Origin of the sequence: Sphingomonas sp. (assembly GCF_965200105.1) — a bacterium.
GTDB lineage: Bacteria > Pseudomonadota > Alphaproteobacteria > Sphingomonadales > Sphingomonadaceae > Solisphingomonas.
On sequence record NZ_CBDATN010000002.1, the window covers coordinates 1632687 to 1741937 of the forward strand.

The 109251-nt window shown below is 70.5% G+C and carries 117 protein-coding genes, 1 tRNA gene and 5 pseudogenes (1 of these 123 cut by a window edge); 56 read left to right on the top strand and 67 right to left on the bottom strand.

From position 1 onward, the window contains the following. The 4 genes from ACOFKX_RS09280 to ACOFKX_RS09295 all read right to left on the bottom strand — a co-directional run. On the bottom strand, positions 1–597 hold the 5' portion of the coding sequence (locus ACOFKX_RS09280; protein WP_419826712.1) for a slipin family protein. The gene continues 177 nt to the left of window position 1, outside the view; the window shows 597 of its 774 coding nt (coding positions 1–597); its start codon is at positions 595–597; the stop codon falls past the left edge of the window. 24 nt (positions 598–621) lie between these two features. Then, positions 622–870, bottom strand: a complete 249-nt coding sequence (locus ACOFKX_RS09285) for a hypothetical protein (protein ID WP_419826713.1) — start codon at positions 868–870, stop codon at positions 622–624. Positions 871–908: 38 nt separating this feature from the next. After that, positions 909–1664: a hypothetical protein gene (locus tag ACOFKX_RS09290; protein ID WP_419826714.1), complete on the bottom strand. Its 756-nt coding sequence runs from the start codon at positions 1662–1664 to the stop codon at positions 909–911. 149 nt (positions 1665–1813) lie between these two features. Beyond that, positions 1814–2641, bottom strand: coding sequence for a cold-shock protein (locus ACOFKX_RS09295; protein WP_419826715.1), 828 nt, complete (start codon positions 2639–2641; stop codon positions 1814–1816). A 230-nt stretch (positions 2642–2871) separates the two neighbouring features. Here ACOFKX_RS09295 and ACOFKX_RS09300 point away from each other — a divergent pair, with 230 nt between their 5' ends. The 6 genes from ACOFKX_RS09300 (at position 2872) to rpoN (ending at position 7921) form a co-directional block, all read left to right on the top strand. Next, positions 2872–3651 (top strand): TerC family protein, encoded by a 780-nt coding sequence (locus ACOFKX_RS09300; protein ID WP_419827392.1) that lies wholly within the window; start codon positions 2872–2874, stop codon positions 3649–3651. Between the two features lie 31 nt (positions 3652–3682). Then, positions 3683–4303, top strand: coding sequence for a ribonuclease D (locus ACOFKX_RS09305; RefSeq protein ID WP_419826716.1), 621 nt, complete (start codon positions 3683–3685; stop codon positions 4301–4303). 86 nt (positions 4304–4389) lie between these two features. Next, a complete protein-coding gene (locus ACOFKX_RS09310) occupies positions 4390–5037 on the top strand; it encodes an LPS export ABC transporter periplasmic protein LptC (RefSeq protein ID WP_419827393.1) in 648 nt (215 codons plus the stop codon). Further along, positions 5034–5609, top strand: a complete 576-nt coding sequence (locus ACOFKX_RS09315) for an LptA/OstA family protein (RefSeq protein WP_419826717.1) — start codon at positions 5034–5036, stop codon at positions 5607–5609. The genes ACOFKX_RS09310 and ACOFKX_RS09315 overlap by 4 nt, the downstream gene beginning before the upstream one ends. 50 nt (positions 5610–5659) lie before the next feature. Then, positions 5660–6433 carry an LPS export ABC transporter ATP-binding protein gene (gene lptB, locus ACOFKX_RS09320; RefSeq protein ID WP_419826718.1) on the top strand — a complete coding sequence of 258 codons (774 nt, stop codon included), beginning with the start codon at positions 5660–5662 and terminating at the stop codon, positions 6431–6433. A 45-nt stretch (positions 6434–6478) separates the two neighbouring features. After that, entirely contained in the window at positions 6479–7921 is a 1443-nt protein-coding gene (gene rpoN, locus ACOFKX_RS09325; RefSeq protein ID WP_419826719.1) for an RNA polymerase factor sigma-54, read from the top strand. A 78-nt stretch (positions 7922–7999) separates the two neighbouring features. Here rpoN and ACOFKX_RS09330 read toward each other — a convergent pair whose 3' ends face one another. The 5 genes and pseudogenes from ACOFKX_RS09330 to mgtE all read right to left on the bottom strand — a co-directional run bounded on the left by ACOFKX_RS09330 (position 8000) and on the right by mgtE (position 13644). Then, positions 8000–9010, bottom strand: coding sequence for a glycosyltransferase family 4 protein (locus tag ACOFKX_RS09330; RefSeq protein ID WP_419826720.1), 1011 nt, complete (start codon positions 9008–9010; stop codon positions 8000–8002). Further along, positions 9007–10572 (bottom strand): alpha-amylase family glycosyl hydrolase, encoded by a 1566-nt coding sequence (locus ACOFKX_RS09335; RefSeq protein WP_419826721.1) that lies wholly within the window; start codon positions 10570–10572, stop codon positions 9007–9009. Before ACOFKX_RS09335 ends, ACOFKX_RS09330 begins: the two co-directional genes overlap by 4 nt. Beyond that, complete coding sequence (locus ACOFKX_RS09340; protein WP_419826722.1) at positions 10569–11597, bottom strand: glycosidase; 1029 nt, start codon at positions 11595–11597, stop codon at positions 10569–10571. Before ACOFKX_RS09340 ends, ACOFKX_RS09335 begins: the two co-directional genes overlap by 4 nt. A gap of 197 nt (positions 11598–11794) precedes the next feature. Further along, positions 11795–12202, bottom strand: coding sequence for a DUF1489 family protein (locus ACOFKX_RS09345; protein ID WP_419826723.1), 408 nt, complete (start codon positions 12200–12202; stop codon positions 11795–11797). A gap of 31 nt (positions 12203–12233) precedes the next feature. Then, a pseudogene (gene mgtE, locus ACOFKX_RS09350) lies at positions 12234–13644 on the bottom strand (magnesium transporter). Positions 13645–13761: 117 nt separating this feature from the next. Here mgtE and ACOFKX_RS09355 point away from each other — a divergent pair. After that, a complete protein-coding gene (locus ACOFKX_RS09355; RefSeq protein WP_419826724.1) occupies positions 13762–14793 on the top strand; it encodes an LLM class flavin-dependent oxidoreductase in 1032 nt (343 codons plus the stop codon). Between the two features lie 26 nt (positions 14794–14819). Beyond that, on the top strand, positions 14820–15287 hold the full coding sequence (locus ACOFKX_RS09360) for a peptidylprolyl isomerase (RefSeq protein ID WP_419826725.1): 468 nt from the start codon (positions 14820–14822) through the stop codon (positions 15285–15287). Between the two features lie 3 nt (positions 15288–15290). Here ACOFKX_RS09360 and ACOFKX_RS09365 read toward each other — a convergent pair whose 3' ends face one another. Then, on the bottom strand, positions 15291–16172 hold the full coding sequence (locus ACOFKX_RS09365; protein ID WP_419827394.1) for a LysR substrate-binding domain-containing protein: 882 nt from the start codon (positions 16170–16172) through the stop codon (positions 15291–15293). A gap of 245 nt (positions 16173–16417) precedes the next feature. On the opposite strand from ACOFKX_RS09365, the gene ACOFKX_RS09370 reads away from it, so the two are divergent. Both ACOFKX_RS09370 and ACOFKX_RS09375 read left to right on the top strand, forming a co-directional pair. Beyond that, positions 16418–18706, top strand: coding sequence for a CDC48 family AAA ATPase (locus tag ACOFKX_RS09370; RefSeq protein ID WP_419826726.1), 2289 nt, complete (start codon positions 16418–16420; stop codon positions 18704–18706). Between the two features lie 80 nt (positions 18707–18786). After that, positions 18787–19404, top strand: coding sequence for a class I SAM-dependent methyltransferase (locus ACOFKX_RS09375; RefSeq protein WP_419826727.1), 618 nt, complete (start codon positions 18787–18789; stop codon positions 19402–19404). 3 nt (positions 19405–19407) lie between these two features. On the opposite strand, the gene ACOFKX_RS09380 is transcribed toward ACOFKX_RS09375, so the two are convergent. Beyond that, positions 19408–20571 (bottom strand): phospholipase D-like domain-containing protein, encoded by a 1164-nt coding sequence (locus ACOFKX_RS09380; RefSeq protein WP_419826728.1) that lies wholly within the window; start codon positions 20569–20571, stop codon positions 19408–19410. Between the two features lie 244 nt (positions 20572–20815). Here ACOFKX_RS09380 and ACOFKX_RS09385 point away from each other — a divergent pair. After that, positions 20816–21368 (top strand): annotated as a pseudogene (locus ACOFKX_RS09385) (pirin family protein); the annotation flags it as partial. A 15-nt stretch (positions 21369–21383) separates the two neighbouring features. Here ACOFKX_RS09385 and ACOFKX_RS09390 read toward each other — a convergent pair. The 3 genes from ACOFKX_RS09390 to ACOFKX_RS09400 all read right to left on the bottom strand — a co-directional run bounded on the left by ACOFKX_RS09390 (position 21384) and on the right by ACOFKX_RS09400 (position 23570). Continuing rightward, positions 21384–22400 carry an LLM class flavin-dependent oxidoreductase gene (locus ACOFKX_RS09390; RefSeq protein WP_419826729.1) on the bottom strand — a complete coding sequence of 339 codons (1017 nt, stop codon included), beginning with the start codon at positions 22398–22400 and terminating at the stop codon, positions 21384–21386. Next, positions 22397–23311 (bottom strand): ATP-grasp domain-containing protein, encoded by a 915-nt coding sequence (locus ACOFKX_RS09395; protein WP_419826730.1) that lies wholly within the window; start codon positions 23309–23311, stop codon positions 22397–22399. The genes ACOFKX_RS09390 and ACOFKX_RS09395 overlap by 4 nt, the downstream gene beginning before the upstream one ends. Before the next feature lie 121 nt (positions 23312–23432). Beyond that, on the bottom strand, positions 23433–23570 hold the full coding sequence (locus ACOFKX_RS09400) for a hypothetical protein (protein ID WP_419826731.1): 138 nt from the start codon (positions 23568–23570) through the stop codon (positions 23433–23435). 294 nt (positions 23571–23864) lie between these two features. Between ACOFKX_RS09400 and ACOFKX_RS09405 the strand changes: the two genes are divergently transcribed. Both ACOFKX_RS09405 and ACOFKX_RS09410 read left to right on the top strand, forming a co-directional pair. Next, a complete protein-coding gene (locus tag ACOFKX_RS09405) occupies positions 23865–24227 on the top strand; it encodes an NUDIX hydrolase (protein WP_419826732.1) in 363 nt (120 codons plus the stop codon). A 42-nt stretch (positions 24228–24269) separates the two neighbouring features. Further along, a pseudogene (locus ACOFKX_RS09410) lies at positions 24270–24683 on the top strand (glycosyltransferase); the annotation flags it as partial. A gap of 492 nt (positions 24684–25175) precedes the next feature. On the opposite strand, the gene ACOFKX_RS09415 reads toward ACOFKX_RS09410, so the two are convergent. Genes ACOFKX_RS09415 through ACOFKX_RS09430 form a run of 4 tightly spaced genes read right to left on the bottom strand, consistent with a single transcriptional unit; the run spans position 25176 to position 28999 of the window. Continuing rightward, a complete protein-coding gene (locus ACOFKX_RS09415) occupies positions 25176–25757 on the bottom strand; it encodes a class I SAM-dependent DNA methyltransferase (RefSeq protein ID WP_419826733.1) in 582 nt (193 codons plus the stop codon). Next, on the bottom strand, positions 25747–26478 hold the full coding sequence (locus tag ACOFKX_RS09420; RefSeq protein WP_419826734.1) for a PIG-L deacetylase family protein: 732 nt from the start codon (positions 26476–26478) through the stop codon (positions 25747–25749). The genes ACOFKX_RS09415 and ACOFKX_RS09420 overlap by 11 nt, the downstream gene beginning before the upstream one ends. Beyond that, positions 26472–27545, bottom strand: a complete 1074-nt coding sequence (locus ACOFKX_RS09425; protein ID WP_419826735.1) for an acyl-CoA dehydrogenase — start codon at positions 27543–27545, stop codon at positions 26472–26474. The genes ACOFKX_RS09420 and ACOFKX_RS09425 overlap by 7 nt, the downstream gene beginning before the upstream one ends. Beyond that, entirely contained in the window at positions 27542–28999 is a 1458-nt protein-coding gene (locus tag ACOFKX_RS09430) for an aminotransferase class I/II-fold pyridoxal phosphate-dependent enzyme (protein ID WP_419826736.1), read from the bottom strand. The genes ACOFKX_RS09425 and ACOFKX_RS09430 overlap by 4 nt, the downstream gene beginning before the upstream one ends. A 66-nt stretch (positions 29000–29065) precedes the next feature. On the opposite strand from ACOFKX_RS09430, the gene ACOFKX_RS09435 reads away from it, so the two are divergent. The 4 genes from ACOFKX_RS09435 to ACOFKX_RS09450 all read left to right on the top strand — a co-directional run bounded on the left by ACOFKX_RS09435 (position 29066) and on the right by ACOFKX_RS09450 (position 32176). Further along, positions 29066–29566 carry a methyltransferase domain-containing protein gene (locus tag ACOFKX_RS09435; RefSeq protein ID WP_419826737.1) on the top strand — a complete coding sequence of 167 codons (501 nt, stop codon included), beginning with the start codon at positions 29066–29068 and terminating at the stop codon, positions 29564–29566. A 220-nt stretch (positions 29567–29786) separates the two neighbouring features. Further along, the gene (locus tag ACOFKX_RS09440; RefSeq protein WP_419826738.1) at positions 29787–30044 is read left to right on the top strand and encodes a hypothetical protein; all 258 of its coding nucleotides are present in this window, start codon (positions 29787–29789) and stop codon (positions 30042–30044) included. Positions 30045–30242: 198 nt separating this feature from the next. Then, the gene (locus tag ACOFKX_RS09445) at positions 30243–31196 is read left to right on the top strand and encodes an NAD-dependent epimerase/dehydratase family protein (protein ID WP_419826739.1); all 954 of its coding nucleotides are present in this window, start codon (positions 30243–30245) and stop codon (positions 31194–31196) included. A 23-nt stretch (positions 31197–31219) separates the two neighbouring features. Continuing rightward, positions 31220–32176, top strand: a complete 957-nt coding sequence (locus tag ACOFKX_RS09450) for a kinase (protein ID WP_419826740.1) — start codon at positions 31220–31222, stop codon at positions 32174–32176. On the opposite strand, the gene ACOFKX_RS09455 is transcribed toward ACOFKX_RS09450, so the two are convergent. The 6 genes and pseudogenes from ACOFKX_RS09455 to ACOFKX_RS09480 form a co-directional block, all read right to left on the bottom strand. Beyond that, on the bottom strand, positions 32161–32370 hold the full coding sequence (locus ACOFKX_RS09455; protein WP_419826741.1) for a DUF4214 domain-containing protein: 210 nt from the start codon (positions 32368–32370) through the stop codon (positions 32161–32163). The two genes, ACOFKX_RS09450 and ACOFKX_RS09455, sit on opposite strands and share 16 nt — an antisense overlap. A 120-nt stretch (positions 32371–32490) precedes the next feature. Further along, positions 32491–32877 carry a hypothetical protein gene (locus ACOFKX_RS09460; RefSeq protein WP_419826742.1) on the bottom strand — a complete coding sequence of 129 codons (387 nt, stop codon included), beginning with the start codon at positions 32875–32877 and terminating at the stop codon, positions 32491–32493. Further along, on the bottom strand, positions 32874–33119 hold the full coding sequence (locus tag ACOFKX_RS09465; RefSeq protein WP_419827432.1) for a hypothetical protein: 246 nt from the start codon (positions 33117–33119) through the stop codon (positions 32874–32876). The genes ACOFKX_RS09460 and ACOFKX_RS09465 overlap by 4 nt, the downstream gene beginning before the upstream one ends. A 59-nt stretch (positions 33120–33178) precedes the next feature. Then, positions 33179–33643 (bottom strand): annotated as a pseudogene (locus ACOFKX_RS09470) (glycosyltransferase); the annotation flags it as partial. Between the two features lie 87 nt (positions 33644–33730). Further along, on the bottom strand, positions 33731–33973 hold the full coding sequence (locus ACOFKX_RS09475; protein WP_419826743.1) for a hypothetical protein: 243 nt from the start codon (positions 33971–33973) through the stop codon (positions 33731–33733). Positions 33974–34252: 279 nt separating this feature from the next. Beyond that, a complete protein-coding gene (locus ACOFKX_RS09480) occupies positions 34253–36250 on the bottom strand; it encodes a transglycosylase domain-containing protein (protein ID WP_419826744.1) in 1998 nt (665 codons plus the stop codon). 74 nt (positions 36251–36324) lie between these two features. Between ACOFKX_RS09480 and crtY the strand changes: the two genes are divergently transcribed. From crtY to ACOFKX_RS09505, 5 genes are read left to right on the top strand one after another with little or no spacing between them, the layout of a single operon-like run. Then, complete coding sequence (gene crtY, locus ACOFKX_RS09485) at positions 36325–37485, top strand: lycopene beta-cyclase CrtY (RefSeq protein WP_419826745.1); 1161 nt, start codon at positions 36325–36327, stop codon at positions 37483–37485. Positions 37486–37508: 23 nt separating this feature from the next. Further along, a complete protein-coding gene (locus ACOFKX_RS09490; protein ID WP_419827395.1) occupies positions 37509–38996 on the top strand; it encodes a phytoene desaturase in 1488 nt (495 codons plus the stop codon). Then, the gene (locus tag ACOFKX_RS09495) at positions 38993–39574 is read left to right on the top strand and encodes a TIGR00730 family Rossman fold protein (protein ID WP_419826746.1); all 582 of its coding nucleotides are present in this window, start codon (positions 38993–38995) and stop codon (positions 39572–39574) included. The genes ACOFKX_RS09490 and ACOFKX_RS09495 overlap by 4 nt, the downstream gene beginning before the upstream one ends. Before the next feature lie 6 nt (positions 39575–39580). Then, entirely contained in the window at positions 39581–40507 is a 927-nt protein-coding gene (locus tag ACOFKX_RS09500; RefSeq protein WP_419826747.1) for a phytoene/squalene synthase family protein, read from the top strand. Beyond that, a complete protein-coding gene (locus ACOFKX_RS09505; protein ID WP_419826748.1) occupies positions 40504–41325 on the top strand; it encodes a 5'-methylthioadenosine/S-adenosylhomocysteine nucleosidase in 822 nt (273 codons plus the stop codon). The genes ACOFKX_RS09500 and ACOFKX_RS09505 overlap by 4 nt, the downstream gene beginning before the upstream one ends. On the opposite strand, the gene ACOFKX_RS09510 is transcribed toward ACOFKX_RS09505, so the two are convergent. Further along, positions 41297–41767: a beta-carotene hydroxylase gene (locus tag ACOFKX_RS09510; protein WP_419827396.1), complete on the bottom strand. Its 471-nt coding sequence runs from the start codon at positions 41765–41767 to the stop codon at positions 41297–41299. The two genes, ACOFKX_RS09505 and ACOFKX_RS09510, sit on opposite strands and share 29 nt — an antisense overlap. Before the next feature lie 107 nt (positions 41768–41874). Between ACOFKX_RS09510 and ACOFKX_RS09515 the strand changes: the two genes are divergently transcribed. The 4 genes from ACOFKX_RS09515 to ACOFKX_RS09530 all read left to right on the top strand — a co-directional run bounded on the left by ACOFKX_RS09515 (position 41875) and on the right by ACOFKX_RS09530 (position 45204). Continuing rightward, on the top strand, positions 41875–42201 hold the full coding sequence (locus tag ACOFKX_RS09515) for a hypothetical protein (RefSeq protein ID WP_419826749.1): 327 nt from the start codon (positions 41875–41877) through the stop codon (positions 42199–42201). A gap of 77 nt (positions 42202–42278) precedes the next feature. Continuing rightward, a complete protein-coding gene (gene sucC, locus ACOFKX_RS09520; protein ID WP_419826750.1) occupies positions 42279–43493 on the top strand; it encodes an ADP-forming succinate--CoA ligase subunit beta in 1215 nt (404 codons plus the stop codon). A gap of 35 nt (positions 43494–43528) precedes the next feature. Continuing rightward, positions 43529–44278, top strand: a complete 750-nt coding sequence (locus tag ACOFKX_RS09525) for an electron transfer flavoprotein subunit beta/FixA family protein (RefSeq protein ID WP_419826751.1) — start codon at positions 43529–43531, stop codon at positions 44276–44278. Then, positions 44275–45204 carry an electron transfer flavoprotein subunit alpha/FixB family protein gene (locus tag ACOFKX_RS09530; protein WP_419826752.1) on the top strand — a complete coding sequence of 310 codons (930 nt, stop codon included), beginning with the start codon at positions 44275–44277 and terminating at the stop codon, positions 45202–45204. The genes ACOFKX_RS09525 and ACOFKX_RS09530 overlap by 4 nt, the downstream gene beginning before the upstream one ends. Positions 45205–45231: 27 nt before the next feature. On the opposite strand, the gene ACOFKX_RS09535 is transcribed toward ACOFKX_RS09530, so the two are convergent. The 4 genes from ACOFKX_RS09535 to ACOFKX_RS09550 all read right to left on the bottom strand — a co-directional run bounded on the left by ACOFKX_RS09535 (position 45232) and on the right by ACOFKX_RS09550 (position 49451). Then, the gene (locus tag ACOFKX_RS09535) at positions 45232–46047 is read right to left on the bottom strand and encodes a DUF72 domain-containing protein (protein ID WP_419826753.1); all 816 of its coding nucleotides are present in this window, start codon (positions 46045–46047) and stop codon (positions 45232–45234) included. Then, positions 46047–48107: a transglycosylase domain-containing protein gene (locus tag ACOFKX_RS09540; protein ID WP_419826754.1), complete on the bottom strand. Its 2061-nt coding sequence runs from the start codon at positions 48105–48107 to the stop codon at positions 46047–46049. Before ACOFKX_RS09540 ends, ACOFKX_RS09535 begins: the two co-directional genes overlap by 1 nt. Before the next feature lie 160 nt (positions 48108–48267). After that, positions 48268–48666 (bottom strand): peptide-methionine (R)-S-oxide reductase MsrB, encoded by a 399-nt coding sequence (gene msrB, locus ACOFKX_RS09545; RefSeq protein ID WP_419826755.1) that lies wholly within the window; start codon positions 48664–48666, stop codon positions 48268–48270. A 32-nt stretch (positions 48667–48698) separates the two neighbouring features. Then, on the bottom strand, positions 48699–49451 hold the full coding sequence (locus tag ACOFKX_RS09550; RefSeq protein ID WP_419826756.1) for an NAD(P)-dependent oxidoreductase: 753 nt from the start codon (positions 49449–49451) through the stop codon (positions 48699–48701). Between the two features lie 65 nt (positions 49452–49516). Here ACOFKX_RS09550 and ACOFKX_RS09555 point away from each other — a divergent pair, with 65 nt between their 5' ends. Both ACOFKX_RS09555 and ACOFKX_RS09560 read left to right on the top strand, forming a co-directional pair. Further along, positions 49517–49813 (top strand): hypothetical protein, encoded by a 297-nt coding sequence (locus tag ACOFKX_RS09555; protein WP_419826757.1) that lies wholly within the window; start codon positions 49517–49519, stop codon positions 49811–49813. 47 nt (positions 49814–49860) lie between these two features. Next, complete coding sequence (locus tag ACOFKX_RS09560) at positions 49861–51207, top strand: hypothetical protein (RefSeq protein WP_419826758.1); 1347 nt, start codon at positions 49861–49863, stop codon at positions 51205–51207. 4 nt (positions 51208–51211) lie between these two features. Here the strand turns inward: ACOFKX_RS09560 and galU are convergent, their stop codons facing one another. Genes galU through argH form a run of 4 tightly spaced genes read right to left on the bottom strand, consistent with a single transcriptional unit; the run spans position 51212 to position 54991 of the window. Then, complete coding sequence (gene galU / locus ACOFKX_RS09565; protein WP_419826759.1) at positions 51212–52081, bottom strand: UTP--glucose-1-phosphate uridylyltransferase GalU; 870 nt, start codon at positions 52079–52081, stop codon at positions 51212–51214. Between the two features lie 11 nt (positions 52082–52092). Then, complete coding sequence (lysA, locus tag ACOFKX_RS09570) at positions 52093–53370, bottom strand: diaminopimelate decarboxylase (protein WP_419826760.1); 1278 nt, start codon at positions 53368–53370, stop codon at positions 52093–52095. Positions 53371–53375: 5 nt separating this feature from the next. Further along, on the bottom strand, positions 53376–53618 hold the full coding sequence (locus tag ACOFKX_RS09575) for a hypothetical protein (protein ID WP_419826761.1): 243 nt from the start codon (positions 53616–53618) through the stop codon (positions 53376–53378). Continuing rightward, complete coding sequence (gene argH / locus ACOFKX_RS09580; RefSeq protein ID WP_419826762.1) at positions 53615–54991, bottom strand: argininosuccinate lyase; 1377 nt, start codon at positions 54989–54991, stop codon at positions 53615–53617. The genes ACOFKX_RS09575 and argH overlap by 4 nt, the downstream gene beginning before the upstream one ends. Positions 54992–55004: 13 nt before the next feature. Between argH and ACOFKX_RS09585 the strand changes: the two genes are divergently transcribed. After that, positions 55005–55589, top strand: coding sequence for a TlpA family protein disulfide reductase (locus tag ACOFKX_RS09585; protein ID WP_419826763.1), 585 nt, complete (start codon positions 55005–55007; stop codon positions 55587–55589). Between the two features lies 1 nt (position 55590). Here the strand turns inward: ACOFKX_RS09585 and ACOFKX_RS09590 are convergent, their stop codons facing one another. The 11 genes from ACOFKX_RS09590 to ACOFKX_RS09640 all read right to left on the bottom strand — a co-directional run bounded on the left by ACOFKX_RS09590 (position 55591) and on the right by ACOFKX_RS09640 (position 64309). Then, positions 55591–56346 carry a glutaminyl-peptide cyclotransferase gene (locus ACOFKX_RS09590; protein WP_419827397.1) on the bottom strand — a complete coding sequence of 252 codons (756 nt, stop codon included), beginning with the start codon at positions 56344–56346 and terminating at the stop codon, positions 55591–55593. Next, complete coding sequence (dapD, locus tag ACOFKX_RS09595; protein WP_419826764.1) at positions 56343–57167, bottom strand: 2,3,4,5-tetrahydropyridine-2,6-dicarboxylate N-succinyltransferase; 825 nt, start codon at positions 57165–57167, stop codon at positions 56343–56345. The genes ACOFKX_RS09590 and dapD overlap by 4 nt, the downstream gene beginning before the upstream one ends. Continuing rightward, on the bottom strand, positions 57164–57829 hold the full coding sequence (locus ACOFKX_RS09600; RefSeq protein ID WP_419826765.1) for a pyrimidine 5'-nucleotidase: 666 nt from the start codon (positions 57827–57829) through the stop codon (positions 57164–57166). The genes dapD and ACOFKX_RS09600 overlap by 4 nt, the downstream gene beginning before the upstream one ends. 25 nt (positions 57830–57854) lie before the next feature. Continuing rightward, positions 57855–58208: a HesB/IscA family protein gene (locus ACOFKX_RS09605; protein WP_419826766.1), complete on the bottom strand. Its 354-nt coding sequence runs from the start codon at positions 58206–58208 to the stop codon at positions 57855–57857. A 45-nt stretch (positions 58209–58253) separates the two neighbouring features. Beyond that, complete coding sequence (locus ACOFKX_RS09610) at positions 58254–58703, bottom strand: SUF system Fe-S cluster assembly protein (RefSeq protein ID WP_419826767.1); 450 nt, start codon at positions 58701–58703, stop codon at positions 58254–58256. Then, positions 58700–59911 (bottom strand): cysteine desulfurase, encoded by a 1212-nt coding sequence (locus ACOFKX_RS09615; RefSeq protein ID WP_419826768.1) that lies wholly within the window; start codon positions 59909–59911, stop codon positions 58700–58702. Before ACOFKX_RS09615 ends, ACOFKX_RS09610 begins: the two co-directional genes overlap by 4 nt. A gap of 166 nt (positions 59912–60077) precedes the next feature. Beyond that, the gene (locus tag ACOFKX_RS09620) at positions 60078–61163 is read right to left on the bottom strand and encodes a SufB/SufD family protein (protein ID WP_419827398.1); all 1086 of its coding nucleotides are present in this window, start codon (positions 61161–61163) and stop codon (positions 60078–60080) included. 2 nt (positions 61164–61165) lie between these two features. Next, positions 61166–61921: a Fe-S cluster assembly ATPase SufC gene (gene sufC, locus ACOFKX_RS09625; RefSeq protein WP_419826769.1), complete on the bottom strand. Its 756-nt coding sequence runs from the start codon at positions 61919–61921 to the stop codon at positions 61166–61168. Next, positions 61921–62391, bottom strand: coding sequence for a DUF29 domain-containing protein (locus tag ACOFKX_RS09630; RefSeq protein WP_419826770.1), 471 nt, complete (start codon positions 62389–62391; stop codon positions 61921–61923). The genes sufC and ACOFKX_RS09630 overlap by 1 nt, the downstream gene beginning before the upstream one ends. Next, positions 62391–63890: a Fe-S cluster assembly protein SufB gene (gene sufB / locus ACOFKX_RS09635; RefSeq protein ID WP_419826771.1), complete on the bottom strand. Its 1500-nt coding sequence runs from the start codon at positions 63888–63890 to the stop codon at positions 62391–62393. The genes ACOFKX_RS09630 and sufB overlap by 1 nt, the downstream gene beginning before the upstream one ends. Beyond that, positions 63887–64309 (bottom strand): RrF2 family transcriptional regulator, encoded by a 423-nt coding sequence (locus tag ACOFKX_RS09640; protein WP_419826772.1) that lies wholly within the window; start codon positions 64307–64309, stop codon positions 63887–63889. The genes sufB and ACOFKX_RS09640 overlap by 4 nt, the downstream gene beginning before the upstream one ends. Before the next feature lie 132 nt (positions 64310–64441). On the opposite strand from ACOFKX_RS09640, the gene ACOFKX_RS09645 reads away from it, so the two are divergent. Then, positions 64442–65506, top strand: a complete 1065-nt coding sequence (locus ACOFKX_RS09645; protein ID WP_419826773.1) for a quinone-dependent dihydroorotate dehydrogenase — start codon at positions 64442–64444, stop codon at positions 65504–65506. Positions 65507–65516: 10 nt separating this feature from the next. Then, entirely contained in the window at positions 65517–67220 is a 1704-nt protein-coding gene (gene ggt / locus ACOFKX_RS09650) for a gamma-glutamyltransferase (protein WP_419826774.1), read from the top strand. Here ggt and ACOFKX_RS09655 read toward each other — a convergent pair whose 3' ends face one another. Genes ACOFKX_RS09655 through ACOFKX_RS09680 form a run of 6 tightly spaced genes read right to left on the bottom strand, consistent with a single transcriptional unit; the run spans position 67221 to position 71556 of the window. After that, entirely contained in the window at positions 67221–67601 is a 381-nt protein-coding gene (locus tag ACOFKX_RS09655; protein ID WP_419826775.1) for a hypothetical protein, read from the bottom strand. A gap of 38 nt (positions 67602–67639) precedes the next feature. Continuing rightward, positions 67640–68371, bottom strand: coding sequence for a hydroxyacylglutathione hydrolase (gene gloB, locus ACOFKX_RS09660; protein ID WP_419826776.1), 732 nt, complete (start codon positions 68369–68371; stop codon positions 67640–67642). After that, on the bottom strand, positions 68371–68784 hold the full coding sequence (locus ACOFKX_RS09665; RefSeq protein WP_419826777.1) for a VOC family protein: 414 nt from the start codon (positions 68782–68784) through the stop codon (positions 68371–68373). The genes gloB and ACOFKX_RS09665 overlap by 1 nt, the downstream gene beginning before the upstream one ends. A gap of 45 nt (positions 68785–68829) precedes the next feature. Next, positions 68830–69585, bottom strand: a complete 756-nt coding sequence (locus ACOFKX_RS09670; RefSeq protein ID WP_419826778.1) for a tetratricopeptide repeat protein — start codon at positions 69583–69585, stop codon at positions 68830–68832. Beyond that, the gene (locus ACOFKX_RS09675) at positions 69582–70325 is read right to left on the bottom strand and encodes an alpha/beta hydrolase (RefSeq protein WP_419827399.1); all 744 of its coding nucleotides are present in this window, start codon (positions 70323–70325) and stop codon (positions 69582–69584) included. The genes ACOFKX_RS09670 and ACOFKX_RS09675 overlap by 4 nt, the downstream gene beginning before the upstream one ends. Next, positions 70312–71556, bottom strand: a complete 1245-nt coding sequence (locus tag ACOFKX_RS09680; RefSeq protein ID WP_419826779.1) for a dicarboxylate/amino acid:cation symporter — start codon at positions 71554–71556, stop codon at positions 70312–70314. The genes ACOFKX_RS09675 and ACOFKX_RS09680 overlap by 14 nt, the downstream gene beginning before the upstream one ends. Before the next feature lie 98 nt (positions 71557–71654). Between ACOFKX_RS09680 and ACOFKX_RS09685 the strand changes: the two genes are divergently transcribed. The 3 genes from ACOFKX_RS09685 (at position 71655) to ACOFKX_RS09695 (ending at position 75576) form a co-directional block, all read left to right on the top strand. Beyond that, complete coding sequence (locus ACOFKX_RS09685) at positions 71655–72938, top strand: hypothetical protein (RefSeq protein ID WP_419826780.1); 1284 nt, start codon at positions 71655–71657, stop codon at positions 72936–72938. A 54-nt stretch (positions 72939–72992) separates the two neighbouring features. Then, complete coding sequence (gene thrS, locus ACOFKX_RS09690) at positions 72993–75005, top strand: threonine--tRNA ligase (RefSeq protein ID WP_419826781.1); 2013 nt, start codon at positions 72993–72995, stop codon at positions 75003–75005. A 76-nt stretch (positions 75006–75081) separates the two neighbouring features. Beyond that, a complete protein-coding gene (locus tag ACOFKX_RS09695) occupies positions 75082–75576 on the top strand; it encodes a GAF domain-containing protein (protein WP_419826782.1) in 495 nt (164 codons plus the stop codon). 3 nt (positions 75577–75579) lie between these two features. On the opposite strand, the gene pheT is transcribed toward ACOFKX_RS09695, so the two are convergent. Continuing rightward, positions 75580–77967: a phenylalanine--tRNA ligase subunit beta gene (gene pheT, locus ACOFKX_RS09700; RefSeq protein WP_419826783.1), complete on the bottom strand. Its 2388-nt coding sequence runs from the start codon at positions 77965–77967 to the stop codon at positions 75580–75582. After that, positions 77964–79058 carry a phenylalanine--tRNA ligase subunit alpha gene (gene pheS, locus ACOFKX_RS09705; RefSeq protein WP_419827400.1) on the bottom strand — a complete coding sequence of 365 codons (1095 nt, stop codon included), beginning with the start codon at positions 79056–79058 and terminating at the stop codon, positions 77964–77966. The genes pheT and pheS overlap by 4 nt, the downstream gene beginning before the upstream one ends. Before the next feature lie 78 nt (positions 79059–79136). On the opposite strand from pheS, the gene hisG reads away from it, so the two are divergent. The 5 genes from hisG to ACOFKX_RS09730 are packed head-to-tail and all read left to right on the top strand — an operon-like array spanning position 79137 to position 83754. Beyond that, positions 79137–79805 carry an ATP phosphoribosyltransferase gene (gene hisG, locus ACOFKX_RS09710; protein ID WP_419826784.1) on the top strand — a complete coding sequence of 223 codons (669 nt, stop codon included), beginning with the start codon at positions 79137–79139 and terminating at the stop codon, positions 79803–79805. Then, positions 79795–81099, top strand: a complete 1305-nt coding sequence (hisD, locus tag ACOFKX_RS09715) for a histidinol dehydrogenase (protein ID WP_419826785.1) — start codon at positions 79795–79797, stop codon at positions 81097–81099. Before hisG ends, hisD begins: the two co-directional genes overlap by 11 nt. Continuing rightward, on the top strand, positions 81096–81551 hold the full coding sequence (nusB, locus tag ACOFKX_RS09720) for a transcription antitermination factor NusB (RefSeq protein ID WP_419826786.1): 456 nt from the start codon (positions 81096–81098) through the stop codon (positions 81549–81551). The genes hisD and nusB overlap by 4 nt, the downstream gene beginning before the upstream one ends. Positions 81552–81555: 4 nt before the next feature. Then, positions 81556–82464, top strand: coding sequence for a thiamine-phosphate kinase (gene thiL, locus ACOFKX_RS09725; protein WP_419826787.1), 909 nt, complete (start codon positions 81556–81558; stop codon positions 82462–82464). A gap of 54 nt (positions 82465–82518) precedes the next feature. Then, positions 82519–83754: a class I SAM-dependent methyltransferase gene (locus ACOFKX_RS09730; RefSeq protein ID WP_419826788.1), complete on the top strand. Its 1236-nt coding sequence runs from the start codon at positions 82519–82521 to the stop codon at positions 83752–83754. On the opposite strand, the gene ACOFKX_RS09735 is transcribed toward ACOFKX_RS09730, so the two are convergent. Next, the gene (locus tag ACOFKX_RS09735) at positions 83720–84133 is read right to left on the bottom strand and encodes a hypothetical protein (protein ID WP_419826789.1); all 414 of its coding nucleotides are present in this window, start codon (positions 84131–84133) and stop codon (positions 83720–83722) included. The two genes, ACOFKX_RS09730 and ACOFKX_RS09735, sit on opposite strands and share 35 nt — an antisense overlap. Before the next feature lie 80 nt (positions 84134–84213). Between ACOFKX_RS09735 and ACOFKX_RS09740 the strand changes: the two genes are divergently transcribed. Together ACOFKX_RS09740 and ACOFKX_RS09745 are read left to right on the top strand one after the other, a co-directional pair. Next, a complete protein-coding gene (locus ACOFKX_RS09740; RefSeq protein WP_419826790.1) occupies positions 84214–85434 on the top strand; it encodes an argininosuccinate synthase in 1221 nt (406 codons plus the stop codon). 95 nt (positions 85435–85529) lie between these two features. Then, positions 85530–86039, top strand: a complete 510-nt coding sequence (locus ACOFKX_RS09745) for a ferritin-like domain-containing protein (RefSeq protein ID WP_419826791.1) — start codon at positions 85530–85532, stop codon at positions 86037–86039. Between the two features lie 62 nt (positions 86040–86101). Here ACOFKX_RS09745 and ACOFKX_RS09750 read toward each other — a convergent pair whose 3' ends face one another. Genes ACOFKX_RS09750 through ACOFKX_RS09765 form a run of 4 tightly spaced genes read right to left on the bottom strand, consistent with a single transcriptional unit; the run spans position 86102 to position 87289 of the window. Beyond that, positions 86102–86494, bottom strand: coding sequence for a ribose-phosphate pyrophosphokinase (locus ACOFKX_RS09750; RefSeq protein ID WP_419826792.1), 393 nt, complete (start codon positions 86492–86494; stop codon positions 86102–86104). Further along, positions 86487–86924, bottom strand: a complete 438-nt coding sequence (locus ACOFKX_RS09755; protein WP_419826793.1) for a cupin domain-containing protein — start codon at positions 86922–86924, stop codon at positions 86487–86489. Before ACOFKX_RS09755 ends, ACOFKX_RS09750 begins: the two co-directional genes overlap by 8 nt. Before the next feature lie 39 nt (positions 86925–86963). After that, positions 86964–87164, bottom strand: coding sequence for a PspC domain-containing protein (locus ACOFKX_RS09760; RefSeq protein WP_419826794.1), 201 nt, complete (start codon positions 87162–87164; stop codon positions 86964–86966). Then, positions 87161–87289, bottom strand: a complete 129-nt coding sequence (locus ACOFKX_RS09765; protein ID WP_419826795.1) for a hypothetical protein — start codon at positions 87287–87289, stop codon at positions 87161–87163. Before ACOFKX_RS09765 ends, ACOFKX_RS09760 begins: the two co-directional genes overlap by 4 nt. Positions 87290–87516: 227 nt before the next feature. Here ACOFKX_RS09765 and ACOFKX_RS09770 point away from each other — a divergent pair, with 227 nt between their 5' ends. From ACOFKX_RS09770 to recQ, 3 genes are read left to right on the top strand one after another with little or no spacing between them, the layout of a single operon-like run. Continuing rightward, positions 87517–89343 carry an ABCB family ABC transporter ATP-binding protein/permease gene (locus tag ACOFKX_RS09770; RefSeq protein WP_419826796.1) on the top strand — a complete coding sequence of 609 codons (1827 nt, stop codon included), beginning with the start codon at positions 87517–87519 and terminating at the stop codon, positions 89341–89343. A gap of 56 nt (positions 89344–89399) precedes the next feature. Beyond that, positions 89400–90308: a retropepsin-like aspartic protease gene (locus ACOFKX_RS09775; protein ID WP_419826797.1), complete on the top strand. Its 909-nt coding sequence runs from the start codon at positions 89400–89402 to the stop codon at positions 90306–90308. A gap of 32 nt (positions 90309–90340) precedes the next feature. Further along, a complete protein-coding gene (recQ, locus tag ACOFKX_RS09780; protein WP_419826798.1) occupies positions 90341–92104 on the top strand; it encodes a DNA helicase RecQ in 1764 nt (587 codons plus the stop codon). Here the strand turns inward: recQ and ACOFKX_RS09785 are convergent. The 7 genes from ACOFKX_RS09785 to ACOFKX_RS09815 form a co-directional block, all read right to left on the bottom strand. Beyond that, entirely contained in the window at positions 92059–92634 is a 576-nt protein-coding gene (locus ACOFKX_RS09785; protein WP_419826799.1) for a phosphatase PAP2 family protein, read from the bottom strand. The two genes, recQ and ACOFKX_RS09785, sit on opposite strands and share 46 nt — an antisense overlap. A 32-nt stretch (positions 92635–92666) precedes the next feature. Then, on the bottom strand, positions 92667–93383 hold the full coding sequence (locus tag ACOFKX_RS09790; RefSeq protein ID WP_419826800.1) for a sulfate/molybdate ABC transporter ATP-binding protein: 717 nt from the start codon (positions 93381–93383) through the stop codon (positions 92667–92669). Continuing rightward, the gene (gene cysW / locus ACOFKX_RS09795; RefSeq protein ID WP_419826801.1) at positions 93383–94234 is read right to left on the bottom strand and encodes a sulfate ABC transporter permease subunit CysW; all 852 of its coding nucleotides are present in this window, start codon (positions 94232–94234) and stop codon (positions 93383–93385) included. The genes ACOFKX_RS09790 and cysW overlap by 1 nt, the downstream gene beginning before the upstream one ends. Continuing rightward, the gene (gene cysT, locus ACOFKX_RS09800) at positions 94231–95115 is read right to left on the bottom strand and encodes a sulfate ABC transporter permease subunit CysT (RefSeq protein WP_419826802.1); all 885 of its coding nucleotides are present in this window, start codon (positions 95113–95115) and stop codon (positions 94231–94233) included. The genes cysW and cysT overlap by 4 nt, the downstream gene beginning before the upstream one ends. Then, positions 95115–96659, bottom strand: a complete 1545-nt coding sequence (locus tag ACOFKX_RS09805) for an OprO/OprP family phosphate-selective porin (RefSeq protein WP_419826803.1) — start codon at positions 96657–96659, stop codon at positions 95115–95117. The genes cysT and ACOFKX_RS09805 overlap by 1 nt, the downstream gene beginning before the upstream one ends. 135 nt (positions 96660–96794) lie before the next feature. Next, positions 96795–97814, bottom strand: a complete 1020-nt coding sequence (locus ACOFKX_RS09810) for a sulfate ABC transporter substrate-binding protein (protein ID WP_419826804.1) — start codon at positions 97812–97814, stop codon at positions 96795–96797. 64 nt (positions 97815–97878) lie between these two features. Then, positions 97879–98337, bottom strand: coding sequence for an RrF2 family transcriptional regulator (locus tag ACOFKX_RS09815; RefSeq protein WP_419826805.1), 459 nt, complete (start codon positions 98335–98337; stop codon positions 97879–97881). Between the two features lie 132 nt (positions 98338–98469). On the opposite strand from ACOFKX_RS09815, the gene infA reads away from it, so the two are divergent. The 5 genes from infA (at position 98470) to ACOFKX_RS09840 (ending at position 100582) form a co-directional block, all read left to right on the top strand. Beyond that, complete coding sequence (infA, locus tag ACOFKX_RS09820; protein WP_003049127.1) at positions 98470–98688, top strand: translation initiation factor IF-1; 219 nt, start codon at positions 98470–98472, stop codon at positions 98686–98688. 31 nt (positions 98689–98719) lie between these two features. Continuing rightward, positions 98720–99313 (top strand): Maf family protein, encoded by a 594-nt coding sequence (locus ACOFKX_RS09825; RefSeq protein WP_419826806.1) that lies wholly within the window; start codon positions 98720–98722, stop codon positions 99311–99313. Beyond that, positions 99306–100289: a ribonuclease gene (locus tag ACOFKX_RS09830; RefSeq protein WP_419826807.1), complete on the top strand. Its 984-nt coding sequence runs from the start codon at positions 99306–99308 to the stop codon at positions 100287–100289. The genes ACOFKX_RS09825 and ACOFKX_RS09830 overlap by 8 nt, the downstream gene beginning before the upstream one ends. Next, positions 100255–100434, top strand: coding sequence for a DNA gyrase inhibitor YacG (locus ACOFKX_RS09835; protein WP_419826808.1), 180 nt, complete (start codon positions 100255–100257; stop codon positions 100432–100434). The genes ACOFKX_RS09830 and ACOFKX_RS09835 overlap by 35 nt, the downstream gene beginning before the upstream one ends. Before the next feature lie 72 nt (positions 100435–100506). After that, positions 100507–100582 (top strand) — tRNA-Phe (locus tag ACOFKX_RS09840). Positions 100583–100981: 399 nt separating this feature from the next. On the opposite strand, the pseudogene ACOFKX_RS09845 reads toward ACOFKX_RS09840, so the two are convergent. Both ACOFKX_RS09845 and ACOFKX_RS09850 read right to left on the bottom strand, forming a co-directional pair. Continuing rightward, positions 100982–101088 (bottom strand): annotated as a pseudogene (locus tag ACOFKX_RS09845) (transposase); the annotation flags it as partial. 180 nt (positions 101089–101268) lie between these two features. Continuing rightward, the gene (locus ACOFKX_RS09850; protein WP_419826809.1) at positions 101269–101466 is read right to left on the bottom strand and encodes a hypothetical protein; all 198 of its coding nucleotides are present in this window, start codon (positions 101464–101466) and stop codon (positions 101269–101271) included. A 350-nt stretch (positions 101467–101816) separates the two neighbouring features. Between ACOFKX_RS09850 and ACOFKX_RS09855 the strand changes: the two genes are divergently transcribed. Next, positions 101817–102023: a cold-shock protein gene (locus tag ACOFKX_RS09855; protein ID WP_419826810.1), complete on the top strand. Its 207-nt coding sequence runs from the start codon at positions 101817–101819 to the stop codon at positions 102021–102023. Positions 102024–102875: 852 nt separating this feature from the next. On the opposite strand, the gene ACOFKX_RS09860 is transcribed toward ACOFKX_RS09855, so the two are convergent. After that, positions 102876–103802 carry a fatty acid desaturase gene (locus ACOFKX_RS09860; protein ID WP_419826811.1) on the bottom strand — a complete coding sequence of 309 codons (927 nt, stop codon included), beginning with the start codon at positions 103800–103802 and terminating at the stop codon, positions 102876–102878. 712 nt (positions 103803–104514) lie between these two features. Here ACOFKX_RS09860 and ACOFKX_RS09865 point away from each other — a divergent pair. The 6 genes from ACOFKX_RS09865 to ACOFKX_RS09890 all read left to right on the top strand — a co-directional run bounded on the left by ACOFKX_RS09865 (position 104515) and on the right by ACOFKX_RS09890 (position 109195). Continuing rightward, positions 104515–105123, top strand: a complete 609-nt coding sequence (locus ACOFKX_RS09865) for an Arm DNA-binding domain-containing protein (RefSeq protein ID WP_419827401.1) — start codon at positions 104515–104517, stop codon at positions 105121–105123. 4 nt (positions 105124–105127) lie between these two features. Further along, complete coding sequence (locus ACOFKX_RS09870; protein ID WP_419826812.1) at positions 105128–105679, top strand: site-specific integrase; 552 nt, start codon at positions 105128–105130, stop codon at positions 105677–105679. Next, the gene (locus ACOFKX_RS09875; protein ID WP_419826813.1) at positions 105637–106452 is read left to right on the top strand and encodes a hypothetical protein; all 816 of its coding nucleotides are present in this window, start codon (positions 105637–105639) and stop codon (positions 106450–106452) included. Before ACOFKX_RS09870 ends, ACOFKX_RS09875 begins: the two co-directional genes overlap by 43 nt. Positions 106453–106829: 377 nt before the next feature. After that, a complete protein-coding gene (locus ACOFKX_RS09880; protein ID WP_419826814.1) occupies positions 106830–107030 on the top strand; it encodes a helix-turn-helix domain-containing protein in 201 nt (66 codons plus the stop codon). A 79-nt stretch (positions 107031–107109) separates the two neighbouring features. Continuing rightward, a complete protein-coding gene (locus tag ACOFKX_RS09885; RefSeq protein ID WP_419826815.1) occupies positions 107110–107802 on the top strand; it encodes a DUF6371 domain-containing protein in 693 nt (230 codons plus the stop codon). After that, a complete protein-coding gene (locus ACOFKX_RS09890; RefSeq protein ID WP_419826816.1) occupies positions 107795–109195 on the top strand; it encodes a PriCT-2 domain-containing protein in 1401 nt (466 codons plus the stop codon). Before ACOFKX_RS09885 ends, ACOFKX_RS09890 begins: the two co-directional genes overlap by 8 nt. Positions 109196–109251: the final 56 nt, after the last annotated feature.

The following is a 109251-nucleotide window of genomic DNA, read 5'->3' on the forward strand; positions in this document are numbered from 1 at the left end:
CTGCGCGGCCTCCAGCTCGCCTTCCGCCTTGATGATCCGCGCGCGCTTCTCGCGGATCGCCTCGGCCTCGCGGCCGATCGCGCGCTGCATGGCTTCGGGAATGTCGAGGTCCTTCATCTCGACCGCGTCGACCACCACGCCCCACTGCTCCACCGCCTTGGAAAGCATTCCCATCAGCCGCTGGTTGATGACCGCGCGATCCTTCAGCAGCTGATCGAGATCGGACTGGCCGATCGCATCCCTCAGGCCAGTCTCGGCCGCCTGCGTGACGGCGCCCTGCCACTGCTCGACAACGGTGAGCACGCGCACCGGATTGGTGGCGCGGAACCAGAGCACCGCGTTGACGCGCACCGCGACCCCGTCGCGGGTGATCGTCTCCTGCGTATCGAGCGCCAGGGTGACGGTGCGCGTGTCCACCTTCACGGCGCGGTCTACGAAGGGCACGAGCCAGTACCAGCCCGGCCCCTTGGGCTCGATGACGCGACCCAGCCGGAACACGACGGCGCGCTCATATTCCTGATTGATCCCGAACGTCTTGAGCGCAGTCGTCAGCAGGAAGAACAACAGCACCGCGACGAAGATCAGCATACCCGTCATGCCCGTCCCCTCTCGCGTTGCAGACTAGCGCGTCGGGCGTGGCGACCGCAACGCGGATGCGAGCGCGAGCCCGCCGGCGATCTGAATGAGTCCATAGCCGCGCCGCAGCGTCGGCTTGCCATCGAAGCGATCGACCAGCGCGTCGACCGCGCGCACGTCCGATCGCCACAGCTTCACGTGACGATCGGGCTGGAGCAGCCCGAGCATGCCGTCGCCGATCATGAACACCGCCGCCATCTCGGCGGTACGGCGGAGCGAGAGGGTCTTGTCCATAAGTGACGAACGGGCGGACGGATGGCGGGGTTGCCTCGCTATCCGCGTCGAAAACCTTGGATCACGTCGAAATGGATGCGCACCCAGGCGCCGATCATCGGGCGCGAGTTGACGCGCGGCGGCAGCACCTGGAACTGCCATGCCGCTTCGCGCAGCGCGCGCGCGATGCCCGAGCCCGGCGACTCGCCAATCTCGCGGCAATCCTCGACGCGGAAGCGCGGCGCGGTGCGGCAGGCGATCTCGCCCCAGCCCGAGCGCGCATTCACCTGTTGCAGGTAGGTCGACATCTCGACGTCGCTCGGCCGGCGATACCAGTCGGGATCGTAGAGCCGGTCGCCGCCCGCGCCGCCGCCGCCCGCCGACCCGGCATCGCCGTCGTCCGCACCCGATCCGGCACCCGCGGTCTGGCCTTCGCCACGATCGCGGTGGGTGGCCATTGCGAGGTCCAGCGCGGCGAGTTCGTCGTGGCCGACATGGAGGATGTTGAGCGACGGCACCGGCGACGGGTTTGCCTGCACCCGTGACGGTGCGGGCTTGGTCGTGGATGCGGCGCGGCGTCCTGCCGCGTGCTTGGGCTCACGCACCACGCGCGCGCGCTCCGCGTCCTGACCCTTGAACGACAATGTGACGAGCGCGGGCGCGCCGGCGGGCGCGAGGGACGGCAGCACGCCCAGCCTTAACAGCATCCAGAGCAGCAGCAGCGGCAGGAGGATCGCCGCCAGGAGGGCCGCCATCCGGTCGCGCGGACGGCCACGAGGATCGTAGGACGACGGCTCGGCGATCAGGGCGGCCATGGCGCCGACGCCTACAGGCGCACGCGCTGGCGGGGCAGACCGGACGCGCGACATGACCGAAACATCATCTTGCCCGCGTGCGTGCCGAAGACGCGAAAGGCCCGGCTCCCACGCGGCGACCGCGGGGAGCCGGGCCTTCCGGTCTGTTGTTACTGAACGCTCTGGAGATTGACGGCGGCGTACTTGCCGCGCCTATCGACCTCGAGCTCGAACTCGAGCCGGTCGCCCTCGTTGAGCGTCGTCATCCCCGCGCGCTCCACGGCGGAGATGTGGACGAACGCGTCGGGCTGCCCGTCGTCGCGCTGGATGAAGCCGAAGCCCTTCATCGCATTGAAGAACTTCACCGTACCCGAGGAACGTTCGCCGGTGAGCTGTCGTGCCGGCGCGCGCGGCGCATCGGCGACCTCCATCGGCTCGCCCTCGATCTTGAGCTCGGTGGCCGAGACGCGGCCGCCGCGATCGACGAGCGTGAACTCCAGCGGCTGGCCCTCGGCAAGGCCGGCAAGACCCGCCTGCTCGACGGCGGAGATATGGACGAACACGTCCTCGCCACCGTCGTCGCGGACGATGAAGCCGAAGCCCTTCTGCCCGTTGAAGAACTTGACGGTGCCCTTGGCGGTGCCGACGACCTGCGCCGGCATCCCGCCGCCGCCGCCACGACCGCCGCCGAAGCCACCGCCGCCACCGCCGCCGCGAAAGCCGCCGCCACCGCCGCCGCCGAAGCCGCCACCACCGCCACCGTAACCACCCCGGCCGCCGCCGCCGCCGCCGCCGCCGCCGCCGAAACGATCGCCGCCGCCAAAGCCACCGCCACCACCGGCATAACCGCCGCCGCCGCCGAAGCGATCGCCGCCGCCAAAGCCGCCGGCACCGCCACCATAGCTGTCACCGCCACCGCTAAACTCGTCGCCGCCGCCGAAGCCGTCGCGCTTGTCCCTGCCGCCGCGCTGCCCGCGCCGCCCACGATCGAAACTCATAGAAAAAATGTCTTCCCGTCCGCGCCCCATCCCTGCGAGACAACCGTGCGCGACGCGCCACGCGGCAATCCCAGGCACGATCGCGTACGCACCCAGTGCTTGCATAGCCGATCTATCCACAGGCGGCGAGCCATTTCATCGCCCCGTCCGCCCGGCCCGCCGATTATCGTTCGGGCGAAGCGGTCGACGCCGACTTGCTTGAAAGCCTGCCGGCGGGCACGATCCAGCGGATGCCCGACTTCGCCGCCCTGCTTACCGACCCGTCCGTCTGGGCGGCGCTCGCCACGCTGATCGTGATGGAGGTGGTGCTCGGCATCGATAATCTCGTCTTCGTCTCGATCCTGTCGAACCGGCTTCCGCCCGAACAGCAGACCAGAGGGCGTCGCCTCGGCATTGGCCTCGCGCTGGTGCTGCGCTTGGTGCTGCTCTCCACGATCGCCTGGCTGACGGGACTGACCGCGCCGGTGATCGACCTCGGCCTCCACGGCCCGCTCGTGGATGGCCATCCGGCGTTCGAGACGGCGTTGTCGGCGCGCGACCTCATCCTGATCGCGGGCGGACTGTTCCTGATCTGGAAGGCGACCCGCGAGATCCACAACACCATCGATCCCGAAGCCGGCCGAGAGGACGGTGCGGGCGCGCCGCCGCTGTCGTTCGGATCGGCGATCGTGCAGATCCTCGTGCTCGATATCGTCTTCTCGATCGATTCGATCCTGACCGCCGTGGGCATGACGACGCATCTGCCGGTGATGATCGTGGCGGTGATCGTCGCGGTGGGGCTGATGCTGATCGCCGCCGATCCGCTGGCGCGCTTCATCGGGCGCAACCCGACGGTGGTGATGCTGGCGCTGGGCTTTCTGCTGATGATCGGCGCGGTGCTGATCGCGGACGGTTTCGGCGTCCACGTGCCCAAGGGCTATATCTACGCGGCGATGGCCTTCTCGGGGCTGGTCGAAGGGCTCAACATGGCGGCGCGGCGGCGCAAGCCGAAGGCCACTTCAGGGCATTGAGCGGCGGCGCGCGCCGCCCTATGCCGCGCCGATGACAGTGCATCTCCACGAGGAAGACCTGCCCGGCGACTTGTTCGCTCCCGGCGCCGCCATTGCCGTCGATACCGAGACCATGGGGCTCGTGACGCCGCGCGACCGGCTCTGCCTCGCTCAGCTCTCGGACGGAGGCGGCGACGAGCATCTCGTCCGCTTCGCCCCCGGCAGCCGCTACGACGCGCCGAACCTGAAGGCGGTGCTCGCCGATCCGGAGCGGGTGAAGCTCTACCATTTCGCGCGCTTCGATCTCGCCGCGCTCCGCCACTATCTCGGCGTCGTCGCGGCGCCCGTCTACTGCACCAAGATCGCCTCGCGCCTGGTGCGCACCTACACCGATCGCCACGGCCTGAAGGAGCTGGTGCGCGAGATCATCGGGCAGGATATCTCCAAGCAGCAGCAATCGTCCGATTGGGGGGCGCCAACGCTCAGCGACGCGCAGAAGGACTATGCCGCCTCCGACGTGCGCTTCCTCCACCAGCTCCGCGAGAAGTTCGACGAGCGGTTGGCGCGCGAGGGCCGCACGCACCTGGCGCAGGCCTGCTTCGATTTCCTGCCGACCCGCGCCGAGCTCGACATCGCCGGCTGGCCCGAGACCGACATTTTCGCCCATGCCTGAGTCTGCTCAAAGGAGTCGCGCGGAGGCGCGTCCTCGGGCGGACAAAGGTGGCTGATCCTCGCGGCGGCGCGCGGATCGCGGGTCCGCTGTCTGACGCCGCGCGCGCCGATCGCCGCGCGCGGCGCGCCTGGGCGGCGCCGGGCTCCTCGCACGATCGGGTGGTGACGATCGCGCGCGTCGGGCTTCCCGCCGCCGGCCTCGTGCTCGCCGTCCTGCTCGCGGTGACGCCGATCACGTCGGGACGCGAGATCAGCTTCGTGCTTTCCAAGAACCGCGTCGATCGCGCGCCCGAGCGCATGAAGGTGACGCGGGCGCTGTACCGGGGCGAGGACAATAGCGGCCAGCCCTTCGCGCTCTCCGCCGCCTCCGCCGTGCAGGCGCACTCGGCCGATCCGGTGGTGAAGCTCCACACGCTCAACGCGCGCATGGGGCTCTCGGGCGGGCCCGCGATGCTGACCGCGCCGGGCGGCGACTACGACATGGCCAACGAGAAGGTCGCGCTCGCCGGGCCCGTCGCCTTCCGCTCGGCGGACGGCTATCGCATCGACACGCGCGACGTCGATCTCGACATGAAGACGCGCACGCTCGCCAGCCGCTCAGCCGTCGACGGTACCATGTCGCTCGGCCGCTTCCGCGCCGACCGGCTCGCCGCCGATCTCGACAAGCGCACCGTGGTGCTGACCGGGAAAGCGCGCTTGCATATCGTCCAGCGAAGCGGCAAGCCGCCGCGATGATCCCACGCGGCGCCGCCCTCGCAGCCCTCGCGCTCATCGCCGGGGGCGGGATCGCGCTCGCGCAGAGCGCGACCGCTCCCGGCTCGAAGCACGACAGCAACGCGCCGATCGACTGGGAGGCCGACCGTATCGAGGTGCAGGACCGCGATCACAAGGCGACGCTCGTCGGCAACGTGCGCGTGCGCCAGCAGGAGATGACGCTCACCGCCGATCGCACCACCGCGCTCTACTCTGGCAGCATCGCCGCCGGTGACGGGGGCGGAGGCGGGGCCGGTCCGAAGGTGCAGCGGCTGGACGCCAACGGCCACGTCGTCGTCACGCGACCCGGTGAGGTCGCGCGCGGCAACTACGGCATCTACGATCTCGATCGGAAGCTCGTCACGCTGATCGGCAACGTCAGCCTCGATCGCAACGGATCGGTGGTCCACGGCGGCCGCCTCGTCATCGATCAGAACACGAACCGCGCGACGGTGGACGGATCGGCGATCGGTGGGCAGGGCGCGGCGGGCACGGGCGGTCGCGTCTCGGGCCGCTTCCTCGTCGACCAGGGCAAGGGTGCGCCCTCGTCCTGAACGCATCGGCGCTTGATCGCCATGCACGAAACCTGCCAGACGTGCGCGCCATGAACGACGCCGCGCTCCACACCCGGGCCGAACCGCGCCCAGCGGCGGGCGAGCACGGGCTGTCGATCGTCTCGATCGCCAAAGCCTATGACAACCGCCCCGTGCTCCAGGACGTGAGCCTGGAGGTCGCGCGAGGCGAGGTGGTCGGCCTGCTCGGCCCAAACGGCGCGGGCAAGACGACCTGCTTCTACTCGGTGATGGGCTTGGTGAAGCCGGATGCCGGCCGCATCCTCCTCGACGACGAGGATATCACCGGGCTGCCGATGTACCGCCGCGCCGTGCTCGGCCTCGGCTACCTGCCGCAGGAGACCTCGATCTTCCGAGGGCTGACTGTGGCGCAGAACATCATGGCGGTGCTCGAGATGACCGAGCCCGACAAGACCGCGCGTGCCGAGCGTCTGGACCGCCTGCTCGCCGAGTTCCACATTGAACGGCTGCGCGACGCGCGCGCCACCGCGCTGTCGGGCGGCGAGCGACGGCGCTGCGAGATCGCGCGCGCGCTAGCCGCCGAGCCTTCGATCATGTTGCTCGACGAGCCGTTCGCGGGCATCGACCCGATCTCGATCGCCGACATCCGCGAGCTGGTACGCGACCTCAAGCGCCGCGACATCGGCGTGCTCATCACCGATCACAATGTCCGCGAGACGCTGGAGATCGTCGATCGCGCGGCGATCATCTACGACGGCAAGGTGCTGTTTCAGGGCTCTCCGCAGGCGCTGATCGCCGATCCCGACGTCCGGCGGCTCTACCTTGGCGAAGGCTTCGCGCTGTGATCTGCGGTCCGGCTGAGCCGGACCGGGCGTGAGCGGATCGAGAAGGTGAGCCTCGCCCCCCGCCTCGATCTGCGCCAGTCGCAGTCGCTGGTGATGACGCCGCAGCTCCAGCAGGCGATCAAGCTGCTGGCGCTCTCCAACCTCGAGCTCGAGGCGGCGGTCGCCGAGGAGGTGGAGAAGAATCCCCTACTGGAGGCGACGCGAGAGGACGGCGAGGACGACCCGCCGCCGGAACCAGCCACGTCGGCATCGGACGAGACCGCCGACGCCACTTCCGGCGAGGGCGAGCAGGCGCTCGACACCGATGCCGCCGGCGAGACCTTCCAGGACTCGGCCGCCGACATGATCGGTGCCGGTACCGCAGGGGGTGACGAGGCGATCGAGATCGACGGCTTCGCGGCGCCGCCCGAGACGCTCGCCGACCATCTCCTCGCGCAGGCCGGCGCGCTCCTCTCGGGCGTCGAGTTCGTCGTGGCCACGCACCTGATCGACGCGATCGACGAGGCTGGCTACCTGACCGTCACGACGGCGGAGATCGCGGAGCGGCTGGGCGTCGCCTCCACGCTCGTGGAGCGCGTGCTCGGCATCGTCCAAGGCCTCGATCCCTTGGGTGTCGGCGCGCGTGATCTCGCCGAGTGCCTGGCGATCCAGGCGCGCGAGGTCGATCGCCACGACCCGGCGATGCAGGCGCTGATCGACAATCTTCCCCTTCTCGCGCGCGGCGATCTCGCGCGGCTGCGGCGCCTTTGCGGCGTCGACGAGGAGGATCTGGCGGACATGATCCGCGAACTGCGCGGCTACGATCCCAAGCCCGGGTTGCGCTTCGCCGCGTCCGACGCGCAGCCGGTAATCCCCGACCTGTTCGTGCGCGCGGGCGCCGCGGGCGGCTGGTCCATCGAACTCAACGCCGCGACGCTGCCGAAGCTGCTCGTCGACCGCCGCTATCATGCCGAGCTCTCGCGCGGCGCCACCGATGCCGCCAGCAGGGCGTGGCTCGCCGAGCGGCTGCAATCGGCCAACTGGCTGGTTAAGGCGCTCGACCAGCGCGCGCGCACGATCGTGCGCGTCGCGACCGAGATCGTGAAGCAGCAGGACGGCTTCTTCTGCCACGGCGTCGAGCATCTGCGCCCCTGCACCCTCGCCCGCGTGGCGGACGCAATCGGGATGCACGAATCGACGGTGAGCCGCGTCACCTCCAACAAGTACCTGTCGTGCGCGCGCGGCCTGTACGAACTCAAATATTTCTTCACGAGCGCCATCCAGACTGCCGACGGCGGCGAGGCGGCGTCGGCGGAGGCGGTGCGCAGCCATATCGCCCGCCTGATCGCGGAGGAGCCGGCGGATGCCATCCTCTCCGACGATGCGCTGGTGAAGCTGCTCGCCGATCGCGGCTTCGACATCGCGCGGCGCACCGTGGCCAAATATCGTGAGGCCATGGGGCTTGGTTCGTCGGTGCAAAGGCGGCGCCAGCGGCTGCTCGCGGGGTAGACGCAAGACGCCAGGCATCGGTCGAGTTGTCGCGACAGGACCAGGACATGGCCGCTCCAGTCGCAAGCGGGAGATGCGTCAGCGTCCCAGGATGCGCCGATAGAGCGCAAGATAGGCATCGGCCATGCCATCGACGCCGAAGCGACGGACGGCGGCGGCGCGACAGGCGGCGCGGTCGATCTCGCCTAGGCGCGCCACCGCCGCCACGGCTTGCGCGGCGTTATCGACGAGGAAGCCGGTGACGCCGTCGTCGATCAGTTCGGGCATCGATCCGCGCCTGGTCGCGATCACCGGCGTGCCGCACGCCAGCGCCTCGACCACGGAGAGGCCGAACGGCTCGTCGAAGTCGATGAGGTGGAGGAGCGCGCGTGCCCGGCCCAGCGTTCGCGCCCGATCTGCGCCGCCGACCGCGCCAATGTAGCGCACGCGCACGCCATCGACGTGCGGCGCGACGTCGCGCTCGTGATGGTCGCGATCCTGGACGATCCCCGCCATCACCAGCGGCAGCCCGGCCTCGCGAGCGACGCGGATCGCGTGCGCCGGCCCCTTATCCGGGTGGATGCGGCCGAAGAAGAGCAGCGCGTCGCCTCCCCGCTCGTCGACGGGGAAGTCCTCAATGCGGATGCCGTGATGGATGGTGGCAGCGTAGCGCAGGCGCGGGTGGCGATCGGCGTCGCTGATCGCGACATAGTGCACCCGATCCTGATACGGTTCGTACATCGGCAGAATGCGATCGGACGAGAAGCCGTGGATCGTCGTCACCATCGCCGTGTCGACCAAGCCTGAAAAGGCGTGGGCGGGGAAATCCGCCTGATTGTGGATGAGGTCGAACTCCCGCGCGCGCCCGAACAGGTGAGCGAGGTGGCGATGCTCCCACACCTTGGCGTCGATCGACGGATCTTCCGAGTAGGGCGCGGGGACCACGCCGGCGAGCGTGCCGCCCGTCTCGCTGTCGAGCGTCGCGAACAGGGTGACGTCCACGCCGCGCGCGACCAGCGCCTCGGTGAGCAGGCTCGTCACCAGCTCCCAGGGCCCGTAGTGGCGCGGCGGCGTCCTCCACGAGATCGGCGCGAGCATAGCGATCTTCACGAGGCGAAGCTCCGATCGAGGAAGACGAGGCCCTCGTCGGCTAGGAGCCCATCGCGCGACGGCCGATCCAGCGTGGAGAGGAGCGGCCGCCAGTCGCCCGGCGGTGGCGTGAAGGACTGCGGCGTCGCGCCGAGGTTGAGCGCCACGAGGATGCGCTTGCGCTCGCCCCGCCGCTCGAACGCGACGACGTCGCCCCCGCTCTCGACCATCGTCAATGTTCCGGTCGCGAGCGCCGGGTGCGCGCGCCTGAGCGCGAGCAGGCGGCGGTGGAGCGTCAGCATGGCCGGCTCCGCCGCCACGTTGCGCGTCGCGACGTCGGCGTTGAGCGGCAACCATGGCGTGCCGGTGGTGAAGCCGCCATTCGCCGAACCGTCCCACGGCATCGGTGTGCGCACCGGGTCGCGGCCGAGGCCGAGCCCCGGCTCGCGCAGTTCCCGCGGATCCTGCACGCGATCCGGCGGGATCGCCACGTCGGCGAGACCGATCTCGTCGCCATAGTAGATCGTCGGGGTGCCGCGCAGCGTCAGCAGCAGCATCGCGGCGACGCGTCCCTGGGCCTCGCCGACACGGCTCGCGATGCGCGGGCGGTCATGATTGCCGAGCACCCAATTGGGCCACGCGCCTTCGGGCAACGCCGCCTCGTAGCGCGCGATCGCCTCGCGCACGGTGGCGGCGTCCCAGGCGCTCTCGACGAGCTGGAAGTTGAAGGGAAGCTGCACGCCCGGCTTGCCCACGCCATAGTAGCGGACCAGCCGCTCGACCGGCAGGTAGATCTCGCCGATCAACAGGCGATCCCCATAGGCGTCGGCGATCGCGCGCATCTCGGCGGCGATGGCGTGCACCTCCTCCTGGTCGGTGCTGTTCGTCTGGCGCACGCGCGCCATGTCGGGCATGCCCGCCCGCCAATCGGGATTGGGCGGGTTGTCACGGAAGGCGGCGTCTTTCACCATGTGCCACAGCACGTCGATGCGAAAGCCGTCGATGCCGCGATCGAACCAGAAGCGCAGCACGTCCATCATCGCGGCGCGCAGGTCTGGATTGCGCCAGTTGAGGTCCGGCTGCTCCTTCAGGAAAGCATGGTAATAATATTGTCCGGTCGCCTCGTCCCATTCCCAGGCCGGGCCGCCGAAGTCGCTGATCCAGTTGTTGGGCGGGCCGCCATCCGGAGCGGGATCGCGCCAGATGTACCAATCGCGCTTCGGATGATCGCGCGACGAGCGGCTCTCGACGAACCAGCGGTGCCGATCCGACGAATGGTTGGGCACGAGGTCGAGCAGCACGCGGAGGCGCAGGTCGTGCGCCCGAGCCACCAGCCTGTCGAGGTCGGCGAGCGTTCCGAAGCGCGGATCGACATCGACATAGTCCGCGACGTCGTAGCCGAAGTCCGCCATCGGCGACGGGAAGATCGGCGACAGCCACAGCGCGTCGACGCCGAGATCGACGAGGTGACCAAGCCTAACCGTGATCCCGTTCAGGTCGCCGATCCCATCGCCGTCGCTGTCCTGAAACGAACGCGGGTAGATCTGGTAGATCGTCCCCGTCTCCCACCACGGTCGGCTCATGCGAACCGGGCCTTGGGGATGAAGCTCATCCGGCAGGCGAGATCGGCTTCGCCGCTCGCCACGATCCAATGGTCGCCGCCGTCTGCGATGCCGGTCGAGAAGACGACCGGGCTCGGCAGGTAGAGCCGGTCGGCGATCGGTGCCGTAAGCGCGGGCGACGCCTCCAGCAGCGGCACCTCGTCGTCGCCACCGACGATGCGCCACGGCTCGTGCGCGTCGAGCAGAGCCCAGAAGCTGCGGTAGACGCCGACCGCGCCTCTCCGCTCGACCCCATGCCAGATCGTCAGCCAGCCCCCGTCGGTCAGCACGGGAGGCGTCCCGCCGCCGACCTTCATCGCGAAGGGCGAGCCGGCGCGCGGCCGGATCAGCGGCTGCTCCAGCGGCTTCCAGTGCAGGCCGTCGGGCGAGCGCGCGAGATTGATCGATGGGCCGCCGGCGAAGGGGCTGCCCGGCGGCTCGGCGAACCACAGTTCCCCCAAGGGGCGGGTGAGCGCCATGACCATCCCGCCGATGCGGCCTTCGAACAGCACCATGTCCTTGTTCTGGTGATCGAGCACGAGGCCCTGCGGCATCCACGCGATGCCGTCCTCCGACACGTGCAGCGCCGTCCCATGCCGCTCCGACCCGACCACGCAGCTCGTCATCCAGTAGCGCCCGTCTATGCGGCTGATGCGCGCGTCCTCGATCCCGAATTGTTGCCACGAGGCGACTGGTTCGATCGCGCGATCATAGTGGACCGCGACGACCTGCCGCCCATCCGGGGAAAGCTCCACCGGCAGCAGCCACGAGAGCGAGGTGAGCGCGAGCATGCGATGAGCGCGACCGGGCAGCTCGAACTGCCGCGGATCGGTCATGTCCACCTGGTCGAGCGGCCACGCGTCGAGCGTGTACCCGTCCGGCGTCCAGCGGATCGAGCGCACCGCGCCGCCGGCGACCGGCTCGGCCAGCGCCTCGGCGACACGCACCATGAGCAGCAGGTTGCCGTCTGGCAGCCGCACGAGCCCGGGATTGAACGCGCCGAGCACCAGTGTCGGCTCCGCGATACCCCGCCGGAGCGGCGAGCGCGCGAGGTCGACGTCGTCGGGCCCGAAGATCAGGATATCGTCGATGGCCGATCCTCCCGGCTGCGCGAACGTGGGCGCAGCAGGCGGGTTCCGGCTCGATGCGAGATCGGCCGTCCTCGGTTCGGCCGCAACGGCTCTCTACGCCGTTGCCGCTCCCGCTAGATCAGCGCGAGCGCGGCGAGTTCCGCGGCGACCGCGCTCGGCAGCGCCGCCAGCCCCTCCGCCTCGCCGTCACCGAGATCGGAGGGCGCGGCGTCGGCGGCAAGGTAGCGCCAGCCCTGGTGCGCGCGCTTGGGTGTCGCGCGAACCGGGATCAGCTCGGGCGCCACCCGGATGCGGATGCGGCGCGCATCTTCGGGATCGTCGCCGAAGCCGAGGATCGTGCTGCGCGCCACCAGCCGATGCCGGACGATCCAATAGAGCGAGCCGCCCACCACCTCCGCGTGACGCGTCGGGCGATAACGCGTGCCGACCCAGCTCTCACCCTCTGCCACCCGACCGAGCAGGCGATCCCTCAACGCATCGGCATCGCCGCAGCCGACCGCGACCTTGGTGAGGTGGAGCATGGCCGGGAGATGGGGACGGCCGCGCCCCGCCTCAACGGAGGAACAGCGTCGCGAGCCCCAGGAAGCTGAAGAAGCCCATGCAATCGGTGCACATCGTCACGAACACCGCCGAGGACACCGCCGGATCGACGCGCGCGCGATCGAGCGTGATCGGGATCAGCACGCCCGCCGTTCCCTGCCATCAGGTTGTTGATGAGGATAGCGGCGCCGAACACGATCGACAGGTCCGCCCGCCCGTAGATCAGGTAGGAGCCGATGCCGATCAGCACGCCGAGCACCGCGCCGTTGCTGGCCGCGATGCGGAACTCGCGCCAGATCGTCCGCCAGGTATTGGACGAGGTGAGCTGGTTGGTGGCGAGCGCGCGCACCACCACCGCCAGCGTCTGCGTGCCGGCGTTGCCGCCCATGCCGGAGACGATGCCCATCAGCGCCGCCAGCACCGCGAACCTGGCGATCTCCGCGTCGAACAGGTTGACGACCGATGCCGCGATCATCGCGGTGCCGAGGTTCACCACCAGCCACACCAGCCGGGTGCGGACGGTGAAGCGGATCGGCTCGTTGATGTCGCCGTCGCCCGCGCCGGAGAGCGCCAGCACGTCCTCGCCCGCCTCCTCCTGGATGATGTGGACGACGTCGTCGACGGTGATCATGCCGACGAGCCGCCCCGATCCGTCCACCACGGCGGCCGAGATCAGCGCGTATTTCTGGAAGCGGAGCGCCACCTCCTCCTGGTCCATGTCCACCGGGATCAGCGTCTGTTCGCGCTGCATGACGTCGCCGAGCGGGATGCCCGCGGGCGTGCGCAGCAGCCACGACAACATGCAGGTGCCGACCGGGTGGTGGCGCTCGTCGACGACGAACACCTCCCAGAAGTCGGTCGCCAATGCGTCGCCGCCCCCCTGGAGATAGGCGAGCACGTCGCCGACACGCCAATGCTCGGGCACCGCGACGAGGTCGCGCTGCATCAGGCGGCCGGCGGATTCCTCGGGGTAGGACAGCGCCTCCTCGATGGCGGCGCGATCGTCGGGATCGAGCGCGCGCAGCACGGCGCGCTGCTCGTCCTCGTCCATGTCCTCGATGATCGCGACGGCGTCGTCGGTATCGAGCTCGGTGGCGAGCGCCGCCACCTGCGCGGGTTCGAGCGCCTGGAGCACCTCGTCGCGCACCCAATCGTTCATCTCGGCGAGAACTTCGCCGTCGAGCAGCTCGGCGAGCGCGGTGGCGAGCTCCTCCCGCCTGTCGCCGCGCACCAGTTCGAACAGGTCCGCTATGTCGGCGGGGTGGAGCGGACGCACGAGATCGCGCGCGCCCTCGGCATCGCCCTCGTCGAGCTGATCCAGCACCGCGTCGACGAAGTCGGGCGTCAGCCGGTTATCCTCGTCGTGGTGGGGCTCAGCGCCGCTCGGATCGAGGCCGGGCTCGATCTCGGGACGGGTATCGATATCGATGTCGCTCACGGATCGCCTCCCCCCTGGCCCGCGCCGGCTCTACGCGGGTCGCCGCCGCGTGCAAGCACGCCACGCCCTTTCGCCCGGTGAAGGCCGCCCTACATCCGCGTCATGACCTATCGTCTCTCGGTGCTGGACCAATCCCCGATCGCGGCCGGCTCCGATGCCGCGCAGGCGGTGCGCGACACGATCGACCTCGCGCGGACCGCCGACCGGCTGGGCTATCATCGCTACTGGCTGGCCGAGCACCACGCCTCGCCTGCGCTGGCGGGTGCCGCGCCCGAGGCGCTGATCGGGCCGGTGGCGCTCGCCACGCACAGCATTCGCGTCGGCTCGGGCGGGATCATGTTGCCCCACTATTCGCCGTTCAAGGTCGCCGAGACCTTCCGGCTGCTCTCCGCGATCGCGCCGGGACGAATCGATCTCGGCATCGGGCGTGCGCCGGGCAGCGACGGCCGCGCCGCGCTCGCGCTCCGGCAGGATCGGAACCGGGGGTTCGGCGCGGAGGATTTCCCGCAGGCGCTCGCGGAACTACTCGCCTATCTCGACGAGCGGCCCGACGGCGGCTTGCCCGCCGGCCATCCCTTTGCGATTCTGCGCGACACGTTGCCGGCGGGCGGCGGCTCGCCCGAACCGTGGCTGCTCGGCTCCTCGCCCGACAGCGCTCGGCTCGCCGGGGCGATGGGGTTGCGCTACTGCGTGGCGCACTTCATCAACTCGGACGGCGCGCCGCTCGTCGAGCTCTATCGGCGGAGCTTCACACCCTCGCCCGGCCTCGGCGCGCCTCAGGTGGCGGTGGCGGCCTGGGCGATCGCCGCCACGGACGCGGAGGAGGCGCACCGGCTCGCCGCGCCGTCGATGATGATGTTCGCGCAGCTGATGCGGGGAAGGTTGGTCGCAGTGCCGCCCATCGAAGAGGCGGTGGCATGGCTTGCCGCCAACCCCCAGCCGGCGGTTCTTCGCGTACGCATGTCGCTCGGCACGCCGCGTGAGGTGCGCGCCGGCATCGACGCGGTCGCTGACGCATATGGCGCGGACGAGGTGCTCCTTGCCAACATCCTGTTCGATCACGCCGCGCGCCGTCGATCCTACGAACTCGTCGCCGCCGAATACGGGCTGGCGGAGTTGGAAACCGCCGCCTAGGCAGAGCCGAACAGAAGGAGAATTACATGGCCGACGATCCCGAGAACACGCTGATCCTCACGCTGGAGCCGGGCGACGTCACCATTCGCTTGCGCCCCGATCTCGCGCCCGGCCATGTCGAGCGGATCAAGGAGCTGACGCGCGAGGGCTTCTACGACGGCGTCGTTTTCCACCGCGTGATCCCAGGCTTCATGGCGCAGGGCGGCGATCCCACCGGCACCGGCATGTCGGGCTCGAAGAAGCCCGATCTCAAGGCGGAGTTCTCCAGGGAGCCGCACGTGCGCGGCATTTGCTCGATGGCGCGGACGAGCGCGCCGGACTCGGCCAACAGCCAGTTCTTCATCTGCTTCGACGACGCGACCTTCCTCGACAACCAGTATACAGTTTGGGGCGAAGTCGTATCGGGCATGGAGCATGTCGACGCACTGCCCAAGGGCGAGCCGCCGCGCGCGCCCGGCAAGATCGTCAAGGCCAGGGTCGCCGCCGACGCCTGAGCGTCAGGCCGGGAGCCCCTCGACAAGCCAGTCGTGGAACAGCTTGACCGGCCGGCGTTGCAGCGCCGGCCGGCGGCACACGAACCAGTAGCTGACCTGACTGTCGACGGCATTGTCGAACAGGCTGACAAGGCGCGAATCCTTGGCACCTTCGAGATGGAGATCGAGCATCAGCGCCACGCCCAGCCCCTCCGCCGCGCTCTCCAGCATGAGCTGGCCGGAGTCGAAGTGGTCGATCGCGCCGGGCTCCAGGGCCGGGATGCCGATGGCTTCCCGCCAGAGCTGGAAGTTCAACGGCATGTCGCGGTGCAGCAGGATCGTCGCGCGGGCGAGATCGCTTGGCTCGCGGATGGCGCCGTCCCCTTCCAGCAGCGAGCGTCCGGCGATGGCGACCACGCGGTTACGGCTCAGCCGACGGCTGTAGACGGCGGCCTCGATCTCGGGAGCCAGCACGATCGCCGCGTCGAGTCCGTCGTTCAGACGGGCCAGACCATGGGCGGCGGTATCGACGTCGATGTGGAGGTTGGGATGACGCGCGCGCAGCTCGGGCAGGCGTGGGATGAGCTGCCGCGAGGCGTAAAGCGGCAAGACGCCCAAACGGAGCCGCATCGCGTCGGGTTCGCCGCGCACCTGATCGACCGCCACCGCGAGCGAATCAAGCGCCGGCGCGATCCGCGATAGCAGCAGCTCCCCATCCGGATTCAGCGTCATGGCTTGGTGGCGGCGCGTGAACAGCGGCCGACCAAGGAACCGCTCCATGGCTTGCACGCGACGACTGAGCGCCGGGGAGGATAGCGACAAATCCTCGGCGGCCGCCTTGATCGAGCCCAGTCTGGCGACCTGAACGAAAGCCTCGACGGCGGTAAGTGGCGGCAGTCGCCTCATCGAACATGCTCCGGGTGCCGGTCCCCGAATGAGAGTAAGTTGCGGTGCACATATTGCAACTGCGATAAGCGGTGTTCGCACTTGCACAATAGGCTGTATCGGCACAGAAGGATCGGGCCTTTCAGGCATCCTCTCCTAACCTCACAAGGGTCGGCCTTCGGGCCGGCCCTTTTTTTCTGCCGACGCTCGCACCTTAGCGAGAGCGCGGGCGTTGCCACTCTCTCGTCACGCCGACGGAGCGAAACATGGCCGACGCCGAGCCTCAGAACGATCAGAAGAACCGCCGCCTCCAGGTCGCCAATGCTCGATCGGAGGACAGTGGGCACGGCCTTGCCCGGCTGTCGCGCGCGGCGATGCAGTCACTGGGCGTCGTCGAAGGCGACGTCGTCGAGATCGTCGGCAAACGCGCGACACCCGCGCGCGCGGTGCTGCCCTATGCCGAGGACGAAGGACTCGACATCCTGCGCCTCGATGGCCTGCAGCGCGCCAACGCGGGCGTCGGCTCAGGCGACTTAGTGGAAGTGCGCAAGGCGGATTCGAAGCCGGCTACGCGCGTCGTGTTCGCGCCCGCACAACAGAATCTGCGTCTCCAGGGCTCGGGCGCGGCGCTTAAGCGCTCGTTCCAGATGAAGCCGCTGAACGCTGGCGACGTCGTTGCAACCACCGGCCAGCAACGCGTGGCGTCGGAGGAGCTGCCGCCGCAACTTCGCCAGATGCTCAACCGGCCGGCCTATTCGCTGCAGGAAATCCGGCTGGTCGTGGTGTCGACGACGCCCAAGGGCATCGTCCACATCGACCAGTCCACCGAAGTCGAGCTGCGCTCCGAATATGAGGAGCCGCGCGAGGCGCGCCGCGCCGACGTCACCTACGACGATCTCGGCGGCCTGGGCGACACGATCGACCAAGTGCGCGAGATGGTCGAGCTGCCGCTGCGCTACCCCGAGCTGTTCGAGCGGCTGGGTGTCGAGCCGCCCAAGGGCGTGCTGCTTCACGGCCCGCCCGGCACCGGCAAGACCAGGCTCGCGCGCGCGGTCGCCAACGAGAGCGACGCCGAGTTCTTCATCATCAACGGTCCCGAGATCATGGGCTCCGCCTACGGGCAGTCCGAGCAGCAGCTCCGCGACGTGTTCGAGCAGGCGGCGAAGGCATCGCCTTCCATCGTGTTCATCGACGAGATCGACTCGATTGCCCCCAAGCGCGGACAGGTGCAGGGCGAGGCGGAGAAGCGGCTGGTTGCCCAGCTCCTCACGCTGATGGACGGGCTGGAGAAGCGCGCCAACGTCGTCGTCATCGCCGCCACCAACCGGCCGGAGGCGATCGACGAGGCGCTTCGCCGGCCCGGCCGCTTCGATCGCGAGATCGTCATCGGCGTCCCCGACGAACGTGGGCGTCGCGAAATTTTCGGCATCCACACACGCGGCATGCCGCTCCAGCAGGATGTCGACCTTCAGGAGCTTGCGCGCACCACCTACGGCTTCGTCGGCGCGGACGTGGCGGCGCTGGCGCGCGAGGCGGCGATCGAGGCGGTGCGGCGTATCATGCCCAAGCTCGACCTCTCCGAGCGCACCATCCCGCCCGAGGTGCTCGACGAGCTGCGCGTCACGCGAGACGATTTCCTCGCCGCGCTCAAGCGGGTGCAGCCGTCTGCGATGCGCGAAGTGATGGTGCAGGCGCCCAATGTGGGCTGGGACGATGTCGGTGGCCTCGACGAGGCGCGCGAGCGGCTGCGCGAGGGCGTCGAACTGCCGCTCAAGCACCCCGACAGCTTCCGCAGGCTGGGCATCCGCCCGGCCAAAGGCTTCCTGCTCTACGGCCCGCCGGGCACGGGCAAGACGCTGCTCGCCAAGGCGGTGGCGCGCGAGGCGCAGGCCAACTTCATCGCCACCAAATCCTCGGACCTGCTGTCGAAATGGTACGGCGAGAGCGAGCAGCAGATCGCCCGGCTGTTCGCGCGTGCGCGGCAGGTGGCGCCGACGGTTATTTTCATCGACGAGCTCGACAGCCTCGTGCCCGCGCGTGGCGGCGGTCTGGGCGAGCCGGCGGTCACCGAACGCGTCGTCAACACCATCCTCGCCGAGATGGACGGGCTGGAGGAGCTGCAATCGGTGGTCGTCGTCGGTGCCACCAACCGGCCCAACCTGATCGACCCGGCGCTGCTCCGCCCCGGCCGCTTCGACGAGCTCGTCTATGTCGGCGTACCCGACGAGGCCGGGCGGCGGCGCATCCTCGGCATCCACACCGCGTCGATGCCGCTCGCGGAGGACGTGGATCTCGACGAACTCGCGGCGCGTACGGCGCGCTACACGGGTGCCGACCTGGAGGACCTGACGCGCCGCGCCGGGCTCACCGCGCTCCGCCGCTCGCTCGATGTCGGACAGGTGACGATGGCGGACTTCGAGGCGGGCCTGGGCGAGATGCGCGCCTCCGTCACCTCGGAGATGGAGCGCGACTACGAGCAGATGGCGGCGCGGCTCAAGCAGGACGCGCTGGCGATCCAGCCGATCGGCTTCGTGACGCCGGGCACGCGCGAGTGACCGATGCCAAGCATGTGCTTGCCAACCGCACCCGCAGACGCCAACGCTGGCGAAGGGCCATGCGCCCGGACGGAGACAGCATGACCGGATTTCCAGCCGAGCGCAGCGCCGATCGATCGCGAGGTCCACGCCGCGCACCCAGCCCGATGGCGATGTTCTTCAAGGGTTTCCTGAAGCATCCGGTGATGGTCGGCTCGATCATCCCGTCGTCACGGCAACTCATCCAGCGGATGCTGGCGCCCGTAGATTGGCAACGGACGCGGGTGTTCGTCGAATATGGTCCCGGCGTCGGCACGTTCACGCGCCCGATCCTCGATCGGCTGGGCTCGGCCGCGACGCTGGTCGCGATCGACACCAATGCCGATTTTTGCGATTACCTGCGCGCCGCTATCATCGATCCGCGACTGAAGGTGGTCCACGGCTCGGCGGCGGACGTCGGCGCGATCCTGAAGCGGCTGGGCCTCGCGCAGGCGGATCACATCATCTCCGGCCTGCCCTTCTCGACGCTGCCGCCCGGCGTCGGCACGGCGATCGCCGACGCGACGGCGGCGGCGCTGCGCCCCGGCGGCAGCTTCCTCGTCTACCAGTTCCGTCCGAGCGTGCGCGACATCATCGCGCCCTCCTTCGATCGCGTCGAGCACGCCTTCGAGCCGATCAACGTGCCGCCCGCGCAGCTCTGGTGGTTTCACCGGGATTGACGATCAACCCGCGATCTCGTCGCTGCCCGACGGCAGGTTGAGCCGCCGCGTAACCGAGAAGTCCACCACGGCGACGAGGAAGTAGGCGGCGCTCCACCGCGCCCGCGTGACCGGACCGGCGGCCTTGCGCAACCGTTCGCGCGTCGCCTCGCGCGAGCGGGCGATCTCGCCGTCGATATAGGCGCGCATCCGGTCGGCGAAGCCGGCGTCCTCGATCCGCAGCATGATCTCCAGGTTGAGGAAGAGACTGCGCATGTCGCAATTGGCGGAGCCCAGGTAGGTGGCGTCGTCGATCACGAACAGCTTGGTGTGCAGCTTGCCCGGCTGATACTCGAACACGCGCGCGCCGTGGCGCAGCAGCCGGGGATAGGTGTGGCGCGCGGCGGCGATCGTGGTTTCGTTGTCGGACTTGGCGGCGGTGACGATCCTGACGTCGCCACCCCGCGCAAGCCGCCCGATGCGGCGCAGCACGCCGAGACTCGGCGCGAAATAGGCCGCCACGATGTCGCCGCGCCGCCCGCGCTTGATGTCGGCGCGCAGCGCGTTCGCCCATGGGCTCAGCCGCCGCGTCGGGCCGCCGAGCAGCCAGCGCAGGCGGCCCTCATCCTGGCTCTTGTCGACGATCAGGCGATTGAGATCGCGGATACGTCCGGCGGGACGACCCGCCCACTCCGTAAGCGCGTCGAAATAGCCGGCGAGGTGGCACGCCGCAGGACCCTCCACGATCAGGCCGAGATCGCGCCAGCCCCTGTCACCTTCGGCGAAATAGTCGTCCTCGACGTTGAAGCCGCCGATCAGCGCCCTCATCTCGTCGGCGAGCGCCAGCTTCTGGTGGTTGCGCAAGAGGTAGCGGCGCCCGACGCGCGGGCTGAACCGGCAGGCGCTCGCGCCCGCCTCCTCCAGCGGCTTCAGGAAATCGTCGCCAAGATCGCTGCCGAAGCCGTCGACGATCAAAGCCACGTCCACGCCCCGGCGGCAGGCCGCCACCGCCGCGTCGCGCACCCGCCGCCCGGAAGCATCGTCGGCGAGAGTGTAGTAGAGCAGGCGCAGCGACGTGCGCGCGTCGTCGATCGTCGCGATCAGCGCGTCGAGCTGTTCCGGCCCTTCCGTCAGCAGCGTGAGGCGGTTGCCCTCCACCTCCGCCGCGATGCGTTCCCGTTCCGCCATGATGCCGCCTTGTCGAGACGCGGCGCTCTCGAGGCAAGCACTCAGCCGGCTACTCGGGACGCCGGCACGCCCAAAAGCACAGATCAGCACCTGCGCGCCCGAGGCGACGCGGCGACGGCGGCATGAGTTCGGGCTGGCTTGCCAAGCCTGAACGGCGAGCGACGCGGGGCGAGCAGGTCGGGTGCGTCGGTCGTGCCGCCGCGCGACCGTCTGCTCGGAGACACCTAAAGCCAGCAACCCGCCGGCGACACGCACCGGCTTCCCGCCGCACCCGCACGCCGACATGGAGATCGTCACCTATGTTCGCGAAGGTGCGATCACGCACCAGGAGTCGCTCGGCAACACCGGCCGCACCGGAGCGGGGGACGTGCAGGTGATGAGCGCCGGCTCGGGCGTCCGCAACTCCGAGTACAACCGAGAGGACGAGACCACCCGGCTCTTCCAGATCTGGATCGAGCCCCGCGGCCGGGGCGGCGCGCCGTCCTGGAACACCAGACCTTTCCCGCGCGGCGAGCGGTCGGGCCGCTTCGTCACGCTGGCGAGCGGCTTCGCGGGCGACGAGGACGCGCTGCCGATCCGCGCCGAGGCGCGCGTGCTCGGCGCCACGCTGAAGGCTGGCGAGAGCGCGGACCATGCGATCGGCGTCGGCGCCACGGCTACCTCGTGCCCGCCGCCGGGCACGTCGAGGTAACGGCGTCGCGCTGGCGCCGCGCGACGGTGCCGCCATCGCCGACGAGGCGACGATCCGCGTCACTGCGCTCGATGATGCCGAGATCGTGCTGGTGGACGCCGCCTGAGCGGGCGCGAAGCGTTCAGGCGGTGCCGATCACCTGCGCCGCGAACTGCTCCATCTCCTCGGCCTGCGGGCTCATCTGGAGCAGCAGCAGGTCGAGGCCGGCGCCCTCGTAATCGGCGATGCGCTGCCGAATCTGCTCGGGCGTGCCGACGAGATCGGGACGCAGGCCGCGGTTCGATACCGAATATTCCTGGATGCGCAGCTCGCGCTCCAGCTCGGTGCCGGACAGCCACTGGTCGAAATTGGCGTAGCCGGAGGGCAGCTCCTTCACCTCCAGGATCCGCGCCAGCTCGCGCCGCGCCTCGGCCTCGCTGTCGCGCACGATCGCGTAGGCGGCCATGCCGAAGGTCATCGGCGCACCGCCCGCCGCCGCCCTTCGCGCGCTCATGTCGGCGATCTTGGGCGCGATCGCGGCGACCGGATCGCCGTGCATGACGTAGGCGTCGCATTGGCGCGCGATCATCGCCTTCGCCGTCTCGCTCTCCCCACCCGCGTAGACGATCGGGCGGTGCAGCGGCTTGGGCGCGCAGATCGCCTCCTCGGTGCGGTAGAAGCGACCCCCATAGCTGAAGCGATCCTCGCTCCATAGGCCGTTCACCACCTCCAGCCACTCCGCCGTGCGCGCGTAGCGATCGTCATGCTGGTCGAACTGGAGGCCGTACTGGCGCGCCTCGTCCGCCCACCAGGAGGAGACGACGTTGAGCGACAGCCGCCCGCCCGCGATGCGATCGATGTTGGCCGCCGCCTTGGCGAACAGCGCGGGCTGGTGGAAATTGGGCCGGACGGCGACCATCAGCTCCTGGCTCGTCGTCACCGCCGCGATCGCCGCCGCCGTCGACCAGGCGTCGAGCGCGGGCGCGTCGGCGCCCTTGATGTCGTTGAGGTTGAGTTCGGCGATCAGCGTCAGGTCGTAGCCGATGCGCTCGGCCCGCACCGCGAGATCGCGGACATAGGCCCAGCTCGCTTCCATCCGCTCGTCGGCCACGTTGCGCAGCCAGCCGCCGAACACCGGCATCCAGTAGCCGTACCTCATGCGCGCCGCTCCACCATCGTCTCCAGCCAGTCGACCAGCCGCTCGTGCGGATCCCAGCCGAGCACGTCCAGCGGGTTGGCGACGAAGTTCGAGAAGCCGTTGACGTCGTAGAAGCGCGGGGTTCCGTCGCGATCGTCGATCATCACCTCGACGCCGCCGATGTCGATGCCCGCTGCCTTCGCGATCCGCTCCGCCGCCTCGATCAGCGCGGGCGCGGGATCCGCGCGCGCGATCGTGACGGCGGGCTTGCCGGGCGCCGCGAGGCACGCGTCGGCGGGGCACAGGTCGAAGCCGCCGCCGCCGTCCACGTCGATCGCGTAGAGGAAGCGGCCGCCCATGGTCTCCAGCCGCGTGATCCTGCCGCCACGGACAGGCACATACTCCTGCACCAGCCACACGCGGTCGATGCTGTCGGGCACCATGCCTTCCGCCGCCATCGCGCGGAGCTGCTCCAGGTCGTCATAGCGGATGATGCCCGCGCCCGATCCGCCGATATTGGCCTTCACCACCAGCGGAAAAGCAAGTTCCGCCGCCGCGCCCGCGATGTCCGCCCGCCTGTGCACGACGCGCGTCGCGGGGACGGCCAGCCCGAGGCGCGCGATCAGCGAGAGCTGCCGCGCCTTCGATGCGTCGATGGCGAGCGCGGCCGCGCCGTTCAGCACCCGCGCGCCGGCATCCGCCCAGTGCGCCATCAGCGCCTGCGCGTAGAAGATCGGGTGATCGCCCTCACGCAGGAAACTCGACATCGCGATGCGGTTGAAGATCAGCGGCGCGGGGGCCACGCGACCGGCGGGATCGAAGCCGTGGCCATCAGCGTGGATCGCGGCGTAGGCGATGCCGCGCCGATCCAACGCGGCGAACAGCGGCGCGAGCCACTGCGGATGCTCGTACAGCAAGGCGAGACCAGCCACGCGAAACCTCATGTCGCGACGCGCGGGAGGGCGCCGACGGACGGGCCAACGCACCGGATGGCAAAGCGCCGCCTTCCGGCGGACCGAACGCGGTTCGGGCGCGCCGCCCCGAACGCGTGCATCATGCCAGGATCGGCGCGCGTGCCGGCCCGTCCGCCAGCCACGCCACTGTCGCACTCTCGCGGTTGACGAGCTCGCCGCCGAACATCCAGCCTTCCCACGTCAGCCGGTTGCCGAGATCGAAGCCGCGCATACGCACCGACCGGCCGCGCCATCGATCAGCCGGGCGCCATCGGCACGCCATATCGGACCGCGACGGCGTCAGACTGGAACGCCGCCGCGAGCAGCACGAACGCGACGGCGAACGGTCCGCGAGGCATCACGGCGCTTCCACGGCGGATCGGCGTTAAGCGCGCGGCGAACCCGCTGTGAACCGACGCGCGGCCACCGCAACGGGCCCGCGACCGCTTCGTTCGCACGCCATGCCGACGAGTATCTTGCCCGAGCGCGCGATGGCGGCGCTCGCCCGCCTGCGTAGCCTGATCCCCGATCGGTGGCGGCGCGACGGCGTGCTGGGACTGCCCTTCACGCCCGAAGGACGCGTGGTGCTCGTCCGCCACACCTATGTCGCGGGATGGTATCCGCCGGTGGCGGCCGGCGGCGCGGTGAGGCGCCCCGCGCCGCGGTGGAGCGCGAATTGCGGGAGGAGATCGGCCTCACCTCCTACTCGGCGATCGAGCGGGTGGCGACGGGCGAACCCGGTCTCGCCGTCTTCCTGCTGCGCGACGTCCGCTATCGCCCCAGGCGATCGCTGGAGATCGCGGAGATCGTCGCCTGCGATCCGGCGGCGCTGCCGGCCAGCGCCAGCCCCAGGCTGCGGCGGCTGCTGTGCATGGTGGGTGCTGTTCCAACGTGAGGCGAACGCAACGGAAGCGTTCCGATCGGGTTCTGTTCGACGATGGGAGCAGCGAGACGAGGGCGAGCCGTCGCGGTCGCCATTCCGGTGCGGAACGAGGCGGACGGGCTGTCCGGCTGCCTCGCGGCGTTGGACGTCGCGGCCGCCCTTCATGACGGGCCGGTCTCCGTGCTGGCGCTCGCGAACGGCTGCACCGACGCCAGCATCGCGATCCTACGCGCGGCGCGGCCCCGGCACCTGTCGCTCGGCTGGCACGAGACGGTGTTGCCGTCCGAACGCGCACATGCCGGTTGGGCTCGCCGGCTGGCGCTCGATGCCGCCGCCGACCTGCTGCGCGAGCCGGACGACCTGCTGCTCTCCACCGACGCCGATACCCGCGTCGACCCGCGCTGGATCGCGGCGACGATCGCGCACGTCGATGCGGGCGCGGACGCGGTCGCGGGGCGCGCACTAACCCGGCGCGCGGATCGCGCCGCGCTGGGCGCCGCCGCGAAGGCGCGACTCGACCTGCTGACGCGCTACTTCGTGGCGATCGATTGGCTGCGTGCGCGCACCGCGCCACCCGCCGATCCGTGGCCGCGCCATTACTACGAGGGCGGCGCCAGCATCGCGACGACGCTCGCCGCGTACCGGGCGACCGGCGGCGCGCCGACCCCGCCGGTGGGCGAGGATCGCGCGCTGTTCGCCGCGTTGGCACGCACCGGCGCGCGCGTGCGCCACCCGACCGACGTGCGCGTCTTCACCTCGTGCCGCACCGCCGGCCGCGCGGCGGGCGGCATGGCGGACACCTATGCGCGGTGGATCGCGCAGGACGAGGACGCGCCGATCCACGGCGCATTCCGGCTCGATGCCGCGCTCGGCCCGACCGAGCCGGGTGACGCGGACCGGCTCAGCTTCGCGACGCTGCCGGCGGCGCTCGGCGAGGCACGGCGGCGAATCCGCGCAGGCTCAGCGCATCCGCCACAGGTCGAGCCGGTAGCGGTCGTGCCGGTCGGCGCGAAGCCGCTCGACTGCATCCCCCATCAACCCGGCGAGGCCCTCCACCGCCTCGTCCCCGCCGAGCGGATAGTCGGTGTCGCCGGTCCAGTGGACGAGCAGCACGTCGCCGCCTGACGGCACCGCGTCGCGGAGCCAGGCGGCCGCGCGCGCCAGATCGTCGCGATCCCAGTAGTAGATGATCTCGGAGAGCAGCACGAGGTCGAAGCGGCCCTCGGGCGTCTGCGCTGGAAGCTGGAGCGTCTCGAAGCGCACCTGCGGCAGGCCGGCGCACCGGCTGCGCGCTGCGGCGAGCGCGGTCCCGGACACGTCGGCGGCGAGCACCGCGTCGCACCGCTCCGCCAACCTGGCGGTGAAGATGCCGTTGGCGCAGCCCGGCTCGAACGCGCGCGCGTAGCGGTCGCGCGGCAGCGCGGCGAGCGTGGCGTCGTACTTGGCCGCCTCATAGTCGCTGGTCTCGAACTGCCAGGGATCGGGATCGTCGCGGTAGAGCTTCTCGAACCAGTCGGGCGGAATCGACTTGTCACGGCGCATGAGCGGCCTCCAGCAGCAGGGTGAGCGGGCGATCCACCATCCGGCGCATCGCAGGCGGCAGGCGGAAGCTCGTCCCGCCCGCGATGCGCCCGCCGCGCTGCGTCGCGTGCGCGTCGAGCGCGCGGCGCAGCGCCGGGCGGTGGCGCCGGATGTCGAGTGCGAGGACGCGGGCGGGCGGCATCGCGCTCCGCCACCCCCACACCGGCGTTTCATAGACGGCGAGCCGGCGATGCCGGGCCACCGCCGCCGCGAGCAGCGACGCAGCCTCGTGATCGCAGTGCGGGTCGCCTCGCCAGGTGGTCACGATCGCGCGCACCCGCCGCCGCCGGCAAAGCGCGAGCAGCCGATCGCGGGCGCGTAGGAAGGCGGTGTCGCCCGGCGCCTGCGGCGCGGCGTCGGTCCAGCCCAGCCACAGTGGCGGCGCGGTGACGCCCAGCCTGCGCAGCGCCGCCCTCGCCTCGCCGCTCCTGGCGGCCGCCACGCGCGCCGGGCTCCAGCCGGGCGCGCCGACGTGCGAGCCCGATCCGTCGGTCAGATAGGCGACGACCGGCGGCGTGCCCGCCGCCGCCAGCGCCGCGATCAGCCCGCCGGGGCCGAGCGTCTCGTCGTCGGGGTGCGGCGCCAGCGCGAGCCAAGTCCCGGCCCTCGCCAGCGCGCCCGCATCGACCCGTCGCGCGCGCCGCGCGAGCGCGCGCCACTCGCCATCGCTTCCGCCTACCACCAGGGATCGTCCCCCCAGCGGTCGCGCTCCAGCCAGGCGGCGGCAGCACGGTCGCGCGCCTGATCGGGCACCGGCTGGCGGAGGTAGAGGCCGAGGTCGCGCGAGATTCGATCGATCCGGCTGTCCTCGAAGAAGGCGGCGGTGCCGACGCCACGCGCGGCGGCCTCCATGACGCCGAGCGCCGCCTCCTCGACGACGCCGCGCGCCATCAGCGTGAGCGGGATCGCGTCGGCGTCGCCCGCCTCGGCGCGGAGCGCGGCGCGCTCTACCCAGGCACCGGCGCCGCGCACGGCGGCGACGCAGCCGGCGAAGCGCGCGCGCTGGATCGGCTCCTCGCGTTTTCCGCTCGCGACGAGGTGATCGCGCAGGTGACGGACGAGCGCCTCCGCCGCGCCGAGCTGGACGGCGGCGAAGCGCCACGCGCCGGCGCTGAAGCGGGGCTCGCGCTCATAGTCGCCGGGCGCGCCGATCAGCGCTTCGGATGCCACGACGAGGCCGTCGAAATCGAAGCGCCCGCTTCGCGTGCCGCGCATGCCGCGCACTCGCCAGCCGGCGTTATCGGCGCGCTCCCGGTGATCGCGAATGTCGACCACCACCATCTGCTTGCCGCCGTCGGGCAGCCGCGCGGTGATGAGCGCGGCGTCGATGTGGCCGGCGCCCGTCGCGAAGCTCTTCGCGCCGGACAGTCGCCAAACATCGCCTTCCCGCGCGATCGTCATGCCGGGCGCGGGCTCGGTGTTCCAGACGCCGAGCACGCGGCTTCCGGCCTCGACCGCGGCGCGCTGCGCGGCGTCGCCATAGGCGTCCACGAGCTGTGCCGCGTTGACATGACCCTCCCAGATCCTCCCGAGGCTCAGGTCCGCGCCGCCAATCCGGCGCAGCGCGGCGTACAGGGCGCGGACCGCGTGCTCGTCGGGCAGGCGCGTGAAGGCGGTGAGCCCGCCCGCCCGGGCCACCGCCGCCAGCCGCTCTGCCGGAAAAGCCTCGTCGCCGTTCGCCGCGTCCCACGCGCGAGCGAGCGGGCCGAGCGCGCGTAGGAACGAGTCGGGCGGGGTCGGCCCGTTCACGCGACCACCCGCACCGTCCGCTCGCTGGGGTCGGTCGGATCGAGGAAGAAGGCGCCAGCGTCGCGCGAGCCGGCGAGCCAGGCGGCGTGCGCCTCGCCGATCCGCTGGCCGGGTACGAGCCTTGGCACGCCGGGCGGCGCGGGTGCGATCAGCTCCGCCGCGATCCGTCCGGCGGCGGCGGCGATCGGCACCCGCTCGGCCGGCGCGAAGAAGGCCTGCGTGCCGGGCATCGCCATCTCGACCGCCAGCTCGGCCATGCCGGGCAGGTTCGGCGCCGGTGCCAGCGCCAGCGTGCCGGCGCGCAACCGGCGCACGCCATCGCCGAGGCCCCGCGCCAGCGCGCGCACGTCCCCCGCAGTGGTGCCCGGCGAGACGATCGCGAGCAGGTGGTTGGCGCCCGAAATCGCCACGCTGACGCGATGCTCGGCGACCAGCCAGTCGTCGAGCGCGTAGCCCGAGACGCCGAGCGCGGAGCAGTCGATCAGCAGCTTGCTGCGATCCAGCTCGCAGTTCGGCGGCAGATCGTCTTCGCACAGCATCGAAAGCCCGTCGATGCGGGCGAGGCGGCGGCGGAGATCGTCGGCGCTGTCGAGCACGCGGCCCCAGATCGCCTCGCCGTCGATCGCGTGATCGCGCCGCACCGCGTCGAGACTGGCCAGGATCGGCACCGACGGGCTCGTCGTCTCGAACAGCTCGTAGGCCATCCACAGTCGCTGGCGGTCCACGCGGTCGCCCTTGGCGAGCAGCGCGGAGCCTTGCGTCAGCGCGCCCATCGTCTTGTGCAGGCTGTAGACGGCGATGTCGGCGCCCTTGGTCAGCGCGTCGTGGGGCAGCCGCTCGCAGAAGGCGAAGGCGCCGCCCCATGCCGCGTCGCAGATCAGCGCCACGCCGCGATCATGGCAGAGGTCGGCCAGCGCGGCGATGTCGCTGGTGACGCCGTAATAGGTGGGCGACACGAGCACGAACGCCTTGGCGTGCGGATGCGCGTCCAGCGCGGCGGCGAGCGCCTCCGGCGCAACGCCATGCTCGATATCGCGATCGGCGTCGACGATCGCGGGTACGATCGCGGCCTCGATCCCGGCGGCGAGCGCGTAGGCGCGCTCGGCCTTATGGACGTTGACGGCGAACAGCACGGTATCGCCCGGCCCCGCGACGGCGGCTAGCGCCGTATGCAGGCTCTGCGTCGAGCCGCCAGTGACAAAGCGGCAGAAATCGGCGTTCCACGCCTGCGCCGCAATCTCGTGCGCGCGCTGGAGAGCGTGGGCGCCCTCGGTGCGATCATCCAGCCCCTTGGGGGTGATCACGTCGGCGGCGAACAGGCGGCGGCCGAGCAGGCGGAGCAGCGCCTTCGACACGCCCGCGCCTTGATGATGTCCGGGCGCGCCGAAGCCGTGCGGCGGCCGGCGTTCGACGGCGGTGAGCGCATCGAGGAGAGGGGCTTCGCGCTGGTCCACCGCCCGACCAACCGCCCGGAGCCGCGATCGTTGCAAGCCCCCCGCGCGAGCGGATAGGCCGCCCCGATGCCGGACGGCGCGCTCCTCGCAGCCTGTCGCGGCGACGCCGTGTCGGTCGGCGCGAGGACGCGCTGGAGCCTCGTCGCCGACGCGCCTGCGATGCGATACTGCGACGAATTTAATCGGGCGGATTTCCGGAGCCGAAATCCGGCTTGGCGCGCCACGCCGCTCGCGTCCGTCTCGCTCGTCTGCGACGTCTGGACGCTGGACGGCCTGGCGGACGCGAGCCTCGACTGCCTCGTCGCCTTCCGCCTGTTCGCCCAGGCCGAGCGCGCCGCCGCGGGCCTTCGCGCCGCCCGGCGCGTGCTGCGCCCGGGCGGCACGCTGTTGCTGCCCGCGCCCGACGCACGCTATCGCTCCGGCGTGGCCGGCGACGAGGAAGCCGCGCTATACGCAGGGATGGACGCGGTAAAGGCGGCGCTACTGCCCGGCCAAGATGCAGCCGGGAAGGATGGACCATGCCACGCGCGCTGCGCCTGCTCGCCTCGCTCCCGGCGGAGTGGATGAGCATACGCGGCGCCGGCGAGGACGCCGACGCGATCCGCGCGCGACTGCTGCCCGCGATCGGGCGACGAAGTGGACCTGCGCTTCATCGCCACGTCTGCCGCCGACGGTCTGCCGCAGGGCACCACGGTGCTGCCGGACGATGCCGTCATGCTGGACGCTGTCGACGGCATCGGGACCGATCACGTCGCGCTGGTTCGACGGCGCGGCACCTCGGAGTCGAATGGCTGGCCGAACTTGCCGGCTCCTCGCGCTCGATCCCGCGATCGCGGCTGCCGGCGGCAAGGCGCTCGATCCATGGCTGCGCGTGCGCAACGCGGGCGCGCTGATCGGCGCGGACGGCTATCGCATGATCGACGGCGGCCGCGCGGACTACAGCCCGACGCAGTGGTTCATCGGCGAGGTCGTCTCCGACGTCGACGCGCTGCCCACGCCGCCGATCGCAGCGCGTCGCGACCCGCTGCTCGCGGCCGGCGGGTGACGCCTTCACGCCGACGGCGACGCCGCCGGGCCCGCATTCGCCGCGGCCACCCGGGCGGTCGGGCTGCGCCTCGCCTACAATCCCGCAGCCGTCTTGGTGTACGATGCCCGCATGTCGGTGCTCCGCGCTGCCCCGCATCTACGGCACGCGGCGCGGGGTAGGCGAAGCCTCGCCCTTCGCCTAAGGCTCGCGGCGCCTATGACGATGCATCTCATCACCGGCGGCGCCGGCTTCATCGGCGTCAACCTCATCCGCCGGCTTCTCGCCGGCGGGCAGGAGGTGGTCGTCGTCGACGACATGTCGCGCGGGCGGATCGAAAACCTGGGCGAGCTCGAGGCCGATCCCCGCGTCCGCGTCGCCACGCTCGACTGCGCCGACGCGGACGGGTTCGGCGCGTTCGTGGCGGGGCTGGACGGGCGGGTCGACGACGTCTGGCACCTCGCCGCCAATTCCGACATCCCGGCCGGCATCGCCGATCCGGCCATCGACCTGCAACGAACCTTCCTCACCACCTTTGGCACGCTCGCCGTCATGCGCCGTTTCGGCATTGGCCGGCTTCACTTCGCGTCGAGCTCGGCGATCTACGGCGACTTCGGCGAGACGGTGATCCACGAGGATATCGGCCCGTTGGAACCGATCTCCAACTATGGCGCGATGAAGCTCGCGTCCGAGGCGCAGATCCGGGCGGCGGCGGAGGCGTGGCTGCCCTGCGCGCGCATCTTCCGCTTCCCCAATGTGATCGGCGTGCCCGCCACGCACGGCGTCATCCTGGATTTCGTGGAGAAGCTGCGCGCCACGCCCGACCGGCTCGACGTTCTCGGCGACGGCACGCAGCAGAAGGCCTATCTTCACGTCGACGACCTTGTCGACGCGATGCTGCACATCGCCGCGCTCGACGGCCGCTACCGCGTGTTCAATATCGGGCCGAGCGACGACGGCATCACCGTCCGCCGCATCGCCGAGACGGTGCGCGACGCCGCCTCCCCCTCCGCCGCCATCGCGTTCGGCGAGGGCAATCGCGGCTGGGTCGGCGACGTGCCGCGCTTCCGCTACTCGGTCGATCGCCTGCTCGCCACCGGCTGGCGGCCGAGGCTAGGTTCGCAGGCAGCGATGGAGCGCGCCGTCGCCGAGATCGTGGGGGCACGCGCATGATCATCAGCCGAACGCCATTGCGCATGAGCTTCGTCGGCGGCGGGAGCGACCTGCCCGCCTTCTATCGCCGCCACGGCGGCGCGGTATTGTCGACCGCCATCGACAAATATGTGTACGTCAGCGTCAACCCCAAATTCGACGGCGGCATCCGCCTCGCCTACTCCAAGGTGGAGGAGGTGCAGCGGCTCGACGAGATCGAGCATCGCCTGTTCCGCGCCACGCTGGAGCTGCTCGGCATCGACGGCGGCGTCGAGGTGACGACCACCGCCGACATCCCCTCGCGCGGCACCGGGCTGGGCTCGTCGAGCTCGTTCACGGTGGGGCTGCTCAACGCCGTCTCCGCCCATCTCGGCCGCCACGTCTCGGCGGACGAGCTCGGCCGCCGCTCCTGCGAGGTCGAGATCGACCGCTGCGGCGAGCCGATCGGCAAGCAGGACCAGTATGCCGCCGCCTTCGGGGGCGTGAACCTCATCGAGTTCAACGCCGACGACAGCGTCGCCGTCTCGCCCGTCATCATGAGCCGCGGGACGCGCAAGCGGCTGGAGGACGGCATCGTCTGCTTCTACACCGGCATCACGCGCAGCGCGTCCGAGATCCTGCGCGCCCAATCCGCCAATTCGCAGGAGAGCGCGAACCATCAGGCCACGCTGAAGCGGATGGTCGCGCTCTGCTACAGGCTGCGCGACGATCTCGCGCGCGGCGATGTCGACGCGTTCGGCGATATCCTGCACGAGAATTGGGAACTTAAAAAGACGCTCACCGCCGGCATCGCCACGCCGCAGATCGACGGCTGGTATGGGGCGGCCAGGGAAGCGGGCGCACTCGGCGGCAAGCTGCTCGGCGCTGGCGCGGGCGGGTTCCTCATCTTCTACGCACCCGCCGATCGGCACGAGGCGATCGCGCGCGCGGTCGGCCTGCGCCGCATCCGCATGGGATTCGAGCCGCTGGGCAGCCGTATCCTCTTCTACAACCCGCAGTAGCGCGCGACCGCCGCCTCGATCATCGCGAGCCGCTCCGGCGAGGCCGTGATCGCGGCGAGCACCGCCGCACGTGAGGTGCCACCGGCGACCGTCGCGACGAAGGGCCTCTCCTCAAGCGGGTTCGGCTCGCGTCCGAGCGATCGGCGGCAGGCGATCGTCACGAATAGCGCATCGTCCGGCGGCCGCGGCAGCATCGCCGTCCAGCCAAGAATGCGGATGGCCTCGATCTCGGCGCGGCGCGATCAGACAGAAGCCCGCTGCTAGCAGCGCCTGCCGCGCCTCGCCCTCCTGGTCCCGCCAGCGGATGACCAGCGTCAGCGTGCCGCCCGGCGGGATGGCGACGGCCCAGCCGAGCAGCCGCTGCGTGAACGCCGGGCCGGTGGGCGCCGTCGCTCGCGCGTCGAGGCGCAGCCGCGCCGCCCTCTTCGTGGCGGATCGCCCAGCGTCACCTCGCACCGGAGCCGCGGCCAGCGGCCCACACCGCCGTGGCATGGGACGACGAACAGCGCGGCGATGATCGGCGCGGCGTCCCCGGTCGTCCGGTCCCCGCCGACGCCGAAGCGCGCAAGCGTCGCCGCCCGCTCGGCCGCCGCGCGCGCCGCCTCCGCCTCGCCGGCGGCTTCGCGCGCGAGTTCGCACTCGTGCATCGCCTCATCGCGCGCGCGGGCGGACTGGTCGCGCCGTGCCTCGGCCTCGGTCACGCGGCGGCCGCCTCGTCTGAGCGCTCGGCGGCGACGCCGACCTCCGCCTCGGCGCGCTGCGTGGTGCGGAGCGCCACCAGCCGCGCCTCCCGCGCCGCGCAGCGAAGATAGCCGAAGCGCGCGATCGCGGCGTCGAAAGCGCTGGCGAGCGCGGCGGCCGCGTCCACCCAGCTCTCTGGCGGATAAACGGCCTCCACCTCGCGCGCGTCCCACGCCGGCGGTGGGGCGGCGAACGCCGCCATGTCCGCGCTGTCCGCGACGAGGTGAATGTTGGCGCATACCGCGTTCTCGCCGCGATCTCGCGCGCCGGCGGCAGGTCGCGCGAGACGATCGGCCTGCCCGCCGCCAGCGCGTGCAGGATCGGCAGGCCGAAGCCCTCATGGTGGCTCGGGAACAGCACGACGTCGGCGGCTCGATAGTGCGCCGCCAGCGCCGCCTGCGGCGGGTCGCCGAGCGAGTGGCGCGCGACGGCGTCGTTCCAACCCGCCTCCACGCCGAGGATGCGGATCGCCGGCCGCTCGAACCGTGCGCGGAGCGCGCCGAAGGCGGGCGCGACATGCTCGTGCGGGCATGCTCGAAGGTGCCGCTGAACGACGCGCGGACCATACGGCAGTCGAACAGCAGGTCGGTTGCGACCGTCGGGGCCGGGCGTCAATGCGGCGGCGAGCGTTTCCGCTCGCGCGGCGGATCCCTCGCGTCGGCGTGTGATCGGCCGCTCCAGCGTCGGATGCCGATCGCGGAACAGCGCGGGGTCCGCGTCGCACATCGTCGGGAGGGGCGGCAGCGCCACGGCGGCGCGGTGCGCGACAAGGCTTTGATAGCCGCACCGGTTCGCCCGCGCCGAGAAGTCCGCTCAGGCGGCGTCGAGGCCGGCGAACGCCTCGTCGAGCAACCCGAACTCGGCGAGCATCAGGCGGCGGACGAGCAGGCACCCGGGTGCGGCGCGGGCGGTGTAGGCCATGCGGGGAGGCCGGCCGGCGCCCGCCGCGTCACGGGCGAATTGGGCGAAGCCCGCCAGCGGGTCGAGCCCGACGACGGCGGCGATCTCGGCCAATGCGCCCGGCTCCGGACGCGCGCGGGCGTCGAGCAGCAACACGTCGCGGCCGAGCGCGAGCCGCGTGCCAGCGCGACGTTGGCGGCACGCACCGCGTCCGCAGCGGCGCCAAGCCGGCCGTCGCCTGCCTCGCCCGGGATTAGCGGTTCGGCACCCAGCCGCGGCCTCTCCGGCGACGGCCCCCAGCGCAACGTCCGCCTCTTCCTGCCACCCGGGAAGAACGGCGATCAGCACCGTTCGGTCAAGCGCGGCTTGATCCGCGTGCGTGACATGGCGAGTCCTCCCGGAGCGCATCGGGTACGCCGTCGCCCGAGCGACCGTCTATCGATCCTCTGGCTGCGGCTCGTCGCTCTCATCGTCGTGATCGTGGCTGGGGGTGCCGGACAGGCGCACCCCGTCCGCGCCGACATGCACCGAAACGTCGCCCACGCCGAGATCGCCGAGCAGGCCGTTGCCGAGATCGAGGTCGAAGCCCGCCACGCGGCCGGCGTCCGGATCGACGTTCACGGGCGTCGGCGCCGCGTAGGGCCGGGCGCCGGTCGCCTGCGTCATGAAGCGCCGCCAGATCCGCGCCGGGACGCCCCCGCCCGCCACGCCGGGCAGCGGCTTGTTGTCGTCGCGGCCGATCCACACCGCCGTCACGATCCCACCGGAAAAGCCGACGAACAGCGCGTCGCGCCCGCCCTGGGTGGTGCCCGTCTTGCCGTAGGCGTCGACGTTCAGGCGCGCGGCGCGCGCCGTCCCGCGCGTGACCGTGGCCGACAGCAGGTCGAGCAGCATCGCGCGCTGACGCGCCGGCATCGCGCTCGGCCGGTTCCACAGCCGGTCGAGCCAGCCTCGTGGCGGATCGGAGAGGCCGCGCGCCGCGATCGGGTAGCGCCCCGCCGCCACTGCCGCGTAAGCGCTCGCCAGTTCCAGCAGCGTCACGCCCGAGGTGCCGAGCGCGATCGAAGGATCGACGCGCAGCGGGCTGCGGATGCCGAGATCGCGCGCCGCCCGCGCCACCGCTTCGGGCCCGACCTGCCGCGCCAGGCGAACGGCGGCGACGTTGCTGGATCGCGCGAAGGCGTCGCGCAGCGTGATGCTGCCGCGGTACCGGCGATCGGCGTTGACCGGAGTCCATCCGTCGATGGTGATCGGCCGGTCCTCGACATGATCGTCGGGGGTCAGGCCGGCGCGGATCGCGGCCAGATAGACGAACAACTTGAAGGTGGAGCCGGGCTGGCGAAGCGCCTGCGTCGCGCGGTTGAACGGGCTCTGCGCGTAGCTGCGCCCGCCGACCATTGCGAGCACGCGCCCGTCGGGCCGCATCGCCACCAGCGCCGCCTGCGCCGGCCCCAGCCCCGCGCCCGCGATCGCGCGCTCGGCGGCGCGCTGCATGTCCGCGTCGAGCGTGGTGGCGACGCTGCGTTCCGAGTAGCCGTCGTCGTCGCCCGCGCGCGCGGCGGGCAGCACCCAATCGGCGAAATAGGTGCCGCTCGGCGCGGCGCGCGTGCCCGCCAAGTGGAGCGTGGCGGACCGCACGCGAGCGGCGCGGGCGCGATCGAGCAGCCCGGCATCGGCCATCGCCGCGACGACCACCGCCTGCCGCGCCTTGGCGCCGGCGAGGTTGGTGGACGGCGCGAGCCTCGACGGCGCCTTCATCAGCCCCGCGAGCATAGCCGCCTCGCTCACCGTCATCCGCTCGGGCGGGTGGCCGAAATAGTGGCCCGAGGCGGCGCGCAGGCCGTAGACATTGTCGCCGAAATAGGCGTCCGACAGGTAGCGCGACAGGATCTCGCGCTTGGTGAGCCACGCTTCCAGCCAGAAGGCGATCAGCACCTCGCGCGCCTTGCGGCCGGCGGTGCGGTCGGCCGACAGGAACACCATCTTGGCGAGCTGCTGCGTGATCGTCGAGCCGCCCTCGCGGACATGGCCGGCACGCAGATTGTGCCAGGCGGCGCGCGCGATCCCCTGGGGATCGATGCCGTGATGGCGGTAGAAGCGGCGATCCTCGATCGCCACGAAGGCATCGCCGACATATCGCGGCAGCTTCGCGACATCGACCGGCCGTTCAACGATCGCGCCCGATCGCGCGATGGTGCGGCCGTCCGCCGAGACGAGCGTGACGCTGGGCGGCGCGATCGGCCTGAGCGATCGCGACAGCGGCGCCGTGGCGGCGAGCCATCCGAGCAGCAGCACAGCCACCAGCAGCACCGCGCCCGCCACGTGCCGGGCGCGCGGACGCCAGCGGCGGCGCGGCGGCTCCGGCGGTTGCGGCAGGACCGGCTCGGACAGTTCGCCGGCATGATGGAGGGGATCGAGCGGGGTCTCGAGCATCGTGGCTGTATTACACGGCTACGACACCCATGGCGAGGGTGACGCGGAAGCCCTGGGTCGCTAGGCGACTGGCGATGGAGCGCGCCCGGCAATGCGACCTCGCGATCGTCGGCGGCGGCCTCGCCGGCGGACTGATCGCACTCGCCGTCCACCAGGCTCGCCCCGACGCCCGCGTGCTGCTGATCGAGGGTGGCGAGGCGCTCGGCGGCAATCACGTCTGGTCCTTCTTCGAGGACGACGTCGCGCCCTCCGACCGGCCGCTGGTCGACTCGCTGATCGCGCATCGCTGGCCGGATTACGACGTATCCTTTCCAGCTCGGCGCCGGACACTCCCATCCGCCTACCACTCGATCACCTCGGAACGGTTCGACGCGGCGCTGCGCTCGGCGCTTCCGGCCGAGCGGCTGCTCACCGGCAGGCGGGCGATCGGCGTCTCTCCTCGCGCCGTCGTGCTCGCGGACGGCACGCGGATCGAGGCGGCGGGGGTGATCGACGCGCGCGGCCCCGGCGACCTGTCGCTGCTGACGCTCGGCTGGCAGAAGTTCGTCGGGCGCGAGCTGGTGCTGGAGGCGCCGCACGGCCTCGATCGGCCCGTCGTCATGGATGCCACCGTCGAGCAGATCGACGGCTACCGGTTCGTCTACCTGCTGCCCTTCGCGCCCAATCGCGTGTTCGTCGAGGACACCTACTACAGCGACACGCCGCACATCGATCATCGCGCGCTCGCCGCCCGGATCGACCGCTACGCGCGCGAGCGCGGCTGGACTGTCCGCCACGTCGCGCGCGAGGAGGCGGGCGCGCTTCCCGTCCTGCTCGACGGCGATTTCGAGGCCTATTGGCGGTCGGGCGGCGCGCACGTCGCTAAGGCGGGCGCGCGCGCGGCGCTGTTCCACCCCACCACCGGCTACTCGCTGCCCGACGCGGTGAGGACGGCGGCGATCGTGGGGCGGATGCGCGACTGGCGGGCGCCCGCGCTGCACGACGCGCTCCACGCGCACGCCCGCTCGGCCTGGCGCAAGCGCGGCTTCTACCGCCTGCTCGACCGCATGCTGTTTCGCGCCGCGGCACCTACGGAGCGATACAGGATACTCGAACGCTTCTACGGACTCGACGAGCGGCTGGTCGCGCGCTTCTACGCGGGGCATTCGACGGCGGTGGACAAGGCGCGGATCCTCGCCGGCCGGCCGCCCGTTCCGATCGGCCGCGCGATTCGCGCGCTCGCCGGCGTCGGATGAAAATGAGTAAGGTGGCGTTCGGTATGCGCAGGGCGGCGGTGATCGGTGCGGGCTTCGGCGGGTTGGCGCTCGCCATCCGCCTCCAGTCGGCGGGCGTGGAGACCACGATCGTCGAGGCGCGCGACAAGCCCGGCGGCCGCGCCTATGTGTGGGAGCGCGACGGCTTCACCTTCGATGCCGGCCCCACCGTCATCACCGATCCCGCCTGCCTCACCGAGCTGTGGCGCCTTTCCGGCCGCGACATGGCGGAGGATGTCGAGCTGATGCCGGTCAGCCCCTTCTACCGGCTGCGCTGGCCCGACGGCACCAGCTTCGACTATTCCAACGACGATGCGCAACTCACTCGCGCGATCGCCGCGCTCAATCCGGCGGACGTCGATGGCTACCGCCGCTTCCTCACCTACTCGGACGCCGTGTACGAGGAGGGTTATCGCAAGCTCGGCCACGTCGCCTTCCTCGATTTCGGATCGATGATAAAGGCCGCGCCGGCGCTGCTGAAGAACCAGGCTTGGCGCTCGGTCTACTCGATCGTCTCGTCCTTCGTGGAGGACGAGCATCTCCGCCAGGCGCTGTCGTTCCACACGCTGCTCGTCGGCGGCAACCCGATGTCGACGAGCAGCATCTACGCGCTCATTCACCGGCTGGAGCGCGAGGGCGGCGTGTGGTTCCCGAGGGGCGGCACGCACGCGCTGGTGCGCGCCATGGCGGCGCAATTCGAGCGGCTGGGCGGCACGCTGCGCCTCGCCGACCCGGTGACGTCGATCGACACGCTGGGCGATCGCGCGACGGGCGTCACCTGCCGGTCCGGCTGGCACGACGACTTCGACGCGGTCGCCTCCAACGCCGACGTCATGCACAGCTACAAGGCGCTGCTCGGCCACTCGCAACGCGGCCGCCGCGCGACGCGCGCGCTGGAGCGCAAGCGTTTCTCGCCGTCGCTGTTCGTCATCCACTTCGGCGTGCGCGGCACCTACGCGCAGATCCCCCACCACTCGATCCTGTTCGGCCCGCGCTACGGCCCGCTGCTCAAGGACATCTACGATCACGGCGTGCTGGCGGCGGACTTCTCGCTGTATCTCCACCACCCCACAGTCAGCGATCCCGCGCTGGCGCCCGAGGGCTGCTCGACCTTCTACGTGCTGGCGCCGGTGCCGCATCTGGGCAAGCTGCCGATCGATTGGGACGAGGAGTTCGCGACCGCCTATGCCGACCGCATCCTCGACTATCTGGAGGAGACGCTGATCCCCGGCCTGAAGGAGCGGCTGGTCACGCGCTTCCACTACACGCCGATGGATTTCGCGACCGATCTCAACGCGCACATGGGGTCCGCCTTCAGCCTGGAGCCGCTGCTCTGGCAGTCGGCCTTCTTCCGGGTCCACAACCGCGACGATGCCATTCCGAACCTCTACTTCGTCGGCGCCGGCACGCATCCGGGCGCGGGCATCCCCGGCGTCGTCGGATCGGCCAAGGCGACGGCGGCGCTGATGCTGGAGGATCTGGCGCGGGCATGAGGGCGCTCGCCGTCTACTGCGGCTCCGCGACGCCCGCCGATCCGCGCTTCGTGGAGAGCGCGCGGCTCGTCGGCCGCACGTTGGCGGAGCGCGGCATCGCCGTCGTCTACGGCGGCGGACGGCTGGGGCTGATGGGCGCGCTGGCGGAAAGCGCGCTGGCGGCGGGCGGCACCGTTCACGGCGTCATCCCGGGCGCGCTGGTGGAGGCGGAGCTCGCGCATCGCGGCCTCTCCTCGCTCGTGACCGTCAGGACGATGCACGAGCGCAAGGCCGCCTTCGCCGACATGGCGGACGGCTTTCTCACGTTGCCGGGTGGCGTCGGCACGATGGACGAGCATTGGGAAGCGATGAGCTGGGCGCAGCTCGGCTATCATGCCAAGCCGGTGGGGCTGCTCAACGTCGCGGGCTATTATGACGGGCTGATCGCGTTCGCCGCGACGATGGCTGAGACGGGCTTCGTCCGGCCGATGCACCGCGACATCCTGATCGTCGACGACGATTGCGGCCGCTTGCTCGACCGCATGGCCGCCTACCGCCCGCACGTGCCGATTGCCGCCATGACGGCCGACGAGCTTTGAGGGGCGATGGATAGGGCGGCGCTGGTCGGCCACGCGCGCCGCACCATCGCGGCGGGCTCGAAATCCTTCGCCGCCGCCTCGCGGCTGTTCGATCCGGCGACGCGGGAGCGCGCGCAGTTGCTCTACGCCTGGTGCCGGGCGTGCGACGATACTGCCGACGGGCAGGTGCTGGGCCACGGGATGCGGCCGGTCGCCGATCCGCAATCGAGCCTGTCGCTGATGCGGACATTGACCGCGCGTGCCCTCGCTGGCGAACCGACGGGAGACCCGGCGTTCGATGCGTTGGGCGTTGTCGCCGCCGAGACGCGGCTGCCCGCCCGCTTCGCGCACGACCTGATCGACGGCTTCGCGCTCGACGCACAGGGCTGGCAGCCTCGCACCGAAGACGATCTCTATCGCTACTGCTACCATGTCGCGGGCGCGGTCGGCTGCATGATGGCGGTCGTGATGGGCGTCGACCCGGCCGACGACGCGACGTTGGATCGCGCGTGCGACCTCGGTATCGCCTTCCAGCTCGCCAACATCGCGCGCGACGTCGGCGAGGATGCGGCGGCGGGGCGCTGCTATCTGCCTGCCGCGTGGCTGGTCGAGATCGACGTGCCACCGGGAGAGCATATGCGCCCCACCTACCGCCCCCGCCTCGCCGTGCTCGGGCGCAGGCTGGCGGCGCTCGCCGAACGCTATGAGGCGAGCGCGCGGGGCGGGGCGGCGGCGCTTCCCTTCCGCTCGGCCTGGGCGGTGCTGGCGGCCGCCGGCATCTATGGCGACATCGCGCGCGAGGTGGCGCGCCGGGGCGGGCGCGCGTGGGACGCGCGAGTGACGACGGGCCGGACGGACAAACTCGGCTGGATCGTCGTCGCGGGTTGGCAGGCGGCGCGGCGTCACCGGCTGCCGGCGACCCCGCGCGACGGCCTGTGGACGCGGCCGCGATGAGCCTTTCCGCGATCATGTCCGCCTACGAGCCCGAGTGGCGGACGCTCGGCCTGCTCGTCAAAGACCCGATCGAGGAGCGGATCGCGGGCACGCGCTACGTCTCGGGCCGCATCCTGGGACGTCCGGTGCTCCTGTTCCTGTCGGGCATGAGCATGATCAACGCCGCGATGACGGCGGAGCGCGCGATCCAGCGCTACGGACCGGCGCGCCTCCTGTTCTCCGGCATTGCCGGCGGGCTCGATCCCAAGCTCGGCGTCGGCGACGTGGTGGTGCCCGGACGCTGGGCGCAGCCGCTGGAGGCGACCTTCGCGCGGGAGGGGCCGGGTGGCTTCGCGCCGCCCCGCGACGGGCTGCTCGCCTCGCCCGCCGACATACCGGGATTCGGTATGATCCACGCCCGCCAGGTCGAGGTGCCGGGCGAGCGCGGCCCGGAGTGGCGGCGGTGGTTCGACGCGAATGCCGCCCTCCTAGCCGTCGTGCGTGATGCATCGTTGCAGGCGGTGCTGAAGCATGACGACAGGCTCGGCCGGCTTCCGGCGATCCACGTCGGCGGCAGCGGCGTCTCGAGCCCGGTGTTCGTCGACAACGCCGCATATCACGATCATCTCTTCACGGCGTGGGGCGCGCGCGTGGTCGACATGGAATCGGCTGCGGTGGCTCAGGTCGCCTCCGCGCACGGCCTGCCGTTCGTGGCGCTGCGGAGTGTCTCCGATCTCGCAGGTGGCGATCCGCATCCCAATCGCTGGCACGTCTTCGCCGCGCACGCCGCCGATAACTCGGCAGCCCTCGTCACCGCGATGCTCGCACACCTTCCCTGACCGGCGCGCGCAGGCCGCTGCGCCCCCGCCGCGCGATCTCGGCCTTCAGTCGCTCGGGCGCCGGCGCCACCAAGAAGCCGAAGCTTACCGTACCCTCCTTCGTCTCGATGACGTGGTGGAGCCGATGCGCTTGCACGATACGCCTCATGTAACGCGAGCCCGGCACGTAGCGATGCGGCAGCCGGCGATGCACGATCCAATCGTGGAAACCGAAGTAGATCGCGCCGTAAGCGGCGATCCCCGCTCCGACCCAGGTGCAACCCGGCCACCAGCCCCAGCGCACCCCGCCTGCCAGCAGCAGGATCGAGGGCAGCGCGAAGATGACGGCGTAAAGATCGTTGAGCTCGAACACGCCATGCCGCGCGCGATGATGGCTGGCGTGCAGGAACCAGCCCCAACCATGCATCACCCAGCGGTGCGCCGCATAGGCGACCGCCTCCATCGCGGCGACGGTGGCGAGGAACAGGGCGAGGCCGGCGAACGGATGCACCTCGTCGATATAGGGATGCGCGGAGCGCGAGGCGAGCGTTCACTCGGCATGCAGCCACGGTGGCGCTAAGCGCCGCCATGCCGTTCCGCCGCACCGCCGCCACGTTGCTCCTGCTGGCGAGCTGCTCCGGCGTGTCCCGCGAGGCTCGAATCGAGGCGAAGCTCGCCGAGGCGGGGCTGAAGCCGAAGCTCGCGCACTGCCTCGCACCCAAGCTCGCGCACGATCTGTCGGACGATCAGCTCCACGAGCTTGCGACGGCGATGAAGGCGGAGCCCCGCGGCGGCCACGGTACCCGGATGCTGAGCCGCCGCCTCAGCGCGATCGACGATCCCCGAGTTGCCGACATCGTGTCACGTGCCACCCTCGCCTGTGCGATCATGGGTTGACAGCAGCCTGGCGCGGGGTTGCCGCCCGCCCAGGCTGACGCTACCGACGCCGGGGCATACGGGAGTCGGCGGACGCCATGAACATTCACGAATATCAGGCCAAGGAACTGCTCGCGAAGTTCGGTGTGGCGGTGCCCGCCGGCCATGCCGCGATGTCGGCGGACGAGGCGGTGAACGCGGCGACGAAGCTGCCCGGGCCGCTCTACGTCGTCAAGGCGCAGATCCACGCCGGCGGCCGCGGCAAGGGCAAGTTCAAGGAGCTCGGGCCGGACGCCAAGGGCGGCGTGCGCCTCGCCAAGTCGCTCGACGAGGTGAACGCGGCGGCGAAAGACATGCTCGGCAACACGCTCGTCACGGTGCAGACCGGCGAGGCCGGCCGTCAGGTCAACCGCCTCTACGTCACCGACGGCGCCGATATCGCCAAGGAATACTACCTCTCGATGCTGGTGGATCGCGCGTCCGGCCGCATCGCCATGGTCGTCTCCACCGAAGGCGGCATGGACATCGAGGCGGTGGCGCACGACAGCCCTGAGAAGATCGAGACGATCACGATCGATCCCGTCGAGGGCTTCCAGCCGCATCACGGCCGCGCCGTCGCCTTCGCGCTCAAGCTCAAGGGCGATCTCGCCAAGCAGGCGCAGACGGTGGCGAAGCAGCTCTACGAGGCGTTCCTCGCCACCGACATGGCGATGCTGGAGGTCAACCCGCTGGTTGAGACGACCCCGGACTCCTCGGGGGCCGCCAAGCTGCTGGTGCTCGACGCCAAGGTGTCGTTCGATTCGAACGCGATGTTCCGCCACAAGGACGTCGCCGAGCTGCGCGACCTCGACGAGGAGGATCCGATGGAGGTCGAGGCTTCCAAGCACGATCTCGCCTACATCAAGCTCGACGGCGATATCGGCTGCATGGTGAACGGCGCCGGCCTCGCCATGGCGACGATGGACATCATCAAGCTCAACGGCGCCTTTCCCGCCAACTTCCTCGACGTCGGCGGCGGCGCCAGCACGGAAAAGGTGACGGCGGCGTTCAAGATCATCCTCGCCGATCCGGCCGTGAAGGGCATCCTCGTCAACATCTTCGGCGGCATCATGAAATGCGACATCATCGCCGACGGCATCATCGCGGCGGCCAAGGAGGTGAACCTCCAGGTGCCGCTGGTGGTCCGGCTGGAGGGCACCAACGTGGAGCGCGGCAAGGAGATACTCGCCGGCTCCGGCCTCAGGATCGTCCCCGCCGACGATCTCGGCGACGCCGCGCGCAAGATCGTCGCGGAAGTGAAGCAGGCGGCCTGATCCACGCCTAGACCAACTAGACCAAAGGGACTGCCATGAAGGTTCTCGTGCCCGTGAAGCGGGTGATCGACTACAATGTCCGTCCGCGCGTGAAGCCGGACGGCTCGGGCGTCGATCTCGCCAACATCAAGATGTCGATGAACCCGTTCGACGAGATCGCCGTCGAGGAGGCGATCCGGCTGAAGGAGAAGGGCGTCGCGACCGAGATCGTGGCGATTTCCGTCGGCCCGCAGAAGGCGCAGGAGACGCTGCGCACCGCGCTCGCCATGGGCGCGGATCGCGCCATTCTCGTGCAGACCGACGACACCGTCGAGCCGCTCGCCGTCGCCAAGATCCTGAAGGCCATTGCCGACGAGGAGCAGCCGGGGCTGGTGATCCTCGGCAAGCAGGCGATCGACGACGACTCGAACCAGACCGGGCAGATGCTCGCCGCGCTGATGGGCCGGCCGCAGGGCACCTTCGCCTCCAAGGTCGAGGTCGCCGACAACAAGGCGACCGTGACGCGCGAGGTCGACGGCGGGCTGGAGACGGTCGCCATCGAGCTGCCCGCGATCGTCACCACCGACCTGCGCCTTAACGAGCCGCGCTACGCGTCGCTGCCCAACATCATGAAGGCGAAGTCCAAGCCGCTCGCCAACAAGACTCCCGCCGACTACGGCGTGGACACCGCGCCGCGCCTGGAGACGCTCAAGACGGTGGAGCCGCCCAAGCGCACCGCCGGCATCAAGGTGGCCGATGTCGACGAGCTCGTGACCAAGCTGAAGAACATGGGAGTGGCGGCATGAAGACGCTGGTCTGGGTCGAGCACGACAGCGGCTCCATCAAGGACGCGACGCTCTCCGCCGTCACGGCGGCGGCGAAGCTGGGTGAGGTCCACCTCGTCGTCGCCGGCAAGGACGTCGGCGCGGTCGGCGAGGCGGCGGCGAAGATCGCGGGCGTCGGCAAGGTCCACGTCGCCGACGCCGACGTTTATGATCACGTCCTTCCCGAAGCGGTGGCGCCGCTGATCGTCGAGCTTATGGGTCACCACGACGCGTTCGTCGCGCCCGCCACCGCCAACGGCAAGAACATCGCGCCGCGCGTCGCCGCGCTGCTCGACGTCATGCAGGTGTCCGACATCCTCTCCGTCGAGGACGAGAAGACGTTCACGCGGCCGATCTACGCGGGCAACGCCATCGCCACCGTCAAGTCGAGCGATTCGAAGCTGGTCGTCACCGTGCGCGGCACCGCCTTCGAGAAGGCCGCGCGCGAGGGCGGCTCGGGCGAGGTCGAGGCGGTGGGCGCCGGCGGCGCGGCGGTGGGCTCGTCGTTCGTAGGCGCGGAAATCTCCAAGTCGGAGCGGCCGGAGCTCACCTCGGCCAAGGTGATCGTCTCGGGCGGCCGCGCGCTCGGTGCGTCCGACAAGTTCCACGAGGTCATCGATCCGCTCGCCGACAAGCTCGGCGCGGCGGTGGGCGCGTCGCGTGCGGCGGTGGACGCGGGCTATGCTCCCAACGACTATCAGGTCGGCCAGACGGGCAAGATCGTCGCGCCGGAAGTCTATGTCGCGGTCGGCATCTCGGGCGCGATCCAGCATCTCGCCGGCATGAAGGACAGCAAGACCATCATCGCCATCAACAAGGACGAGGACGCGCCGATCTTTCAGGTCGCGGACATCGGCCTGGTGGGCGACCTGTTCAAGCTGGTGCCGGAGCTGACTTCGAAGCTCTGACGATCGAACGGTCTTCTCGCCATTGGATCAACTTCGAGGGAATGAGGAGGCCGTCAGTCGCTCGATCGTAGCCATCGCGGCCTGCGGCGCACGGACCTTCGCACCGCTGATGTAGAACAGGTACGCGTCGCGCGGCATGTCCTTGCCTGGCGTCTCGTCAGCCTTCGGGAACAGGTCGTCCCCGCGGCCCTCCGCCCAACCGCGTGCCACGTTCACCCAGTTCGCGATGGCGTCCGTAGCATAGCCGGTCGCCTCCGCCTCCACCGTCCGCATCAGCCGCGCGTAGCGAAGCGGTCCGGTGGCGTCGCCGATCGCCGGGTAGTCAGCCGAGTCGGTGTGGCAGATCGCGACGCCCGCCGCTCGGGCGAGCGCGACGAACTCGGGGCAGGCGAAGCTCTCGTGCCGCACATCGACAACATGGTCGAGCGGCACGCCGTCCCGTGACCCCGGCAGCAGCTTGAGGAAGGCCTCGAAGTCGTCGGCGGCGAACTTTTTGGTAGCCATGAACTGCCACAGGATCGGCCCGAGCCTGTCGCCCAGTTCCACGATCCCCTGCCCGCAGAAGCGCGCGATCGACTCGCCGGCCTCCGCCAGCACCTTGCGGTTGGTGCAGTAGCGCGACGCCTTGAGCGCGAACTTGAACCCGTCGGGCACCGCCTTGCCCCACTTGGCGAAGGTCGCGGGCTTCTGGCTAGAATAGTAGGTGCCGTTGACCTCGATCGCGGTCAGCTTGGAGGCGGCGTAGTCCAGCTCCTTCGCGTGCGGCCACTTGTCCGGGAAGAAGGTGCCGCGCCACGGCTCGTAGGTCCAGCCGCCGATGCCGACCCTGATCGTGCCAACCATCAGCCGTTCCGCCCCAACGCTTTGTCCAGCCACCGCCGATCGAGCCGCCCATCGTCGCGCGCCTGGGGCCCAGGCGAGGTGGGCGGCGGCGGCGGGCCGAACCAATCATCGTCCTGCGTCTGCGGCATCGGCCGGGATCCGCGACGCACCTGCACCGCGTCGGGATCGGAGGGCGCCTGCCCCGGATCGCCGTCGGCGCCGCCACTCGGCCGATCCTGCGCCACCGGATTGCCATTTTCGTCGAGCGTAGGGATGCCGTTGTCGGGCGCGCCATAGGCTTCGTCGTCGGGCTCGAGCTGCCACTCGGGCAGGGTAACGGAGGTTTGAAACGGCACGATCGGTCGGTTGGCCACTGCCTGACCCATGAAGTCGGCGAAGGCTCGCGCCGGTGCGCGACCGCCGTAGAGGCCGGGATTGGGCTTGGCATCGTCGCGGCCCATCCACACGCCCGTGGTCAGCCCCGACGAGAAGCCCAGAAACCAGCCATCGCGATTCGTGGAGGTGGTGCCCGTCTTGCCTGCCACTGGCCGGCCGATCTGCGCGGCCCGTCCGGTGCCGGTGTTGACCGCGGTCTGGAGGAGGTCGGTCATCTCGGCGGCCACCCAGGGCGCGACGAGCACGCGCGGCTCGGGTGCCGTATGCTGGTACAGGATGCGGTCCTCCGGCCCGACGACCTTGGTGATCGCATACGGAACGACCATCCCGCCTTGGTTGTCCACCTCGGCGAAGGCGCGCACCATGTCGATCAGCCGGACGTCCGAGGTGCCGAGCACCATCGAGGGATGGGTGTCGATCGGCGTGGTGATCCCGAAGCGTCGCGCCATGTCCGCCACCGTGTCGAAGCCGACGATCTGGCCGAGCTTCGCCGCCACCGTGTTCAGGGAGAAGGCGAAGGCAGTGCGGATGTTGATCTGGCCCGAGTAAGTCCGCTCGTCGTTACGCGGGCTCCAGCCGTCGATCGTCACCGGCTCGTCGACGATCGGTTCGTCGGGCTTGTGGCCCCCTTCGATCGCCGCGAGATACACGAACAGCTTCCACGACGATCCCGGCTGGCGCACCGCCTGCGTCGCGCGGTTGTAGATCGACGAGATATAGTCGCGTCCGCCCACCATCGCGCGCACCGACCCGTCGCGCTCCATCGCCACCAGCGCGCCCTGCAGTCCCTTGGGCGTATCGCGCTGGATCGCGGCGTCGGCGGCACGCTGCATCTTCGGATCGAGCGTCGTCCAGACGTCGAGCGGCTCGGATTGGTCGTCGATCAGCGTGTCGAGCTGCGGCAGCGCCCAGTCGGTGAAGTAGCGCACGCTGTTCTGGCGAGGCGCGGGCGCGAGGCGGACCGCGTGCGGGTTGGCGTCCTCGGCCTGCGCGCGGCTGATATGTCCGGTCGCCACCATCGTGTCGAGCACGACGCCGGCGCGGCCCACGGCCGCCTCGGCGTCGGCGGTGGGCGAGTAGTTGGACGGCGCCTTGACGAGCCCCGCCACGATCGCCGCCTCGGCGAGGCTCAGGTGATCCGCTCCGTGGCCGAAGAAGCGGCGCGACGCGGCGTCGATGCCGTAGCTGCCGCCGCCGAAATAGACCTTGTTGAGGTAGAGCTCGAGGATCTGGTCCTTGGAAAATTTTCGCTCCAGCGCCAGGGCGACGATGGCCTCGCGAACCTTGCGCGTGAAAGTCTTGTTGTTCGTCAGGAAGACGTTGCGCGCGAGCTGCTGCGTGATCGTCGATCCGCCTTGCGTGAACCGCCCGCGCCTGACGCGCACGTCGAGCGAGCGCGCGATGCCGATCGGATCGATGCCGGGATGCCGATAGAAGCGACGATCCTCGACCGAGACCATCGCGTCCTTCATCACCTGCGGGATCTGGTCGGAGCGCAGCCACTGGCCGTAGCTCGGGCCAAGCGACACCAGCACGCTGCCGTCGGCGGCGTGGACGCGGATCATCTGCCCGTTCTGCGAGGTCTTGAGCTGCTCGTAGCTCGGCAACGTGCCCATCGTCACGAACACCGCGACGAGGAGCGCAACCAGCGCCGCCACCGCCAGCGCCAACAGGATCTTGAACATAGTGCCGATCAGCCTGCCCGCGCCGCCCCGCCCGCGCGCGGACGGACGACCGGTTGGAGGCGGCGGAGGCGGCGCCGGCCGGGACGTCTGACGGATCGGGCGGGCCATGGATCAGCCACGCGCTTACCGCCTCGTCCGACCTGTCACAAGTTAAGCCGGATCAATCCGCCTTCGGCGCGAAATCCAGCGAGGCCGAGTTGATGCAGTAGCGCAGCCCGTTGGCGCCCGGACCATCCGGGAAGACGTGCCCGAGATGGCTACCGCAGCGCGCGCAGGTGACCTCGGTGCGCGTCATGCCGTGGCTGCGATCGACATGCTCGTCGACGGCGCCGTCCTTCGCGGGCTCGGTGAAGCTCGGCCAGCCGCTGCCCGAGTCATATTTGGTGCCGCTGTCGAACAGCTCCGCCCCGCACGCGGCGCAGACATACTCGCCCGTCTCGTGGTTGTCGTAGAGCTTGCCAGTAAAGGCACGCTCAGTCCCCGCCTGCCGGAGGATCTGGTAGCGTTCGGGCGAGAGGCGCTCGCGCCACTCGGCGTCGGTGAGTTCGAGCTTGTCCATAGGCGCCAAGATGGGTGGCGGCCCGGCGGTCGTCAATCGCCCCAGCCGATCTCGACGACGAGGCCGGGATGATCGCCGTGCGCCGTCATCCGCACCGCGTCGGCGCGGGCGCGATCGAGGATCGCGGGCGGCACGTCGGCGGCGTGGCGCACGACATCGGCGCGGGCGAGCAGGCGCGCCTCACGCAGCGTGAGCTCGTCGGGATCGGCGGAGCGCAGCCGGATGCGCTCGACGCCGCTGCCGGAGCGCGTATCAGGCTCGGCAAGCCACGCGGCGACGTCGCCCGCTCCCGAGAGCGGATCGAGAGCCCCGCCAAGATCGAGCGCCGAGTCGATCGCGCGACGTCGCTGGCCCGCTTCGGGGAAGCGCGCGCGAAGCTCCGCACGCGCCGCGTGGAGCGCTTCGGCCAGCCTACCGAGCGAGGCGGGGAGCAGCGCCTCCAGCCGCTGCCTCAGCGCCTTGGCGAGCCCGGCGGACGCCCCCCCCGTGCCGACCGCGATCAGCACGGGCGAACGATCGACGATCGCGGGCAGCGTGAAGTCGCAATGCGCGGGGCGATCGACCGCGTTGACGAGGACGCCCCGCGCCTTCAGCCGCGCGACGGCGGCGAGCGCCGGCTCCTGCTCCTCGATCGCAACGATGGCGAGCGCGGCGTCGGTCGCCTCGTCGACGATAGCCGCGCCGGCGCGGGCGAGCAGGCGGCGCTTGGCATCCGCAGCCTCGCCGGTGCCTAGGAGGATCACCGGACGCCCTTCGAGGCGCAGGAAGACGGGCAGGCTGTGCATCGCGCCTTGTCCCGCACGCTCCCTCGCTTGCCAAGCCGGGAAGCCGGCGGGTAGCGAAGAGGCCGATGCGACGGCTCGTCCTCCTCCTGCTCGCGGTCGTCGGCGTCCTCGGCCTCGCGCCCGCCGCGCCCGCGCGCGTTCACGCCCTGCCCGCGGCGCATCATGCCACGGCGCCGGCCGGCTGCCACGACGACGGGCAGGCGGCGACTCATACCTGCGTCGGTTGCGCGGTGGCGCCGGAGAGGCTGGCGATCGAGCATGGGGCGACGCTTCCGGCTGGCGCTCCGCACGAGCCCGCGCCGGCGACGCTGATCGGTCGCCGCATCGGTTTCGATCCGCCTCCTCCGCGCCGCGCCGCCTAGCGCGAGGAGCATCCGCTCCCCGCGCGATCGCGACGAGGGAGACGATCATGACCTATCGAGATCGGCTGGCGGCCGCGCTGTGTGCGCTGCCCGCCCCGCTCGTCGCGCAGCCGGCGACGAGCCACGACGACATGCCCGGGGTGATGAGGCCGGAGACTGCCACCGGCCACGACATACCGAACGCCCAACTCGACCACGAGATGGCGGGGATGATGCCCGGAGACAGCATGGCCGGCATGGCGATGGGCGACGGCACGTCCTCCTATGGCTCGGGCACCGCCCGGCTGCCGTTCAACGATCGCATGCGCGGGCTGCACGCCATGGTGGGCGACTGGTCGATCATGGCGCACGGCTATGCCTGGGGCAGCACCACCGATCAGGGTGGGCCGCGCGGCTCCGCCAGGGCGTTCGTCCAGTCGATGGCGATGGTGCAGGCATCCCGCGGACTGGCCGGCAGCACCGGCTTGACGCTGCGCGCGATGCTGTCGGCCGACCCGCTCATGGGCCAGCGTGGCTATCCCAACCTCTTCGCCACGGGCGAGACGGCGTATGGCGAGGCGCTGATCGACCGCCAGCATCCCCACGACCTGTTCATGGAGCTGTCGGCCCGCATCGATCGCGACGTCGGGGGTGGCACGCTGTTCCTCTACGGCGGCCTGCCGGGGGAGCCGGCGCTCGGGCCGGCGGCGTTCATGCATCGCGGCGCGGCGCGCTTCGATCCCGAGGCGCCGATCACGCACCACTGGTTCGATTCGACGCACATCACCTACGGCGTCGTCACCGGCGGCTACGCGACGCGGCATTGGCAGGTGGAGGCTTCCGCCTTCAAGGGCCGCGAGCCGGGCGAGAACCGCACCAATATCGAGACGCCGTGGCTCGACAGCTGGTCGGTACGCGCGACGTGGATGGCGTCGCCCGCCTTCTCGGCCGAGATCAGCTACGGCCACCTCGACAAACCGGAGGCGCTGCACCCTGGCCGCGACGAGGGGCGGCTGATCGCCAGCGCCAGCTATTCCGCGCACGGGCTGGACCTCACCGCCGCCTGGTCGCGCAAGGATCTCCAGCCCGGCCGCGTGCTGCCCGCGTGGCTGGTGGAGGGGACGTGGGCGGTCTCGCCGCGCCACGCGCTGTTCGGCCGTTTCGAGAACGTGCTCAATTCCGAGCTGTTCGAGCGCGAGGAGCAAGCCGGGATCGACGATCCGCTCGCGCGCCAGGCGTTCCGCGTGAGCAAGTTCACCGCCGGCTACGCGTACACGCTGCCGCTGGGACGCAGCTTCGCCGTGGCGCTCGGTGGCGCCGCGAGCGCCTATGCCAAGTCGATGCGGCTCGATGCGGCTTATGGGCGGCATCCGCATAGCGTCAGCCTGTTCGCCAAGCTGATGCTAGGGCGGTGAACGGTCAGAGCGACTTCAGGTAGGCGCGCAGATCGGCGGCGATGTCGTCGCGTTCCAGCGCCAGCGCGACGTTGGCCTGGATGAAGCCCACCTTCTCGCCGCAATCATGGCGCGCGCCGTCGAAGACGTGGGCGTGGAAGGGTTGCTGGCCGATCAGCCGCGCGAGCGCGTCGGTGAGCTGGATCTCGTTGCCGGCGCCACGCTCCTGATCCTCCAGCAGGTGCATCACCTTTGGATCGAGGATGTAGCGGCCGACAGCCGCCAGCCGCGACGGGGCCACGGCCGGATCGGGCTTCTCGATGAAGCCCTTCACCTCGATCGTGGCGCCGTCCACCGCACCGGGATCGACGATGCCGTAGCGACCGGTATGCGCCTGCGGCACCTCGACCACCGCGATGACGCTGCCGCCATGCGCCTCGTAGCTGTCCATCATCTGGCTGAGGCACGGCCTGGCCGGGTTCCACAGCAGCTCGTCGGGCAGCAGCACCGCGAACGGCTCGTCACCGGTCACGTGGCGCGCGCACCACACCGCGTGGCCGAGGCCCGCCATCACCTGCTGGCGCACGAACGCCGCCTGCCCCGGCCCCAGCCGGGTGCCGGCGACGAGATCGAGGATCTTGTCCTTCTTCTTGGCGACGAGATCGGCCTCGATCTCGAAGGCGGTATCGAAATAGTCCTCGATCGCACCCTTGCCGCGCCCGGTGACGAAGATCATCTGCTCGATGCCGGCGGCCAGCGCCTCGTCGATCGCATACTGGATCAGCGGCCGGTCGACGACGGGCAGCAGCTCCTTGGGCACCGCCTTGGTGGCGGGCAGGAAGCGCGTGCCGAAGCCCGCGACCGGGAACACCGCCTTCTTGACCGGCTTCGCCATGTGACCCCCTTCTATGCCGCGGTGCGCGCCCACTCCGGCACGTCATCCGCGGCGATCAACGCCTCGATCGGCAATCGGCGCCTAACGATCGCCCATTGCGATCCGCTTACCATCACCTCGGGCGTCAGCGGCCGCGAGTTGTACGTCGATGCCATCGTCGCGGCGTAGGCGCCGGCCGTCATGAACGCGACCAGATCGCCGCCGGTCACCGCGTCCATCGTGCGCCCCGTCGCGAAGGTGTCCCCCGTCTCGCAGACCGGGCCGACGATGTTGGCGACGAAGCGCTCGCCCGAAGGCGTCACCGCGCGAATATCATGCCACGCGTCGTAGAGCGCGGGGCGCATCAGGTCGTTCATGCCGGCATCGACGATCACGAACGGCGCGGCGACGCCCGGCTTCACGCGCACGACGCGGGTGAGCAGCACGCCGGCATTGCCGACGATGAGGCGACCGGGCTCGAACATCAGCCGCGCGTTCCAGCCGGCGGTCGCCCCGTCGACCATCGCGGCGTAGGCGTCGGGCGTGGGCGGCGGCGGCAGAACGGGATCGTAAGGCACCCCGAGCCCGCCGCCGAGATCGGCGGTCACGATGGTGTGACCGGCGGCGCGCAGGTCCGCGATCAGCCCGCCGATCCGCGCGAAGGCGGCGGCGAGCGGGCCGAGATCGACGAGCTGGCTGCCGATGTGGACCGCGACGCCACGCACCGCCAGGCCGGGCAGCGCCGCGGCGCGCGCGTAGGCGGCGAGCGCCTGATCGTAGGGAATGCCGAACTTGTTCTCGGACTTGCCGGTGGAGATCTTGGCATGGGTGCCGGCGTCCACGTCCGGATTGACGCGAAACGCGACGGGCGCGGCCGCGCCACGCGCGCAGGCGACGGCGGAGAGCGCCTCGGCCTCCTCCTCCGATTCGAGGTTGAACTGGCCGACACCGGCGTCGAGCGCGTAGCCCATCTCCTCGGCGGTCTTGCCCACGCCGGAGAAGATGATGCGCTCGCCCGGGATGCCGGCGGCCAGCGCGCGCGCGATCTCGCCGCCCGAGACGACATCGGCGCCGCAGCCCTCCGCCGCCAGGACGGAGAGCACAGCGGCATTGGGATTGGCCTTGACCGCGAAGGCGACGAGCGGCGCACCCATTCCGAGCCGGCCCACGGCACGGGCGAACACGCGGGCGTGTCGGCGGATGGTGGCGGCGGAATAGACATAGACGGGCGTGCCGACCGCATCCGCGATCTCGGCGAGCGCCACGTCCTCGGCGTGCATCGCGCCGCCCCTCAGCTCGAAATGATCCATCCGCGTCAGCCCGGCGGCGGCATGTCGAAGCGGTCGGACTGGAGTTCCTGGCTTTTCGTGAGAAGCTCGTTGAAGCGCGTCGGCCGCGCCTGCGCGCCCGGCGTCAGGAGCTGGTCAGGCGTCGGCTGCGCGGCAGCGGTGCGCGGTTTCACCGGCAGCGCGGCGTTGTCCGCCGGCCGGAGCGGCTGCTTCTTGCCGCAGGCGGCCACCGCCAGCGCGAGCAGCAGCGCGATCCCGATCCGCCTCATGCCTCCATCCCCAGCGCGTCGCGCGCGATCGCGATCTGCTCACGAACGCGGACGGGCGCGGTGCCGCCCTCGCTGGTTCGCGCCGCCACCGAGGCATCAACGGACAGCGCGGCGCGCGCGTCCTCGTCGATGCGCGGATCAATCGCGCGCAGCTCTTCGAGCGAGAGCTCGGCGAGCGTGCAGCCCTTCGCTTCGGCCGCCTTCACCACCGCGCCCGTGACGTGGTGCGCCTCGCGGAACGGCACGCCCGCCACGCGGACCAGACGGTCGGCCAGGTCGGTGGCGGTGGCGAAGCCGGCCTCGGCCGCCGCGCGCATCCGCTCGGTGCGGAAGCTCAGCGTCTCGACCATTCCGGTCATCGCCGCGAGCGATAGCGCGAGCAGGTCGTGCGCCTCGAACACCGGCGGCTTGTCGTCCTGCATGTCCTTCGAATAGGCGAGCGGCAGCCCCTTCATCGTCACCATCAGCGCGGTGAACGCGCCGATGATCCTTCCGGCATGGCCGCGCACCAACTCGGCGGCGTCGGGATTGCGCTTCTGCGGCATGATCGACGAGCCCGTCGACCATTGATCGGACAGCGAGACGAAGCCGAAGGGCTGCGATGCCCATAGCACGATCTCCTCGGCGAGCCGGGAGAGATGGAGCGCGCATTGCGCGGCCGCCGAGAGGTAGTCGAGCGCGAAATCGCGATCCGACACCGCGTCGAGCGAGTTGGCGGTCGGCCGCTCGAAGCCGAGCGCGTGCGCCGTCGCCCGCCGATCGATCGGAAAGCCGGTGCCGGCGAGCGCGGCCGATCCAAGCGGGCATTCGTTCATCCGCGCACGCGCGTCGGCGAAGCGCGAACGATCGCGGCGGAGCATCTCGTAATAGGCGAGCAGGTGGTGGCCGAGCGTCACCGGCTGCGCGGACTGGAGATGGGTGAAGCCCGGCATCACGCTGTCGGCATGCTCGTCGGCGCGGCCGACGAGCGCGCGCTGCAGGCCGGCCAGCCACTCGCCGACCGCGTCGATCGCGTCGCGCACCCACAGCCGGAAGTCGGTCGCGACCTGATCGTTGCGCGAGCGCGCGGTGTGGAGCCGCCCCGCGACGGGACCGATAAGCTCGGTGAGCCGGCTCTCGGTCGCCATGTGGATGTCTTCGAGCGCGAGGTCGGCGGGCACGCCCTCGCGCCCATATTCGTCGGAGACGCGCTCCAACCCTTCGCCGATCGCGGCGGCGTCGGCGGGATCGACGATGCCGCGCATCCCGAGCATGGCGACATGCGCCTTCGAGCCCGCTATGTCCTGCCGCCACAGCCGCCTGTCGAAGGGAAGCGACGCGTTGATCTCACGCATCACCGCCGCCGGCCCTTCGGCGAAACGGCCGCCCCACATCGGATTGGAGCCCGTGTTGCGCCCCTCGCTGATCGCCTGCCTCCCGCTCGCGGCCGTCCTCGCGACAGCGGGGTGCGATAGGGCCAAGCCCCCGGCACGGCAACCCGAAGCCGCTGCCGGCGAAGGCCGTCCGGCAGCGCCGCCTCCGGCACCTAGCGGCGCAATCGATCGCGGCCACGCGAGGCAGGCGGCGCCGGCGCTGCCCTTCGCGGCGCCCGGAGGCGCGCCGGCGACGCTCGCCTCCTTCCGGGGCAAGCCGCTGCTCGTGAACCTGTGGGCGACGTGGTGCGGCCCTTGCGTGCGTGAGCTGCCGACGCTCGACACGCTGGCGGCGCGCGAGAAGGGCCGGCTCCAGGTCGTTGCCGTCAGCCAGGATACGGGCGGCGACGCGCAGGTCGGGCCGTTCTGGGCGGCGCACCGCTTCGCCGCGCTCACCCCCTACACCGACACGAAGATGGGCCTGATGGAGGCGCTCAAGGTCGACGTGCTGCCGACCACCATCCTCTATGACTCACACGGGCGCGAGGTGTGGCGGATGGTCGGCGACAAGGACTGGGCGAGCGCCGACATGGCCAGGCTGCTCGCCGAGGCGAGATAGCTCAGCGGCTCTTCGGCGCGGCGATCTCGAACAGCTTCGGCCAGTCCTTGCCGGTCACGTAGAGGTGGCGACCTTTGGCATCCCACGCGATGCCATTGGGCACCGCGTCGTTATTGTCGCGACCGACGCGGTCGTGCAGCGCCGAGACGTCGATCCAGCCGACGACCCGGCCGGTGTCGGGGTCGATGCGCGCGATGCGATCGGTCATCCAGACATTGGCGAGAATCTCGCCCTGCACCCACTCAAGCTCGTTGAGCATCGGCAGCGGGCGCCCCTCGGCGGTGACGGTCAACCGCCGGCGCTCCCTCAGCGTCACCGGATCGAGGAAGCGCAGCTCGGGCGTCCCGTCGGACATGATGAGCGAGCGGCCGTCGCTGGTCAACGCCCAGCCCTCGCCGGGGTAGCGCCACTCGGACAGGCGCTTGAAGTCGGCGAGCCGCCAGCGCCAGCCGCGTCCGTCGCGCCACGTCAGGCTGACGATCTCGTCCTTCCAGGCGACGATGCCTTCGCCAAAGGTTGGCGGCGGAATGTCCACCTTGCGCAGCACGCGGCCGGTCGCGGGATCGGTCACGCGGATCGAGGAGCGGCCGGGCTCGCCCGTGCTCTCGTAGAAGCGGCCGTTCAGCCAGAAGAGTCCCTCGGTAAACGCCCCCGGATCGTGCCGAAGCACGCGGACCACTCGGGCGGGCCGGACGGGCAACTCGGCCCGCGCCATCCCGGCAAGCGTCAGCAGCAGGGCGAGAAGCGCGCGCATCAGTCGCGCAGCAGCTCGTTGATGCCCGTCTTGGCGCGGGTCTGCGCATCCACCGTCTTGACGATCACCGCGCAATAGAGGCCCGGCCCGCCATCCTTGCCCGGCAGCGTGCCGGGCACCACCACCGCGTAGGGCGGCACCTCGCCGCGCGTGACGGTGCCGGTGGCGCGATCGACGATCTTGGTGGAGGCGCCGAGATACACGCCCATCGACAGCACCGCGCCTTCCCGGACGATCACGCCCTCGGCCACTTCGGAACGCGCGCCGACGAAGCAACCGTCCTCGATGACCACCGGGTTGGCCTGCAACGGCTCCAGCACGCCGCCGATGCCCGCCCCGCCCGACAGGTGGACGTTGCGGCCGATCTGCGCGCAGGAGCCGACCGTCGCCCAGGTGTCCACCATCGTGCCGTCGCCGACATGCGCGCCGATATTGACGAAGCTCGGCATGAGCACCGCGCCTCGGCCCACGAACGCACCGCGCCGGACGATCGCGCCCGGCACCGCGCGGAAGCCCGCGTCGCGGAACGCCTCGTCGTCCCAGCCGTCGAACTTGGAAGGCACCTTGTCGAATGCGGGCGCGCCCGCGGCACCCGCCTCGACGAGCATGTTGTCGTTGAGGCGGAAGGAGAGCAGCACCGCCTTCTTGAGCCACTGGTTGACGCGCCAGCCGCCGTTCCCGTCGGGTTCGGCGACGCGCAGTCGCCCGGCGTCGAGCCCGGCGAGCGCCTCCTCCACGGCGGCGCGCACCGGATCGCCGGTGGCGTGGCCGAGCGTGTCGCGCGCCTCCCATGCCTCGTCGATGACGGTCGCGAGATCGCTCATGCATCCTCCAGGATCGAGTGCAACCAGTCGCCAAGATCGGCGATGGTGAAGTCGACATAGCCCCGGTCCGGGTCGGCACCCTGTTCGGAGCCGTTGTCGATCCAAACCGTCGCCATGCCGATCGCCTTGGCGGGCTTCAGGTTGCGCGCCATGTCCTCGACGAAGCAGGCGCGCGTCGGGTCGACCCCCGTCGCCGCGCAGAAGCCGGCATAGGCGGCAGGATCGGGCTTGGGCAGGTACGCGCAGGCGTGGATGTCGTGCACCGCCTCGAACGTGTCGGAGAGGCCGAGCCTCGCGAGCACGCGGCGCGCGTAGGGCTCGTCGCCGTTGGTGAAGACGAGCTTGCGGCCGGGCAGCGCGGCGATCAGGCGGGCGAGGCGCGCATCCTCGGCGATCACGTCGAGCTCGATCGCGTGAACGTCGGCCAGGAAGGCGTGCGGATCGACATCGTGCTCGCGCATCAGGCCCGAGAGCGTGGTGCCATGCTCTTGGAAGAAGCGCTTCTGCGTGGCGTAGGCTTGCGGGTGGGGGAGGTTCAGCGCGCGCGCCACGAACGCGGTCATGCGCTTGTCGATCTGGCCGAACAGGTCGGCGGACGCCGGGTAAAGCGTATTGTCGAGATCGAAGATCCAGGCATTGATGTGGGCGAGCGCGGGCAGCATCCGCCCGCCCCCTAGCCCGAACCGATCACACCGTGAAGCTCTCGCCGCAGCCGCACGCGCCCTTGGCGTTGGGGTTCTGGAAGACAAAACCGGCGGTGAAATCGTCCTCCACCCAGTCCATCGTCGATCCGATCAGGTACAGCACCGAGCCTGCGTCCACGAAGAAGGCGCCGCCCGGCGTCTCGATCCGCTCGTCCAGCGGATCGGACTTCGCCACATAGTCCACCGAGTAAGCAAGCCCCGAGCAGCCGCGCCGCGGCGTCGACAGCTTGACGCCGACGGTGCCCTCGGGAGCCTGCGCCATTAGGCCGGCGATCCGCGCCTCGGCGGACGAGGTGAGGATGATCGCGGCGGGGCGGGTACGGAGCTTCGTTGCCATCCTACTTCCTTCTGCCCGGATCGAAGTGCCACTTCGATCCGGGTGTCACAGCATTCCCAGTTCGAGCTTGGCCTCGTCCGACATCTTCTGCGGATCCCACGGCGGATCCCAGACGAGGTTGACCTCCGCCGTGGCCACGCCCGGCACCTGCGCGACGCGAAGCTCCACCTCTCCGGGCATCGACTCAGCGACCGGGCAGTGCGGCGTCGTCAGCGTCATGGTGACGGCGACGTGCTCGGCGGCGACGTCGACGCCGTAGATCAGGCCCAGATCGTAGATGTTCACCGGGATTTCGGGATCGAAGATCTCCTTCAGCGCCTCGATCACGCCATCGTACAATGCGCCGCCGGGCTCGCCTGGCGACACGTCCTGCGGCCTCTGCGCCAGGAAGCCGTCGAGATAGTCGCGCGAGCGGCCCTCCTCCGCGTCGCTCACGCGTGCGCGAGGCGGCGTCTCTGGCGCGTGGTCCGCTTGCTCGATCCGGTAGTCGCTCACCCGAAAATCCTCGTTACTCGGCGCACGCCGTCGACCAGCGCCTCGATATCCTGCGGGCCGTTATAGACCCCGAAGCTCGCACGCGCCGTCGCCTCCACGCCCAGCGCCGCCATCAGCGGCTGCGCGCAATGGTGGCCGGCGCGGATCGCCACGTGCGCCTCGTCCAATATGGTGCCGACGTCATGCGGATGCACCCCGCCGACCGCGAAGGAGACGATGCCGGCGGAGTCGTCGGGGCCGAGCAGCCGCACCGAGTTGATGCCGCGCAGCGCCTCTCGCGCGTTGGCCACCAGCGCCGCCTCGTGCGCGTGGATGCGGGAAAGGCCGATCGCGTCGACGTAATCGATCGCGGCATGGAGCCCGAGCGCGCCGACGATATGCGGCGTTCCCGCCTCGAACCGCGCGGGCGGGGCGGCGTAGGTGGTGCGCTCGAACGACACGCGGTCGATCATCGCGCCACCCCCCTGCCACGGCGGCATCCTATCGAGCAGCTCGGCCCGGCCCCACAGCACGCCGATGCCGGTCGGCCCGTAGAGCTTGTGGCCCGAGAAGACGTAGAAGTCGCAGTTCAGCGCCGTCACGTCGACGGGCAGGCGCGGCACGGCCTGGCAACCGTCGATCAGGATTTTCGCGCCGACGCGGTGCGCGATTTCCACCGCGCGGTGCACGTCTAGGATAGAGCCGAGCACGTTGGAGACGTGCGCGAGGGAGACGAGCTTGTGCGCGGGCGTGAGCATCGCCTCCGCCGCGTCGAGATCGATGCGGCCGTCCGCCGTCAGCGGGCAGACGTCGATCGCGGCGCCGACGCGTTGCGCGGCCATCTGCCACGGCACGATGTTGGCATGGTGCTCCAACTGGCTGAGCAGGATGCGGTCGCCCGCCTTGAGCTGCGTCGCCGCCCAGCACTGCGCGACGAGGTTGATGCCTTCGGTCGCGCCGCGCACGAACACGATCTCGTCCGCGCTAGCCGCGCCGAGGAAGGCTGCCACCCGCCTGCGCGCCGCCTCGTAGGCGATCGTCATGTCGGCGGAGCGCGCATAGACGCCGCGATGCACCGTCGCGTAGGTCTCGCCATAACCGCGCGCGATGGCGTCGATCACCGGCTTGGGCTTCTGCGCGGTGGCGGCGGTGTCGAGATAGGCCCAGCCGGCCGGGATCGCCGGGAAGTCCGCGACGACGTCGAGCGGGCGTTCGAGGACGGTGCTCATGCCGACGCGCTCCCGAGTCGCGGGGCGGCGAAGTTGACGAAGTTGACGCCACGTGGGGCGTCGAACGCCCCCTCGGCCGCCGTCGCGGGGCGACGGGTGCGACGATGGGCGGACGGGGCCATGGCCGGACCATCCTGCCACGGCGGCAGGCATGTAGGAAAGCGGTTCACAGCGCCTGCTCCAGCCAGCGATCGGCGTCGGCGGCGAACGCCTCCGCTACCCGCTCCTCGCCGATGCGATCGATCGCCTGTGCGACAAAGGCGTGGGTGAGCAGCGCCTCCGCGCGTCCGGGGGGCACGCCGCGGCTGGCGAGGTAGAACAGCGCCTGGGCGTCCAGTTCGCCGACGGTGGCGCCGTGCGCGCACTTCACGACGTCGGCGAAGATCTCCAGCTCGGGCTTGAGGTTCACCGTCGCGGTGCGCTTGAGGAGCAGACCGCGCAGGCTCTGCTCGCCGTCGGTCTTCTGCGCGTCGCGCGCCACCTCGACGCGCGCGGCGAGCGACGCCACCGCCTGATCGGCGGCGACCGCGCGCCACGTCTGACGGCTCTGGCCGTGCGGGGCAGCGTGGCGCAGCACCACCGCCGCCTCCTGCCGCTGCCGCCCGCGCGTGAGAAGCGCGCCGCCGACCTCGGCATAGGCTTCCGGCCCGGCGAGCGTGACGTGCGCGTCGAAGCGCGCGTCCGCGCCGCCCGCCCCGAGCGCGATCGTCACGAGGCTGGCGCCCGCCGCGAGCGTCGCTTCGTCGCGCAGCGAGACGTAGCCGTCGTCCGCCACGATGCGGATCGATCGCATCAGCCGGGCACCGCGCGCGAGATCGATCGCCGTCAGCCGGTTGGCCCAGCCGGCGCCCGCGAACGTCTCGACGACGCTTGCCTGCGCGCCCGCCGCCAGCGCGATGCGCGCGGGGAGGTGGCTGGCGCCGCCGGTGCCGAGGTGGACGATCTCGATGGTGGCGGCGGGTGCGGCGTCGGGGCCGAGAGTCAGCGTCCAACCCTCCGCGCCCCGCGTCAGGCGCGCGAGCGCGTGGGCGCTGCCGGCCTCGACGGCGCCGACGCCCACGTCCTGCGGATCGGAGGCGGCGGCGTCGAACGCGCCGTCGACAAACACCAGGCGCGGGCCGCCGCAGCCGATCAGATACCCGGCCGGATCGGGTGCGCCGCCTTGCCGCCCGCCCGCGGCGAGCGCGGGCAGCCGATCGAGTTCCGACCAGCGCCACCCCTCCTCGCGCGTCGTCGGCAGGTCGAGCAGCATCGTCACGCCGCGAGCTCGCCCGTGATCCGGGCGTAACCCTCGCGCTCCAGCTCGTGCGCCAGCTCCGGCCCGCCCGAGCGCACGATGCGGCCGGCGGCGAGCACGTGCACGAAATCCGGCCGCACATAGTCGAGCAGCCGCTGATAGTGGGTGATGAGCAACACGGCCTTGTCCGGCCGGCGCATGATCGTGTTGATGCCGTGGCCCACCGCCTTCAGCGCATCGATGTCCAACCCGCTGTCGGTCTCGTCGAGGATCGCGAGCTTCGGGTCGACGATGCCCATCTGCACCATCTCGTTGCGCTTCTTCTCGCCGCCCGAGAAGCCGACATTGACCGGCCGCTTGAGCATCTCCGGGTCGAGCCCCAGCGCGTCGGCCTGCGCGCGCGCGAGCCGGATGAACTCGCCGCCCGAGAGCGGCGCCTCGCCCCGCCCCCTGCGCTGCGCGTTCAGCGCCTCGCGCAGGAACTGGAGGTTGGAGACGCCGGGTATCTCGACAGGATACTGGAAGCCGAGGAACAGCCCGGCCGCCGCGCGCTCGTGCGGCTCCATCGCGAGCAGGTCGGCGCCATCGAACGTCGCCGAGCCGTCCGTCACCTCATAACCCGGCCGGCCGCCGAGCGTGTAGGCGAGCGTGGACTTCCCCGCACCGTTAGGCCCCATGATCGCATGGATTTCGCCCGCGCTGACGGCAAGCGAAAGGCCGTCGAGGATCGGCTTGCCGTCGATTTCGGCGCGGAGGTTTTCAATGGTGAGCATCAATTGCGTCCACGCAGTTCGGGCCACCAGTCTTCGACGAGACAATTGTCCAGATCGAAGGGCGATGTGCCCGGCAGTTGGTCCGGCATACACAGCTCGATCAGCTTCTCGTCGCCGAAGTGCCGCAAGGCGTCTTCGTACCCGGCGGCGAGGGCGTCGCCGAGGCGCGGTCTCAGCGACGGACTTTCCCGCAACAGTCGTGCGATCCGGGTCCGCTGTCCGCGAACCGAGTTCTTCCACAGCCGCTCGCACTCCAGCAGCGTGGAGTAATGCAGCTTGAGAAGATGGATGCAGATCTCCTCCAGCCGGCTCACGATCTGGCGGTAGTCGCTGCGACCCAAGCTATCGATCTCCTCAAGGATGTTCTCGATATCGATATCCAGGTTCGATTGCTGATCGAGAAGCGTTCGCAGTTTCGCCGCCTGCTCCTGCGTCCAGCCATAGAAGTCGGAGTCGTAGAGCGTCGCCATCACCCCACGCTCCCCTCAAGCGAGATCCCCAGCAGCTTCTGCGCCTCGACCGCGAACTCCATAGGCAACTGCTGCAGCACCTCGCGCGCGAAGCCGTTGACGATCAGCGCCACCGCCTCTTCCGCCGAGAGGCCGCGCTGCATCGCGTAGAAGAGCTGGTCGTCGCTGATCTTGCTGGTCGTCGCCTCGTGCTCGATCTGCGCCGAGGGGTTGCGCACCTCGATATACGGCACGGTGTGCGCGCCGCACTCGCCGCCGAGCAGCAGCGAGTCGCACTGGGTGTGGTTGCGCACGCCCTCGGCGGTCGGCCCGACGCGGACGAGGCCGCGATAGGTGTTGTCCGACCGGCCCGCCGAGATGCCCTTCGACACGATCGTCGAACGCGAGCCCTTGCCGAGATGGATCATCTTGGTGCCGGTATCCGCCTGCTGGCGGTTGGTGGTGACGGCGACCGAGTAGAACTCGCCGACGCTCTCCTCCCCCGCCAGCACGCAGGACGGGTATTTCCAGGTGATCGCCGATCCGGTCTCCACCTGCGTCCACGACACCTTGGATCGCGCGCCCTGGCACAGCGCGCGCTTGGTGACGAAATTGTAGATGCCGCCCTTGCCCTCGGCGTCGCCGGGGTACCAGTTCTGCACCGTCGAATATTTGATCTCGGCGTCGTCCAGCGCGACCAGCTCGACGACGGCGGCGTGGAGCTGGTTCTCGTCGCGCTGCGGCGCGGTGCAGCCCTCCAGGTAGCTGACGTAGCTGCCCTTGTCGGCGACGATCAGCGTGCGCTCGAACTGGCCGGTGTTGGCGGCGTTGATGCGGAAATAGGTGGAAAGCTCCATCGGGCAGCGCACGCCCTCGGGAATGTAGACGAACGTCCCGTCGGAGAAGACCGCGCTGTTGAGCGTCGCGAAATAGTTGTCGTGCGCGGGCACCACCTTGCCCAGCCACTTGCGGACCAGCTCGGGATATTCGCGCACCGCTTCCGAGATCGAGCGGAAGATGACGCCCGCCCGCTCCAGCTCGGCGCGGAAGGTGGTGGCGACCGACACGCTGTCGAACACCGCGTCCACGGCGATCTTGCGGCCGCTGTTCGCGTTCACCGGCGAGGCATCGGCATCCTCGACGCCGGCGAGGATCTTCTGCTCCTCGATCGGGATGCCGAGCTTCTCGTAGGTGCGGCGGATCTCGGGATCGAGCTCGTCCAAGGAGGCGATCGTGGCGCGCTTCTTGGGCTCGGCGTAGTAATAGGCGTCCTGATAGTCGATCGGCGGTACGTGGAGCTTGGCCCAGTTCGGCCCCTCCATCGTCAGCCACTTGCGATACGCCTTCAGCCGCCAGTCGAGCAGCCACTCGGGCTCGCCCTTCTTGGCCGAGATGAAGCGCACTGTGTCTTCGGACAGGCCCTTGGGCGCGAAATCCTGCTCGATATCCGAGGAGAACCCCCACTCGTAGGTGGAGAGCTTCTCGGCGGCGGCGAAGGCCGCTTCGTTACGCACGTTCACGCTATCACCTCTTCATGGACGCCGGCGAGCCGATCGAGCGGCACCCCCGCGAACGCCTGCCGCACCGCGCCGTTGACCACCGCCCAATGCGGCCGGACGAGGCACGAGCCTTCCAGCGCGCAGTCGTGCCGCGCCTCGTCGACGCACACCGTGAGCGCGATCGGCCCGTCCACCGCCTCGACGATGTCGGCGAGGCTGATCGTCTCCGCCGCCCGCGCCAGCACGAAGCCGCCGGCGGCGCCGCGCTGCGTCCGCAACAACCCCGCCGCCGCCAGCCGCCCGACGAGCTTCTGCGCGGTGGGCAGCGGCACGCCCGTCTCGACCGACAGCGCGGTGGCGGACAGGCGCGAGCCCGCGCCGTGGCGCGCCGCCGCCGCCATCATCACCACCGCATAGTCCGCCAGGCTGGAGAGCCGCATCTGCGATCCGTTCGCAATTCGGACCGGCTTGGTCCGATTGGCATGTGGTGGAGGGCACCCGAGTCGTCAACCCGCTCGGGCCGCCGCTCGCTCCGGGGTGACGGGCGCGGGAAGCTGGCATAGGGCGCGGCCATGCTGTTCCGGCTCGCCCGCCCGTTCATCCACGCGCTCGATGCCGAGCGCGCGCACGCGCTCACCATCGCCGCGCTGGCCAGGTTGCCCGCGCTGCCTGCCCCACGCGCGACGAAGCGGCTGGCGATCCGGGTGGCGGGGATCGACTTTCCCAATCCGGTCGGCCTCGCCGCCGGCTTCGACAAGGACGCGCGCGCCTTCCACGCACTCGGCGGCTTCGGCTTCGGCTTCGTCGAGGTCGGCACGCTGACGCCGCTGGCGCAGGCCGGCAACGCCAGACCCCGGCTGTTCCGGCTCGCCGAGGATCGCGCGGTCGTCAACCGGCTGGGCTTCAACAATGGCGGCCAGGCGGCGGCGCTGACCCGGCTGGAGAGGCGACGCGGGATCGTCGGGGCCAATATCGGCGCCAATAAGGATGCGGCCGATCGCATCGCCGACTACGCCGTCGGTGTCGCCGCGACGGCGCCGCACGCGGACTATCTGACGATCAACGTCTCCTCGCCCAACACGCCGGGGCTGCGCGCGCTGCAGGACGCCGCCGCGCTGGACGAGCTGCTCGCGCGCGCGATCGCGGCACGGCCCGCGAACGGCCCGCCGATCTTCCTCAAGGTCGCGCCCGATCTGGAGCTGGCCGACATCGACGCGATCGCCCGCGTCGCGATCGAGCGCGGGGTGGACGCGCTGATCGTCGCCAACACCACAGTCTCGCGCCCGCCGCTCGCGTCCCGGTTCGGTGGGGAGGCGGGCGGCCTGTCGGGGGCACCGCTCCGCCCGCTGGCGCTGGCGCGGCTGCGCGACTTCCGCGCGGCCACCGGCGGCGCGCTGCCGCTGGTGGCGGCGGGCGGGATCGGATCGGCGGCGGACGCCTATGCCCGCATCCGCAGCGGTGCGAGCCTCGTCCAGCTCTACTCGGCGCTGGTCTACGAAGGGCCGGGCCTCGCGCGGCGGATCGCACGCGGGCTCGACCGGCTGCTCGCGCGCGACGGCTTCGCGACGGTGGCCGACGCGGTGGGCGCGGATGCCGGCCGGCCGAATGTTGGAGACAAGTTGGAGAGCGCGCGCTAGCCGATTCGCGATGCGCTCGCTCCTCCTCGTCCTCGCGCTGCTCGGCGCCCCCGTCTTCGCCGCGCCGCGCGTCGCGGTGCCGCCGATCGCGCCCGCGAACAGGGGCATGGTCTCCGCCGCCGACCCGCGCGCGGCGCAAGCCGGCCGCGAGATCCTGCGAGCGGGCGGATCGGCCGCCGACGCCGAGATCGCGATGATGTTCGCGCTGACGGTCGTGGAGCCGCAATCCTCGGGCATCGGCGGCGGCGGTTATTTCGTCCATCGCGACGCCCAGGGCCGTGTCGAGACGATCGACGGCCGCGAGACCGCGCCCGCCGCCGCCCGCCCCGATCGCTTCACCGGGCCGGACGGCAAGCCCCTGCCCTTCGCAAAAGCGTTCCCGGGCGGCAAATCGGTGGGGATCCCGGGCAATATCCGCCTCGCCGAGATGGCGCACGCGCGCTGGGGGCGGCTGCCCTGGGCGCGGCTGCTCCAACCCGCGATCCGGCTCGCGAGCCAAGGCTTCGCGGTCTCGGCCTCGACCAGCCGCTACGCCGGCGTCGTGGCGCCGCTGTGGAAGGACTTTCCGGCGATCGCCGCGCTCTACGCCACCGACGGCGCGGCCAAGCCCGTCGGCACGATCGTCCGCAACCCCGCGCTTGCCGCCCTGCTGCGCCAGGTCGCCGCGCAAGGCCCCGACGGCTTCTACGCCGGCGCCAACGCGGAGGCGATCGCCACCGCCGTGTCGAGCGCGCCGGTGAGCCCGGTGCCGTTCACCCGCGACGATCTCGCCGGCTATCGCGCCAGGCTCCAGCCGCCGGTGTGCGGGACATATCGCGGCTATCGCGTGTGCGGCATGGCGCCATCCTCGTCGGGGGGGGTCGCCATCCTCCAGATGCTGGGGATGCTGGAACGCTTCGACATGAAGGCGCTGGGGCCGGACTCGCCCATCGCCTGGCACCTGATCGGCGAGGCGATGCAGCTCGCCTACGCCGATCGCGAACAGTATCTCGGCGACGCCGCGTTCGGGACCGTACCCGTCGCCGGCCTGCTCGATCCGGGCTATCTCGCAAAGCGCGCGGCGCTGATCGAGCCGACGCGCGCGCTCGGCCGCTACGAGCCGGGCGCCCCCGCCGGCGCGCCCGTGCGCACGCCGGGCACCGGCGTCGACGAGCATGGCACCACCGACTTCGTCGCCGCCGACGCCGCCGGCGACGTCGTGACGATGACGTCGACGGTGGAGGGCCTGTTCGGCAGCCAGCTCGTCGCTAACGGCTATGTCCTCAACAACGAGCTGACCGACTTCTCCTTCGCGCCCGAGAAGGCCGGCGCGCCCGTCGCCAACCGGGTGGAGGCGGGCAAGCGGCCCCTGTCCTCGATGTCGCCGACGATCGTCACCGGGCCGGACGGACGGCTGCGTCTCGCGGTAGGTTCGGCGGGCGGCAAGCGCATCATCATGCACGTGCTCAAGACGCTGGTCGGCGTGATCGACTGGGGGATGAGCGCGCAGGATGCGGTGGCGCTGCCCAACATCTACTTCGACGCGTCCGCCGGCACGCTGCTCGTCGAGAAGACGCCGCGCATGGATCGGCTCGCGCCCGTGATGTCGGGCTATGGCCAGCAGGTGGTGGAGACCGACCTCGGCTCCAAGCTCAACGCGATCGAGCGGCTGCCCGACGGGCGCTGGCGCGGCGCGGCCGATCCGCGGAGCGAGGGCGTTGCGCTCGCCGAATAGCTACTTCGACGGATCGGTGTAGGGCGTGAACGCGCCCAGCGTGCAGGCGCCGAGGAAGCTGTTGGAGACCTGCTGGTAGATCTCCACGATGTCGCCGCGACAGAGCTGCACCGGCGTCTTCGTCACGAACACCATGTCCGAGGTGAAGCGCGGGCAACCTTCCGGGTGGTTGAGGTACCAGGTGGTGCCCTCGCCGCGGTACAGGATGTCACCCGACGCATAGGTGCGCGTTTCCCGGTCGCGCTGGAAGTTCGCGAGGCAGTCCCGCGCGGGGCCCGCCACCTTGCTGGCCAGGAACGGCGCGGGCGAGGGCTGGATGCGCGCCAGCACCGGCGAGGGCAGCGCGATGGCGACGGCGGCGGCAAAGGAGAGCGCTCTCATCATGTCGACAGAACGCGGTAGATGCCGCGCGGTGCCGATCAGCCCTTGAACGCATCTTTGGCGGCGCGGCGCTCGGCGAGTTCCGCCACGTTGCCCGCGCGCACGAACGGGTTGGTCGCGCGCTCCGCGCCGATCGTGGTTGGCAGCGTGGGCAGGCCCTCGCCGCGCTTCCTCTCCGCCTCCGCCAGCGCGGCACGCGCCGCCGCGTTGCCGGGTTCGACGGCGACCGCGTAGCGGCCGTTGGAGACGGTATATTCATGCCCGCAATAGACCCGCGTCGCCTCGGGAAGCGCGGCGAGCTTGGCGAGTGCTGAGTGCATGTCCGCAGGTGTGCCCTCGAACAGCCGGCCGCAGCCCATCGCGAACAGCGTGTCGCCGGTGAACGCGATCTCCGCTTGCGGCAGGTGGATCGCGATGTGCCCCGCCGTGTGCGCGCCGACGTGGAGGACGTGCCCCTCGATGCCGCCGATCGCCACCGTATCGCCCTCCGCCACGGTGCGGTCCAGCGTGGCGATCCTGTCGGCCTCCGCCGCCGGGCCGGTGATACGCGCACCGGTGGCCTCGCGGATCGCGGCGTTGCCGCCGACATGATCGCCGTGCCAGTGCGTGTTCCACACCTGCGTGATCGTCCAGCCGCGCGCCTTGGCGGCATCCAGCGCGGGCGCCGCCTCGCCGGGATCGACGACCACCGTCTCGCCCGACGCATCGTCGTGCATCAGCCAGATATAGTTGTCGGAGAGCGCAGCAACGGGAACGACTTCGATCGCCATCACCATTCTCCTGTGTTGGGCATCGACGCCCAGGGCTCGGCGGGCGGCAGGTGGCCGTCCTGGAGGAGCTCGACCGAGATGCCGTCGGGCGATCGGACGAACGCCATGTGGCCGTCGCGAGGCGGGCGGTTGATGGTGACGCCCGCCTCCATGAGCCGGCCGCAGGTACCGTAGATGTCGTCGACACGGTAGGCGAGATGGCCGAAATTGCGGCCGCCGGAGTAGCCTCCCTCGCCCCAATTATGCGTCAGCTCCACCTGCGCGTCCTCGTCACCGGGCGCCGCCAGGAAGATCAGCGTGTAGCGGCCCGCCTCGTTGTCGAAGCGCCTCACCTCGCGCAGGCCGAGCAGCTCGAAGAAGCGGACCGTCGCATCCGGATCGGAGACGCGGATCATCGTGTGGAGGTAGCGCATCGCTCCGATGTAGCGGCTCCGACGCGCGGTTCAAACTCTCGCCGTTCAGCGTCCTTGCGGCTGCGGCGCAGGCGGGATCCCGCCCGATCGGGCGAGCTCGGCGGTGGCGGCGCGGCCGGCGTCGCTGTCCGGCCCGACGGCGCGGGCGCGCGCCCAGTTCTCGCGCGCGCCGACCATGTCGTCGTGGGCGGCGGCGATGTTGCCCGCCTCGTAGAGGATGGCGGGTTCATTCGGCGCGCGAACGTCCGCCTCGTGGATGTCGGTGGCGGCGCGCGCGTCGCCCATTCGTCGGGCGAGCGTCGCCGAGAGCAGCCACGCCATCGGATCGGCCGGCACCAGCTTCAGCGCCTCGTCCATGTCGGCGCGCGCCTCGGCGAGCGCGGCGAGCGCGACGTTCGCGCGCGCGCGATCGAGAAAGGCCTCGCCCCGCATCTGGCCGGCGAGCGCGGAAGACTCGATCGCCTGCCCCAGCAGCCGCTTGGCGCGCGCCGCGTCGCCGGCGGCGAGCGCGGCGTTGCCGGCCGAAACCCACAAGGTGGGCGCGCGCGCGTCGCCCGTCTGCCCGGCCAGTTCGGCGGTGGCGGCGAAGCTGTCGGCGGCGGCGGCATCGTCGCCGGCGGCGGATTGCGCGATACCCAGGCACTGGCCGGCGGCCACGCCGCCGCCGCTGCCCGCCCAAGCCCTGGCGTCGGCGATGGCGGCCTTGGCGTCGGCATCGCTCTTGGCCACGCAGGCATCGTAGCGCGCGCGTTCGGCGGGAACGGGAGCGGCGGCGGCGAGCAGCAGGGCGAGCGCGATCATAGTCCCTCCACCAGCTCGGCGACGGTGCGGACGAGCAGCGCGAGGTCGGCCCCGCGCGACAGCCGGTGGTCGCCGCCCTTGACCAGGATCGTGCGCACGTCGGCGGAGCGCACCCGCTCGGCGATCCGCGTCGCGAGCCACGGCGGCACCTCCGCGTCCGATTCGCCGTGGAGCAGGCGGACGGGGCAGTCGACCGCGATCTCGGCGTGGGTGAGGCGCAGCGCCTCGGCCGATTGCCAGAAGCCCTTCGTGACGATCTCGGTGCCGCCATAGGGCGAGGGCTTCTGCAGCCGCCCGTCGCGCAGGATCGCGAGCTTCTCGTCCTCGGTATAGCCCCAGGCGGTGAAATCCGGCGCCGCTGCCACGCCGACGATCCCGCGCACGCGATCGGGCCGCGCCAGCGCGACGAGCAGCGCCAGCCACCCGCCCATCGACGAGCCGACCAGCACCACCTCGCCCTCGCACGCATCGATCACCGCGAGCACGTCGTCCCGCCAGCGGGCAAGCGTGCCGTCCGCGAAACGCCCGTCGCTCTCCCCACACCCGGAATAGTCGAGCCGCAGCATCGCCCGGCCGGTGCGCCGGGCCCAGGCGTCGAGCGCGGTGGCCTTGCCGCCGGTCATGGCCGACGCGTAGCCGGGCAGGAACAGGATGGCGGGCGCGGCGCCCCCGGTCATGCGCAGCGCGAGGTGGAGGCCATCGCCGCGATCGAAGCGGATCGCGGGATCAGGCATCGACAGCCTCGCCCGGGCCCAGCGCGCCTTCCCACTTCGCGACGACAGCGGTGGCGACCGCGTTGCCGATCACGTTGGTGGCCGATCGCCCCATGTCGAGGAACTGGTCCACCGCCAGGATCAGCAGCAGCCCGGCCTCCGGGATGGAGAAATGGCCCATCACGGCGGCGATCACCACCAGGCTGGCGCGCGGCACGCCGGCCATGCCCTTGGACGTCACCATCAGGATCAGCAACATGACGAATTGGCTGCCGATCGGGATATCGATGCCGTAGGCCTGCGCCACGAACAGCGTGGCGAACGTCATGTAGATCATCGATCCGTCGAGGTTGAACGAGTAGCCGAGCGGCAGCACGAAGCCGGCGATGCGGCGCGGCACGCCGAACTCCACCAGCGCCTCCAGCAGGCGCGGGAAGGCCGCCTCCGACGAGGCGGTGGAGAAGGCGAGCAGCGCCGGTGCGCGGGCGAGCGCCACCAGCGCGCCCATCCGCCGGCCGACCACCGCGTAGCCCGCCGCGATCAGCACCGCCCATAGGCAGCCGAGCGTCAGGTAGAAGCCGCCGACGAAGCGCCCGAAGGTGAGCAGGATGCCCGCCCCCTTGATCGCGACGGCGTGCGCGATCGCCGCGAACACCGCCAGCGGTGCTACGCGCATCACATAGTCGGTGACGCGCAGCATCGTGGCGGCGAGCGCCTCGATCCCCGCCACCAGCGGCCGCCCCGCCTCGCCGATCACCGCCAGCGCCACGCCGAAGAAGACCGAGAAGACGACGATCGGCAGGATGTCGTTGTCCGCCATCGCCTGCACCACTGACGCGGGCACGATGTGGACGAGGAAATCGTGCAGGTCGAACGCCGGCCGCGCGATCCCCGTGCCCTCGCCGACCGGCGGCAGCGGCAGGCCGGTACGCGCGCCGGGCCGCAGCAGGTTGACCATGACGAGCCCGAGCAACAGCGACACCAGCGAGGCGCCGACGAACCAGCCGAGCGTGCGCGCGCCGATCCGGCCGAGTGCTGCGGTATCGCCCATATGTGCGACGCCTGCCACCAGCGTGGCGAAGACGAGCGGCGCGACGATCATCTTCACCAGACGCAGGAACAGGTCGGTGACGATCGTCAGGTACGCGGCGGCGTCCTTCAGCGCGGCGGGCTCCGCGATGGCGGCGCGCAGCGCGAGCCCGGCGAGGATGCCGGCGATCATCGCGCCCACGATCGTGAAGGTCAGCCGCCGCGCCACGCGCCCTCCCTAGCGGCGCCGGCGTGCGGCAGGAAGGGCGTGCGGCGGGAGCCTTCGGGCGGCGGAGCCGTTCCGTCGGCACAACGATGATGCGCGCCTTGCTCCTCCTTGTCGCCGCGCTGCCGGCGACGCTGCTCGCGCCGCCGATCGCCGCCGCTGATCCCGACGACGCGGTGACGCGGATCGCGGCCAGGCCGGCGCGCGAGGGCTGGTTCGTGTGCGACGCCCTGGCGGGGCCATTCGCCGCCTTCATGGGCCAGCCGGACGCCGATGGGCGCGCGGTGCTGACGCTGCTCGATCGGCGCAGCGGCCGCTTCGCAAACCGCACGCTGGGCGTGGGCCGTGCCGATCCCGGCGCCGGCCAGATCCACTGGTCGCTGAGCGAGGACGCGCGCGAGGTGGGGTACGTCCACGGCGTCAATCCGGGCATGATCGAGGGCGACGGCGCGACGATCGCGCCGATCAAGGGGCTGACGCTCGGCCGGCTCTCGCTCGACTGCCGCTGGCTGTCGCACATGCGCTTCCTCGGCCTCGACGCGCGGCGCGGCGTCGTCGTCACGGACGAGGGGGGTACGCTCGTCTACCGCAGCTTCGATTTCACGAAGCGCGGCGCCCTGACGCACCCTGATGGCGTGCAGCTGAGCTCCCCCCCGACGCTGGAGATCCGCGGCGGCGCGCAGACCGACGACGGCTTCCGTTTCGAGAATGGTGGCTACGTCTTCGCGATCGATACGCGCGGCGGCCTCGGCCCGGCCAGCGTGCACGTCACGCGCGCGAGCCGCGTCGTCGGCACCGACGCGCTGGTCGGCTTCAGCTACGCGCCGCGCGTGCCGGGCTCGGACACGCTGGGGCCGGCGGCGGCGTGGGACGGCGACGGCGTCGAGGCCTGTCGCGCGCGCGGCGCCAAGCCGGCCGAGTGCCTGATCGCGCGGATGCGGATGGCCGGCGCCACCCCGGCGTCGATCGCCTTCTCCCGCCGGCTCGCGGCGCGGGGCGATGCCGGCTACATCTCCGCGTGGCGACAGGCTGGGCCGGTGGGCATCGCCACCGTCACCTATCCCTTCCGCGCCAACACCAACGAGACAGTGACGCTGGTGCCCCACACCGGAAACACGATCGCGCTGGAAGCCTGGCAACCCGCCGCCGCCGATCGTGCCCGGCCCGACTGGCAGGCCTTCGCGCGCGCTCATCCCGACGCCAGCGCCTGGGCGCCGGGCGAGGTCGTTGCGCCCAAGGTGACGGACGGCCAGCCGGTGACGATCCGCTGGCGGGTGCCGATGCAGGCCTGCCATGCCTGCGCGCGCGTCGGCGACGTGACGTTGGCCTACCGGTTCGACGCGAACGGGCGGCTGCTGCGATTAGGGATCGAGTCGGTGGAATAACCGCTCGGCTCCGCCCCTTGGCGCGCTCCGGCGGCGACGCTAAGTCGCGACCCCATGTCCGCGATGCTCAAGATCACCCTCCCCGACGGCTCCGCGCGCGAGGTGCCGGCGGGCACCACGCCGGCCGAGATCGCCGCCGCGATCGGGCCGGGGCTCGCCAAAGCGGCGCTTGCCGCGCGCGTCGACGGCGAGTTGCGCGACCTTACCCGCCCGCTGGAGGCCGACGCGCAGCTCGCGCTCGTCACCGCCAAGGACGAGAAGGACGCGCTGGAACTCGCCCGCCACGACTATGCGCACGTGCTGGCGGAGGCGGTGCAGAACCTCCACCCCGGCACCCAGATCACCTTCGGCCCGGCCACCGACGACGGCTTCTACTACGACTTCGCAGCCCCCAAGGTCGACGGGCGGGAGCGCGCCTTCACCGAGGAGGATCTGCCGGCGATCGAGGAGGAGATGCGCCGCATCATCGCCCGCGACGAACCGCTGGTACGCGAGGTGTGGGAGCGTGCCGACCTGATCGCGCGCTGGGAGCAGCAGGGCGAGACTTTCAAGGCCGAGTGGGCGGCCGAGCTGCCCCACGGCGAGGAGCTGACCGTCTATCGCAGCGGCAGCTTCCTCGACATGTGCCGCGGCCCGCACCTCGCCTCCACCGGCAAGCTCGCGCCGGACGCGTTCAAGCTCACCCGCGTGTCCGGCGCCTACTGGCGCGGCGACCAGAAGAACGCGATGCTCAGTCGCATCACCGGCACCGGCTGGCTGACGAAGAAGCAGCTCGACCAGCACCTCGTCCGGCTGGAGGAGGCGGCGAAGCGCGACCATCGCCGGTTAGGCGCGGAGATGGACCTGTTCCACCTTCAGGCCGAGGCGCACGGATCGGTGTTCTGGCATCCCAACGGCTTCGTCGTGTGGCGCGAGCTGGAGGCCTATATGCGCCGCGCGATCGACGCGGCCGGCTACCGCGAGGTGAAGACGCCGCAGATCATGGACGCCCGCCAGTGGGAGCAATCCGGCCACTGGGGCAAGTATCGCGAGAACATGTTCGTCATCCCCGACGAGGTGCCGAACGTGGAGGAGGGCGGCGCGCTCGTCTCGGCGGACGCCGACTGGATGGCGCTGAAGCCGATGAACTGCCCGGCGCACGTCCTCATCTTCCGCCAAGGCATCAAGAGCTATCGCGACCTGCCGCTCCGCCTCTACGAGAATGGCTGCTGCCACAGGAACGAGCCGCACGGTGCGCTCCACGGGCTGATGCGCGTGCGCCAGTTCACCCAGGACGACGCCCACATCTTCGCGCGCGAGGACCAGATCGTCGCCGAGGTGCGCGCCTTCTGCGACCTGGCCGACCGCATCTATCGCGATTTCGGCTTCACCTACGCGATCAAGCTCGCGCTGCGCCCGGAGAAGCGCTTCGGCGACGACGCGATGTGGGATCAGGCGGAGGCCGAACTCCGCCAAGCGGTCGCCGCCGCCGGCCTCGCCACCCCCGAGCATGGCTGGGAGGAGCTGCCCGGCGAGGGCGCCTTCTACGCCCCCAAGCTGGAATGGCACCTGACCGACGCGATCGGGCGCACCTGGCAGGTGGGCACCATCCAGTCTGATCGCGTGCTGCCCGAGCGGCTAGACGCGAGCTACGTCGGAGAGGACGGCGCGCGCCACCGCCCGGTGATGCTCCACCGCGCGATCTTCGGTTCCTACGAACGTTTCATCGGCATCCTGATCGAGCATTATGCCGGCCGCCTGCCGACCTGGCTCGCGCCCGTCCAGGCGGTGGTGGCGACGATCGTGTCCGACGCCGACGGCCATGCCGAAGCGGTGGCGGCGAAGCTGCGCGCGGCGGGGCTGCGCGTTGGGACCGACCTGCGCAACGAGAAGATCAACTACAAGGTGCGCGAGCACAGCCTCGCCAAGGTCCCCTACCTGCTCGTCGTCGGCAAGCGCGAGGCGGAGGAGGGCACCATCGCGCTCCGCCCGCTCGGCGAGGGCGCGCGGCAGGAGGTGCTGGCGCTCGATGCGGCGGTCGAGCGGCTGCGTGCCGACGCGACGCCGCCCGATCTGCACGCGCGTTAACTTCGGTCATAGGCCGCGCTAACGCTACGTAAGGAGAGCGGATCTATCGAACATATCCTGGGTGCAGGAGATGTTCATGCCGTTCGACGCCGAAGAGCAGGCGCGCCTGTCTGCCTTGAAGGGCTATGGCGTCCTCGATACGCCCAACGAGGCCGAGTTCGATGCGATCGTGAGAGAGGCGGCATCGCTCTGCCGCGCCCCGATCGCGCTGGTCTCGCTGGTCGATGAAAATCGGCAGTGGTTCACGGCGAGGCTGGGGCTTTCCGCCGAGGAGACGCCGCGCTCCATCTCCTTCTGCACGCACGCGATCCGGGGGGACGATGTCATGGTCGTCGCGAACGCCGCGCAGGACGAGCGGTTCGCGGACAACCCGCTCGTGCGGGGCGAGCCGAGCATCCGCTTTTACGCGGGCGCGCCGCTGAAGACGCCGTCGGGGAGCCGCCTCGGCACGCTGTGCGTGATCGACAGCAAGGCCAGGCCGACACTGTCGCAAGCCCAGACGGAAGCCTTGGAGCGGCTGGCGACCCGGACGGTCGAGGCGTTCGAGCGGCGCCGACACCGCGCCGTCTAGCGGTCAGCCCCGAAGCGTCGCGCCCAGCTTCGCCGCCGCCGCGACCACCCTGTCCGCGATCGCTTTCAGGCCCGCCTCGTCGAAGCTCCTGTCGGCGGGCTGGAGCAGCACCTCGATCGCGATCGATTTGTGGCCTTCGGGCACGCCCGCGCCGGTGAACAGGTCGAACACCTGCGCGTCCACGATCACGGACTTGTCCGCGCCCGCGACCGCGCGGACGAGGCGCTCGGCGGCAAGCTCGACGGGGACGAGGAAGGCGAAGTCACGCCGCACCGGCTGAAGCGCGGGCGGCGCGTAGGACGCGCGCGAGCGACTCGCCTCGCGCTTCTGCGGGATCGCGTCGAGGTAGATCTCGGCTGCCACCAGCGGCCCGGCGACGTCCAACGCCGCGAGTGTCGCGGGATGGAGCTCGCCGAAGGTCGCCAGGATCGTCTTGGGACCGAGCCCGAGCTGGCCCGAGCGACCGGGATGCCAGCTCGGCCCGCCCGCGCCGGCGAGCTGGAGGCGATCGACCGGCGCGCCGAGCGCGGCGAGCAGCGCCACCGCCTCCGCCTTGGCATCGTAGGCGTCGGCTGGCCGCGCACGGCCACCGCGCCAGTCGCGCGGGGCCGCCTCGCCCGCGATCAGCAAGGTCAGCGTCGGCCGCTCCGCCTCGACCAAGTAGCGGCGGCCGATCTCGAACAGCCGCGCCGAGCCCGTGCCGCGATCGCGGTTGCGCTGCGCGGCGCGCGCGAGGCCGGGGATCAGCGACGGGCGCATCACCTTCAGCTCCTCGCTGATCGGGTTGGCGAGCATACAGGTGCCGCCGCCGACCGCCGCCGCCTCGCGCTCGGACACGAAGCTCCACGTCACCGCCTCGTGGAAGCCGCGGGCCGCCGCCGTGCGCCGGGCGCGGCGCTCGAGCCGCTGGGCGGGCGTGGCGGTCGGCCTGGCCACGCCCTCCGCACGGGGCAGCGGCACCGACGCGACCTGGTCAAGGCCGACCATCCGCACCACCTCCTCGACGAGGTCGGCCGGCCCGTCGACATCGCGACGCCACGAGGGCGGCGTCACGCGCCAGCCGTCGTCCACCACGAAGCCGAGCCGTTTAAGGATGGCGCGCTGCTCGTCCTCCGCCACCTCGACGCCGCCGAGCGTCGCGGCGCGCGCGGGATCGTAGGCGATCGTGCGCGCGGCCAGCGGCGGTTCGCCGGCGCGCGTGATCGCGCTCGGGCGTCCGCCGCAATGTTCGAGCACCAGCCGTGTCGCGATCGCCAGCCCCTCGTCGAGGAAGGCGGGATCGACGCCGCGCTCGAAGCGCTGGCGCGCGTCGGAGGTGAGGCCGAGCGTCTGGCCGGCGAGCGCGATGCGATCGGGATCGAAGTAGGCGCACTCGATCAGCACGTCCGTGGTCGTCTCGGACACGCCCGACGCGGCGCCGCCCATGATCCCGGCAATGTCATGGACTTCGGCGTCGTCGGCGATCACCGTCATCGACGGATCGAGAGCGTATGTCTTGCCGTTGAGCGCCTCCACCCGCTCGCCGTCGCGCGCGCGCCGCGCCACCAGCGGTCCGGAGAGCGTCGCGCGGTCGTAGACGTGGAGCGGCCGGCCGAGATCGATCGAGACGAAGTTGGTAATGTCGACCAGCGCCGAGATCGGCTTCTGTCCGATCGCTTGGAGCTTCCGTCGCATCCAGTCCGGCGACGCGCCGTTCGCCACGCCCGCCACCGCCTGCGCGTAGAAGGCGGGACAGCCCTCCGCGTCGTCGGTACGGACGTCGGGCGCCGGGCCGTCGCCTGGCACCGGCTCCAGCGTGGCAACGCGATACGCCTCGGCGAGCGGCTTCAATCGGCCGAGCCCGGCGGCGGCGAGGTCGCGCGCGATGCCGCGCACGCCCATGCAGTCCTGCCGATTGGGCGTGACGCTCACGTCGAACAGCGGATCGTCGAGCCCCGCCCACGCGGCGTAGCGCTCGCCTACCGGTGCGTCCTCGGTCAGCTCGGCGATGCCGTCATGCTCGTCGCCGAGGCCGAGCTCGCGCAGCGAGCACATCATGCCGCGCGATTCGACGCCACGGATCGCCGCGACCTTGAGCGTGATGTCCGAGCCCGGAACATACGCCCCCGGCGGCCCGAAGATGCCGACGAGGCCGGCGCGCGCGTTGGGCGCGCCGCAGACGACCTGCACCGGATCTCCGCTGCCGTCGTCGACCGAGAGCAGCTGCAGCTTGTCCGCCTGCGGGTGGCGTGTCGCGGTCAGCACGCGCGCGACGCGGAAGGGAGCGAGCGCGTCCGCCGGGTTGGAGACGCCCTCCACCTCCAGCCCAACGCGGGTGAGCGCGTCGGCAACGGCGGTGGCGTCGGCCTGCGTGTCGAGATGCTCCTTGAGCCAGGACAGAGTGAACTTCACGCGCCCACTCCCCCGCTCAAGGTCGGCACATCGAGCGCCGCGAAGCCGTAGTGACGCAGCCACCGGATATCGCCGTCGAAGAAGGCGCGCAGATCGTCCATGCCGTATTTCAGCATAGCCAGCCGATCGATGCCGCAGCCGAAGGCGAAGCCCTGCCACTCCTCGGGATCGAGCCCGCAGGCGGCGATCACGCGCGGGTGGACCATGCCGGAACCGAGGATCTCCATCCAGCCGTCGGGCTCGCTGCCGCCGATCACCCGCCGGCCCTTCTCCAGCCGATAGCCGACATCGACCTCGGCGGAAGGCTCGGTGAACGGGAAGTAGGAGGGCCGCATCCTGAGCACGATGTCGTCGCGCTCGAAATAGGCGCGCACGAACGTCTCCAGCGTCCACTTGAGGTGGCCCATGTGGATGCCGCGATCGATCACCAGCCCCTCGACCTGGTGGAACATCGGCGTGTGCGTGGCGTCGCTGTCGGAGCGATAGGTGCGGCCCGGCGCGATGATGCGGATCGGCGGCGGCGACGCCATCATCGTCCTGATCTGCACCGGCGAGGTGTGCGTGCGGAGCAGCATCTTGCGCTCCGACGCCGCTTCCCCGTCGCGCGGCTCCAGGTAGAAGGTGTCGTGCATCGCCCGCGCGGGATGCGCGTCGGGGATGTTGAGCGCGGTGAAGTTGTGCCAGTCATCCTCGATCTCGGGGCCGGTGGCGACGGCGAAGCCCAGGTCCGCGAAGATCTCGGCGAGCTCGTCCATGACTTGGCTGACGGGATGCACGCTGCCGCTTGGCCCGCCGGCGGCGGGCAGCGACAGGTCGAGCGCCTCGGCCTTGAGCCGCACCTCCAGCGCGTGCGCCTCCATCTCCGCCTTGCGGTCGGCGATCGCGGCCGCCACCGCCTCGCGCAGGCCCTGGATGCGCGGCGCCTTCTCGGCACGCTCGGCCGGCGCCATTCCGCCCAGCGTCTTGAGGAGCTGCGTGACGACGCTCTGCTTGCCGAGCGCGTGGACACGGGCCTGCTCCAGCGCTTCCAGCCCCGGGGCGGCGGCGATCGCGGCGAGCAGCTCGCCCTTCAGCGTCTCGGTCAAATCCATGGCGGTAGCCCGTACGCGGGGCGGCGGCACGATCCAAGCCTTGGCGCTTGGCCCCTCCACGTCTATCTGCCGCGCGACATGGCCGAGCCCCTGATCCTGGCGGTCCCCAAGGGGCGCATCCTCGGCGAGGCGCTGCCCCTGATCGCCGCCGCCGGCATCCACCCGGAGCCCGCCTTCGCCGACGAGAAGAGCCGCGCGCTGCGCTTCGCCACCGACCGCGACGACGTGGCGATGATCCGCGTGCGCGCCTTCGACGTCGCCACCTTCGTGGCGCACGGCGCGGCGCAGATCGGCATCGTCGGATCGGACGTGATCGCGGAGTTCGACTATGCCGAGCTCTACGCGCCCGTCGACCTGCGGATCGGCCTTTGCCGCATCTCGGTGGCGGAGCCGCGCGCGCTGGCGGAGGGCGACGATCCGCGCGAGTGGAGCCACGTCCGCGTCGCCACCAAATATCCCAACCTGACGAGGCGGCACTTCGCCGCGCGCGGCGTGCAGGCGGAGTGCGTGAAGCTGAACGGCGCGATGGAGATCGCGCCCGTGCTGGGCCTCGCCGATCGCATCGTCGATCTCGTCTCCACCGGGCGCACGCTGGCCGAGAACGGGCTCGTCGAGGTCGAGACGGTGGCGGAGGTGTCGGCCCGGCTGATCGTCAACCGCGCCGCGTTCAAGACGCGCGCCGCGCAGGTGGTGCCGCTGGTCGCCGCCTTCCGCGCGGCGGCGGAGGGCCGGCGCGATGCCGCCTGAGAACGGTCCGCTGCGCCTCGACGCCGCCGCGCCCGGTTTCGCCGCGCGCTTCGATGCGCTGGTAGAAGCGCGGCGCGACGCCGACGAGGACGTGTCGCGCGACGTCGCCGCGATCCTCGCCGACGTGCGGGCGAGGGGCGACGCGGCGGTGGCCGAGCGGACGCTGGCGTTCGACGGCCACGATCTCGCGCGGACCGGCTGGCGGATCGACGCGCAAGCCTGCCGCGCCGCGCGCGACGCCCTGCCGACCGCGTTGCGCGATGCGATCGAGTTCGCCGCGGCGCGCATCCGCGCCTTCCACGAGGGCCAGCGCCCCGCCGACCGCGAGACGGTGGACGACGCCGGCGTCCGCCTCGGCGCGCGCTGGAACGCGGTGGACGCGGCGGGACTGTACGTGCCGGGCGGGCGCGCCGCCTATCCCTCCTCGGTGCTGATGAACGCCATCCCCGCCAAGGTGGCGGGCGTGGGCCGAATCGCGATGGTGACGCCGACGCCCGGCGGCGAGATCAATCCGCTGGTGCTCGCCGCCGCCGATCTCGCGGGCGTGGACGAGGTGTGGCGGGTGGGCGGCGCGCAAGGCGTGGCCGCGCTCGCCTACGGCACAGAGACGATCGCGGCCGTGGACGTGGTGGTCGGCCCCGGCAATGCGTGGGTGGCGGAGGCCAAGCGCCAGCTTTACGGCCGCGTCGGCATCGACATGGTCGCCGGGCCGTCCGAGATCGTGGTGGTGGCGGACGGCGACAACGATCCGGAGTGGATCGCCGCCGATCTCCTCAGCCAGGCCGAGCATGATCCCACCAGCCAGTCGATCCTGTTCACCGACGATGCCGGCTTCGCCGACGAGGTCGCGGCGGCGGTGGAGCGGCAGCTCGCCACGCTGGCGACGGGCGCGACGGCGCGGACGAGCTGGGAGGCGAACGGCGCGATCGTCCTCGTCCCCGCGCTCGCCGACGCGATGCCGATGGTCGATCGCCTCGCGCCCGAGCATCTCGAACTCGCCGTCGCCGATCCGGACGCGCTGTTCGCCCGCGTGCGCCACGCCGGCTCCGTGTTCCTCGGCCGCCACACCCCCGAGGCTGTGGGCGATTACGTCGCCGGCCCCAACCATGTCCTGCCCACGGGGCGGCGCGCGCGCTTCGCCTCGGGCCTCTCGGTGACGGATTTCATGAAGCGTACCAGTTTCTTGCGCTGCGACCGCGCCTCGCTCGCCCGCATCGGCCCCGCCGCTGTCGCGCTGGCAGAGGCCGAGGGCCTGCCCGCCCACGCCGCCTCCGTCGCCGCGAGGCTCAAATGAGCGGGCGTCCCGATCGCGGCCGCGCGCGCTCGGCCGCCCGGCTCGCCGCCGTGCAGGCGCTCTACCAGCAGGAGATGGAGGGCACGCCGCTCGCCAAGCTGCTGGCCGAGTTCCACCAGCACCGCCTGGGCGCGACCATCGACGATGTCGAATATGCCGATGCGGAAGTCAGCTTCTTCGACGATCTGGTAAAGGGCGTCACGGCACGGCGCGACGAACTTGACGGGCTGATCACGGCCCGGCTGGCGAGCGGCTGGACGCTGGAGCGGCTGGACAAGCCGATGCGCCAGATCCTGCGCGCCGGCGCCTACGAGCTCGTCGCCCGGCCGGACGTGCCGACGGGATCGGCGATCAGCGAATATGTCGACGTCGCCGCCGCCTTCTACGACCGGCGCGAGAAGGGCTTCGTCAACGGGCTTCTCGACGCGGTGGCGAAGGACGTGCGGGGCTGAAGCGGTGGCCGAGGCCGATTTCATCGCCCGCCTGCGCGCTCTCGCCACCCACCCCGCCGCGCGCGGGCTGATGGACGACGCGGCGGTGCTGGGCGATCTCGTCCTCACCCATGACATGATCGTCGAGGGCGTCCATTACCTCGCCACCGATCCACCGGCCGACGTGGCGTGGAAGCTGGTGGCGGTGAACCTCTCCGATCTCGCCGCCAAGGGCGCGGAACCGGTTGGGGTTCTGCTCGGCTATCCGCTGCGCGACGCGAGCTGGGACGCGGCGTTCGCTGACGGCCTTACCGTGGCGCTCGCCCGTTTCGCTGTGCCGCTGCTCGGCGGCGATACGGTCTCAGCGCCGGTGGGCGCATCCCGGATGCTGGGAATGACGGCGATCGGACGCAGCGCCGACGCGCCGGACAGGCGCGGTGCGCGCGCCGGCGATGGTCTCTGGCTGGTGGGCGCGATCGGCGACGCGGCGGCGGGGCTGGCGATCGCGCGCGGCGAACGCGACGGGCCGGACGCGCTGCTCGCCGCCTATCGCCGCCCGGTGCCGCTGCTCGAAGAAGGCCGCGCGCTCGCGCCGCACGCGTCCGCGATGGCGGATGTATCAGATGGGCTGCTGATCGACGCCACGAGGATCGCCGCCGCTTCGCGGCTGTCGGTGACGATCGATCTCGACGCGGTGCCGCGCTCGCCCGCGCTCGACGCCTTCGCGGGCGACGACCGCGCCGCGCGGCTGGCGGCGGCGACCGGCGGCGACGATTACGCGCTGATCCTCGCCGCCCCGCCGCACGCAGCCGCTGCCGTCGTCGCGACGGGCGCGATACGCATCGGCGGCTTCGTGGCGGGCGCCGGGCTGACGCTCTTCGATCGCGACGGCGCGGTGCCGCTGCCCGATCGCCTCGGCTGGGAGCATGGCTGAGGCGATCCAGGTGATTGCCCGCTCCGGACGCGCCTCCTAGAGACCGGTCCGACCATGTCGCTCGACACGTTCCTCAGCCGGACGATCCGCTCCGGCGAGTTCCTCATCACCGACGTGGCAGGCGGCACGCACCGCTACGGCGTGGCCGATCCCGCGCGTCCGCCCGTCCACGCCCGCGTCCGCGACGGCAAGGTGCGGCGCGACATCATGCGCCGCCCGGTGCTCGGCACGGCCGAGGCCTATATGGACGGCCGCTTCACGATCGACGGCGACGATATCCTCGGCCTACTCGATCTGGTGCGCGCCAACACCGCCTACGAGGACGGCGGCGAGGCGGGGCTGCTGATCGGCGAGCATCCGCTGATCGCGCGGATGCTGCGCGCCAATTCGCTCAGGCGCGCGCGCCGCAACGTCGCGCACCACTACGACATCGGAAACGCGCTCTACGATCTCTTCCTGGATGCGGACCGGCAATATAGCTGCGCCTACTTCGCGCGCGGCAACACCGATCTCGATCGCGCGCAGGCGGACAAGAAGGCGCACATCGCCGCCAAGCTCGCGCTCCGCCCCGGCCTGCGCGTGCTCGATATTGGCTGCGGCTGGGGCGGCATGGCGCTGTACCTCGCGCGGGTCGCGAACGTGGAGGTGCTCGGCATCACGCTGAGCGAGGAGCAGCTCGCCGTCGCGCGCGCCCGCGCCGAGGAGGCGGGTCTTGCCGACCGCGTGCGCTTCGAGCTGATCGACTATCGCCACGTCGACGGCACCTTCGATCGCATCGTCTCGGTGGGCATGTTCGAGCATGTCGGCACGCCGCACTACCGCACCTTCTTCGCCAAATGCCGCGATTTGCTGGTGCGCGAGGGCGTGATGCTGCTCCACACCATCGGCCGCATGGGCCCGCCGGGGCTCACCGACGGCTTCACCGCGCGCTACATCTTCCCCGGCGGCTACGCGCCCGCCTTGTCCGAGATCATGGGGCCGAGCGAGCGCGAGCGGCTGATGCTGGCGGACTGCGAGGTGCTGCGCCTCCACTACGCGCTGACGCTGGAGCATTGGTACGCGCGCGTCGGCGCCGCGAAGGCCGAGATCGTGGCGATGTACGACGAGCGCTTCTACCGGATGTGGCGCTTCTATCTCGCGGGCTCGATCACCGCCTTCCGCCACTCCGACATGGCGGTCTACCAGCTCCAGTACGTGCGCGACCGCCACGCGCTGCCGATCACGCGCGACTACATGGCGGAGGCGGAAGCCGGGCTCATCGCGGGCGTGTCCGCAGCATCTTCTGCTTGATCGCGGCGGCAAGGCGCGCCTCGTCCGGCGTGACAGTGCCGTCGTGGTTCATGTCCGCCCCGTCGAAGTGGGCGAGCGCGGCGGCGACGAACGTCGCGCGCGGGATGCGCCCCGTGTGGCCCTGATCGAGCGCGTCGAACTGCGCCAGCGCCCTGGCCATGCCGGGGCCGTCGGCGGGCACCTTGGGATCGTAGCGCCGCGCCACCGCCAGCACCGCGCGGCCATATTCCTGGCGCGAGAGGAATCCGTCATGATCCCGGTCGCCCAGCGCAAACATTCGCGACGCGCGCGCCTCCACCCCGGCGCGGGGCACGGGCGGCTGGGCTGCCGCCGAGGCGGACAGCAGGACGGCGACGAGGACGGAGGTACGAAGCGGCACGCGCGGTCTCCTGCTTGAACGGCGGACCGGCGGATGGCAGAGGCCCGCGCGATCCGACCCCTCCAACTCCCGGAGTCCGCATGACGCAAGACGTTCAACGCGTCGTCCTCGCCTACTCGGGCGGCCTCGACACCAGCGTCATCCTGAAGTGGCTGAAGGAGCAGTATGGCTGCGAGGTCGTCACCTTCACCGCCGATTTGGGACAAGGCGAGGAGCTGGAGCCGGCGCGCGCCAAGGCCGAGCTGATGGGCGTGAAGCCGGAGCATATCTTCATCGACGATCTGCGCGAGGAATTCGTGCGCGACTACGTCTTCCCGGTGATGCGCGCCAACGCGCTGTACGAGGGGCTGTACCTGCTCGGCACCTCGATCGCGCGCCCGCTGATCGCCAAGCGCCAGATCGAGATCGCCAAGCAGGTGGGCGCCGACGCCGTCGCGCACGGTGCCACGGGCAAAGGCAACGATCAGGTTCGCTTCGAGCTCGGCTATTACGCGCTCCAGCCCGACATCAAGGTGATCGCGCCTTGGCGCGAGTGGGATCTCACCAGCCGATCGAGGCTGATCGAATATGCGGAAGCGCACCAGATCCCGGTCCCGCACAACAAGCGCGGCGAGGCACCCTTCTCCACCGACGCCAACCTGCTCCACACCTCGTCCGAGGGACTCGTGCTGGAGGATCCGTGGGAGGAGGTGCCCGACTATGTCTACTCGCGCACCATCAACCCGGAGGACGCGCCGGACACGCCCGAATATATCACCATCGACTTCGAACGCGGCGACGGCGTCGCGCTCAACGGCGAGGCCTGCTCGCCGGCGACGCTGTTCGAGAAGCTCAACGAGCTCGGCCGCGTCCACGGCATCGGCCGGCTCGATCTCGTCGAGAACCGATTCGTCGGCATGAAGTCGCGCGGCATGTACGAGACGCCCGGCGGCACCATCTACGCCGCCGCGCATCGCGGCATCGAGCAGATCACGCTGGATCGCGGCGCGGCGCACCTCAAGGACGAGCTCAGCGTCCGCTACGCCGAGCTGGTGTACAACGGCTTCTGGTTCTCGCCCGAGCGCGAGATGATCCAGGCGGCGGTCGATCACTCGCAGAGCCGCGTGAACGGCACCGTGCGGCTCAAGCTCTACAAGGGGCAGGCGTCGGTGGTCGGCCGTAAGTCGCCCGACACGCTCTATTCGGAGAAGGTCGTCACCTTCGAGGACGATGCCGGCGCCTACGACCAACGCGACGCCGCCGGCTTCATCCGCCTGAACGCGCTCCGGCTGCGGCTGCTGGGCCGTCGGGACGGGCGCTGAGGCGAGGCAACCGCCGGCGGCCGTGATCGTTGTCGGGGGGAAGGCGTCGTCACGGCGCCGCCTTCTGCCCCCCGCACGAACGACAGGAGGCCGACATGGGCCTGTTCACCAAGGACATCCAGACCTTCGAGGACCTGTTCCTCCACCAGCTCCAGGACATCTACTACGCCGAGAAGCAGATCGCGAAGGCGCTGCCGAAAATGGCCGAGAAGTCCGGCAATCCGCAGCTCGCCCAGGCCTTCGAGGGCCATCTCGGCGAGAGCCAGGGCCAGATCGACCGCCTGGAGAAGGTGTTCGCGCAGCTCGGCGAGACGCCCAAGGGCGTCACCTGCCCGGCGATCGACGGCATCATCAAGGAGGCCAACGAGGTCTCAGGCGAGATCGCCGACAAGGCGGTGCTCGATGCCGCGCTGGTCGCCGCCGGCCAGGCTGTCGAGCATTACGAGATCACGCGCTACGGCACGCTGATCTCGTGGGCCAAGCAGCTTGGCCGCACCGACGCGGTGTCGCTGCTCGAGGCCACGCTCGCCGAGGAGAAGGCGGCGGACGTGCGGCTCACCAAGCTCGCCGAGAGCCGCATCAACAAGGCGGCCGAGGCCGTCTGACCGGTTTCCGCCGCCGGCGGAGGTCGTAGGCGCCCGCCCGTCTCGCGACGGGCGGGCGCTTTTCATGCGGAGTCGATCCGATCGGGATCGTCGCCGTCCGACAGCCGAGCCGCCCAATAGCCGAACGCCTCCGCCTGATGGGCGCGGACCAGCGAGCGCGCGGCGGCACCCGTCCAGTCGGGAAGATGGCCGGTGTCGGTGCGGCCGATCCACCAGCCCTGCCCCGGCAGCCGATCGCCCTCGCGGACCACCAGCACGGCCAGCGCCGGCTCGCCCGCCGCGCGCGCCGCCTCGTCGATCGCGTCCAGCGTGCGGCACAGCGCGCGCATCTTCGGCCGGGTGAAGCGGTGGCCGAGCATCGCCAGCATGTGCGAGTAGCTGCGGTCCTCGCCCGCCCGCGCCGCTTCGATCAGCAGCGCGCGCACGCGCGGAAGATCGGCGATGGCGTCAGTCACGCGCGTCCGCGCCGGGGCGCCAGCCGGGCGCCGCGAGCGTGAAGCCCGCGAAGTCGAAGCCCGGCGAGACGATGCACGACACGAGCGCCCAGCCGCCCCGCGCCTCCGCCGCCTGCCAGTGAAAGGCGGGCACGACATGCTGCGGCGTCTCGCCGGCGAGCACGCCCGGCCCGAGGATCGTCTCGACCGGCGCATCGTCGTCACGCGGCGCGGTGGAGAGCGCCAGCGGCGAACCCGCGTGCCACAGCCACAGCTCGGTCGCGTCTACGCGGTGCCAGTGCGATCGCTCTCCGGCATCGAGCAGGAAGAGGATCGCGCTCGCCGTGGCGCGCGCACCCTCGGCATAGGGGGCGCGCCACGTCTCGCGATACCAGCCGCCCTCGGGGTGGGCGGAGAGGCGGAGCGTCTCGATGATCGCACGGGCGTCCATCCAGCCAAGGTCGCCCTCGCCTTCGCCCGGCGCAAGGGGTCAGCGCCGGCCGAACATCCAGCCGGTGGCGACGTAGGCGACGACGCCCGGCAGTCCGAGCCCGGCGACCGTAAGAAACACCGCGCCCGCGCGCACGAGACCAACCGGCACGCCGGCATAATCCGCGACGCCTCGGCAAACGCCAAGCCAGGCGCCCTGCCGACGGTCGATCACCAGCCGGCGGCGAACCTCGGCGTTCACAGGCCGAGCACCGCAGCGGTGGCGGTCTGCGCGGGCACGACGGCGGCGCCTACCAGCGCGACGGTGAGCGCGAGCGCGCCGAACAGCGAGGCGAGCGTGTCGCGGGCGGACGAGGCGAAGGTCATGCAAGGTTCTCCGATCATGCCCGCCGCTGATCGGCGGGCCATGCCGGTGATCTAGCAGGAGCCGTGCCAACTGCACTTTCGGGCATTGTCGAGGGTGAGCGCGGATGTTCGCACGGGCCGCGTTCGGAAAACCCGCCAATTCTCGCCACCACGTCCCGGAACTCGGCGTCCCGTGCCGGGAAGTTTGGGATTTGGCGGAGCGGCGGCGCATCCCTATCTGGAGCGTGATGCCGCCAGACACCTCGACCGGACCGATGCGCGAGGACGGCTTCGCCACGCTGCGCCGCTTCCTGCCCTATTTGTGGCCCTCGGGCATGCCGCTCATCAAGGCGCGCATCGTCACGGCGTTCGGCTTCGTGCTGCTGTCCAAGATCGTCCAGGTCTACGGCGCTCCGTTCGCGTTGCAGGGCGCGGTCGATCACATGGCGAAGGGCGATCGTACCGCCGCCACGCTCGTGATCGCGCTGGTGGTGGGCTACGCCGCCGCGCGCTTCGGATCGACGCTGTTCGACAACCTGCGCAACGCGGTGTTCGAGTGGGTGGGGCAGGACGCCACGCGGCGCCTCGCGGCCTCGGTGTTCCGCCACCTGCATCGGCTGTCGCTGCGCTTCCACCTCGGGCGGCGCACCGGCGCCGTCACCAGGATCGTCGAGCGCGGCACCAAGAGCATCGACACGATGCTCTACTTCCTGCTGTTCAACATCGCGCCCACCATCCTCGAACTCGCGATGGTGCTCGGCATCTTCGGCACGCGCTTCGGCGCCTGGCTGGTGATCGCCACGCTGGCGATGGTCGCGATCTACATCGGCTTCACGCGCGTGGTGACCGACTGGCGCAACGCGCTCCGCGTCCGCATGAACGAGCTCGACACCCGCGCCGTCGCGCACGCGGTCGATTCGCTGCTCAACTTCGAGACGGTGAAATACTTCAACGCCGAAGCGCGCGAGGCGAGCCGCTACGAGAGCGCGGTCTCCTCCTACGCGCGCGCCGCGACCAAGAACGAGACGTCGCTCGCCTGGCTCAACATCGGGCAGGCGGCGATCACCAACACCATGATGGCGCTCGGCATGGCGCTGGTCGTGGCGGGCTGGGCGCGGGGGCGGTTCACGCCGGGCGACGCGGTGCTGGTGTCGACGCTGCTCGCCCAGCTCTTCCGCCCGCTCGACCTGCTCGGCATGGTCTACCGCACGATCCGCCAAGGGTTGACCGACATGGCCGCGCTGTTCGACCTGCTCGACACCGCCGAAGAGGTGGTGGACGTGCCCGGCGCGAAGCCGCTCGTCGTCGCGGGCGGCCACGTCCGCTTCGAGGGCGTGTGCTTCGGCTACGACCCCGATCGCGAGATCCTGCGCGGCATCGATCTCGATGTGCCCGCCGGCACCAACCTCGCCATCGTCGGGCCATCGGGGGCGGGCAAGTCGACGATCGCGCGCCTGCTGTTCCGCTTCTACGACGTCACCGCCGGCCGCATCACCATCGACGGGCAGGATATCGCGCGCGTGGGGCAGGACAGCCTGCGTCGGGCCATCGGGATCGTACCGCAGGACACGGTGCTGTTCAACGACACCATCGGCTACAACATCGCCTACGGTCGCGACGGCGCCGACGCGGACGCGATCGCACGCGCCGCGAAGGGTGCCGCCATCGACGGCTTCGTCGAGCGGCTGTCCGCCGGCTACGACACCGAGGTCGGCGAACGCGGGCTCAAGCTCTCGGGCGGGGAGAAGCAGCGCGTGGCGATTGCGCGCACGCTGCTCAAGGATCCGCCCGTGCTGATCCTCGATGAGGCGACGAGCGCGCTCGACAGCGGCACCGAGGCCGAGATCCTCGACACGCTGCGCCTCGTCTCGCGGCGGAGGACGACGATCACCATTGCGCACCGCCTCTCCACCATCGCGGACGCGGACCGTATCGTCGTGCTCGACGACGGCCGCGTCGCCGAACAGGGCAGCCACGCCGAGCTGATCGCGCGCGACGGTCTCTACGCCGCGATGTGGGCGCGCCAGGCCGCCGAGGCCCGCGATGCGGAGGAAGCCGCGATCGCCGCCGAGTGACGCTTGCGTGACGGGGCGATCGGCGTAGCATCGGCCGGAAACGCGGGGAGGGCGGCATGGCGTCATCGATCGTCGTCGCTGGATTGGCGACGCTCGCCGCGCTGGCGCAACCCCCGGCCGCGCCACCGCCGCCAGCGGACGAACCCGACAGCACCGCGATGGCGCTCACCGTCGTCGACAACCGCATGACGGTGGCGGTGACGATCGACGGCGCGGGGCCGTTCCGCTTCCTGGTCGACAGCGGCGCCACCCGTACCGTGATCTCCGATCGCGTCGCGGCGATGTTGCGGCTGAAGGGCGACGCGCCCGTGATCCTGCACAGCGTCGGCGGCGAGGGCGTGGTGCAGACCGTCAGGATCGCGGCGCTCGGCGTCGGCGCCCTCCGCGCGCGGCCGATCGTCGCGCCCGTGCTCGCCGAAGCCGACATTGGGGCGGCGGGAATCGTCGGGCTGGACGCGCTGGCGCGCGGCCGCATGGTGCTCGACATCGCGAGGAACCGCATGACGATCGAGCGCGCCGAGACGAGACCCGCGCCGCTGGAGGCTTCCGAGATCGTGGTGACGGCGCGCCGGCGCTACGGCCAGCTCGTGCTCGCCGATGCCGACGCGGCGGGCCAGCGCATCTGGGCGGTGGTCGATACCGGCAGCATGGCCACGATCGGCAACGGCGTGCTGCGCGATCGGCTGACCGCCCGCCGCCGCGCCGAGGCGCGCGCCGTCACCATCACCGACGTTACCGGCCGCTCGATCGCCGCCGCCTACGCGCCGCTCGCCGACGTGAGGCTCTCCGCCTGGCACCTCAAGAACGTGGTCGTCGCCTTCTGCGACGCCCACGCCTTCGATCGCTTCGGGCTCAGCGAGAAGCCGTCGATGCTGCTCGGCATGGACGTGATGCGGGCCTTCTCGCGCGTGTCGATCGACTTTCGCGACCGCACCGTCCGCCTGCTCAAGCGCGACGAGGCGTAGCGGCGCGCGCCGTGGCCCGCTAACGCCGCGCGATGCGCGATCCCGCCAAGATCCTCCACGACGTGTTCGGCTTCCCCGGCTTCCGGGGCGTGCAGCACCAAGTGGTCGATCGCGTCATGGCGGGGCTCGGCACGCTCGCGGTGATGCCGACGGGCGCGGGCAAGTCGCTATGCTACCAGCTCCCCGCGCTCGCGCGGGAGGGCACGGCGGTGGTCGTCTCGCCGCTGATCGCGCTGATGCACGATCAGGTGCGCTCGGCCGAAGGGTTCGGCATCCAGGCCGCCACGCTCACCTCGGCCGACGACAACCGCGCCGAGACGATGCGGCGCTTTCGCGACGGCGCGCTCGACCTCCTTTACGTCGCGCCCGAGCGCGCGTCGGGCAGCGCCTTCCGCGATCTGCTGTCGGCGACGCCGCTGTCGCTGTTCGCGATCGACGAGGCGCATTGCGTCAGCGAATGGGGGCATGATTTCCGCCCCGACTACCGCCTGCTGCGCCCCCTGCTCGACGCCTTTCCGCAGGTGCCGCGCCTCGCGCTCACCGCCACCGCCGACGAGCATACCCGCGCGGACATCCTGGCGCAGCTCGGGCTGCCCGACGATGGCCTGATCGTCGCGGGCTTCGATCGCCCCAACATCCGCTACATGATCTCGCCGCGTGACGGCGTCGGGCAACAGTTGAAGACGCTGCTCGCCGAGCAGCCGGGTGCGGGCATCGTCTACGCCACCACCCGCGACGCCACCGAGCGGCTGGCGGCGCAACTCGGCAGCGCGGGACGCGAGGTCCGCCCCTATCATGCCGGGCTCGACGCCGCCGTACGCGCCGCCAACCAGCGCGCCTTCGTGGCGTCCGAGGACATGGTGATGGTCGCCACCGTCGCATTCGGCATGGGCATCGACAAGCCCGACGTCCGCTTCGTGGCCCACGCCGGCCTGCCCAAGTCGATCGAGGGCTATTACCAGGAGACCGGCCGCGCCGGTCGCGACGGCGAGCCTGCGGTTGCGCAGCTCTTCTGGGGTGCCGAGGATTTCGCGCGCGCCCGCCAGCGGCTCGGCGAGGTGGACGACGCCCGCATGGCGGGCGAGCGCGCGCGGCTGGCGGCGCTGGCGACGCTCGTCGAGACGTCGGAGTGCCGGCGCGCGGTGCTGCTCCGTCACTTCGGGGAGGCGCCGCCCCCCCGCTGCGGCAATTGCGACAACTGCCTGTCGCCGCCCGCCACGGTCGATGCCACCGAGGTGGCGCGCAAGCTGCTCTCCGCCGCCTTCCGCACCGAGATGCGCTTCGGCGTCGGCCACCTGGCGGACGTGCTGGCGGGCAAGGACACGGAAAAGGTGATCGCCAACGGCCATGATCGCCTGTCGGTCTACGGCATCGCCGACGAGGGCGAGCTGGCGCTCGTCCGCCCCGTCGCGCGCGCGCTGATCGCGCGCGACGCGTTGCGCGCCGATGCCTATGGCGGCCTCTCCTTCGGGCCGGGCGCGCGGCCGATCCTGAAGGGCGAGGACACGCTCGGCCTCGTCATGCCGCCCAAGCGCGAGCGCCGGCGCAAGGGGAAACCGGCGGAGGAGTATCCCCACGATCCGCTGTTCGAGGCGCTACGTGCCAGGCGGCGCGAGATCGCCAAGGAGCGCGGCGTGCCGCCCTACGTCGTCTTCCACGATTCGACGCTGCGCGAGATGGCGGGGCTGCATCCCACGACGATGGCCGGTCTGGCGCAGGTCTCGGGCGTGGGGCAGGCCAAGCGCGACGCCTATGGCGATGCCTTCCTGGAGGTACTGCGAAACTGGCGCGGCTGAAGCCAGCGCAGCGCCAGCGCCACCCACAGCAACCCGAAACCCCAGCCGACGAGCACGTCGCTCGGCCAATGCACCGCGAGCGCGACGCGGCTCCACCCCATCGCCAGCGCGAACAACGCCGCCACCGCCTGCCACCCCGCCCCGCCGCCGAGCGCCAGCACGAGGGCCAGGCCGGCGATCATCGTGCCTGCCGAGTGGGCGCTCGGCATCGACCAGCTCGTCTCCACCGCTAGACGATCCGCCAGCGGCGGGCGCGGACGGTGGACGACGTGCTTGACGATCTCGACCGCGAGCCGGCCGCCGAGCGTCGTCGCGACCAGCCACCGCGCCCGATCCGGCGCACCGCGCCGCCACAGCCACCAGGCGGCGGCGGCGATCGCCGGCGCGACGAGGGGGATGGTGCCCGCCACGGTGAACAGCCGCACCCGCCGCGCCCACGCCTTCGCGCCGTCCAGCCTTAGCAGGGCATGGAGGTGAAGATCCGTCGGCGACTGCCACCATAGCCACGACCCGGCGAGGACCAGCAGCAATCCGCACGCGAGGAGCGCGCGCTGGCTCCTCGTCAGCGCAGGAACTCGCGCACGAAGTCGGAGGCCGGGTTCGCCTCGATCTCGGCGGGGGTGGCATATTGCTCGATCCGGCCGTCGGACAGGATCGCCACCTTGTCGGCGAGCGCGAACGCCTCCTCGCGATCGTGCGTCACGAAGATCGAGGTGATGCCAACGCGATCGTGGATCTCGCGCAGCGCCGCGCGCAGCTCGCGCCGTACCTTGGCGTCGAGCGCGCCGAACGGCTCGTCGAGCAGCAGGATGCGCGGCTCGCGTGCCAGGGCGCGGGCGAGCGCCACGCGCTGCCGCTGCCCGCCCGAGAGCTGCGCCGGGTAACGCTTGCCGAGCCCCGGCAGGCGGACGAGCCCCAGCAGCTCGTCGACACGCGCCCGGATCGCGTCCTTCCGGGGCCGCTCGCGCCGCTTCATTACCGTCAATCCGAAGGCGATGTTGTCGGCCACCGTCATGTGGCGGAACAGCGCATAGTGCTGGAACACGAAGCCGATGCCGCGATCCTGCACCGGCCGCGCCGTCACGTCCTCGCCGTCGAAGCGGATGCGCCCCGAGTCCGCCGTCTCAAGCCCGGCGATGATCCGCAGCAGCGTCGTCTTGCCCGAGCCCGACGGGCCTAGTAGCGCCAGGAAGGCGCGATCCTCGACCGAGAGGCTGACGCCGTTCAGCGCCGAGCTCGTCCCGAACGTCTTGACGACGTTCTCGGCCGTGATGCCCATCAGTGCCGCCCCGCCGCGGCGAGCGCATCGCCATGATACCATTCCAGCGCCGCACGCGCCGCCAGCGTCACCAGCGCCAGCCCCGCGAGCAGCGAGGCGACAGCGAAGGCGCCGACGAAGTCATACTCGTTGTAGAGCTGCTCGACCTGGAGCGGCATGGTGTTGGTGATCCCCCTGATATGCCCCGACACGACCGACACCGCGCCGAACTCGCCCATCGCGCGCGCGTTGGTGAGCAGCACGCCGTAGAGCAGACCCCAGCGGATGTTGGGCAGCGTCACGTGCCAGAAGGTGGCAAGCCCACCCGCGCCCAGCGTCAGCGCCGCCTCTTCCTCGGCGCGGCCCTGCGCGGTCATCAGCGGGATGAGCTCGCGCGCGACATAGGGGAAGGTGACGAAGGTGGTGGCGAGTACGATGCCCGGCACCGCGAACATGATGCGGATGCCGTGGCTCATCAGCGTCGGCCCGAACCAGCCCTGCGATCCGAACAGTAGCGCGTACATCAGGCCCGCCACGACGGGCGAGACCGAGAAGGGCAGGTCGATGAGGCTGACGAGCAGGCTCTTCCCCGAGAAATCATGCTTGGTCACCGCCCACGCCGCCGCCAGCCCGAAGGCGCAATTGAGCGGCACCGTGATCGCCGCCGTGACGAGCGTCAGCCGGATCGCGGCGAGCGCGTCGGGCTCGCGCACCGCCGAGAGGAAGGCGCCCGCCCCCTTGGCGAAGGCCTGCACGAACACCGCCGCCAGCGGCAGCAGGATGATCGCGACGAGCCAGCCGAGCGCCAGCGCGATCAGCAGGCGGCGGGTGCCGCGCGTCTCCGAGACGGCGCTCGCCGCTTGCCCGCTCAACGCTGCCCGATCCTACGCCGCTCGCGCCCCTGTATGAGGTTGATGACGGTCAGCAACGCGAAGGAGGCGGCGAGCATCACCGCCGCGATCGCGGTCGCGCCCTCATAGTCGAACTGTTCGAGCTGGGTGACGATCAGCAGCGGCGCGATCTCGGACCGGAACGGCATGTTGCCCGCGATGAAGATGACGGAGCCATATTCGCCGACCCCACGCGCGAAAGCGAGCGCGAAGCCCGTCGTCAGCGCCGGCGCGATCTCGGGCAGCAGCACGCGCAGGAAGATGGCGGCGCGGCCGGCGCCGAGCGTCGCCGCCGCCTCCTCGATATCATGGCCGAGATCGGCGAGGATCGGCTCCACCGTGCGGACGACGAAGGGCAGCCCGATGAACAGCAATGCCAGCACCACGCCCGCCGGCGTATAGGCGATCTTGATGCCGAGCGCCGCCAGCGGCCGCCCGATCCAGCCGTTGGACGCGTAGAGCGCGGTGAGCGCGATGCCCGCCACCGCCGTCGGCAGCGCGAAAGGCAGGTCGACCAGCGCGGAGGCGAGCTTTCGGCCGGGGAAGTCGTAGCGCACCAGCACCCAGGCGAGCAGCAGGCCGGCGACGGCGTTGATCCCCGCCGCCGCCAGCGCCGCGCCGAAGCTCAGCCGATACGCGGCGAGCGCGCGCGGGCTGAACGCCGCCTCCACGAAATGCGCGGGGCCGAGCCCGAGAGATCGCGCCACAATCGCCGCCAGCGGCAGCAGCACGACGATGCCGAGCCAGGCGAGCGTGACGCCCAGCGTCAGCCCGAGCCCGGGCATCGCCGCGCGCCGCCGGCTCCGCGCCGTAGCCGGCGGTCGGTCCTCAGGTCCGGCCGTGGCGACGACGATGGCGGGCATCAGAAATCCAGGTGGAGGCGCGTCGCGAACGCCTCTCCCTTCGCGGTCGTTCCGAAGATGGAGACGGGCGTACGGACGAGCGGCGAGTTCTGTCCGGTGAAGCGGATGTAGTTGAACAGGATCTTCACGTTGCCGGTGAGATACCAGTTGAGCGCGGCGGTGATGGCGTGACCGTCACGCTTCAGCGGCGAGATGTCGTGGTCGGTCAGGTTAAGGCGGTCGTAGCGGCCGGCGAGTTCGAAAGCGCCCCAGTTGCCCTTGCGCGGATCGAACGGGCGGTTCGGCTTCAACCGGTCGATCACGCCGCCCTTGAAGGGTCGCGACTCGCCGGTGAGGAAGTAGGAGCCGAACGCGTACCAGCCGTCGAAATCGACGGAGGGCAGCACGTCGCCGATCCGGTTGAGGTGCATGTGGCTATATTCGCCCTGCACCGAGAAGGGGCCGTACACGCCCGCGCCTTCGAACCCGTAGAAGGTCGCGTCGTGGACGGTGGCGCCCAGCGCGGTCGCCGACTGAGTGCCGGCGAAGGCCACCGATTCGAGATTGCCGTTGTCGACGCGCACGTTCGGGCGATCGGCGATCGTCAGGTCCTTACCGGCGTAATCCTCGACATGGTAGGCGGACGCGCCGACGTGGAGGAGCCGGCCGGGCTTGTTGATCGGCTCGGCGGTGACGCGGCCGTTGAAGCCCCACACCTCGTCCGGGCCGAAGCCCTCGCCACCGGCGTTGACCGAGGCCGAGCGGCTCACGCCCTCGTTGGAGCCGTAGATGCCGCCCGTCGCGGTGAAGATCGGATCGGCATAGGCGACCGTCAAGCCGACGCGCCGCTCGCCGCCCACCGATCCGAACGCGACATTGGCCATGCCGCGTTCCATGAATTCGTTGAATGCGTCGGAGCTGTTGGCCTCCAGCCCCGCCGGCACCTTGAGCTGGCCGAGCGTGACCGTGAGGTGCGGCACCTGGGTGTAGGCGACGAAGGCGTCGAGCAGCGACACCTGGCCGCCGACATATTCGGCCTCGATGCGGTAGGCGAGCTCCTTGAACAACGTGCCGTCGAAGCCGAAGCGGCCGCGTCGGATCTGCGTGCCGTTGGAATAGTCGTAGCCGCCGCGCCGTTCGTTGAAGGCCGCGTAGTCGACGTCGAGGATGCCGCGTGGCTTGAAGGTGAAGTTGCCGTCGGGCGAGTTGAACTGCGGCACGATCGTCCACTGGAGCGCGGGCGGCGTCGCCGACGCGGTCTGCACCGTGCCGCGTCCGCCCGATGCGGCGGCGGGCAGCGGCGGGTTGATGCCGGCCGTGCCCTGCGCGTTGGCGTTGCTGGCCGAGTTGGTGCCGCCGGGCGCGGCGGCGGTCGCCTGGCCGCCGCGCGCCGCGTCGAGTTGGCGCTTGAGATCGGCGTTCTGCGTCTGCAGCGCGTCGAGCCGCTGCTCCAGCGCGTTCAGACGATCTAGGATCTGGGCGTTGCCGGCGGGCGGCTGCGCGAGCGCGGGCGTGGCGACGAGCACGGCGGCGAGCGAGGCGCCGCCGAGGAGCGGGATGCGCATGTCTGTTCCCCCTTTTGATAGGCGACAGCCGGCCCTCACCGGGGCGGGCCCGTCGCTATATTCATGCAGATACGGCTGCCGGCAAGACTTCATACCGTCCAAGCGCGACCGTAGGCCGCGCGCCACGGCACGCGGTCAATGCTTGGCGGCGGCGAAGATCTGGTCGAAGGCGGCGCCATCCGCGAAGTGCGCCTGCTGCGCGCGCGCCCAGCCGCCGAAGTTCTTGTAGATGGTGAAGAGCTTCACGCGGGGGAACTTCGCCGCATACTTCGCCGCTGCCGCGGGATCGATCGGCCGGTAGCCGTTCCGGGCGATGATGTCCTGCGCCTGCGGGGTATAGAGGAACTTGAGATAGGCCTGCGCCGCCGCCAGCGTTCCCTTGCGCCGCGCATTGACGTCAACGACCGCGACCGGCGGATCGGCGCGGATCGACACCGACGGCACGATCATCTCGAACTTGCCGCGCCCGAGCTCGTCCTGCGCCAGGATCGCCTCGTTCTCCCAGGCGAGCAGCACGTCGCCCTGCCCGCGCTGCACGAAGGTGGTGGTGGCGCCGCGCGCGCCCGAATCGAGCACCGGTACGTTCTTGAACAGCTTGGTCATGTAATCGCGCGCGCCGGCATCCGAGCCGTATTTGGCTCGCGCGTAGCCCCAGGCGGCGAGGTAGTTCCAACGCGCGCCGCCGCTCGTCTTGGGGTTGGGCGTGATGACCTGCACGCCCGGCTTGATGAGGTCGCCCCAGTCGCGGATCGCCTTGGGATTGCCCTTCCGCACCAGGAACACGATCGTCGAGTAATACGGGGTCGAATCATGGGGCAGGCGCTTCTGCCAGTCCTCGGGCAGAAGTTGCGCCTTGGTGGCGATCGAGTCGATGTCGTAGGCGAGCGCCAGCGTCACCACGTCGGCGGGCAGCCCGTCGATCACCGCGCGGGCCTGCGCGCCCGATCCGCCATGGCTCTGCCGGATGGTCAGCGTCTGGCCGGTCTTCGCCTTCCACACCGGAACGAAGGCGTCGTCGATCGCGCGGTAGAGCTCGCGCGTGGGATCGTAGGAGACGTTGAGCAGCTCGACAGCGGCCGGCGCCGCGACGGCGGCGATCGGGCCGCCAGCCACGGCGGCGGCGATGAGACCCAGCAGCAGGCGACGTGCGATCATGAGCTTTCCCCCCCGATAAGGATGCCTCCGCCTATACCTTATCCCAAACGTAGGAAATAGCTCTTTAGGCGACCCTTTCTTGGGCGGTCGATAGCCGCGCTTCGTCGAGCTCGAACGAAGCGGCCGATGCCAGCGTCGTCTCGCTCAACGTCCGTACCACCGCGTCGCGCACCACCAGTGCGGCGCGCCGGATCGCGCAGGTCGCCTCGTCGTGGCAGTCGCCGCAGGCCGCGTAGAAGTTGATGCTGGCGCACGGCACCAGCGCGATCATGCCGTCCGTCACGCGGATCACGTCGGCGAAGCTGATCGCGTGCGCGGGTTTCGCCAGCACGTAGCCGCCACCGGGACCGCGCCGGCTGAGGACGAAGCCTGCCTTCTTGAGATCGAGCAGGATGATCTCCAGGAACTTGCGCGGCACGCGCTGCCGCTCGGCGATCTCCGCCGCCGCCACCGGCCGGCCGTGCTCCGCCTCCGCGAGGTGGAGGAGCGCGCGGAGCGCGTAGCGCGTCTTCTGGGAAAGCATTGCGCGGCGTTAGGCCGGCCGGCCTTTACCGGCAATGACCGGGCCGGCTTCCCTTGCGCAGCGCGAGCGGCTAAGGGGCCACGTTTTCCGCGCCCCCCGATCCCGGCCGACGGCGCCCCGCACAGAGGTTTGATGGCGAAGGAAGAACTGCTCGAGATGCGCGGCCAGGTGGTGGAGCTCCTGCCCAACGCCATGTTCCGCGTCCGGCTCGAGAACGATCACGAGATCCTCGGCCACACCGCGGGCAAGATGCGCAAGAACCGCATCCGCGTCCTGGTCGGCGACGAGGTGCTGGTCGAGCTCACGCCCTACGATCTCACCAAGGGGCGCATCACCTATCGCTTCAAGTGATCCGGCGCCCGCGCGCCGGCGACCGCTTGCCGTGAGCGCGGACGCGGCGCGCCCGCGGCTGGTGCTGGCCTCCGCCTCGCCGCGCCGGCTCGACCTGCTGGCGAGACTCGGCGTCGTGCCGCACGCGATCGATCCCGCCGAGGTGGACGAGACGCCGCTCGCCGGCGAGCTGCCGCTGCCCCATGCCCGCCGCCTCGCCGCCGCCAAGGCCGCAACCGTCGCCGCGCGTCATTCCGGCGCGTTGGTGCTCGCCTGCGACACCGTGGTCGCCTGCGGCCGCCGCATCCTGCGCAAGGCGGAGGACGAGGCGACCGCGCGCGCCTGCCTGGAGCTGCTGTCCGGACGGCGCCACCGGGTCCACTCGGCGCTCGTCCTCGTCGATGCGGACGGTCGCGCACGCCGGCGCGATGCGACCAGCATCGTCGCCTTTAAGCGGCTGACGGCGGCCGAGCGCGACGGCTACGTCGCCGGCGGGGAGTGGCGCGGCAAGGCGGGAGGCTACGCCATCCAGGGCGCGGCCGAGGGCTTCGTGCGTCACCTCGCCGGCAGCCACTCCGGCGTCGTCGGCCTGCCTCTCTACGAGACGCGCACGTTGCTGATCGCGGCGGGGCTGCCGCTTGGCTGAGTGGCTGCTCGACGAGGGCGTCGGCGAGCATCGCGCCGCGCTCCTCGACGGGGGCGAGATCATCGAGGCGGCGATCGACAGGCTCGACGGCCGGCTGCGCGTCGGTGCCGTCGTCGCGTGCCGGCTGGGCGAGAAAGTCGGCGGCGGCGCGTGGGTGGCGATGTCGGCGGGGGACGCCATCGTAGAGGCGGTGCCCGCCGGCGTCTCGCAAGGTGGCGAGCTGCTCGTCGAAGTGGTGCGGGAGGCGATCCCCGAACCGGGGCGCGCCAAGCCGGCGCGCGTCCGCGCAACCGATAGGCCGGAACGTGCGGCTCCGCGCCTAGCCGATCGGCTGACGGGCTTTCCCGTCCGCAGGCTGGGCGGCCACGAGGGCGAGCGGCTGGAGCGCGCCGGCTGGTCCGCGCTGGTCGAGGAGGCGGCGTCGGGCGAGATCGACTTTCCCGGCGGCGCGCTGCGCCTGTCGCCGACGCCGGCCATGGCGCTGTTCGACGTCGACGGCGCCGGACCGCCGGGCGAGCTCGCAGTCGCCGGTGCGCGCGCCGCCGCTGCGGCGATCCGCCGGCTGGCGATCGGCGGCTCGATCGGCATCGACCTGCCGACCGCGCCCGCGCAGGCGCGTCGCGCCGCCGCCGATGCGATCGACGCGACACTGCCGCCGCCGTTCGAGCGGACCGCCGTCAACGGCTTCGGCTTCGTCCAGATCGTCCGCCCGCGCCCGCGTGCCTCCATTCCCGAACTCGTCCGCGCAGACCCGGTGCTCACCGCCGCGCTGGAGCTGCTGCGCCGCGGTGGCACCGGGCATGGCCCGCGCCGTCTCGTAGCGGCGCCGGCGGTGATCGCCCGGATCGCGGCGCGAGCCGAGTGGACCGAGGAACTCGCGGCGCGCGCCGGGGGCGCGGTCGCCTTGCGACCCGATCCCGGCACAGCCATATCCACCGCCTATGTCGAGCTCCTCGGCCAGATCCCGCCGGCGTAGCGCCTGCCCGGTGTGCGGGGCCTTCGCATCCGACGCCGATGCGCCCTTCTGCTCGCAAGGCTGCCGCGATCGCGACCTGCTGCGCTGGCTGGGCGAGGGCTACGCCATCCCCGGCACGCCCACCGACCGCGACGAAGAGAGTTGAGGGGCGGGACTACGCCCAGGGCCTAGACAGCCCCGCCCGCCCGCTCTAGGAGCCCGCCTCCGACGCTATCGTGCCCAGGTAGCTCAGTTGGTAGAGCATGCGACTGAAAATCGCAGTGTCGGCGGTTCGACCCCGTCCCTGGGCACCATCTATCTGCTGATCCGACCTTTGAGAAAAAGTTGGTGGCGGCTCCTTACGCGCTCTAGGACCTGCCCAGCGGCAGGCGAGAAGCGCCGCGCGAGGGTCCATGAGCGGCTCGGCGCTCATGACGTCCTAACCGTTTTGAACCATTGTCGATGGCCGAGCGGCGACTACTGCCGATCACCCGATGCGCCGCGCGCGAGCGTTCCCTGCCGCTGACGTGCTTCCAAAGGCTCTAGCAGTCATGACTGGAATTCGGGGTTGGTATGGTGCCTCTCGGGGCGGTGTTGCACACCCGCCTGGCAGCATCGGCGTCGACCACCGCCAGGATGCGAATGCGCCGGCCGCTGATCAGCGTGTCGCTGACGAGGTCGAGGCTCCGACGCTGGTTCGGCCCCCGCGGTAACGCGCTGCTAATGCCGTGCTTACGGCACACGTCGGCGCTCGCATCCCGGCCTCCTGCTCGCGCAGAACCGCGATGATCTGCTCCTCGCTGAACCTGGTCTTCTTCAGATCCGTCCCCTCACAAAGGCGGACTCTAGCTCAAATTGGAGGAGTTCAGGAGAGCAGGTCACCGGCTGCCGCGACGTAGGCGCTGCTGCGGCGCGCTACGCCTCCAGCCCTAGGGCGCTCGTGCCTTGCCTAGCGTTGGGACGCAAAGGTAGGTGACGATCTGCATGGCGCGCGCTCCCGTTAGGTGGCGTTGACGACAGGTTCGGCTGGCGGCTTCGCGTCCGCCAGCGAGAGGAAGCCGTTGCACACGGCGCCCGCCACGTAGCCCTGGCACCAGCCCTTTTCGTCAGGCCGAGCCTTGCCGTGCCGGATGTCGGTAGTCGCCATCGCGGCTATCAGCTCCGCCCGCCCGACGCCGTCGCCCCCCCCCCCGGCCATGAGCCTTACGCCGGGCGACAATCACGAGAGCCATTAGCGCGAGCACCCTCCTATCGCTTCTCCATGGTCCGGCAAAGGACATGTAGATGGGCCGGAGCTGGATCGTCGATGAATGTCAGCAACTCGCGTCGTGCCTAGCGGTGGCCGACGCTACTGCCCGCAGGTTTCATCGAAGAGCCTTGAAATACTAGGCTATCTTTTCGGCTTAGATTGTTTATAACTATCGTTGCTGACGTCGCACGCGACGGATATCGGGCCGCCTCGGCTCCCCTTTGTCCTTTACTAGCCTCAAGAAGCCGGGATGTGCCTGTTCGGCGCATGCCCGTCATACACGGACAAAGGATGTCCATATGATCACCGGAACCGTCAAATTCTTCAATGCCGACAAGGGCTATGGCTTCATCGCGCCCGAAGATGGGAGCGCCGATGCCTTCGTTCATATCAGCGCCGTGGAGCGCGCAGGGATGCACTCGCTCGATAAGGACCAGCGCGTGTCCTATGAGATGGAGACAGATCGTCGCGGGAAGACCTCGGCGGTGAACCTTCAGGCCGCTTGAGGGCAGCCTTCGGCGGAGGTTTCCGAACCTCCGCCGTTCTTCCTCACGTGCAGGAGCCCTGATGTCGCCTTCGCAATTCTACCGCGCACAAGCTGTGCAACAGCAGTCGGCCGCCGACGCCGCGATACTCCTAAACGTTCGAGACCGCTGTCAGCGCGCGGCCGATGCGTGGGGCGCCCTCGCAACCCGCAGCGAGAACACCGACACGTCGCGTGCTTTGAACAGGCTTGCCGAGGACGCTAACGAGATTCCGGATCGCGGCTCGGCCTCAGCCTGAACGGAAAAGGCTATGCACGCTGTCGCTCGAGCTGCCCTACTCCGAGGACGATGAGATGGCCAAAGGACAGAAGAAGAGCAACAAGGAAGCTCGGAAGCCCAAGAAGGAAGCGCCTGCGAAGGTGAGCGCGGCCAATCCCTCCATGAAGGGCAATGCCAAGCCCGGAGGGTGAGATTCTTCATTGCCGTGCGCCATCACCGGACGAGGCTCGCTCGCGGGCTACCGGACGGAGGATCGCATCGACAACGAGGCCTGCGGTGACGGAAGCAGGGTTGATCTGCCCGGGACGACGGCGCCCGCAAGGAGCGGTGCCAGCTATTGCGCGTGGTGTGGGCGAGACATACACCGACCGGCACAGCCCTGCTCAACGGCCGGCAGCGCAGGCATGGCTCTCGCCATTACCAGCCCGAGCTTGGGCGAGCGGTGCAAGTAGGAGTTTCGAGCCCGCGTGGCATGAGCTGAGCGGGACCAGGCGCGCCGTCGCGTCGAACTCGGTGAGAGCTCACGCGAAGGAGCAGCCGCATCGCCGGAGATGGAGGGCTTCAGCCGCTGCAACGCTGGACGACCTACCTGTCTTAGATCGCGCGGGCGTCCCTGAAGGAGATCATGCGTTCGTTCGCCTCGTCCCAGAGCGTCAGCCGCACCGTGCCGAAGCTCTCGCCTATCCCGAGCCTCCCGAGGCTGGTCAGTTCGGGGAAGGCGCGCAGCACCCTGTTCAGCCGATAGAAGGGGATCGTGCTGCACAGGTGATGGACATGGTGGATGCCTATATTGGCCGTAAACCAGCGCGCGACGGGCGGCAGATCGTAGAAGGAGCTGCCGTGGAGCGCCGCCTCGCGGTAGCTCCAGCGATCAGCGCGCCGCCACGTCGTGCCCGGAAACTGGTGCTGGACGTAGAACAGCCAGATCCCCGCCGTGGCCGCGACCAACGTGACGGGTAGCTGCACGGCGAGGAACGGCACCAGCCCGACGGAGAGGATCAACCCGCCGAACAGCGCGACGACGGCGCAGTTATTGGCCATGACGCCCAGCCAGGGCCGCCAGCCACGGCGCGCGGCGGCGGCCGGCACGCGATGCCTGACGAGGAACTGGAAGGCCGGGCCGATGCCGAACAGGACCACCGGGTTGCGGTACAGTCGATAAAGGCATCGCCGCCCCGCCGACCGCGAACGATATTCCTCGAGCGTCAGCGTATCGATGTCGCCGAAGCCACGGCGGTCGAGGTTCCCCGTCCCGGCGTGATGGAGCGCATGGCTGTGCCGCCAGTCGTCATAAGGCGTGAGCGTGAACACGCCGAGCAACCTGCCGGCCCAGGTGTTCACCCCTCGGTTGCGAAAGAAGGAGCCGTGACCGCAGTCATGCTGGATCAGGAACAAGCGGAGCAGGAAGGCGCCGGCCGGGATGGTCAGAAGCAGGCTCGGCCAAAAGCCCGCTCGCACGAGCATCGCAGCCGCGAGCCACAAGGCGAAGAGCGGTCCCGCCGTGAGCGCAAGCTCGATCATGGCACGCGCGTTGGACGCTCTCCGGAACGGCGCCAGCCCCCTGCCCAGCCGGCGACCGTCGTCGTCAAGACGCTCGGCGGCATGGTCCGCCTCGCCCGGCCCCGGACGCGAAAGCTTGTGACTTGGGATGAAAGCTGTCCTCGGCCGTCCACATCCGTACGAGACTACGGGATGCGCTTGGGCGGCAATTGGCGTGAGATCGTACATCCTGCAAGCCGGGTCAGATGTCGCGTAACGACGAAACCTGTCCATCTAGCCTACGAACCCCTTGGAGCTACCCCACTGTTATCCCGCGCACCGAGGAAGAAGCAGCGAGGATTCGAATAAGGCTGCTAAATCGCGGCCTGCGCTGCGGAAAGTCTGGAGCGGGCGAAGGGATTCGAACCCTCGACCCCAACCTTGGCAACTTAACATAACGCTGATGCATGCGTGAGATTGCGTATACTAACCCTCTATGATCAAGCCATTGCGCTCCGCCTGCGTGAGCATGGCAGAGCGGCAATACTCGGTTCGCTGTTACCCCAGCGTTACCCCGCGAGCAACAAGGTTGGGGTCACGAGGTTGAGGTCGCCATATTTGAACTGACGCATGCGCCCGTAAGAGGCGATTTGCCGGACGCTGGGCACGCATGCGCACGTTTCTGGCCTGTTGCGGCCCGCGGAAATCTGGGCCTATTGAGCAGCCCTCTTTCTGGAGGGCGCAGACGTTGGCCGTGCATCGCTTCACCGACAAGTGGCTTCAGGGGTCGAGCATGGTGCCCGACGCCGGGCGGCACGAGTTCGTCGACTCGCTCTGCCCCGGCCTCCATCTCCGCGTCTCCGCGAAGGGCACCAAGACCTTCTCGGCACTGGTTCGCGTACGCGGCGCGCTGCGGCGGGAGACCATCGGCAAGTACCCTCGCGTCACGCTGAGCGAGGCGCGCGACGCCGCCCTCGCCTCGCTCCGGGACGCCGACAACACGGCGTCCGGCCATCCGCGGCCGCCCGCCGCGACGACGACGCTGCAGGAACTGATCGACGCCTACGTCGAGCGCCACCTCAAGCCCAACGCGCGATCCTGGAAGAACATCCGGGCGTCGCTGCTCGGCTCCAAGCGGTACCCGTCGCGGCTGGCTCACCTGCTCGCCCGGCCGGTCGGTGAGATTCGCAAGATTGAAATCGTGGATTTGATCGATCGGGTCATGGCCGAGGGCAAGCCGCAGGCCGCCGTCAACCTGCTCCGGCACATCAAGATGCTGTTCAACTGGGGCGGCCGATCGCGACGTGGTCCCGGCCAACCCCTTCGAGCGCATCCGGCCTCCCGCCCGTACCCGCGAGCGTGATCGCGTGCTGACCGACTCGGAGATCGTGGCGATCTGGCGAGCGTCGTTCAGCCTCATGTCCCCGTACGGCCAGATGTATCGCATGTTCTTCCTGACGGGCCAGCGCCGGAGCGAGGTCGCCACGATCGAGTGGCACGAGCTACAGGGCGACGTCTGGATGCTGCCTCGCGAGAAGGTGAAGAAGGACCGAGCCCACGCCGTGCCCCTCACCGCCACAGCCCGGGCGACGATCGACAGCCTTCCCTGCTTCGGCGAACGCGCTTTCGTGTTCACCACCACCGGCGGCGACTCGGCGAGCAGCAACTTCGTGAAGGTGAAGCGCGAGGTCGATCGGCTCTCCGGCGTCACGGACTGGCGCATCCACGACATCCGCCGCACCGTCAGGAGCAAGCTCGCCGAGCTGGGCGTTCCCCGCGACGTGGCTCGCAAGGTGCTGAACCATGAAGACGGCAAGGTGGATCGCATCTACAATCGGCACGAGTACCTGGCCGAGAAGCGGGAGGCGTTGGCGCGATGGGAGACGAGGCTGCTGGAGATGACGGCGCCGCGCACGTAGCCGTTCCGCTCAGCCCCGAAGAACGCGACCGCATCCACGCCGAGTTAAGCCTCCTGTCGCCAGACGTTGTCGGCCCGAATGTCGATCGGCTGATCGAGTTGGTTGAGATCGCGCTTGGGATTACCACCAACGATCTCTTCGACCGAACGTATGGACCTCCAACCGATGAGGACGAGGCAGCCGCTCGCGTCGGAACCTCGTCCTTTAAGCTCGAGGAACATATCCGCGCTCTACTCACGGCAGCGCAGGAGCTCGACGAGCAGATTCGTAGGGTAGGCGCTGATGATCGAGCTATGTCGGCTTATGAAGTCATCGAAACCGATCCACTTCGGCATGCCCTGGCAGGTCTAAAAACACGCGATAGATTGTTCGTCGAAAGCGCCGCTCCTCTCATAACAGAAGCGTTGGCCAACCTGCGCTTCCTGTCGGCAAACACTGAGTCTCGATCTACGCTCCTGTTCGACGGCAGTCCCGCGTGGTGGCTCGTACGGGCAGTGATGTTCTATCGGCATGAGCAAGGTTTGCCACTTACCAACACTTGGTCCTCTGGCGACGCGCCTAAGAGGAAGTTTGCTCGACGAGGCGATCGAGATCTAGCTGCCGGATCGGCAGCGGCCAAGCTAGTTGAGGGAACAGCGAAAGTCTTCCAGGTTACGGCAAAACATGGGGCGCTCCGTCATGCCATGAACGAGTACGCCGCCGTCCTGAAAGCAAGCAACCGCTCACCGAAGCTTTCTGACTTCGACAACGTGTTCCGTCACGTCCGCTCATGAGAGCCTGCTTAAGTTCAGTGGAAACTTAAGCGTCCTCGCTGGCGCTCGGAGTTTCGCGCCCTCTAAGCACCGCCTGTCGCAGATGGGCGAAGGCCTGCGGCGAGCGCTGTCTTCCGGTGCCAAGCGGGAAGGTTCGAAGGTGCTCGGCGCAGGGAGAGCGTAGTATTGGCTACTGCGTTCTCACTCCAAGCGGAAGCGGCGACGTGTCGACCTTCGGGTCGACTGAAGCGGAACGTCCCCGGGGACTAAGAAAGACTAGGTAAGGGAGCCGAAGGCAGGAAGTTCCAAATCGCTTCAATGCTCAGGCTCCAGTTAAGCAAAGCATGGTCCATTACCGCGCAACGCTTTAATGCTGTTGCGTAAGCAAGGAGGTTTACGTGCGTGACATTCCTATTTCCGGGAGAATGTTCTATTCGCCCGACGAGATCGCGGGTTTTCTCGGCGTTCACCGCAGCACCGTCGATCGCTGGTCGCGAGAGGGCAAGCTGATCGCGCCCGAGAAGGTCGGCTCGCGTGTCCTCTACTCCGTCGCGGACTTCGAGGCGTGGGCCGCCAACCCCAGCAAGAAGGCGGCGTAATACCGGATCGAAAGCATTCTTGTCCCTGTCGGCGCCGGGAGCTTAGCTCTCGGCGCTCGGCCTTTTACGGGTACTTGCCGTGGCTTATCCCTTCGCCTCCGCTCCTACCATCGCCGAGCGCGTGGCGCTCGGGCTGGGACTAAACCGAGTGGAAGGAGGCGCGATCGTTCCTATTCCCGACAAGTGGCACCCCGACCTCATACAGCAGACGAGCACTCCGGGTGCGAAACACATGCTCCACCAGCTAGTTTGCGAGGGGTGGGCGTTCTCCCGTCTCGACTTCTACTTCGACGAGGAAGGCCGGCGCATCGCGGGCGCCTTGCGGATGGATCATCCCGAGCAGGGCAAGAAGGTGCTGCCCGTCCGCTCGTCGCGCGCGCTTGGAATGAACCCTTTCGCCGAGATCAAGGCGCTCGAAGCCCCTCGTCCTATATACAACCTCCACCATCTCGCCGCGCGGCTTGACGCCCCTGTGCTGATGGTTGAGGGCGAGAAGGCAGCCGAGGCCGGAACCGCTCTGTTCCCCGATCATGTTGTCACGACCTGGCTCGGTGGCGCGCAGGGCGTCGCCAACGCCGATCTCCGCCCCCTCGCTGGGCGGGACGTCACTATCTGGCCCGACAACGACGAGGACGGGCTCAGCGCCGCCGACAAGCTCGGGCCGCTGCTGGCAGACGTCGCCGCCGCATCCGTTCGCGTGGTAAAGATGCCCGCCTACTTTCCGCGGAAGTGGGACGTCGCCGACGCCGTACCGGACGAACAGCGTGGCTGACGGCGCTCATCCGCTTCTCATCGCGCTGCTGGCGGAGGCGGTGCCCTTCGAGACGTTCGCCGCGTCGCGTCCGCGCAAGACGATCTCTTCGCCCGGTGAAGCGAAGCCTCGGCCGGCCATGAGCGAGGGGGAGGGCGACCTCGCCGTCGGCATCGCGGCCGTTCAGTATCTCCTCGATAACGAGGAGCTGTCCATCGACGGCTATGGTGAGTGGCTGAGGGTGTGCCTCGCCTTCAAGAACAGCTTCGGCGAGGCGGGCTTCGCGCCCTGGCTCGCCTTCTCCGAAGCGGCGGAAGGCTTCACGTCCGAGGAGAAGTGCCGCAAGCAGTGGGACGCCTGCAAGCCGCGCGCCGAGGGGGCGCCGCTCACCATCGCCACCTACATCGCGCTCGCCAAGGAGGCGGGATGGAAGCCGCCGCGCCGCAAGCGGAAGGCTGACGACGACGCTGGCGGTGATGAGGCTGGCTCATCGGGCAAGCTGCCGAGGGGTACCGACGCCGGCGCGCACGTCGTCGACCTTACGATCGAGGCCGGCGACGAGCTGTGGACGGATCAGGACGGCAAGCCGCACGTCACCTATCTGGCCACGCTGCCGGACACTCGCGAAATGGCGCGCCACGCGCCGGTGGCTAGCGAGGCGTACGCCGCGGTGCTCCAGCAGCGCTTCCACGACGACGTTCCGAACAAGGTGCTCACCAAGGATCAGCTGACCCTCGCCGTCCAGCTGCTCGGCCATAAGGCGACGGAGGGCGGCGTCGAGCATGTCGCCGCGCTTCGTGTCGGCGAGCACGACGGACGCGTGTACGTCGATCTCGGACGGGCCGACGGCGCGGCGGCGGAGGTGGACGGCGACGGGTGGCGCGTGGTGCCGGCCGCCCCCGTCCGCTTCGTACGCGGCACGCGCGGCGAGCTTCCCGATCCCACGCCGGGCGGTACACTCGCTGACTTCGAGCGCCACTTCAACCTGTCTTCCGACGACCTGCTGCGCCTGCTCGGCTTCCTCGTCGGCACCTTCAACGTCAGCGGCTCGTACAGCATTCTGCTGACCGACGGCGAGCAGGGCTCGGGCAAGAGCACGCTCAACGACAAGACCGTCAGCCTCGTCGATCCGCCGCGCCAGTTCAAGGGCGCGCGCATGGCGTTCACCGCCAAGGAGCAGGATCTCCAGATCGGCGCGCTGGGGGTCCACGTGCCCTACTTCGACAACGTGTCGAGCTTCTCCGCAGAGGCGGCAGACGCGCTGTGCCGCCTCTCCACCGGCGGCGGCTCCGGCGCCCGCACGCTGTACACGAACACCGGCTATACAGAGATCAGCGTCATCCGCCCGATCATCGTCACCAGCATCGGCTCGCCGCCGAGCCATATCCCAGAGCACTGCGTCCGCGTGTCCTAGCGACCTCCTCTGCGGCTATCGCGCAGATGACGCTCACGACCAGCGTGATAAAGATG

Bases quoted from the DNA above. Each gene is read 5' to 3' on its own strand.
- ACOFKX_RS09285 (WP_419826713.1), bottom strand. From the start codon at position 870: ATGGACAAGACCCTCTCGCTCCGCCGTACCGCCGAGATGGCGGCGGTG.
- ACOFKX_RS09290 (WP_419826714.1), bottom strand. From the start codon at position 1,664: ATGGCCGCCCTGATCGCCGAGCCGTCGTCCTACGATCCTCGTGGCCGT.
- ACOFKX_RS09295 (WP_419826715.1), bottom strand. From the start codon at position 2,641: ATGAGTTTCGATCGTGGGCGGCGCGGGCAGCGCGGCGGCAGGGACAAG.
- ACOFKX_RS09300 (WP_419827392.1), top strand. From the start codon at position 2,872: ATGCCCGACTTCGCCGCCCTGCTTACCGACCCGTCCGTCTGGGCGGCG.
- ACOFKX_RS09305 (WP_419826716.1), top strand. From the start codon at position 3,683: ATGACAGTGCATCTCCACGAGGAAGACCTGCCCGGCGACTTGTTCGCT.
- ACOFKX_RS09315 (WP_419826717.1), top strand. From the start codon at position 5,034: ATGATCCCACGCGGCGCCGCCCTCGCAGCCCTCGCGCTCATCGCCGGG.
- lptB (WP_419826718.1), top strand. From the start codon at position 5,660: ATGAACGACGCCGCGCTCCACACCCGGGCCGAACCGCGCCCAGCGGCG.
- ACOFKX_RS09335 (WP_419826721.1), bottom strand. From the start codon at position 10,572: ATGAGCCGACCGTGGTGGGAGACGGGGACGATCTACCAGATCTACCCG.
- ACOFKX_RS09345 (WP_419826723.1), bottom strand. From the start codon at position 12,202: ATGCTCCACCTCACCAAGGTCGCGGTCGGCTGCGGCGATGCCGATGCG.
- ACOFKX_RS09355 (WP_419826724.1), top strand. From the start codon at position 13,762: ATGACCTATCGTCTCTCGGTGCTGGACCAATCCCCGATCGCGGCCGGC.
- ACOFKX_RS09360 (WP_419826725.1), top strand. From the start codon at position 14,820: ATGGCCGACGATCCCGAGAACACGCTGATCCTCACGCTGGAGCCGGGC.
- ACOFKX_RS09365 (WP_419827394.1), bottom strand. From the start codon at position 16,172: ATGAGGCGACTGCCGCCACTTACCGCCGTCGAGGCTTTCGTTCAGGTC.
- ACOFKX_RS09370 (WP_419826726.1), top strand. From the start codon at position 16,418: ATGGCCGACGCCGAGCCTCAGAACGATCAGAAGAACCGCCGCCTCCAG.
- ACOFKX_RS09375 (WP_419826727.1), top strand. From the start codon at position 18,787: ATGACCGGATTTCCAGCCGAGCGCAGCGCCGATCGATCGCGAGGTCCA.
- ACOFKX_RS09380 (WP_419826728.1), bottom strand. From the start codon at position 20,571: ATGGCGGAACGGGAACGCATCGCGGCGGAGGTGGAGGGCAACCGCCTC.
- ACOFKX_RS09390 (WP_419826729.1), bottom strand. From the start codon at position 22,400: ATGAGGTACGGCTACTGGATGCCGGTGTTCGGCGGCTGGCTGCGCAAC.
- ACOFKX_RS09415 (WP_419826733.1), bottom strand. From the start codon at position 25,757: ATGCGCCGTGACAAGTCGATTCCGCCCGACTGGTTCGAGAAGCTCTAC.
- ACOFKX_RS09435 (WP_419826737.1), top strand. From the start codon at position 29,066: ATGCCGGACGGCGCGCTCCTCGCAGCCTGTCGCGGCGACGCCGTGTCG.
- ACOFKX_RS09440 (WP_419826738.1), top strand. From the start codon at position 29,787: ATGGCTGGCCGAACTTGCCGGCTCCTCGCGCTCGATCCCGCGATCGCG.
- ACOFKX_RS09445 (WP_419826739.1), top strand. From the start codon at position 30,243: ATGACGATGCATCTCATCACCGGCGGCGCCGGCTTCATCGGCGTCAAC.
- ACOFKX_RS09450 (WP_419826740.1), top strand. From the start codon at position 31,220: ATGAGCTTCGTCGGCGGCGGGAGCGACCTGCCCGCCTTCTATCGCCGC.
- ACOFKX_RS09455 (WP_419826741.1), bottom strand. From the start codon at position 32,370: ATGCTGCCGCGGCCGCCGGACGATGCGCTATTCGTGACGATCGCCTGC.
- ACOFKX_RS09465 (WP_419827432.1), bottom strand. From the start codon at position 33,119: ATGGCGGCGTTCGCCGCCCCACCGCCGGCGTGGGACGCGCGCGAGGTG.
- ACOFKX_RS09480 (WP_419826744.1), bottom strand. From the start codon at position 36,250: ATGCTCGAGACCCCGCTCGATCCCCTCCATCATGCCGGCGAACTGTCC.
- crtY (WP_419826745.1), top strand. From the start codon at position 36,325: ATGGAGCGCGCCCGGCAATGCGACCTCGCGATCGTCGGCGGCGGCCTC.
- ACOFKX_RS09490 (WP_419827395.1), top strand. From the start codon at position 37,509: ATGCGCAGGGCGGCGGTGATCGGTGCGGGCTTCGGCGGGTTGGCGCTC.
- ACOFKX_RS09495 (WP_419826746.1), top strand. From the start codon at position 38,993: ATGAGGGCGCTCGCCGTCTACTGCGGCTCCGCGACGCCCGCCGATCCG.
- ACOFKX_RS09500 (WP_419826747.1), top strand. From the start codon at position 39,581: ATGGATAGGGCGGCGCTGGTCGGCCACGCGCGCCGCACCATCGCGGCG.
- ACOFKX_RS09505 (WP_419826748.1), top strand. From the start codon at position 40,504: ATGAGCCTTTCCGCGATCATGTCCGCCTACGAGCCCGAGTGGCGGACG.
- ACOFKX_RS09510 (WP_419827396.1), bottom strand. From the start codon at position 41,767: ATGGAGGCGGTCGCCTATGCGGCGCACCGCTGGGTGATGCATGGTTGG.
- sucC (WP_419826750.1), top strand. From the start codon at position 42,279: ATGAACATTCACGAATATCAGGCCAAGGAACTGCTCGCGAAGTTCGGT.
- ACOFKX_RS09525 (WP_419826751.1), top strand. From the start codon at position 43,529: ATGAAGGTTCTCGTGCCCGTGAAGCGGGTGATCGACTACAATGTCCGT.
- ACOFKX_RS09530 (WP_419826752.1), top strand. From the start codon at position 44,275: ATGAAGACGCTGGTCTGGGTCGAGCACGACAGCGGCTCCATCAAGGAC.
- ACOFKX_RS09535 (WP_419826753.1), bottom strand. From the start codon at position 46,047: ATGGTTGGCACGATCAGGGTCGGCATCGGCGGCTGGACCTACGAGCCG.
- ACOFKX_RS09540 (WP_419826754.1), bottom strand. From the start codon at position 48,107: ATGTTCAAGATCCTGTTGGCGCTGGCGGTGGCGGCGCTGGTTGCGCTC.
- msrB (WP_419826755.1), bottom strand. From the start codon at position 48,666: ATGGACAAGCTCGAACTCACCGACGCCGAGTGGCGCGAGCGCCTCTCG.
- ACOFKX_RS09550 (WP_419826756.1), bottom strand. From the start codon at position 49,451: ATGCACAGCCTGCCCGTCTTCCTGCGCCTCGAAGGGCGTCCGGTGATC.
- ACOFKX_RS09555 (WP_419826757.1), top strand. From the start codon at position 49,517: ATGCGACGGCTCGTCCTCCTCCTGCTCGCGGTCGTCGGCGTCCTCGGC.
- ACOFKX_RS09560 (WP_419826758.1), top strand. From the start codon at position 49,861: ATGACCTATCGAGATCGGCTGGCGGCCGCGCTGTGTGCGCTGCCCGCC.
- galU (WP_419826759.1), bottom strand. From the start codon at position 52,081: ATGGCGAAGCCGGTCAAGAAGGCGGTGTTCCCGGTCGCGGGCTTCGGC.
- lysA (WP_419826760.1), bottom strand. From the start codon at position 53,370: ATGGATCATTTCGAGCTGAGGGGCGGCGCGATGCACGCCGAGGACGTG.
- ACOFKX_RS09575 (WP_419826761.1), bottom strand. From the start codon at position 53,618: ATGAGGCGGATCGGGATCGCGCTGCTGCTCGCGCTGGCGGTGGCCGCC.
- argH (WP_419826762.1), bottom strand. From the start codon at position 54,991: ATGTGGGGCGGCCGTTTCGCCGAAGGGCCGGCGGCGGTGATGCGTGAG.
- dapD (WP_419826764.1), bottom strand. From the start codon at position 57,167: ATGAGCGATCTCGCGACCGTCATCGACGAGGCATGGGAGGCGCGCGAC.
- ACOFKX_RS09600 (WP_419826765.1), bottom strand. From the start codon at position 57,829: ATGCTGCCCGCGCTCGCCCACATCAATGCCTGGATCTTCGATCTCGAC.
- ACOFKX_RS09605 (WP_419826766.1), bottom strand. From the start codon at position 58,208: ATGGCAACGAAGCTCCGTACCCGCCCCGCCGCGATCATCCTCACCTCG.
- ACOFKX_RS09615 (WP_419826768.1), bottom strand. From the start codon at position 59,911: ATGAGCACCGTCCTCGAACGCCCGCTCGACGTCGTCGCGGACTTCCCG.
- ACOFKX_RS09620 (WP_419827398.1), bottom strand. From the start codon at position 61,163: ATGCTGCTCGACCTGCCGACGACGCGCGAGGAGGGGTGGCGCTGGTCG.
- sufC (WP_419826769.1), bottom strand. From the start codon at position 61,921: ATGCTCACCATTGAAAACCTCCGCGCCGAAATCGACGGCAAGCCGATC.
- ACOFKX_RS09630 (WP_419826770.1), bottom strand. From the start codon at position 62,391: ATGGCGACGCTCTACGACTCCGACTTCTATGGCTGGACGCAGGAGCAG.
- ACOFKX_RS09640 (WP_419826772.1), bottom strand. From the start codon at position 64,309: ATGCGGCTCTCCAGCCTGGCGGACTATGCGGTGGTGATGATGGCGGCG.
- ACOFKX_RS09645 (WP_419826773.1), top strand. From the start codon at position 64,442: ATGCTGTTCCGGCTCGCCCGCCCGTTCATCCACGCGCTCGATGCCGAG.
- ggt (WP_419826774.1), top strand. From the start codon at position 65,517: ATGCGCTCGCTCCTCCTCGTCCTCGCGCTGCTCGGCGCCCCCGTCTTC.
- ACOFKX_RS09655 (WP_419826775.1), bottom strand. From the start codon at position 67,601: ATGAGAGCGCTCTCCTTTGCCGCCGCCGTCGCCATCGCGCTGCCCTCG.
- gloB (WP_419826776.1), bottom strand. From the start codon at position 68,371: ATGGCGATCGAAGTCGTTCCCGTTGCTGCGCTCTCCGACAACTATATC.
- ACOFKX_RS09665 (WP_419826777.1), bottom strand. From the start codon at position 68,784: ATGCGCTACCTCCACACGATGATCCGCGTCTCCGATCCGGATGCGACG.
- ACOFKX_RS09670 (WP_419826778.1), bottom strand. From the start codon at position 69,585: ATGATCGCGCTCGCCCTGCTGCTCGCCGCCGCCGCTCCCGTTCCCGCC.
- thrS (WP_419826781.1), top strand. From the start codon at position 72,993: ATGTCCGCGATGCTCAAGATCACCCTCCCCGACGGCTCCGCGCGCGAG.
- ACOFKX_RS09695 (WP_419826782.1), top strand. From the start codon at position 75,082: ATGCCGTTCGACGCCGAAGAGCAGGCGCGCCTGTCTGCCTTGAAGGGC.
- pheS (WP_419827400.1), bottom strand. From the start codon at position 79,058: ATGGATTTGACCGAGACGCTGAAGGGCGAGCTGCTCGCCGCGATCGCC.
- hisG (WP_419826784.1), top strand. From the start codon at position 79,137: ATGGCCGAGCCCCTGATCCTGGCGGTCCCCAAGGGGCGCATCCTCGGC.
- hisD (WP_419826785.1), top strand. From the start codon at position 79,795: ATGCCGCCTGAGAACGGTCCGCTGCGCCTCGACGCCGCCGCGCCCGGT.
- nusB (WP_419826786.1), top strand. From the start codon at position 81,096: ATGAGCGGGCGTCCCGATCGCGGCCGCGCGCGCTCGGCCGCCCGGCTC.
- ACOFKX_RS09730 (WP_419826788.1), top strand. From the start codon at position 82,519: ATGTCGCTCGACACGTTCCTCAGCCGGACGATCCGCTCCGGCGAGTTC.
- ACOFKX_RS09740 (WP_419826790.1), top strand. From the start codon at position 84,214: ATGACGCAAGACGTTCAACGCGTCGTCCTCGCCTACTCGGGCGGCCTC.
- ACOFKX_RS09745 (WP_419826791.1), top strand. From the start codon at position 85,530: ATGGGCCTGTTCACCAAGGACATCCAGACCTTCGAGGACCTGTTCCTC.
- ACOFKX_RS09755 (WP_419826793.1), bottom strand. From the start codon at position 86,924: ATGGACGCCCGTGCGATCATCGAGACGCTCCGCCTCTCCGCCCACCCC.
- ACOFKX_RS09765 (WP_419826795.1), bottom strand. From the start codon at position 87,289: ATGACCTTCGCCTCGTCCGCCCGCGACACGCTCGCCTCGCTGTTCGGC.
- ACOFKX_RS09770 (WP_419826796.1), top strand. From the start codon at position 87,517: ATGCCGCCAGACACCTCGACCGGACCGATGCGCGAGGACGGCTTCGCC.
- ACOFKX_RS09775 (WP_419826797.1), top strand. From the start codon at position 89,400: ATGGCGTCATCGATCGTCGTCGCTGGATTGGCGACGCTCGCCGCGCTG.
- recQ (WP_419826798.1), top strand. From the start codon at position 90,341: ATGCGCGATCCCGCCAAGATCCTCCACGACGTGTTCGGCTTCCCCGGC.
- ACOFKX_RS09790 (WP_419826800.1), bottom strand. From the start codon at position 93,383: ATGGGCATCACGGCCGAGAACGTCGTCAAGACGTTCGGGACGAGCTCG.
- cysT (WP_419826802.1), bottom strand. From the start codon at position 95,115: ATGCCCGCCATCGTCGTCGCCACGGCCGGACCTGAGGACCGACCGCCG.
- ACOFKX_RS09805 (WP_419826803.1), bottom strand. From the start codon at position 96,659: ATGCGCATCCCGCTCCTCGGCGGCGCCTCGCTCGCCGCCGTGCTCGTC.
- ACOFKX_RS09810 (WP_419826804.1), bottom strand. From the start codon at position 97,814: ATGATCGCACGTCGCCTGCTGCTGGGTCTCATCGCCGCCGCCGTGGCT.
- ACOFKX_RS09815 (WP_419826805.1), bottom strand. From the start codon at position 98,337: ATGCTTTCCCAGAAGACGCGCTACGCGCTCCGCGCGCTCCTCCACCTC.
- infA (WP_003049127.1), top strand. From the start codon at position 98,470: ATGGCGAAGGAAGAACTGCTCGAGATGCGCGGCCAGGTGGTGGAGCTC.
- ACOFKX_RS09835 (WP_419826808.1), top strand. From the start codon at position 100,255: ATGTCGAGCTCCTCGGCCAGATCCCGCCGGCGTAGCGCCTGCCCGGTG.
- ACOFKX_RS09850 (WP_419826809.1), bottom strand. From the start codon at position 101,466: ATGGCCGGGGGGGGGGGCGACGGCGTCGGGCGGGCGGAGCTGATAGCC.
- ACOFKX_RS09855 (WP_419826810.1), top strand. From the start codon at position 101,817: ATGATCACCGGAACCGTCAAATTCTTCAATGCCGACAAGGGCTATGGC.
- ACOFKX_RS09860 (WP_419826811.1), bottom strand. From the start codon at position 103,802: ATGATCGAGCTTGCGCTCACGGCGGGACCGCTCTTCGCCTTGTGGCTC.
- ACOFKX_RS09875 (WP_419826813.1), top strand. From the start codon at position 105,637: ATGGGAGACGAGGCTGCTGGAGATGACGGCGCCGCGCACGTAGCCGTT.